Consider the following 112,103-nt stretch of genomic DNA (forward strand, 5'->3'; position numbering starts at 1 on the left):
CGACACTATCCCACTCGCCGCTCTCAATACCCGTGTGTCACAGCTGTGGCACAGAGCGGCGCCAGTTAGGCCCGGGCATCCCTTTTCGAGAGATTAAAACAATGAAAAAGACTGCAATTCTCATGGCAGGCGCCGCGATGATCGTCGCCGCGCCCGCATTCGCACGTGAAGGCCAAGCCTATATCGGCATCAATGGCGGCGTCAGCTTCGACGATCAGGTCGATGTCGACATCGACACTGGCAACGACACGTACAACAACGCGGCCTTTGCCGACACCAATCTCGGCATCGATGGCGATGTGGTGATCGGTTACGACTTCGGCGCGTTCCGGCTCGAAGCAGAAGGCGGCTACAAGCGCGCAGGCTATGAAGGCCTCACCGTGGTCAACTCGGCGATCCTGCCGGGCGGCCTGACTGTTCCTTCGGGCACACGGGTCCAGAACTCGCGCGATCTCGAAATCTACAGCGGCATGGTCAATGCGCTGGTCGAATTCGGCAATGATGACGGCTTCCAGGTCTTCGGCGGCGGCGGCGTTGGTATTGCCAACATGAAGCTCCCGGTCGAAGTGGCTGGCGTTGGCACCGTGATTGACGACAGCGCGACCGATTTCGCGTGGCAGCTGCTGGCCGGCGCGCGCCTTGCGGTGACCGATAATGTCGATCTCGGCGTGAAGTACCGTTATTTCGTCGCGGACAATTTCGATTTGCAGGCCGCCAATGGCCGCGATCTGCGCGCGGATTACTCGGCCCATTCGGTGCTGGCGAGCCTGACCTACAACTTCGGTGGTCGTCCCGCGCCCGCTCCGGTGGCAGCCCCGCCGCCGCCCCCGCCCGTGATGGCACCCCCGCCCCCGCCGCGTCCGGTCGCTCCCCCGCCGCCGCCCAAGGCCGCGTGCAACACCGGCCCGTACATCGTGTTCTTCGATTTCGACCGTTCGGACATCTCGCCCGAAGCTTCGACGATCCTGAACAACGCGGTCACCGCCTATGCCAATTGCGGCATGGCGCGCGTGATGCTGGCCGGTCACACCGACAAGGCCGGGAGCGCGCAGTACAACATGGCGCTCGCCGGACGGCGTAACGAAGCCGTGCGCAGCTATATGACCGGTCGCGGCATACCTTCGGGTCAGATTTCGGGCGAAGCGTTTGGCGAAAGCCAGCCGCGCGTGCCGACCGCTGATGGCGTGCGCGAAGCGCAGAACCGCCGCGTGGAAGTGAGCTACGGCCCGGGTTCGGGAATGTAATTCTCGCTCCGTTTGACGGATGAATGAGAGGGGGGCGGAGCGATCCGCCCCCTTTTTCGTGTCCGCTCAGGCGACCAGCCGCAGGTTCCCGCGCTTCTTGAGCGGCACCAGCGCGACCTTGGCGATACCCTCGACCGCCGCCAGCCGTTCGGCCAACTCGCCATTCAGCACGAAATTGCTGCCGAGCCGCATCTGCACCTGATCGCCGTCCGCCAACATCAGCCGCACCAGCACTTCGCCAGAGCCGGTCGGACGCTCACCCTGGGCCGCGGCAAGTTCGATCTGGAGTTCGCGCAAGGCTTCGACCGAGGCGATATAGGCGCTGAGCTCCATCGCCGTCGCTCCGATCACCGCTGCCAGCGGCCGCGCGCCGCGCACGGTGAGGCGGGGCGGCTCGTCCGGGCTTGGCGCGTCAAGCTCCACCGTCAGCAGCAGGCATTCGCCATCCGCCGCCCAGCGTTCAAACTGCGGCACCAGCGCCTCTTCGAAGCAAGCGGCGGAGAACTGCCCCGAGCTGTCGGAGAAATCCGCCCGAACAAAGGTGCCGCCCTTGCGCGTGCGCGCCTTGGTGATGCCTTCGACCATCACTGCCATCACCGCCGACCCGCGCCCGCCCGCAGGCGCGCCCGCTTCCATCAGACTTTGATAGGTGCGCGCGCCATTGGCCGAAGCGACATCGCGGAACTGCTGCACCGGGTGGGCCGAAAAATAGAACCCGAAATTCTCGCGCTCCTTGGCCATCCGGTCGGTACGCGACCACGGCTCGCACGCTTGCAGGCGCAAATCTTCCGCCGGTCCGGAGTCGCCGCCGAACAGCCCGACCTGCCCGCTGGAACGTTCCCGGATCGCCGCATCGGCAACCGCCATCAGCAGATCGGCATTGGCGAACAGCAGCGCGCGATTGGGCTCCAGCCCGTCAAACGCGCCCGCGCAGATCAGACCTTCAAGCTGGCGGCGGTTCATGGTGCCCTGCGGCACCCGCTCGAACAGGTCCTTGAGGCTGGCGAAAGCGCCGTTCGCAGCGCGCTCGGCCACGATCGCATCCATCGCCTTTTCGCCGACATTGCGGATCCCCGCGAGCGCATAGCGCACCGCGTAGCCGTGATCGGTCTGCTCAACGGTAAATTCGGCCTCGCTGGCGTTGATGCAGGGTGCCAGCACCTCAACACCGCCGTGCCCATTGGGATAGCGGCGCGCGTCATCGACAAAGACGTTCAGCTTCTCCGACTGGTGCATGTCGAAGCACATCGAGGCGGCGAAGAACTCCTCGGGGTAATGCGCCTTCAGCCAAGCGGTCTGGTAGGCGAGCAGCGCATAGGCGGCGGCGTGGGACTTGTTGAAGCCGTAGCCTGCGAACTTGTCGATCAAGTCGAACAGCTCGTTGGCGCGCTTGGCCTCAATCCCCGAGCTTTCCTTGCAACCCTCACAGAACCGCCCGCGCTGGGCGTCCATTTCGGCCTGCACCTTCTTGCCCATCGCGCGGCGCAGCAGGTCGGCATCGCCGAGCGAATAGCCCGCCAGCACCTGCGCGGCCTGCATGACCTGTTCCTGATAGACGAAGATGCCGTAGGTTTCGGCAAGGATGCCTTCGAGCTTGGGGTGCGGGTATTCGATCGGCACCACGCCCGCCTTGCGCTGGCCGAACAGCGGGATGTTGTCCATCGGGCCGGGCCGGTAGAGCGAGACGAGCGCGATGATGTCGCCAAAGTTGGTCGGCTTCACCGCCTTCAGCGTGCGGCGCATGCCTTCGGATTCCAGCTGGAACACGCCGACCGTATTGCCGGTCTGCATCAGGTTATAGACCTGCGCATCGTCCAAAGGCAGCGCGCCCAGATCGATCGTGATGCCGCGCGCTTCGAGCAGATCGACCGCTTTGCGCAGCACCGATAGCGTCTTCAGCCCGAGGAAGTCGAACTTCACTAGCCCGCTCGATTCGACATACTTCATGTCGAACTGCGTCACCGGCATATCGGAACGCGGGTCGCGGTAGAGCGGCACCAGCTGCGCCAGCGGCCTGTCGCCGATCACCACGCCAGCCGCGTGGGTCGATGAATTGCGGGGCAAGCCTTCCAGCTGCATCGCGAGATCGACGAGGCGCTTCACGTCCTTGTCGTTGTCATACTCACGCCGGAAATCCGCCGCGCCATTCAGCGCGCGCGGCAGCGGCCAGGGGTCAGTCGGGTGATTGGGCACCATCTTGCACAGCCGGTCGACCTGACCGTAGCTCATCTGCAAGATACGCCCGCAGTCGCGCAGCACCGCGCGGGCCTTCAGCTTGCCGAAGGTGATGATCTGCGCGACGTGATCGCTGCCGTATTTGGCCTGAACGTAACGGATCACCTCGCCGCGCCGCGTTTCGCAGAAGTCGATATCGAAGTCGGGCATCGACACGCGTTCGGGGTTCAGGAAACGTTCGAACAGCAGGCCGAGCTTGATTGGATCAAGGTCGGTGATGGTCAGCGCCCAAGCCACCGCCGAGCCGGCGCCCGAACCGCGCCCCGGCCCCACCGGAATGCCCTGATCCTTGGCCCACTTGATGAAGTCGGCAACGATCAGGAAGTAACCAGGGAAGCCCATGTTGACGATGACGTTGATCTCGAATTCGAGGCGGTCGAAATAGACCTTGCGCTCCTCCTCGGTGAGATCGGGATAGGCCGCCAGTCGCGCCTCAAGGCCGGCGCGCGAATCCTCCGCCAGCATCCGCGCCTCACCCGAAAGGTCGCCTGCAAGGCTAGGCAGGATCGGCTTGCGGTACGGCGGCGCGAAAGCGCAGCGCTGGGCGATCACCAGCGTATTGGCGGTCGCCTCGGGCAAGTCGGCGAAGGCCTCCTCCATCATCGCCGCCGATTTGACGAAAGCCTGCGGGTTGGAGCGTGGGCGATCCTCCGCGTCGATCTGGGTCGAGTTGGCGATGCACAGCATGGCGTCATGCGCCTTGTGCATATGCGGTTCAGCAAAGTTTGCCGGGTTGGTGGCAACCAGCGGCAGGCCTCGCGCGTAAGCGAGGTCGATCAACGCCTCCTCGGCCCGTTCGCACACCGGATCGCCGTGGCGCGCGAGTTCGATATAGAGCCGTCCCGGAAACAGCGCTTCCAGCCGGTCAGCGAGCCGCGCGGCGGCCTCATGCTGGTCCTCGGCCAGCAGCCGGGTCAGCCCACCCTCGCCCGCGCCGGTCAGCGCGATCAGACCAGCGGTGCGGCCCTCAAGGTCAGCGAGGGTGACGTGGGGATCGCGTTCCAGCGGCCGGTCAAGGTGCGCGGACGAGACCAGATAGCACAGGTTGTCATAGCCCGCGTCGTCCTGCGCAAACAGGGCGAGGTAATCGACCCCGCCGCGCTCATCATCCCGCGCCACGCCCAGCATCGCGCCGATGATCGGTTGCACGCCTTCGCTCTTGCAGGCCGCAGCGAAAGCCATGATCCCGTAAAGCCCGTTGCGGTCGCAGATGGCGATCGCGGGATAGCCGCGCTCCTTCGCCAGCTTGGCAATGTCCTTGGGATCGATCGCCCCTTCGAGCATCGAGTAGGACGAGAGCACGCGCAGGGGGACGAAGGGAGCGAAGGGCATGGACGCAGATATGCGCAATCGTCCCGTCAGCGCCAAGGGTGGCTTCCACAGGAAACTCTCGTCGTCCCGGACTTGATCCGGGATCGGTCACAATTTCAGACCGACCCCGGCTCGGGGGCCGGGGCGACGAATTAGGGCTAAAGCAGCGCTTCGATATCCCGCGCGATCTTCTCCGGCGCGTCGGTCGGGCCGTAGCGCTTCACCACGTTGCCATCCCGGCCGATCAGGAACTTCGTGAAATTCCACTTGATCGAGGTCGACCCCATCAGCCCTTTGGCTGAGGTCTTCATCCAGTCATACAGCGGCGAGGCCTTGGTGCCATTGACGTCGATCTTGGCCATCAGCGGGAAGGTGACGCCGAAATTGACCTTGCAGAACTCGGCGATCTCGTCCGCATTGCCGGGTTCCTGACCGCCGAACTGGTTGCAGGGGAAGCCCAGCACTTCAAAGCCCTGATCCTTGTATTGCTGGAACAGCTTTTCCAGCCCGTCATACTGCGGGGTGAAGCCGCATTTGCTCGCGGTGTTGACCACCAGCAGCACGGTGCCGAGCTTGTCCTTGAGGTCGAGGGGCTCACCCCGGTTGGTGGTGACGGTGAAGTCGGCAATCGTCGTCATATCCGTGATCCCCTGTTAATGCGTTTATACGAGCACACCTTCCTTGAGGCGCACCACCCGGTCCATTTTTGCCGCGAGGCGTTCGTTGTGAGTCGCGACCAGCGCCGCGCTGCCTTCGCCCCGCACCAGCGCGAGAAATTCGGCCAGCACATTATCGGCAGTGACTTCATCGAGGTTGCCGGTCGGCTCGTCCGCCAGCACCAGCGTCGGCCGGTTGGCGAGCGCGCGGGCGACGGCGACGCGCTGTTGCTCCCCGCCTGAAAGCTGGCTGGGGCGGTGGGTCAGGCGCTGGCCGAGGCCGAGGATGGTGAGCAGGCTATCCGCCCGCGCTTCTGCCTCCGCCCGCACTACACCCAGGATCATCTGCGGCATCACCACATTCTCGCGCGCGTTGAAATCGGGCAGCAGGTGGTGGAACTGATAGACGAAGCCGAGATGTTCGCGCCTGAGCCGGGTGCGCTGATCGCTGGCGAGATCTTCGGCACGTTCGCCCGCCACGCTGATCGAACCTTCGAACCCGCCTTCGAGCAGGCCCACAGCTTGCAGCATCGTCGATTTGCCCGAGCCGGACGGCCCCAGCAGGGCGACAATCTCACCCGGCATGATGTCGAGATCGATGCCGCGCAGCACTTCGATCCGCTGCCCGCCCTGCTCGAAGGCGCGCTTCAATCCGCGCAGGGACACGATCGGTGCGCCAGTGACGAGAGGACTACTCATAACGCAGCACCTGCACCGGATCGGTGTTCGCCGCCTTGAGCGCGGGATAGAGCGTCGCGAGGAAGCTCATCCCCAACGCCAGCATGACAATGCCGAAAACTTCCCACGGATCGGTCCGCGATGGCAGGGTGGAGAGGAACCGCACCTGCGGGTCCCAGATTTCCTGACCGGTCGCAAAGGCGATGAAATCGACAATCGGCTCGCGGAAGAACAGGATAATCGCGCCGAGTGCCAGCCCCGTCATCGTCCCGATCGCGCCCACCGTGGTGCCGGTGGTGACGAAGATCTTGAGCAAGCTGCGCCGCGTGGCGCCCATCGTGCGCATGATCGCAATGTCGCGGGTCTTGGCGCGCACCAGCATGACGAGGCTGGACAGAATGTTGAACGCCGCGACCAAAACCATGAACGACAGCGCAAAGAACATCGCCACCCGCTCCACCTGCAAGGCTTCGAACAAAGCGGAGTTCATCGTTTTCCAATCAGCGATCAGGGCCTTGCCCGTCAGCCGTGCGGACACGGGCGCGAGGATTTCGCCGACCTTGTCCGGGTCATCCACCGTCACTTCGATCTGCGCGACAGAATCGCCCATCAGCAGCAGGCTTTGGGCTTCGGCCAGCGGCAGCATCACGAACCGCTCGTCGAAGGTGTAGATGCCAACCTCGAAAATCGCCCCGACCCGGTAGGGAATCTGGCGCGGGGTCGTGCCAAACGGCGTGGTGCGGCCAGCCGGATTGAGGATCGTGATTGTATCGTTAACCCGAATACCAAGGTTCTGAGCAAGCCGGCTTCCGATGGCGACTTGACGCAGGCCGTCTTCACCTGATGGGGCATAGAGGCTGTCGATGTTACCCAGCAGCACCTTGTCCCCCAGCGCTTTGATATCCTTGTCGGATTGGCCGCGCAGGAAGATCGCCTCGGCGCTGCCATTGTAAAGTATCAAAAGCGGCTTTTCGATCAGAGGCGCCGCTTCAACCACGCCCGGTGTCTTCTCGATATCGGCCATGACATCGCGCCAGTCATTGAGCTTGCCGTCATAGCCCTGCACCACGGCATGGCCGTTCAGCCCCACGATCTTGTCGAGCAATTCGCCGCGAAAGCCGTTCATCACGCTCATCACGACCACCAGCAGCGCCACCGAAAGCGCCACCACGCCGACCGATATGCCCGCGACAAGCGCAATGAACGCCTCCCCCTTGCCGGGCCAGAGGTAGCGTTTGGCGATCATCCATTCGAAGGGGGAGAGCATGAGAGGTGCGGGTTGCCCGTTATTGGCTGAACCCTGCCTGTAGAGCGCCTGCTGGCCCGCGGCAATCCAATGTTACCACCCGCCCCCGAGCCTGCCTATCACACGGTAGTCAGCAAAAAGCCGGTGCAGTTCGGCGTGCTTTGACTTGTAATTGATCCGTCACATCGCCATTGGAGCCTTGCGCCGCGGCAGCATGGTTCGCGGACAGGTCTGGTGATGCCGATGACGCCCCTCAATGTGACTCACCCCTTCCTCGATTGCGATGGCGACAAGCTGCGCGAGGAATGCGGAATCTTCGGCGCGATCCGCGCCAATGACGCGGCGGCGACGACCGCGCTGGGCCTCCATGCGCTCCAGCATCGCGGGCAGGAAGCCGCCGGGATCGTCAGCTTCGACGGCAAGGAATTCTTCGCCAGTCGCGGGCTGGGCCATGTCGCGGAAAACTTCTCCTCCTCCGAAGCCATCGCGGCGCTACCCGGCCATATGGCCGCAGGCCATGTGCGCTATTCGACCACCGGGGGATCGGGCCTGCGCAACGTCCAGCCGCTCTATGCCGATCTGGCGAGCGGCGGCTTCGCCGTGGCGCATAACGGCAATATCTCGAACGCGATGAGCCTGCGCACCGATCTGGTGAACAAGGGTTCAATCTTCCAGTCGACCTCCGATACCGAGGTGATCATCCACCTCGTCGCCACCAGCCGCTATCCCACCATTGCAGACCGGCTGGTGGATGCCCTGCGGCTGGTCGAAGGCGCCTATGCGCTGATCGTGATGACGCCAGAGGGCATGATCGCTTGCCGCGATCCGCTCGGCATCCGTCCCTTGGTGATGGGCCGGATGGGCGATGCGATCTTGTTCGCCTCAGAAACCGTCGCTTTCGACGTTGTCGGCGCTGAAGTGATCCGAGAGATCGAGCCAGGCGAGCTGGTGCTGGTCGATTTCGCCGGAGAGATCCGCACGGTGCGCCCGTTCGGCAGCCCCGCCCCGCGCCCCTGCATCTTTGAACACGTCTATTTCAGCCGCCCCGATTCTGTCTTTGCCGGGCGCTCGGTTTACGAAGCGCGCAAGGCCATCGGCATGCAGCTCGCGCTGGAATCCCCGTGCGAGGCTGATCTGGTGGTGCCGGTGCCGGACAGCGGCGTTCCGGCGGCCATCGGCTTTGCCCAGCAATCGGGCCTGCCATTCGAACTCGGCATCATCCGCTCGCACTATGTCGGGCGGACCTTCATCCAGCCATCGGACGGCGCGCGCCATTCGAGCGTCAAGCGCAAGCACAACGCCAACCGCGCGCTGGTCGAAGGCAAGCGGATCGTGCTGATCGACGATTCCATTGTGCGCGGCACCACCTCGATGAAGATCGTCGAGATGATGCGCGAAGCGGGGGCCAAGGAAGTCCATTTCCGCGTCGCCAGCCCGCCGACAGCACATTCCTGCTTCTACGGCGTCGACACGCCCGAACGCTCCAAGCTGCTCGCCGCGCGCATGGAGCTGGAGCCGATGCGCCAGTTCATCAAGGCCGACAGCCTCGCCTTCATCTCGATTGACGGGCTTTACCGGGCGGTCGGATCACAGGCGCGCAACAAGACCTGCCCGCAATTCTGCGACGCCTGCTTTACCGGCGACTATCCCACGTCGCTGACCGACCTGGCGCTTGCCGAACAGAAGAGCGCCGAACTTCCCTTTGCTGATCCCAAGGCTGCCTGACCCATCATGACCGATATTGCCAAGCCGCTTTCCGGCCGCATCGCGCTTGTCACCGGCGCAAGCCGCGGGATCGGTGCTGCCACCGCCAAGGCGCTGGCCCGCGCGGGCGCGCATGTCATTCTGGTCTCACGCAAGGTCAAGGCGCTGGAAGCGGTCGAGGACGAGATCCACGCTTTTGGCGGCACGTCGACCATCGCGCCGATCGACCTGATGGAGCCTGATGCCGTCACCCGCCTCGCCTCGGCGATTGCGGGGCGCTGGCAGACGCTCGACATCATGGTGCTGGCGGCGGCCTATCTGCCTGAACTGACGCCGACTTCGCAGATCGAGCCCAAGCAGTTTAACCAAGCGCTGCTGACCAATGTGGTCGCAACCCAGGCGCTGCTCGCCGGATTCGATCCGCTGTTGCGCCGCGCTGAGGCGGGCCGGATCATCGGTCTCACCAGCAGCCTTGCCCGCACGCCGCGACCCTATTGGGGCGCTTACGGCGCGACCAAGGCGGCGTTCGAGAACCTGCTCGAAACCTATGCCGCCGAAGTCGAGCGGCTCAGCCCCCTGCGCGTGGTGATTGTAGATCCCGGCGCCACCCGCACCGAAATGCGCGCACGCGCCTATCCGGGCGAAGACCCCGCCACGGTCAAGGCCCCTGAAGTGGTAGCCGACCGCTTGCTGGCCCTGCTGGTGGAGGGTTTTGACAGTCTCCACCGTGAGCGGATCGACTGAACCCAAGTCTCCTTACGCCTGCGTTAACCATATGCTGAAACCCGCGCTTTACGATCGCTGGGGCAAAGTCCCGCGTGGACCATACCGCCCGGAGACCACAGATTTCAGTACAAGGCTAAAGCAATGCCCGTGAGTTCAGATCCCTATAGCTCTGCTGCACAGGAAGATCGGTGCAGTCCGCGCACGCGGCTGACGATCCCGGCGACCCTGCGCGCCTCGGGCGGACGTGCGTTCCAGAGCGTCGTGCATGACCTATCGATCTCGGGCTTTTCCGCCGCTTCGATCAACCGGATGCACGAAGGCCAGATGTGCTGGCTGACCCTGCCCGGCCTCGAATCGCTCCAGGCCGAGGTCGTGTGGTGGGACAATTGCATCGTCGGCTGCGCCTTCAATGAACTGCTCAGCCCGATCGTCCATGACAACATCCTGCAACGCTACAGCAACGTCGGCGTCTATCGCCAGATGATCTGAGGGCGGCGAAGGCGTTTACTTCGCCTCTGCCGCGACCTTCCGGCTCAAATCGAGGAACTGCCCGCGCTGCGGCCCGCCGCTGGCCGTAGCCCAGTTGCCGACATAGGCGAACACCACGCGCTTGTCTGGAAACAGTGTGATGCCCTGACCGAAGATCCCTTGGGCTCCGAACGTGCCCTGCGGATAGGTCCACCACTGGTAGCCATAGCCGAAACCGCTCGTCCCGAAATCGACGGCGCTGTCGGTCGCCTCGGTAAACCAGCCTTCAGGCACCGCGCCCTTGCCGCCTTCCAGCACGAACTGGCCCATGCGGGCATAGTCGCCCAGCGTGATCGACAGGCAGCACCCGCCGATATTGCCGCCGCGCGGATCGACCATCCAGAACAACCCGCCTTCAAATCCGGCAGGCTCGGTGATCTTGGCCTGCGCATATTCGGCCAGTGGCTCACCCACTGCATTTTCCACCAGCACGCCGATGAGGTTGGTCTCGCCGGTTTTATAGACCCACTTCTCACCCGGTTTGGCCTCACGCGGGAGCGCCTTCATCTGCGCGACGATCGCCTCGGGGCCGTATTCCACCACGAAACGGTTCATTTGGGCGACGTCGGAATTGGCGTCGGTGTAATCCTCGTTCCACTTCACGCCGCTGGTCATGGTGGCGAGCTGGCGCACGGTCACGCCGTCATAAGCCGAGCCCTTGAGATCGGGGATATACTGGGTCACCGGATCATCGAGGCTGGTAATAAACCCGTCCTTCACCGCCGCGCCGAGCAGGGTCGAGGTAAAACTCTTGGCGACCGAGAAGCTGGTCCAGCGGTCCGTCGGCTTGAGGCCAAGGCCGTATTCCTCGTGCACGACCTTGCCATCGACTAGGACCATCACGCCGGCGGTCTTGGTCGACTGCATCAACGCGGTGATCTCGGCCTGCAAGGCGGGGCTTAGCGGCGTGCCCTTGGGCAGCGCGCGCGGGGTTTTGGAGGCGGGGACTTCGTGCCCGGCGAACCATTGCTCCATCGCGCGGAAGCGCTCCGAGCGCTGGCTGTCATTCCAGAACAGCACAGCCAGCTCCGAAGGATCACGCGCGGGCGGTTGGGTGAGCTGCACGGCGGGCGCTGCGGGGCCAGCGGCCACCATGGGCGCGCTGTCAGCGGTTGCCGCGCAACCGCCGAGCAGCGCCGCCAGCGCCAGACCCGAAACCACTCCTGCCCATCGCCGATCTGCGCGCATCATCCCGTCCTCCCGTTTTTCTCTCACCCGGGCATAGGCCGATGCAGCGCTGGCGGGCAAGCCCCGCTTTAGCGGTCCTTCAGCGTCTTGAGCGCCGCCAACGCCCGTTCACGCGCCTGCCGGTGCGGGACGATCTTGCGCGGATAGCCCGCAGGCCTGCGCCCGAACTCCTCGGGATCGTGGACGTAGGGTTCGTCGATCCCCTTCAGTTCTGGCACATAGGTGCGGATATAGCGCGCGGCGTCGAACTTCTCGGACTGCGAGAGCGGCGCCATGATCCGGCTGAACATGTTGGAGTCGACCCCCGTCCCCGCCGTCCACTGCCAGTTGGTGGCGTTGGAGGCGTAGTCGGCGTCGCATAGCGTGTCCCAGAACCACTTCTCGCCTTCGCGCCAGTCGATCAGCAGGTGCTTGATGAGGAAGCTGGCGGTGATCATCCGCACGCGGTTGTGCATCCACCCGGTCTGCCACAGCTGGCGCATCCCGGCATCGACGATGGGGTAGCCGGTGCGGCCCTGCTGCCAGGCCTTGAGATCACGCGCGGCGGCCTCGTCGGTGGCGGGATCGCGCCACGGGAAGCGGTCGAAATCCTCGCGGTAGTTCTGGGTGGCATACTTGGGGAATTGCAGGATCGCGTTCTGCGAGTAGTCGCGCCAGATCAGCTCGCCCTCGAAGGTCTCCCAGCCCTTGGAGCGCTTGTGCTTGAAGCGGTGCCAGATTTGCACGGGCGAAATCTCGCCGAAGTGGAGGTGCGGGGAGAGGCGCGAAACCTTGTCGACCGATGGGAAATTGCGCTTGTCGTCGTAGTCGTCGACGTCCGCCTCCCATGCCTTGAGGCGCGCGTGGGCGGCTTCCTCGCCGACCTGCCAGAACGCCGCCATCCCGCCCGACCAGTCGGGCTTGGTGGGGAGCAGGTTCCATGATGCCAGATCGTCGGAGGCGGGCCAGTTTGCGGGCGCTTCGAGGCGCTCAGGCGCGGTAAGCTCGTCGCTCGGGGGGAATGCAGCGCGCACCGCTCGGCTGTAGGGCGTGTAGATCTTGTACTGCCCGCCCGTGCCCGTTGTGATGCTGCCGGGCGGCTTCAGATAGTTGCCGTGGTAAAGTTGGAGGTCGAGCTTATTGGCCAGCTTGCGCTCGGCGTTCAGCCACCACGGTTCGTAATGGGCATTGGCGTGGACGGTGTGCGCGCGCACTTCGTTCGCCAGCTTGGTGAATTCCTCCACCGCATCGCCGCGCCGCAGGATCAGCTTGCTGCCCTTGGCTTCGAGGCTCTTGGCGAGACTCGTCAGCGAATGATGCAGCCACCAGCGCGACGCACCGCCATAGGCATGGTGCTTGGGCGCCTCTTCGTCGAGGACATAGACGCACACCAACGGCCCCGCCTTGGCCGCGTGATAGAGCGCAGGATTATCGGCGAGGCGCAGATCGCGCCGCAGCCATACGAGTTGGGTCATTTGTCTCTCTGAGTTCGCGTTTCCCCACCAACGCCGTCATGCTGAACTTGTTTCAGCATCCATCGCGCAATTGCGGGCTACGGTGCGGGAGGAGGAATGGATCCTGAAACAAGTTCAGGATGACGGGTTAAGGGAGCGGCTCGCACTTCACATCCGGTAGCGCGACCGAGAACCGGTCACGCGAGAGCGGATCGTAGAAGCGGGCATCATAAAGGATCACCGAGCCATCATCGGCGCGGGTCGCAAAAGGCGCGCGCGACCAATACATAAAGGCTTCAACTTGGTGATCGGTTTCTGCTCGTTCTGCAATAAGCCAACCGGGCACGAAACAAGGGTTCCCAACCTCTTGGCGTTCCGAACGCCCGCTGAATGCGCGGTAACGCGAATGCCAATACAAAGAGGGGTAACCATCGACTAAATCTCGTTCCCAAAAAGCGAATGGAACGGGGCTGGCGATGACTTCAAATCCGAAATGGTTATCTTTCTTGTAGGGAGGCAGGCTCTGCACCGCCTTGGCACTGATCCAAGCATTCACCCCGATATACGCCAACCCCACCGCGATCCCCACTCGCGCAGGCCGCATCCACTCTGCCCCTGCCTTCTCCCGCCGACGCGACCACCACAGGCTCGCAATCAGCAACGCCCACAGCCACACATCAATGATGAACAGCGTGTCGCCGTAGAACCATTGCGAGGAAAACGGCTCCAGCAGGCGGATGCCGTAGACGTTGAGCCAGTCGAAGAAGGGGTGGCTGAGGCACCCGATAAAGGCCATCGCGTAAAGCCAACCAAACCGCACCGGCAGCCGCGCCTCGGGCCGCGTCCCGCGCTTTGTCTGCCAGCGGTCAAACGCCCACAGCATCCCCGCCAATACCAAGGGCAGCAGCACCAGCGCAGGCGGGCCGTGGGTGATGCCTCTGCGGAACGCGAGATGCTCGGTGCCGTGCAGCCAGAAGAAGCACGCCGCATCCACGTCCGGCAGGTTCGCGCCGATGATCAGCGCGGGCATGGCAAGGCCCGTGGTGCGCTTCAGCCCCGCCTGCCCCAGCACCGCGCCGACAAGGCTATGTGTCAGATTGTCCATGACTTCAGGAGTTAGCGCGCCCGTCCGCGCGCGGCGAGTGCAAAGATGCTTGGAACTTGACCCCTCCCTCGCCTATCGCACCGCCAAAGACCCGGGAGAGAACCACAATGACCGACGCGCCCTACATCCGCCCCGACATGAAGGCCTTCCTCGACATGATGGCGCAGGTGAACGGGCCGAAGCTGGTCGATATGACACTGGCCGAAGCGCGCGATTCCTATGTGAAGATGCACGGGATCGCCGACCGCCCGGCGCGCGCGCTCCCGGTGATCCGCGACCTCACTTGCCCCGGCCCGAACGGCGACATCCCCCTGCGCCTCTATGATGCCCGCGAAAGCCGCGAGGAAGCCTCGCCGGTGGTGATGTTCTACCATGGCGGCGGGTTCGTGATCGGCGATCTCGACACCCACCACGCGCTGTGCAGCGAAATCGCGGCGCTGATCGATCTGCCGCTGGTGGCGGTGCATTACGCGCTCGCGCCCGAAGCGCCCTTCCCCGCCGCGATCCTCGATTGCGAGGCGGCGACGCGGTGGGTGGCGGGCAGTCCGGCCGAATTGGGCCGCCAAGCCTCCGGCATCATAACTATCGGTGACAGCGCAGGCGGCAATGCCACGGTGGTCGTCGGGCAAATGCTGGGCGCCAACCCCGCCGCCGTGCCGGTGGTGCTGCAAGTGCCGATCTTCCCGCTTGTCGCCGATGCGGACGGCTCGGCCAGCATGGCGGCGTTCTCGGACGGCTTCCTGCTGACGGGCGACACGATGGCCTTCTTCGACGCGGCTTACGGCGCCGACCGCGCCGACCCGCGCGGCTTCCCGATCCTTGGCGACCACTGCCAAGCCCCGCCCACCATCGTCGTCACCGCCAGCCTCGATCCGATCCGCGATTCGGGCCGTGCCTATGCCAAGGCGCTGGTGGATGCCGGGCGGGATTGCGTGTTCATTGAAATGCGCGGGGTGACGCACAGCTTCACCAACCTGCGCGGTGCCGTGCCGAGTACCCAGAAAGACCTCGAACGCATCATCGCTGCGATGCAGTTCATGCTGGCGAACCCGGCATGAGCCCCGAAGGACTGCCCTATCGCCCCTGCGCCGGCTTCATGCTGGTGAACCGCGAAGGCCTTGTCTTCGTTGGTCAGCGAATTGACCCCAGCGCCCACGGCTTCTGGCAGATGCCGCAGGGCGGGATCGACAAGGGCGAGGATATTCAGGACGCTGCCTTGCGTGAGCTGCACGAGGAAATCGGCGTTGCAGCCCATCTGGTCGAAGTGATCGCGCCCGCCTCTCGCCCGCTGCTCTACGACCTGCCGCCCGAGCTGCTGGGCAAGGTGTGGAAAGGCAAGTATCGCGGGCAGGAGCAATTCTGGTTCCTCGGCCGCTTCCTGGGCACCGATGCCGATATCGACCTCGAAGCCCATGATCCGCCCGAATTCAACGCGTGGAAATGGGTCGCACCCGATCAGCTGCCCGAGCTGATCGTGCCGTTCAAACGCGAGGTTTATGAAACGCTGGTGGAGGAGTTCCGCGACCTGATCTGATCGCTCAGTTGGACGCGGGTGCCGTGTCCGTGGTGCTTTCGATCGCGAGGCGCGGCGAAGGTCCGCGCGCAATGCTGCTCTGCAAGGCCACGGTTTCGGGGCAGGCATCGCCGCACATGGTTTGCAACTTTGCGAGGTTGCGCTTCGCCTTTTCGAGCGCGCCCTTTTCCACCAGCGCGGCGCCTTCGCCCGAGATCGCGGCGAAATTGCCCGGATCCCGCTCCAGCGCATCGCGGTAATAGCGAATCGCCTTGCCTTGCAGGCCTTGCTGGCGCGCAGCTTCAGCGAGATCGATGAAGATCGGCGTGTAGCCCGGATCGACCGCCAGCGCGGCTTCAAAAGCATCGACCGCCGCTTCGGTCTCGCCCGCAGCCAAGGCTGCCTGTCCTTGTGCGATCAGGGCCGCAGCGCGCGGATCGGGCGCACGGACGTCACCCGCAATCGTGATGCTTGCCGTCATGGCCAGACACAGGGACAGCGCGGCGGCGGCAGGCGCAAAACGCATCAGAAGCTCCTTCAGTGCATGAGACCGGGAACCGGAAGGCTGGATCATATCATGCGAAGCTATCATGGTGAACGCAAGCAGGCGATGAAAAAACCATCCGTGCCGTCATGGTGCGGATCGAGCCGGATTCCGCCCCCGCGCGGACGTCCGAGCGGCAGCGTGAGCGGCTCTGCAGTCCAGCCGGGATGCTGCGTCAGAAAGGCGGTAACGCGGTCCGGCCCCTCGGCATCGAGCACCGAGCAGGTGACAAACCCGATCGAACCACCAGGCCGTACCAGCTGCGCCGCCAGCTTCAGCACATGGTTCTGCAAGGCGTTGAGCCGCGCCAACTCCGCCGGATCGAGCCGCCAGCGCCCCTCAGGGCTCCGCCGCCAGGTGCCGCTGCCTGAGCACGGCGCATCGACCAGCACGTGATCGGCTCTCCCCGCCCACGGCCCCAGCGCCCGCATTTCGCGGCCCGGATCGAGCAAAACGGTGTGGTCGATCACCGCGCCTGCCCGCTCGGCGCGAGGGCCAAGGTTGCCGAGCCGACGCTTGTCAGTGTCAGCTGCGACGAAGCACGCGGCGTTGCCGAGCCGCGCGGCGAGCGCCAGCGTTTTGCCGCCCGCGCCCGCGCAGAGGTCAACGATGATGTCGCCCGGAGCGACCGGCAGCGCCATGACGATTAACTGGCTGCCGAGGTCCTGCACCTCGATCAGCCCGTTGGCGTAAGCGCCCCATTGTTCGACCGGCGTACCGGAAGGAAAGCGCAGGCCGTTCGGCACAGGGAGCGGCTCGCCCGGCTCGGGCAGAGTCAGGCTGTCGCGTTCGGCCTTCAGCGCATTGACCCGCAAGTCGAGCGGCGCGCGGCCCAACAGTGCGGCGATTTCCACCCCGCCCAGCCCGGAGGCGCGCAGGGCCGCGGCGAGCCACTTGGGCGCAAGCGCGGTCTTGGCCGCTTCCTCACCCTCGGCGCGGGGTGCGGGGCCGTGGGGCGAGCCGTCGAACAGCGAGGCGACCGCCTCGTCCTGCCCGGCCACAGCCAGCATCGCTGCCCGGCCGCTATCCGGCACCGGGCCGCACAATCGGATGGCGCGATAGACCAGATCACGCACCGCGCGCCGGTCCTTGGACCCGGCATAGCGGCGCGCGCGGAAATAGTCGGCGATGATCCGGTCAGCAGGCGCACCCTTCCCGCGCGCGGCGGGAATGATGGTGTCGAGCAGCTCGATAGCGGCCTCAACCCGTGCGGCGGGGGTCATGCCCCCACCCCGAAAACGAAGAACCTAGCGGGTCGGGTAATTGGGAGCCTCGCGGGTGATTGCGACATCGTGGACATGACTTTCCGAAAGGCCAGCATTGGTAATGCGCACGAACTTTGCGCGGGCCTGCAAGTCGGCAATCGTGGACGAGCCGGTATAGCCCATGGCGGCCTTGATCCCGCCGACCAGCTGGTGGACGACATCGGACGCGGGGCCCTTGAACGGAACCTGGCCTTCAATCCCTTCAGGCACCAGCTTCATCGCGCTGACATCCTGCTGGAAATAACGGTCGGCCGAGCCGCGCGCCATTGCGCCGACAGAGCCCATGCCGCGATACGCCTTGTAGCTGCGGCCTTGGTAGAGGAACACCTCGCCCGGGCTTTCGGTGGTGCCAGCCAGCATCGAGCCGATCATCACGCTGGATGCGCCCGCCGCCAGCGCCTTGGCCGCATCGCCCGAAGTGCGCAGGCCGCCATCGGCGATCACCGGCACGCCCGACTTGGCGGCTTCGGCGGCGCTTTCCATAATCGCGGTCAGCTGCGGCACGCCCACGCCGGCGACCACGCGGGTGGTGCAGATCGAGCCCGGCCCGATCCCGACCTTGACCGCATCGGCGCCTGCATCGACCAACGCGCGGGTCGCTTCGGCCGTGGCGACATTGCCGGCGATGACCTGCACCCGGTTGGAGAGCTTCTTCACCCGCTCCACGGCGCGGGCGACTTCGATATTGTGGCCGTGGGCGGTGTCGATCACGATCACGTCGACCTCGGCATCGACCAGCGCTTCGGTGCGGGCGAACCCGGCATCGCCGACAGTGGTCGCCGCCGCCGCACGCAGGCGGCCCGTGCCGTCCTTGGTCGCGTGCGGGTAGTTCACCGCCTTTTCGATATCCTTGACCGTGATGAGGCCGATGCAGCGGAACGCGTCATCCACCACCAGCAGCTTTTCGATCCGGCGAGCGTGGAGCAGGCGGCGCGCTTCTTCCTGACCTGTGCCAAGCGAAACCGTGGCGAGGTTTTCGGTCGTCATCAGCTCGCGCACTGGCTGCATCGGGTTTTCGGCGAAGCGCACATCGCGATTGGTGAGGATGCCGCACAGCTTGCCGCCCGCATCGACCACGGGAATCCCGCTGATCCGGTGCAGCTGCATCAGCGTCTGCGCCTCCCCCAGCGTCGCATCGGGGTGGATGGTGATCGGGTTGACCACCATGCCGCTCTCGTAACGCTTCACCGCCCGCACGGCGGCGCATTGTGCGTCGATATCGAGATTGCGGTGCAGCACGCCGATCCCGCCCAGCTGCGCCATGGCAATCGCCATATCGGCTTCGGTCACGGTATCCATCGCCGACGACAGCACCGGGATGTTGAGCGCGATGTCGCGCGTCAGCCGGGTCGAGGTATCGGCCATGCTCGGCAACACGCTGCTTTCCGCGGGGCGGAGCAGCACGTCGTCGAAGGTAAGACCGAGCGGGATATCCATGAGCGCCACTTTCTGATGTCCGAGAGGAGGTTCCCCTCGCACCTTTGATTTTGATGCGCCGGAGAATCGTGGCGGCCCATGTAACCGCACTTGCCCGATTGCGCTAGGGCTGCGGGGCGGCGGCTGGCGGATAGCGTTCCGGGTCGGCCAGCTGGCGGATCAGATCCTCATGCAGCAGCAAGTCCTCAATCGTCCCGCCCAGCTCGATTTGCGCCGCATCATCGTCTGGCCGGTGATAGCGGCTGAGGAGGAAAGGATCGAGGATCGCGCGGCTGCCATAGGTGCTCGACAGCAGCACGCTCGGCACGCCTGCCTGATGCAGCGCCCAGCCATCCTGGCGCTGGAGGAAGCTGTCGGCAAGGCTCTGGTCGCCGATCAGACGCCCCTTGCGGGCTAGAACTTCGAGGATCGCGGCATCAAGCGCCGGAGTGTGGCCGCGGCCGATGATACCCACCGGACTGCCCTCTGGCGCGACCGCCATCATGTCGAAATTGAACGCAGCGACAATGCTGGCCAGCGGCAGCGGCGGCGTCTTCACAAATGCGCGCGCGCCGAGCAGCCCGGCCTCTTCAGCGCTGGTTGCCAGAACATAGATATCACGGCCCAGCGGCGGACCGGCCTTCAGTCGCCGTGCCAGTTCCAGCATCATCGCAATCCCGCTGGCATTGTCAGCCGCGCCGTTGCAGATCCGGTCGGCGGCTTCGGGCGGGCCGCATTCGCCCAGATGATCCCAATGTCCCAGCAGCAGCACCGCACCCGATCCGGGGACGTTGCCGGGGATCATCCCGATGATGTTCTGGCTGGGAAACTCGCGGCGATCCGACGTCGCTTCGATCGTCACTGCCAGATTAAGTTCGAGCGGGGCGAAGTCGGCCTTTAAGGCTTCGCGCTTCCACTGCTCCCAGCGCTTTTCGCCCAACACCCGGCCAAGCGCAGCGTCGGTGATATAGGCCGAGAGCGTATCCATCTGTTCGCTGGCGAGTTCCACCCGCCCACGTTCTGCGTTGCGGCGAACCGTGGCGAGCGCTTCGGCATCGGGCACGACTGTTACCACCGCCGTCGCACGCTGACGGAACAAGGCCTCGCGCCGCGTCCGATCGCGGCCCGGATCAGCGAGCATCAGAGCCGCGGCTCCGGCCAGCGCATCCCCCAGCACCGAGCCATCGCCATAACCCACGAACACCACCGGCACGCCCGTCCCCGGCCCGCCCGCTGCCAGCGCACGGCGGCGCGGGGTGTAGACCGCTGCTTCGGCTTCGGTGAGAGTCACGGCCCTACGCCCGACTCCTAATGTCAGCTGCCCAGTCTGCGGCACAGCCTCGACCAAGTCGACCGCCAGGCGCCAGTAGGAGCCGGGATCATTGGTGCCAGAAACCAGCCCGACCTCGCCCATGCGCCGCTCGATATATTCGAAGGTTGCCTTGGCGCCCGGCGTGCCCGGCTTGCGCCCGGCGAACTGATCGCTGGCGAGCACATCAATATCGGCTTTCAGCCGCGCGGCGATGTCGCTCTGCACCGGGTCCGGCGCGACTTCGATCGGCGCGCGGGCGCAGGCGGCCAGCCACAGGCTCGCCAGCAATGTCACCAGCAGCCGGGCGCGCGCTAGGCTCATTCGGCGGTCCAGCCCCCGTCAATGGTGTAGTTCGCCCCGGTGATATTGCGCGCCGCATCGCCGCACAGGAACACTGCCAGCGCGGCGACATCTTCGGGCAGGACGAAGCTCTTGGTCGGCTGCTTGGCGAGCAGCACATCGTTCATAACCTGCTCGCGCGTCATGCCGCGCGCGGCCATGGTGTCGGGAATCTGGTTCTCCACCAGCGGGGTCCAGACATAGCCCGGACTGATGCAATTGGCGGTGACGCCGCAGGTCGCCAGTTCCAGCGCGATGGTCTTGGTAAAACCTGCCAGCCCATGCTTGGCCGCGACATAGGCGCTTTTGAACGGCGAGGCGGCGAGCGAATGGGCGCTGGCGGTGTTGATGATCCGCCCCCAACCCTTGGCCTTCATCCCGGGCACTGCAAGGCGCGTGGTGTGGAACGCCGCCGTCAGGTTCAAAGCGATGATCGCGTCCCACTTTTCGGGCGGAAAATCCTCGACCGGAGAGACATGTTGCATTCCGGCATTGTTGACGAGGATATCCACCGGGCCGACCGCGCTCATCATCGCGGAAATCGCGCCAGCATCCATCAGGTTCGCGCCGTTGTAGCTCGCGCCCAATTCCTCGCAAAGCGTGGCGATTTCAGCCGGATCGCCCAGCCCGTTGAGAATCACCTCGGCCCCTTCGGCGGCCAGCGCGCGCGCAATCGCGAGACCGATTCCCGAGGTCGATCCGGTGACGAGAGCACGCCGGTTCTTGAGCATTCGCCGCATCTCCTGCACGTTCGGCCTATTGGTGTTCGCTTTTGCCGTGCGGTTGGCGGCTGTCCAGCAAATTGCTGAAGCGAGGGCCGAAGCAGAAGGATTTCCCATGCGATTAGGCCCATTTGACACATCAAAAATCAATGTCCGCTCCAGCGATGGCGGCGGAGGCGGCGGCATGGGCGGCGCGCGCGGCGTGGGCTGCGGGACGCTGGTCATCGCGCTGATCGGAGCGGTGGTGTTCGGGCTCGACCCGATGCAGACCATCGGCATGGTCGAAAGCGTCCAACAGCAGGGCGCACCTGCGGGCACCAGCGGCGGCGGGCGCGAGATGGACGAACAGGTGGTCTGCACCAGCAGCGCCTATGCGACTGAGGCCTGCAACGCACTCACCAACCTCAATGACACCTGGCAGGCGAGCTTTGCGCGCTCAGGCCTGCCGTTCGAGCAGCCCGGCCTCGATCTCTTCCGTGGGCAGGTGGATACCGAAGGCTGCGGCAGTGCGACATCGGCGGCGGGGCCGTTCTACTGCCCGGCTGACAAGGGTATCTATATCGACACAGGCTTCTATGACCAGTTGGCCCAGATGTCGGGCACCGGCGGCGATTTTGCGCGGCTCTATGTCATCGCGCATGAATATGGCCACCACCTCCAGAACATCACTGGCCTCGCCAATCAGGTGCGGCGCGAACAGCAGCGCAATCCGGCGGCGGCCAATCGCCTGCAAGTGGCGATGGAATTGCAGGCCGATTGCTATGCCGGAATGTGGGCGGGCAAGAACCGCGACCTGATCGACCCGGGCGATCTTGAGGAAGGTTTGAAAGCCGCCAGCGCGATTGGCGATGATACGTTAATGCGCAATGCCGGACAGAGCATCAATCCGGAGAACTTCACTCACGGCACCAGCCGCCAGCGCATGACCGCGCTCAGGCTGGGGCTCGAAAGCACGAATGATGCCGCCTGCAACGTTTTCTTTGAAGGAACCTGATATGAAGCGCCCCCTCCCCCTTACCGCGCTCGCTGCTCTCACCTGCCTCGCTGGCTTGGCCGGAGGCACGGCCCACGCGCAGTCCATGCCCGAGCCTGATGCCACCGAAGTCGCCAAGACCCCCTTGCGCGACCTCAACATCGACGCGCGCGACATTCCCGAAATCCTGCAAGCGGCCGTGCGCAATCCCTATGCGGTGCCGGGCAGAGGGCGCTGCAATGACCTCGTCACCGAAATCGCCGCGCTCGATATGGAACTGGGCGCCGATTACGACATTGCCGAGGATGACGGGAAGGACCGGCTGAGCGAAGGCCGGATCGGCCAGAGCATCGTCGGATCGGTGATCCCGTTCCGCGGCATCCTGCGTGAAGTGACGGGCGCGGCCAGCAATGACCGGGCCCTGCGCGCTGCCTTTACTGCAGGGATGGCGAGACGCGCATTCCTCAAGGGACTGGGCCAAGGCAAGGGCTGCGCCTATCCGGCCCGGACCAAAGCGGCAGGGAAGTAACCGCCGCCACCTTGCGGCTCAGCCTTCCTTTTCCGTCCACCGGTCGATCTGCCGGTCAAGCGTGCGGAGCAACTGCTTGCGGGTGTCTTCGGGAATGTCCTTGTCGCTGGCGATTTCCGCGCGGGCTTCCTCGAGACCCTTGCGAGCCGAAGCGAAGATGCGTTTGTGACAGATCGAGATGACCTGCACGCCATCCTTGTTGGTGGTCTCGCTCACCTCGTCGCTGCCCGGCTGGCATTCGCGCTTGACGATGATGCGCTGTTGACCGGCGGCGGCATGGGCAGCGTCGGCTGACGCCATGGCGTCGGCGATGATATGCGGCAGTTCGGCGCGGACCCGGTCGGCTTCGGCAAGGCCTTCTTCAAGCGCGGCGAACATCGCGTCGCGGCTGGCCTTGTCAAAACCCTCGGCGGCTTCGAGTTCGCGGGCGATTTCCTCACGGTCAGGCCCACCACGGAACACCATCTTCATCCGGCGTTCCTTGCCGTCCTCATCGCGCCAGACGTGCTCGGTCACTTCGGTTTCGCTGGCACTGTCGCCGCCCATCATGATCACCGTCGGCGGTTCGGGCGCCTCGGGCGGCATCGGCGGCTCGGGCGCTTCGGGCGGAGCAGGCGGTGCGGGCGGTTCCGGAGCCTCGGGCGCTTCGAGCACGGCTTCGGTCGCGGCATAGCTGATCGAAGCGGTCAGCGGCAAAGCCAGCAGCCCGGCGCCAAGGAGCGCACGGCCGGCTAGACGGCGGCGGGGGGACAGGTCGGACATGGCTAGACTCCTTAAGCGGTGAATGATCGATTTCTCGCCGAGCACCGGACAGGCCATCGGCGCGGTCAGGGCGGCGTTGTGGGTGGCGCCGGGCAAGGCGGCAAAGCGGGCGATGAGCGCGGCATAGGCAGCGCGTTCCTGGGCCGAGCGGCGGGCCATCACCCGCGCATCGCAGGCGGCCTCCTGATCGCGCCGCAGCGCCAGCCAGCCATAGCGGCCGAGCGGATTGAACCAGTGCAGCGCGAACAAGGGCTGGATCAGGACATTGACCAGCAAGTCACCGCCGCGGTGGTGCGCCAATTCATGCGCCAGCGCGAGATCACGCGCCGGGCGGTCATGCAGCGCCATAAAGCCGGGGGGCAGCGCGATTACCGGATCGAACACGCCCATCGCCAGCGGCGCGGTGGTTGCCGGGGTCTCAATCAGCCGAACCTTGCCGAGCAGACCATTCGCGCGGCCGACCTCGCGGCCCTCGGCCAGCAAGATGTCACGCAGTTCGAAGTAAGCGGCAAAGCGCCGCCACAAGGTCACCCCTGCCCCGGCGAGCCAGATCAGTAGCAAGCCTTCGATGATCGGCAGGTCGGCGAGCGTAGCGAAGACATCGAACCCGGCCGGTGGCGGCGCAGCCTCCATCGGCACAGTCAGCGGCGGGGGCACGGCCCCGGGAGGGGCCTGAACCGCAGCCTCCCAGATCATCGGATCGGCGGGCGGCGGTGCGTCGGCGAGCAAGGTGGCGGGCGTGGTTAGCGCAGGCTCGGCCACCTTGGGCGCCATCCAGGCGGGAAGCGTGACCGGCGGCAGCACCAGCCGCGCCGCCGGGATCAGCCACAGGGCGTATGCCGCCTCGGGGCCGAAATGCCTGGTGACCGGGCGCCGCAGCATCAGCACCAGCGCAATCAGCACGCCGGTCCACGCCAGCGTGTGCAGCAACATCCCGCTCATGGCCGCAGCTCCTTCAGCAGTGCCTCGATCTCGGCGAGGTCATCCTCGGTCAGGGCTTCGGTTTCGGCCAGATGCGCCACCAGCGAAGCGGCGCTGCCGCCGAACAGGCGGTCTACCAATCGGCGCGACTCGCCCCCGACATAGGCCTCACGGGCGATGGTCGGGGTGTAGAGGAAGCGGCGGCCATCCGGTTCCGCCGCCAGCGCGCCCTTCTGGACAAGGCGCGAGAGCAGCGTCTTCACCGTGGCGAGGCTCCAGCCCCGCGCGGTGCAGACCTCCTCGCACACATCGGCGGCGGTCTGCCGCGGGCGGTCCCACAGGACTTCCATCACCGCATGTTCGGCTTCGGTGATGCGTTCGCCAAGAGCGTCGTCGGACGGGGTCACAGGGGGTCTCCCTCGGTTTGTGATTACACCTGTAGTCATAACGATTACATTTGTAAATCTTTCGCGTGGCTGAACGAGTGCCGGACCGGCTTGCGCTTCGTTGAAGCGGCGATACACCCGGATGAATGACATGGATGCGCATCTTCGCCCCTCTGCTGGCTTTCGCCACGCTCGCTATTGCCCTGCCGGCGCGGGGCGACGAGCCGTTCCTGCCGGTCACCAACTCCGCCGAATTGTCGGACGAAGGCGGCGCGACCGAAGTGGGCGAATTGATCTTCCGCGGCGGGATTTCCATCGCGCCCGATGCCGTGAACATCGGCGGCATTTCCAGCCTCGCGTGGGACGACGGGGAATTATACGCCGTCACCGATGACGGGCGCTGGATCATTCTGACCCCTGAGGATCTGGGCGTGCGGCTGGTCGATGTGACGGCGCTTCGGATCGATTCGCTGCGCGATGCCAAGGGCAAGGCGCTTGGATCGAAGGCGCGCGGTGATGCCGAGGCGATCACGCGGCTGCCCTCTGGCGAATGGCTGGTCGCGTTCGAGCAGGACCACCGCATCTGGCGCTATGCCGACATCACCGCCCCCGCCACCGGCGAGGACACCCGCGCCGCCACGCTGATCGCCGGGGCCGAGGCCAATGCCGGGATCGAGACGCTGGCTGCCTATCCCGGCGGCCTACTCGCCTGCGGGGAATGGGCCGACCCTGCCCGCCCCAATTGCCTGCGCGTCACGGATGCGGGCGCCGCCCCCTTCCACCTCGCCGCGCCCGCAGGGATCGCCGAAGTCGGCGGCGTGCCGACCGATGCGGCCTGCAAGGCCAACGGCATCTGTTACGTGCTGTTTCGCAGCTACAAGGAAAGCGAAGGCAACCGCGCCGCGATTGTGGAACTCGGCGCCGATGGCACCACCCGGACGCTGGCCGTGCTCGCCCCGCCGCTCAAGCTCGACAATTTCGAAGGGCTGGCCGTGCGCGAGACGCCGGGCAAGACCTTCCTCTACCTCGCCTCGGACGACAATTTCCGCAATTGCGATCCCGATCCCAACCCCGGCTGCCAGCGCACGCTGCTGATGAAGTTCGAGGTGAAGCCCCCGCCCGGCGGCGCACCGGCCTTGACCCCGGCCGACTTCGCCGGAAGCCCGACCGCCCGGCCCGCCATCCGCCCCTTCCCCGAAGCTGCGAGCGTCAGCGTGGTCTTGGAAACCAACCTCGGCCCCATCACCATCGCGCTCGAAACCGAACGCGCACCGGTGACCGCTGGCAATTTCCTGCGCTATGTCGAGGAAGGGCGCTTCGGCGGCGCGACCTTCTACCGTGCGATGGACCTGCCCGGTGAGCGCGAGCCTTCCGGCATCCTGCAAGGCGGCACGCGCGGCGATCCCAAGCGTATCCTGCCGCCGATCATCCATGAACCGACCAGCGCAACCGGCCTCAGTCATGTCCACGGCGCGCTGGCGATGGCGAGTGCTGGCGCAGGCACGGCCGATGGCGACTTCTTCATCATGATCGAGGATCAGACCGGCTTCGACGCCGATCCCAAGGCGAGCGATCTGGCCTGGCGGGACGGCTTTGCCGTGTTCGGCCATGTCACAGCGGGCATGGAGGTGGTCGCCGCAATCCACACCGCCGCGCGCGACGCTGAGGCAGGCGAAGGGGTGATGAAGGGCCAGATGCTGGCCGAACCGTTGATAATCATCGCGGCGCGGCGGGCAGCGCCCTAAAACCCGGCGATGCGCAGGATTTCCTCTGCAAATTCGGCGTCGCTGCGCAGGCGGAGCATTCGGGCGCGTTGGAGGCCGATCCCGCCGTGGGCGATCATCCAGATGCGCATGACCTCGCGCCGCTGAGTCTCATCATCCGCGCCGGGGGTCGCCAAGCCCTTCACCGCCGCGCCGATCACCCGGTCGACCGCCGCCCGCAAGCCGGGATCACCGTTGATCGCCGTATGCCGCCGCGCCATCATCACGTCATAGAGCCCCGGGCGTGCAAGCGCGAAGCGGACATAGGCCGCGAGGAAGCTGGGGGCATCGGGCGCGATGACCAGCGCATCTGCCAGCATATCAAACCCCCGCGCCGCCACGCCTGCCAGCAGCGCCTCGCGGTCGGCAAAGTGGTTGTAGAGCGCCCGGTGCGCGACGCCGAGCCGTTCGGCCAGCGCCCGCAGCGAGAAGCTGGCGCTGGCATCGGCGTCGATCAACCGCAGCGCCTCGTCCACCGCCGCAGCGGCCAGATCGCCGTGGTGATAGGCACCGCGAGGCGCCATCAGGCCGCGCGCGCCAGCGCCGCGACGTGCCAGTCCACGGTCATGCACGCGACCTGGCGGCCCTTGGTATCCTCCATGCGGACGGTGATCGGAAAGCGCACCTTGCCCTCGCTATCGAGCGCGGCCAGCAGCGCGGGTTTGGCGCCGTCAACCTCAGCATAGGCAGTGATCGCGCCGCGCGCGGGCTTGACGTAATCAATCGTCGAACTCGCCGCCACCGGGCGCAGGCCTGCGAGCCGTTCAAGGAACATCCCCGCCATCGCGGCCCCTGAAGCCGCCTCGGCCAGCGTGAACAGGGCGCCTGCGTGCATGGTGGCGATGTGGTTGCTGGTATTTTGCGACTGGGTGAGGATGGCGGTCGCTGTGCCCTCGCCGATTTCGGTGATCTCGACACCGACATAGGCGGCAAAGGGGACGACGGCGGACAGCTGGGCCTTGAGCGCATCAAACGGGGTCATGGAGGGAATCCTGCTTGTGATTAGCGATGTATCCACTGGATACATCAGCGCCACACAAGGTCAAGCCCGCAAGGGACCGCCCAAAAACTGAAGGCTATTCTGCGAAGGCGGGCCGCCCCACCGGTGCGCTGGCGATGGGCGGCATGGTCGCCTCGATGCTGGGCAGCCACGCCTTGGCACCCGCCCCGATGCTGACCTGCGGCAGTGAGGCGAGGAAGCGCGCCTTGGCTTCCCACTCGGCGACCGAGCGGGTTGCCATCCGGGCCGCCTCTTCGAAGGCGACGGGCTGGCGCAGGGCGCGGTTGATCAGCGCGTCGCCGAAGAAGGTCCAGTCATTCTCGGCCACACAGCCGAATGAGCTGCGCGTGCTGGCGGCGGCGGTGAGGATTGCCGTATCGGGGCTGGCGAGCACCGGGACGAAGACGCCCGAATAGCAGGCTGACAGGATCAGCACCCGCCGCGTGATCCCCGCCTCCTCCAGCGCCGCCTTGAGCTTGACCGGGGACAGCACGCCGTAGCCGCTATCGCCGTAATGATAGGCCAGCCCCAGATCCATGCCGTGGCTGGTGGTGTAGAGCACCAGCACATCCTCGACCCCGTCCATCACCGTGCCAAGGTGCGCTAGCGTCAGCAGCAGCGCGGTGATCGAGCCATGCGGGGCATCGTCGCGGGTGCCATCCGGCCCCGCCAGCGTCAGCGTACGCCCCCCTGCCCCATAGCGTGCGCCGAGCACCCGCGCGGCCTCCCGCGCCTCACGCGCAAACACCGGGTCGCTGTCGAGCGCAATGGTGACGACGTATGCGTCAGGCGTGCCGGGTCGCTGGGCGGGAAGCGCCGCGAGTGCCGCATCAAGCCGGCGCTGCTGCGCGCGGATCGCGGCGGCGGAGACTCCCCGATGGAGTTCGGGGCTCAGGTCATAGGACGTGCGCCGCTCGGCCCGATCCTTGCCACTGCCAAGATCGGGATAGGGCAAGGTATGAGGCGGGGGCTGGTTGGGGTCGGTAGATGCGGACTGCGATAGCGCCGGACCTGCGAGCAACGCCGCCAACACCCCTGCGATGATCGTGCCCCTGTTCATCTGGGAGCAAGCTGCCCGTCCGCGGCGGGCTGGTCAAGCTGGCACTTTCACAGCAGCCGCGCGCGTTGCTCCGGCGTCAGCAGCGCGCAGGCTTCGGCGGTCTTGCCGAACCAGCGATACCGGTTGCGCGCGATCATATCATAGGCCCAGTCGCGCAGAGGGCGCGGGATGATCTGGAACACCAGCCCCAACCGCCACCAGCCGCCCAGCGCGCGGGCGACCTCGAAATAGCCGTCGCTCTTGATGAAGGCGCGGCCATTGCGCAGGAAAATGTAGCTCTGGTTCCAGTCGAGCCCGAAATGCTGCGCCAGTGCGGAGCCGAGTGGGCCTTGCGCCGGGGTGAAGGCGACGATGCCCTTGTGGTCATGCTTCATGATGAAGCTCACCCCGCCCGAGCACAGCACGCAGACGTGATCGAAGATGAACACCGGGCGCGAATCGTCGAAGGCGGGGACCGCGGGATTGTCGCGGTAGCTGTAGGGCGCGGGGGTCATGCGTCGGTGGCCTCGATGTCGAAGTGGGCGAATTCGGCGCGGTATTCGGCAAGGCTGATGATGCCGAGGCAGGGCCGCGCGCCGGGCTCGTAGCGGCGGCCAGCGGCCATGTGGCGAGCGATCAGGATCACCGGGAGGCAGGGGATGAACGGCCCGTGGCCCGAACGGGCGATGATCCAGTGGCGTCGGGTCAGCGGCACTCCGTCCGCGCCCTCGCCGGTGATGGTCATGAAGAAGCCGCTGGTGCCGGTGCCGAGCCAATCGAACAAGCTCGCGATACGCACCAGGTGCGGGGCAAAGCGGTCGAGCCGGGGCAGCAAGCCGATACGCGCCAGCCAGCCCATCAGCACCGTGCCGAAATGCAGCGGCGCGATGGCATGGCCCGCCCAGAAGGAATGGTCCTGAAGCCCGGAATAGCGCGCCGCGAACAGATCAAGATCGGGTGCATTGGCGCGGCCGAACCAGCGCTGGCCGACGCTGGGGAGGTCGACACGGCGCAGCTCGCTCCAACCAGTGACCGGGGTCATCCGCCCGCCCTGCAAGGTGGTGAAGCGCTGGCCGACAAAGGACAGCACCGCCGCCACCGTGCCTGCGCCGGCATTGGATTGCTCCGCACCGCTGATGCCGTATTCGACCGCGCGGATGGTGCGTATCGTCTTGGCCGCTTCGTCGCAATAGGCCGCCGTCAGCGCCGGAACCGAACTCGCGCCCGCCAGCACCGCCACACCTGCGCGCTTGGCCGCATCGTCCAGCACCCCGATCCCGGTTACGAACTCGCGCGCATCGGCAATGTCGCAATAATGCGCCCCGCAGGCGATGGCCGCCTCGGCAACCGCATAAGACTGCCCGTTGTAAGGCCCGACCATGTTGATGACGAGATCGGGGCGCAGCGCGGCCAAAGCCTCGGGCGGGCCGGTGAGATCATAGGCCCCCGCCTCGGCCGGATTGGCCACACTCAGCGCCCTCGCAAAAGCCTCAGCCTTTGCCAGCGAGCGCCCCGCGATGATCAATTGAATAGCAGGATCGCCAGCAAGGCTGCGCGCCACATGCGCACCGAAATTGCCGTAACCGCCGATGATCGCGACGCGGCAGGTCATGCAGATCTAGTGCCGAACATCCGCTTGCGTGACGGGCGCATCCGCCGGTTCAAGCCGCTGCAGTTCGGCCTGCAATTCGCCGGTAAGCGACTTCTTGAGCATCAGCAGGTCGGCATAAAACCCCCACAGCGGCTTTGTCGCGTAGGGCTTGTTGCCTTCGATCAGAAAATGGCCCGCAAGTGCGAGTGCGTAGCCGCTCACGGCCACCACGACCGCGGCGAGGTAAGCACCCCAGACCGCCAGCCCGATCCCGCCGACGAGTCCCACGCTGGTGCCAATGTAGTGGCACAAGCGCGTGCCCGCCTTCCTGTGTTGCCCCAGATAGGCGAGCCAGAACTCGTCGAAGGTCATCGATTCCTCAATACACCCGCGCCTTGGGCTCGATGTACTTGATGTCGTCGGTCAGCGTGTACTCATGCACCGGACGGTAATCGATCCGGCTGTTCGAGCCGCGCCCGCCCCAGCCGTCGAACCAGGCGATGGTGTGCTTCATCCATTCCTTGTCGTTGCGATCGGGGAAATCCTCGTGCGCGTGGGCGCCGCGGCTTTCCTTGCGGTTGGCGGCCGAGGCAATCGTCACGTTGGCCTGCGCCATCAGGTTGTCGAGTTCCAGCGTCTCGATCAGATCGCTGTTCCAGATCAGCGACTTGTCGGTGACGTGGATGTCTTCCATCCGCTTGTTCTGTTCGGCGAGCTTGGCGACGCCTTCGTCCATCAGCTTCTGGTCGCGGAACACGGCGCAATGCTTCTGCATCGCCTTCTGCATTTCCGCGCGGATCTGCGCGGTGGGCGAGCCACCCTGCGCATAGCGGAAGTGATCAAGCCGGGTCAGCGCGAAGTCGGCGCTGTCGGCCGGAAGCTCGGGCTGCTTAGCCTTGGGCTGGAGATTGTCGCGCAGGTGGTGGCCGGTCGCACGGCCGAACACCACGAGGTCGATCAGCGAGTTCGAGCCGAGGCGGTTCGCCCCATGCACCGACACACACGCAGCCTCACCCACGGCATACAGACCGGGGATGACGGTGTCCGGATTGCCATCCGGCCCCAAGGTCACGACCTGCCCGTGGTAGTTACACGGAATACCGCCCATGTTGTAATGCACCGTCGGAGTGACGGGCAGCGGCTGGCGGGTCAGATCGACGCCGGCGAAAATCTTGCCGCTCTCGGTGATCCCCGGCAGGCGCTGGGCCAGCACATTGGGGTCGATGTGATCGAGGTGGAGGTAGATGTGGTCCCCCTCCGGCCCGACACCGCGCCCTTCGCGCATTTCGAGCGCCATTGAGCGCGACACCACGTCACGCGATGCCAAGTCCTTCGCGGACGGGGCATAGCGCTCCATGAAGCGCTCGCCTTCGGAGTTTGTGAGATAGCCACCCTCCCCGCGCGCACCTTCGGTAATCAGCACGCCCGCGCCGTAGATGCCGGTCGGGTGGAACTGCACGAACTCCATGTCCTGCAAGGGCAGGCCAGCCCGAAGCACCATCCCGCCGCCGTCGCCGGTGCAAGTGTGGGCGCTGGTCGCGGTGTAGTAGCAGCGGCCATAGCCGCCGGTCGCCAGCACCACGCTCTGCGCGCGGAACCGGTGGATCTTGCCGTCATCGAGGCACATGGCGATCACACCAACGCACTGCTTCACCCCGTCCACTTCCGACATGATCAGGTCGAGCGCGAAGTATTCGATGAAGAAGTCCGCGTCGTACTTCAGGCTCTGCTGGTACAGCGCGTGGAGCATCGCGTGGCCGGTGCGGTCAGCCGCAGCGCAGGTGCGCTGGACCGGCGGGCCCGCGCCCATGTTCTGCATGTGGCCACCGAACGGACGCTGGTAGATCGTACCATCGGCGTTGCGGCTGAAGGGCACACCCGCGTGCTCCAGCTCGTACACCGCCGCCGGGGCTTCGCGCGCGAGATATTCGATCGCGTCCTGATCGCCCAGCCAGTCCGACCCCTTGACGGTGTCGTACATGTGCCAGGTCCAGTGATCGGGCGAGTTGTTGCCCAGCGACGCGGCGATGCCGCCCTGTGCGGCCACGGTGTGCGAGCGCGTCGGGAACACCTTGGAGATGTTCGCGGTGCGCAGGCCGCTTTCGGCTGCGCCCATCGTTGCGCGCAGGCCCGAACCGCCCGCGCCCACCACGACCACGTCATAGGTGTGGTCGACGATGGTGTAAGCGCCCGTCAGATGCGCGCCCCCGACATCATTTGCGGTTCCCTTGGGAGCTGCGGTTGCCATCAGGCATTACCTCCGAATGCGAGCGTGGCGACGCTGAAAATGCCGAACGCGCCGCCGCCAATTGTTGCAAGATTGAGCGCCGAGATCGCAGCAAACTTGCTGCCGGCGTCGTGAATGTAATCCTCGATCAGCACTTGCAGGCCGAGGCGTGCGTGCCAGAACAGGCTTAACACCAGCAGGATCATCGCGGTGGCCGAAAGCGGCTGCGAGAGCCACTTGACCACATTGCCGTAGCCATAATCGCCCAGCATGATCAGGCTGACGAGCAGCCAGCTCATCAGCACCACATTGCCGATCGCGGTGAAGCGCTGCACCAGCCAGTGATGCGGACCATGATGCGCCGCGCCAAGCCCGCGAACGCGTCCGATGGAAGTTCCGTTACCCATAGTCGTCGCTCCTCAGCGCAGCAGGATCAGGGCCCAGAAGCCCGCGGTGAGAACGACAGCGATGATCGGCGCAGCGATCGACCACATGCGGTTGGTATCGAGTTCGTAGCCGGCCCCGATATCCAGCACGAAGTGGCGCATCCCGCTCATCATGTGCGTGAAGAATGCCCACGACAGGCCAACCAGCACCAGCATCCCGACCGGCGAGCCCATCGCGCCCTGGAACGTGGCGTAGGCCTCGGCCCCGCTCGCCAGCGCGCCGAGCCACCACAGCAGCACGCCCAGCCCGACCAGCGCCATACCGTCGCCGGTTGCGCGGTGGAGGATCGATACAAGCATATGCGGCCCCCAGCGCCACACCTGCAAATGGGGAGAAAGCGGTCTTTGATTCATGGTGATCCCGTCCGGTCCCTAGATTTTCGCCATTCCACTTAGCGCCGCTGACGCATGAGGCAAGCGGGGAGCGGTGGACACAGCTTGCAAAGTTTTGGATAGGGACGTGCATGGGATACACTCTAGTTACCGGATCGAGCCGCGGAATCGGCAAGGCAGCTCTTGATGCTCTGGCGGAACGCGGGGTTCCCGTGATCGGCCACGCCTCACGCCCCGTTCCCCCCACACCCGGCGCCCCGCCGATCATCGCCGCCGATTTCGGCGATCCGCTGAGCGTGCAAGGCCTGTGGGATCAGGCACTTGATCTGGCGGGCGGTGAGATTGACGCTGTGGTCAACAATGCCGGGCGGTTCGAGGCCAACCGGCTGGAACGCTCCGACATCGAATGGCTCGACGCGTGGGAGGACACGCTGCGGGTCAACCTCACCAGCGCTGCGCAGCTTTCGCGCTTTGCGGTGCTGCATTGGCAGGAGCGTGGCTTTGCCGGGCGGCTCGTCCATGTCGCCAGCCGCGCCGCCTATCGCGGGGATAGCCCTGCGCACTGGCACTATGCCGCCGCCAAGAGCGGAATGATCGGGATGCACAAGACGATTGCCCGTGCCTATGCCAAGGACGGCATCCTCAGCTTTGCCGTCACCCCAGGCTTTACCGACACCAGCATGGCCGACGATTACCTCGCCAGTCGCGGCGGGCCGGGGCTGCTGGCGGACATTCCGCTGGGCCGGGTGGCGACACCGGAGGAAATTGCGGCCATCATTACCTTCTGCGCGCTCGATGCGCCCCCGAGCATGACGGGCGCGGTGATCGACGCCAATGGAGCGAGCTTTGTTCGATAAGATTGTCATGCTCGCTGCGGCTGTGCTGGCCCTGTCCGGGTGCACCACTGCTGCTGCCACCTCGCAAGCATCTGCCACGGTCGAGGACGCGCAGCATTCCGACGCTATGGTGCACTTTGGCAAGGTCTGCGAAGATTTCGACGACTGGGACAAGCCGACGGAGCCGTTCCATATCCACGGCGACACTTGGTATGTCGGCACTTGCGGGATCACCGCGCTGCTAATCCGGGGCGAGGATGGCGCGGTGCTGATTGACAGCGGAACCGCCAAAGGCTCAGAAGCCATCGCTGCCAATATCGAGAGCCTCGGCGTCAAGCTGTCCGACGTGAAGGTGATCGTGGGCAGCCATGAGCACTTCGACCATGTCGGCGGGTTTGCCCGGCTACAAGGCCTGATCGGCGCACCCGTGCTGGTGGGTGAAGGTGCGGTTGAGGTGATCCGCACCGGCAAGGACGATCCGCGCGATCCGCAAGCCGGGCTGCACGCGCCGATGGCGCCTGTCACTGGCACAATCCGCGCCGTCGCGGACGGCGAGTTGGTGAAGGTCGAAGGACTGGAAATCACCGGCTTCGCCACCCCCGGCCACACCATCGGCGCGATGAGCTGGCAATGGGAAAGCTGCGACGTGGGCGGCTGCGTCACTATCGTCTATGCCGACAGTCTTTCGCCGGTCAGTGCCGATGAATACCGCTTTACCGACCATCCCGACTATGTCGCGATGTTCCGGCGCGGAATTGCCCGGCTGCGTCCGCTCGAATGCGGCATGTTGCTTACCCCCCACCCCTCGGCCAGCGACATGCTCACCCGCGCGCGGACCGGGACGATGGTGGGCGGCATGACCTGCGCGGCCTATGCCGACAGCAAGACCAAGGCGCTCGATGACCGGCTCGCCAAGGAAGCGGCGGCGCAATGACCTCCACCTGGAAACTGACCGCCCACGCGCCCAAGCTTGTCGTGCAAGCGGCGCTGCTGGCGCATGATCTGGTCGACGATTGGGATTACGAGCTCGTCATCGCGGGCCGCGAGGAAGCGGAGGACAAGCCCGACGACTGGGTGCTCGAAGGCTGGTTTCCGCGCAAGCCCGGCAAGGTAGAGAAGGCTGCACTGTCCGGGCTGTTCGATGGACCGGCACCCAAGATCACCGTCGAAGAATTGCCGCCTGAAGACTGGGTGACGCTGAGCCAGCACTACGCCCCGCCGATCCGGGCCGGGCGGTTTCATGTCCACACGCCTGATTACCCTGCCGATCCCGACCTGATCGACTTCGTGATCCCCGCCAGCCAGGCCTTCGGCACCGGCCAGCACAAGACCACCGCCGGGTGCTTGGAAATGCTGGGCCACATGAAGGCGAGCGGCGTGATCGCCCGCAATGTCGCCGATATCGGCACCGGCACGGGGCTGCTGGGCTTTGCCGCGCTGGCGCTGTGGCCGCGCGCACTGTGCACCCTCACCGATATCGACGCGGTGTGCGTGGGCGTGGTCGAGGAGAATGCGCGGCTGAACGCCGTCCCGATGGGCGGCAGTGCCGGCGAGGCGGTGATGATCGTGGCGGACGGGATGGACGATCCGCTGCTGCAATTGCGCGGGCCCTATGATCTGCTGATCGCCAACATCCTCGCCGGACCGCTGGTCAGCCTCGCGCCCGATTTTGCCAAGGCTGTGCCGCCGGGGGGGAGCTTGCTCTTGGCCGGGCTGCTGGCGGGCGAACAGGAAGCGGCAGTCAAGCGCGCGATGCACCGCGCTGGGTTCCGCATGGCCGCAAGGCTCCAGCGCGGCGACTGGGCAATTCTGTGGCTGCGTCGACGGCGCGTTAGGTAAGCACCGCGCGCCGCCGCTCAAGGAGCAACCGCTCGGCCTTTGGCGGCGCAAGCGCGAGCGCGGTATCGAGCGCCGCCGCTGCCTCGTCCATCCGCCCCGCCCGCGCCAGCAAATCGGCGCGCGCGACATGGTAAGGCCGCGCCAGCGCCAACCGCTCGGCGGGGAGCGCTTCGAGCGCCGCCAGCCCGGCCTCGGCACCCTCGACCTGCGCCAAAGCCAGCGCGCGGCTCAACGCCACCATCGGCGAGGGACGCAGCGCGAGCAGCACGTCATAAAACCGCAGCACCGCGCCCCAATCGACCGCGCCATCGAACGCGCGGCGGGCGTGGGTCAGCTGGATCGCGGCCATCACCTGATACGGCCCTGATCGCGCCAGCCGCGCCGCCCGGTCCATCAGCCCGCGCGCCGCTGCGATCCGGGGATAGTCCCACAGTGCCACATCCTGCTGCGACAGCGGCACCATCGCGCCCTCCCCATCCAGCCGCGCCCCCGCGCGCGAACGGGCGAGCAGCACCAGCGCAGCAAGGCCCAGCGCTTCGGGCTCCTGCGGCAGCAGTTCCGCCACCAGCAGCGCCAGCCGCTCCACTTCCGCGCCAAGATCCTCCTCCAGTGCCGCCGACAGCTCCCCGCCCGCGTCCGCATAGGCCGCCGTAAACGCCAGTTCGAGCGCCAGCAGCACCGCGCCCAGCCGCTCGGGCCATGCCTTGCGCGGGGGAAGTTCAAACGCGATCCCCGCCTCACGCACCTTGGCCTTGGCGCGGGTGATGCGCTGGAACATCGCCTGTTCGCTCACCACGAACAATCGCGCGATCGCCGGGGTCGGCAGCCCGCAGATCACCTTCAGAGCCAGCGGCGCGCGCACCTCGGGGCCCAGCGCCGGGTGGCAGCAGATGAACAGCAAGCGCAGCCGCTCATCCGGGATCGGTTCGGGCAGTTCGAGAATGTCAGCCATGTCGCTCACCTCCCCCAAGGCATCCGCGGTCCGCGCCTCACTGCGCGCCTTGCGGATCGCATCGAGCGCGCGGCGCTTGGCTGCAACGAACAGCCATGCGGCAACATCGCGCGGCGGCTCGGCGAGCGCGAGGCAGGATGCGGCGGCATTGGCAAAGGCCTCCTCCGCAGCGTCCAGATCGCGCAATTGGGCGGCGAGCGCGGCCACCACGCGGGGCCGCGCCGCCATGATGGCATGGGCCAGATCGGCCTGAAGCGTCACCCCTCCATCGGCCAGACCGGGCGCACCTCGATCCCGCCTTTGGGCACCGGAATGCGCTTGGCCCATTCGAGCGCCTCATCAAGGCTGGCGACATCGATGATATAGAAGCCGCCGAGTTCCTCATGCGTCTCGGCAAAGGGGCCGTCATGCAGGGTGGCCGCGCCGTTATCCCAGCGGATCGTGGTCGCCATAGCGGCAGGCTTGAGCCGCTCGCCCGAGAACGGCACCCCGGCCGCGACCAGATCTTCAGCGAGCTTCATATGCCCCGCCAGCGTCGCCTCCAGCAACGCCGCGCCGCCCTCACCCGCATAGGGGCTTTCATCCTCGTTGATCATCAGCATGAATTGCATCTCGCGTCTCCGTCATCCACCCCGCCGGAATGGCGAGGCTCTGACAGGGAGACGCGGGCCGCAAGCCGGATTCGACAGCCGCGCGAAAATTATTCCGCAGGTTCGGTGCCGGGTTCGTCGGACTTCTTGCCGGTCCGGGTCCAGGGGTACAGGAACTGCGGGCCGTAGCCGCGCGGCACGTCTTCGGGGATGCCGTAATCCTTGGGCCAGCGGTCCTCGGGCAAATGGAAGGTGCCGAACAGCTTGTCGATCCATGGGAAGTGGATCGCGAAGTTCACATCGAAGGCCTCACGCTCCAGCCCGTGGTGCCAGTGATGGAAGCGCGGCGTGGCAATCCAGTGGCCGAGCCGGTTGAAGTTCCCGCCGACATTGGCGTGGAGCAGCGACGACCAGACATAGATGAAGCCGATATAGGCCTGCATCACCGACGCGCCAAAGCCCAGCGTGAACAGCGGCAGCGATGTCACCGCGCGCAGCAGCACCACCTCGACAATGTGCATCCGCGATCCCGCCAACCAGTCCATCGACTTGGCGCTGTGATGCACCGCGTGGAAACCCCACAGGAACGGCACTTTGTGGAACAGGCGGTGGTACCAGTATTGCAGCATATCGGACGCGACGAGCACAATGGCGAATTGCACCAGCCACGGCAGGTCCGCGACCATCGCCCGGAACGCCTGCCAATTGCTCGTATTGGCGTTGATGATCTGTGACGGCGCCAGCGACAGGAACGCCAGAATCTGCACGAACATCGAGCTGACGAGGAAGTAGAACAGATCCTCGCGCCATTCATTGCGGAACAGGCGTTGTTCGCGCCGATGCGGCACAAAGCGTTCGAGCGGGGCGTACATGAAGCCGGTCGCCAGCAGATTGACGATGAAGAAATCGAGCCCGAAGAACATCCCCCAGCCGCCGGCATTATCCGCTTCGACGGACGCACCGCCCAGCAATGCCGCGCCAAGGCCGATGGCCAGCGTCGTCATGCCCAGCACCTTCCTCGGACGCAGGAGCAGGCTCAGCAGCGCGAGCGCATAGCTCGCCAGCAGGATCACATGGATGGCAGTGCGAAATCCGCCCCAGTCGCGCACGATCTGCAATTCGGGCGTGGTGAACCAGGCTGGGAATTTGAGCGCGACGACCATCACCAGCCCGCTGATCGCAAACAGCAGGCCGAAGAACCCGGCGAACCAGCCAGAGCCGAACCGCCGCACTTCCACCGGCGATTCCAGGTCGCGCATCAATGTCTGAAGATAGCCTGCCATATTGCCCCACATGGATTACCATTCTGCGTTAGCATGAAGCGCCTTACCACACAGTAACTTCGCGGCGAATGCCCCCAATCAGCAAGGCTTAGAGGGGGCCTGCCGCGTGCAACGCATCCTCGAAGGCACCCAGCGCATTGCGGGTGAAGGCGGCCATATTGGTGATCCGGTCATCGCTGCCGGTTTCGACCATGCAGGTGATAGTCATGCCGCCGGGCGCCGCAATTGCGGCGACGCTTTGCCCGGCAGGCGCACCCGAAGGATGCGACGATCCGCCGACCGAGCCGCTTTCAGCCAGACCCCACTCGGCCCCAAAATTGTCCCGGATCGCGCGCGCTTGCAGCATGGCATAGTCCGCGCTCGCCCCGCGCATCCCCTTGTAGGCGTCGCGCGGGAGCGCGAACAGCACGTCGCGGGCGCGCAAGGAATAGACCACCCCGCCGCCCACGAAAAAGTCGAGCGCGCCGGGGACCGTCAGCAAACTCGCCGCGATCAGGCCTCCGGTCGCACCATCCGCCACCGCGACTTTCTCGCCGCGTGCGCGCAGCAAGCCGGCGATGCGCAAGGCTTGGGGGTGGAGTTCCTCAAGGATCATGCGCGGAAAGCTCCACAAGATAGGCGCGCACCGCGCCGACTTCGCCGTCGGTGAAATTGGCATAGCGCCGCCGTGCAACCTTGCTCATCAACCCGACCTCGCGCTCGCCGGCCGCCTTGCCGGTGCGCATCAGCGTAGCGAAATCCTCGGGACGATAGGAGCCGACGATGCGGAGATTGGGGGGCGCGTTGCCGTCCGCCTCCATCGGCTCCTTGCCGCCGGTCAGGTCGATGCCGTGGCACTCGACACAGGTCGCGCGGACGATGAAGCGGCCATAGGCGTGGTCCGTGCCGAGATCGGGTGGGCCCTTGTCCTTCATCGCCGCAACCCGCGCCGGGGAATCCATCCATTCGCCCTTGGCCTGCATCGCGAGCAGTTCCGGCCCCATCGAAGGTTCGGGGTGAACCGGACCTTCGGGCTTCAGCGCCTTGAGATAGGCGACCATCGCGTCGACATCTGCGGGGTTGAGGCCGCTGAAGAGGTAGGACGGCATATCAATCAGCGCACGGTCGGCCCGCTTGCCCGCTGTGATCATCGCGGCCAGTTCACCCTGCGAATACTTCGCCGCGCTCTGCGTGAGGTTGGCGGTCCAGAGCGTGCCCATATCATCGCTCCAGTCCTGTCCGGTCAGGCCGGTTTCGTGGCAACCGCTGCATCCGAGCACCTTGGAGAGGCGTTCGCCATGCTTGACCGGATCGCTGAACGCGAGTTCGAAACGGGGCGATCCAGCTGGAGCAGGCGGAGCGTCCGGCGTCTTCGAACAGGCGACGAGGCCAATCAGCACCGCTTCAATTCCGAGCCAACCCCGCCTGATCGTCATCCCCCGCTCCCCCCGGAACCACCCATTGCCTCGGCGACGATGGCCGCCCAGCCCGCCTCGTCTACCACTTCGATCCCGAGTTCGGCAGCCTTCTTGAGCTTCGATCCCGCTCCCGGCCCGGCGACCAGCAGGTCGGTCTTGGGGCTGACACTGCCCGCTGCCTTGGCGCCCAAGCGTTCGGCCTGCGCCTTGGCTTCGTCGCGGCTCATGGTTTCGAGCTTGCCGGTGAACACCACGGTCTTGCCAGCCACGCGGCTGGCAATGGTCTTCACTTCGAAACGCGGCGGGGTGACTTCGCCGAGGAGGTCTTCCCACACCGCGACATTGTGCGGTTCGTGGAAGAAGTCTCGGAATGACTCCACAACAGCGTCACCAACGCCATCGATCGACGTAAATGCAAGGTATCGATCGTCATCCTTTGGCGGCTTTAAGCGTGCGCCCCAGTCAGTCCGATACCAAGTGTTCAGATACTCGGCGGCTTCGCGAATTCTCGATATCTCATTAAAATTCTTCATCAAGTCCCGCGCCGTCACCTCGCCGACGTGGCGAATGCCGAGCGCGAACAGCAGCCGGGCCGCATCGGGCGTGCGCTTGGCTTCAATTGCGGCGAGGAGGTTGTCGACGGACTTCTCCTGCCATCCTTCTAGCGCGAGGATGTCACCTCGCCGCTGACGAAGGCGGAAGATATCCGCCGGGCTTTCCAGCCAGCCGAGCGCAAAGAATTGCGCGATGGTTTTTTCGCCCAGCCCCTCGATGTCTAGCGCCTTGCGGCTAACGAAATGTTCGAGCCGCTGGGTTCGCTGCGCAGGGCAGATCAACCCGGCGGTGCAGCGGACATCGACTTCGCCTTCCTCGGCCACCGCCTCGCTGCCGCATTCGGGGCAGTGGTCGGGGAACGGGAAGGCCTCGCGCGGGTCTTCGCGGGTCAGGTTCTCGACCACTTGCGGGATCACATCGCCGGCGCGCTGGATCACCACGCGGTCACCGATCCTGAGGCCGAGCCGCGCGACCTCGTCGCGGTTGTGGAGCGTCACATTGGTGACCGTCACCCCGCCGACCAGCACCGGGGCGAGCCTGCCCACCGGGGTCAGTTTGCCGGTGCGCCCGACCTGAATGTCAATCCCCTGCACCACGGTTTCAGCGCGCTCCGCCGGGAACTTGTGCGCCAGCGCCCAGCGCGGGGCCTTGGCGACAAAGCCCAATCGCTCCTGCCAATCGAGCCGGTCGAGTTTGTAGACCACCCCGTCGATGTCATAGGGAAGATCGGGCCGTGCCGCGCCGATGGCATTGAAGCGCGCCACCAGCTCATCCGCCCCACCGACGACGCGGGTGAACAGCGGCGAGACGGGGAAGCCCCATGCTCGCAACCGCTCCACTACCTCAGATTGGGTCGCCCCCGGCACTTCGCTCGCCGCGCCCCAGCCATGCGCCCAGAACCGCAAGGGCCGCTTGGCGGTGACGCTCGCATCCTTCTGCCGAAGGCTCCCCGCCGCCGCATTGCGCGGGTTGGCAAACAGCTTTCCGCCCGCTTCATGCTGCGCAGCATTGAGTGCGGTAAAGGCCTGTTTTTCCATATAGACCTCCCCGCGCACTTCAAACACTGCGGGCACCCCTTGCGGCAGGCTTTGCGGGATGTCAGGGATGTGCGCGACGTTAGCCGTTACATCCTCGCCTACCTGCCCGTCACCGCGTGTCGCGGCACGGACCAGCACCCCGTTCTCGTAGCGAAGCGAGCAGGACAATCCGTCGATCTTGTCCTCGGTGGTGACAGCCAGCGGCTCGCCTTCGGGCAGGTTGAGGAACCTGCGCATCCGGGCCAGCCACTCAGCCACCTCGTCCGGGCTGAAGGCGTTGTCGAGGCTCATCATCCGAACCTCATGCGCAACCTTGCCGAGCGGCGAGGCGGCGATGGCGTGGCCGACCTTGCGCGAGGGGCTGTCGTCGCGGATCAGATGCGGGAACGCCGCTTCCAGCTCGGCATTGCGGCGGACGAGCGCGTCATATTCAGCGTCGGAAATCTCCGGCGAATCCTCGGCGTGATACAGGCGGTCGTGTTTGGCGATGGCGCGGGCGAGGCGCATCAATTCATTGGCGGCATCCGCCTCGCTCAATCCTTCGGTGCTCATGCCCGCAGCTTTTTCACCGGGCCTTGGCAATGTCCAGCAACGACGGGCCGATGGCGGCAAAATCCTTGGTGCCGGGCACCAGCATGTTGAAGTGCTGTTCCTGCGACACCCGGATCACCTCGACCGCGATGCCCTGCGCGCGCAGGCCTGCGATCACCTCAGGCTCGGGATCGGGCAGCGCGCCGTCGACCACCAGCAGCCGCTTGATCAGCGGCTTGTTCACCAGCGGGTCGAGCATGGCGTAACGCGACGGCACGTCCGCCGGGGTGCCGCCCATCAGCGGGACGATGACGGGCTGGCCGCAGATCGCCGCGTCGACCCCGACGAAGGGCGCGGTGCGCAGCGGCCCGTCGATCACCACAGCAGCGCGCGGTTTGGGCAGATCGCGCTCGATCACCGCATCGCCGTAGTCGCCCGTCCCCAGCCAGACCGCTGGCGTCGTTCCCGCCGAGTGGCCCATCAGAGTGAGGCGCGACAGATCGATGGGATAGGACTTGGCGAGCGTCTTCACATAGGCAAGGCCCTGCGCCCAGTCGGCGAAGGTGTTGGGCCAGCCCCCGTCCGAACCGAGTTCGCGGTAGCCGGGTGTCCAGGTGGCAACGCCGTTGCGGGCGAGGAAGGTCGCAAGGCCGGAAACCCCGAACGGTCCCGCGTAGCCCGACCAGCACCCGCCGTGCCAGATCACCGCCACCGGGAAGGGTCCCTTGCCCTCGGGCATCCGCAATTCGCCATATTGCCGCGCCGAAGCGGTGCCGTAAGCGACTGTGAGCGTCGGGGCGTCAGAGGGGATCGTGTTGACCTCTTCGGGGCCGTAATCCTTGGTGTCGGTCACCGCAAAGCGCGTGTCGGGCGCCGGCGGGGCCACAGCCACCGGCGCGGCGGGCGTGCAGGCGGATAGCGTTGCGGCCAACGCCAGCAGCGAAATGATAGGCTTCATGATCGTCCCTCCCCCTTGAACTGCCGCAGCATAGCGCGTCGCAGCGGCGGCGGGCAACGGGTCATTCACCGCCCTTGAGCACACCCAGCATGGCCGCTTCATTGGCGGTATAGACCGGGTTGCCGGGGGTGATGATGGCAAAGTGGCTCATGCCGACATTCTCGCGCACCGCCACCTTCGCCCCGCCTGCCGCAAGCGCGGCCTGTGTCGCGGGTGAGGGGGCGGGCAGCTTGGCCTGCACGAACAGCAGTTCAGCCAGTTGCGGCGCGTAGGTGGCAGGCGAAATCGCGGCGTAGCGATCGCGCGCAGCTTCGGGCGGGGCGCCGATGAACGGATCGACCGCCGAGAACTGGCACAGCGTGTCAAACGCCGAACGCTCGACCCCGACATCGCCCGGCCCATCGAGCACGATCGCGGCGCGGGCCTTCAGCGGTTGGCGCTTGCCAATGGGGCCATCCGCGCCCTGCGCGCTCGCCAACCACTGCGCGGGCAAGGCACCCGCCGAATGGCCGACCAGCGTCACGCGCGCACGGTCGATGGGATGCTTGGCCGCGACGTCGTCAATCAGCTCGGCCGAAGCCGCCCAATCCGCGAACGACCCCGGCCAGCCGCCCCCGTCCCCGACCTCGCGGTAATCGACATTGAGCGTCGCGATGCCAAGTTGCTGCCAGCGGGTGGCGAGCGGGGCCATATAGGCCTGCGAGGCGATCCCGGTCTTCCAGCATCCACCGTGATAAATCACCGCCAGCGGAAACGGCCCGTCCCCTGCGGGGAGCCGCAGCTCGGCAAACCCGCGCGGGTGGTCGGCATAGCGCAAGATCGCGTCGGGCGCGGAAGGCGCAAGGTTGGCGTCGGTGCCATAGGTCGCGTTGTTGGGTTGCACAGCCGGCATGGCCTCCTCTGGCGCGGGCGTGGTGGTGGCGCAGGCAGCGGTAAGCAGGAGAACGGGGAGCAGGCGCATCACACCCCCTCCAGCAACCGGTCCGCCTGCGCGCGGGCTTCGGGCGTGACTTCGGCGCCGGACAGCATCCGGGCGATTTCCTCCTGCCGCCCAGCTGGGTCGAGCAGCACCACGCTGGTCTTGGTCACGATCCCGCTCGAGGCCTTGGCGATCAGGTAATGCTGCCCCCCGCGCGCCGCCACCTGCGGCGAGTGCGTCACCGCCAGCAATTGCCCCTCTTGCGACGCGAGCCGCGCCAAACGCTCGCCGATGGCAGACGCCACCGCGCCGCCCACGCCGCGGTCGATTTCGTCGAAGATGATCGTCGCCGCCCCGCCCTGCTCGGCCAGAGCGACCTTCAGCGCGAGGATGAAACGCGACAATTCCCCGCCGCTCGCAATCTTGCCCAAAGGCGCAAAATCCGCGCCGGGGTTGGTCGAGATCAGGAACTCCACCGCGTCCATGCCGTGGGCGTTCCAGCGCTCCTCTGGCAGCGGCGTGATCGCGGTACGGAACCGGGCGGCATCGAGCTTGAGCGGGGCAAGCTCAGCCGCCACCGCCGCATCCAGCCGCTCCGCGCCCGCCACGCGCGCAGCGTGCGCCGCCTCGGCCGCCGCAACATAGGCCGTGCGCGCTTCCTTGGCGGCGGCTTCCAGCGCGTCGAGCTGCGCTTCCCCGCCTTCGATCGCGTCAAGGCGCGCGCGCATCGTCCGCATCAGTTCGGGCAGATCATCCACCTCGCAGCGATGCTTTCGCGCCGCCGCCCGCAGTTCGAACAACCGCGTTTCGGCGCGCTCCAATTCGTGCGGATCATGCACCAGCGCCTCAGCCGCAGCGCGCAGCTTGTCCTCAGCCTCGGTCGCCTCGATCACCGCGCGGTCGAGCGCGGCCAGCGCTTCGGCGAGCAGGGCGTGCTGTTCGGCAATCCGGTCGAGCTTCCTCGCCGCCACCCGCAAGGACGCCAGCGGCGAATCCGATCCTTCCCACAGGTGCCGCAGCGTTTCGAGATCGTCCGAGAGCTTCTCGCCCTTCTGCATATCCGCCCGCGCGCCCGCGAGCCGCGCTTCCTCGCCCGCAACCGGCTCCAGCGCGGCGAGTTCGGCGAGGTGTGCGATCAGCAGATCCTGATCGGCCTTGGCCTGCTCCACCGCGCCGCGCGCCTCGGCCAACTGCGCCTCGGTGCGCGCCCAATCGGCAAAAGCACGCTCCAGCCCGGCGGTATCGGTGCCGGCATAGCGATCCAGCAGCAACCGGTGCCCGCGCGGGTTCACAAGGCCCCGGTCGTCATGCTGGCCGTGCAATTCCACCAGCGCAGGCGCCAATTCGCGCAGCAGGGCGACGCTGGCGGCTTGGTCATTGATGAAGGCCTTGGACCCGCCATCCGCCTTGACCTGCCGCCGGATCAGCAGCGGCTCTCCCGGCTCAATGGCGATCTCGGCATCGTCGAGCGCGGCAGCGATGCCCGCAGGCAGCGCAGCGAATTCAAAGCTGGCGGTAACACTCGCCTTGTCCTCACCAGCGCGCACCAGCGAGGTTTCCGCCCGGTCGCCCAGCACCAGCCCCAACGCATCCAGCAGGATCGACTTGCCCGCCCCCGTCTCCCCCGTCAGCACGCCCAGCCCGCGCGCGAAGGTGAGATCGAGCGCTTCGATAAGGACGATATTGCGGATGGACAGGCGGGTGAGCATGGATGCGAGAACAGATAGCGCACACCCTTGCCCGCGTCACCTGCGTAAGGCGCGCCAATCCCCAAGGTGTCGGCTTAGGGGCGCGCGCGCCTATTCCCCAGTTGCGAGGCCCGCGTTCTTCACGTGCTTATCGAACCAGCTGATCATCTCGGCCAGCGTCTGCAGCACTGATTCGCGCCCGCGATAGCCATGGTCTTCGTGCGGCAGCATCACCAGCCGCGCGGTGCCGCCCGTGCCCTTGACCGCCGCAAACATCCGTTCCGATTGTTCAGGGAAGGTGCCCTGGTTGCTGTCGTTCTGCCCGTGGATGAACAGGATCGGTTCGTTGATTGTGTCCGCAGCCATGAACGGGCTGAGCTTGTAGTACGTTTCAGGCGTATCCCAGAACACCCGCCGTTCTGACTGGAAGCCGAACGGGGTCAGCGTGCGGTTGTATGCGCCCGACCGGGCAATGCCGGCGCGGAAAATATCGCTATGCGCCAGCAAGTGCGCGGTCATGAACGCGCCGTAGCTGTGCCCGCCCACGCCCACACGCACGCCATCGCCAAACCCGCGCGCCACGGTGAAATCAACCGCCGCCTTGGCGCTGGACACCACCTGTTCGATGAAGCTGTCATTGACGGTTTCCGGGTCAGCGCCAACCACCGGCATGGCTGCATTGTCGAGCACGGCATAGCCCTGCGTCAGGAAAAACAGCGGCGAATATCCGCCCACGCGGGTGAAACGCCAAGGGGAATCGCGGTTCTGCCCTGCGGTCGCGGCGTTGTTGTATTCCAGCGGATAGGCCCAGACCACCACCGGCAGCTTGTCTCCTGGCTTGTAGCTGGCAGGCAGATAGAGCGTCGCGGTGAGATCGACCCCGTCGGCGCGTTTGTACGTAACCAGCTCGCGCTTGATCCCGGTTAGTTCGGGGTGGGGATCGGGGAAGCTGGTCAGGAACCGCGCAGCGCCGGCCTGATGCAAGCGGAAATTGCCGGGGTTGGTCGGGCTTTCGTAGGAAGTGACGAAGGTGCTGCCATCTTCGGCCAGCACATCGACCACGCTCTCAAACTGCTCGCCCGAGTTGCGCCACAGCTCTTCGGTGGTCAGCGTGGTGAGATCGAAAAGCCGCAGGAACGGGCGATACCCTTCAGGCGTCGCGCCGAGGCCGGACAACAGCAGCTTGCCATCCACCATTCGCGCCACGCGGGTGCCACGATCGGAATAGGTCAGCAACGGGCTGCCGGGGTCGTTGTAAGCGTCCTGAAGATTGCGGATGCCGAGTTCACGCGGAGCTGCGGTGCCGGTGACGTCGATCAGGGTCTGGCGGACTTCGCGGGTGTCTCGGTCATATTCGTATGCAATCAGATCGTCCGAACCCTCAATCCCCAGGACACCCGATGCGCGGCGGTCTTCCAGCCGGGCAATTACGCGTGCCTCGCCCTTGAACGGGGCGGCCAGCGCAAGCAGATTATCGCGGTTGGTGGTCTTGACGCGCGGATCCCCGCCGTCCTGCGCCTCGGTCCAGATCAGCAGCGCATCCTGGTTCGGATGCCACTGGATGTTGCGCCGCCCGGTGACGACGCCCTGCACCGGCAGATCATCGGCGAGCGGTCGCTGGACCACGGTCTGGACCAGCTTGCCATCAGCCGTGTAGACCGCGCTGGTCGTGGGGAAGCGCGACCACGGCACCTGATAGGAAAACGGCGGCTCCAGCCATTCCATCAGCATATATTTGCCATCGGGCGACGGCGTGACAGAAGTGTAGATGCGCGCAGGTCCGATCGCGCGCTTGCTGCGCCCGTCAGCCGACATGATCACCGGCTGCGACGTCGTCATCCAGGTGAACAGCGCCTCGTCATGCGGGTTTTCGAGCAGATCCTGATAGGTGGGGTTCTGCGCCTGCTTACCGCCGGTGGCGGTCTGGATTGCGGGGCCGCGCGGGGTAAGCGGCTCGGTCGGCATGGGGCCGCGTCCTTCGGGAATGGTCAGCACCAGCAGCGATCCGTCGGCCAGCCATTCGGGCGATTGGAAGATCGGGTTGACGCCGCCAGTCATCAGCTTGCGCGCGGCGGCTGTGGCGGTGTCGAGCACCCACAGGTCAACGCCGTCCGTGCGGGTGTTGGCGAACGCAACCTTCGCTCCGTCGGTCGTCCAGGTGAAGCCTGACAGATCGGCACCGGCTGGCAGCGCCACCGCGCGAGTCTGGCCGCTGGCGATGTCCTGCAAAGTCAGCCCGGAGGCCGAACGGGTGCGGTGCCGGTCATTGGTGGCGGCATCGAGCCGCAATCCGGCCAGCTTCTCCATCGGCTTGGCAAGATCGGCAACGGGCGGCAGCGCCTCGCGCTGGATCAGCAGAAGCTGGTCCCCGGCGGGCGAGACCGACACGTTCGGGCTGGGCGCGCGCGTGACGATATCGGCGACGGCGGCGGGCGGGGTCTGGTATCCATCCTCCTGCGCCGCCGCGAGGGCCGGAATGCTGACAGCAATCCCGAAGGCGGCGGCAAGACGGATCGATCTGTGAATGGCAATTCTCCCCTGATTCCGAGACTTTGACCAAGCCGCTCAGGCTAGTCAAGGCCCGCACTGAAGCAGCGGAGCGGTGGGGCTTAAAAGCGCTGACTCGGCTGCACAGCAGCCGCAAGGCCGGAGTCGAAGCCGAAGGCGCAGACGTGCAAAGCACACCTGCAAGGCCGCCCGCAGGTGCTCAAGCCTGCAAGGCTTAAACCGCACCGAGGACGTACCCGCGAAGGCGGGATCGCAAAACTAGGAAGCAGTGACACCCTCGGCGTGCTTGCCGACCAGCTTGAAAGCGCGGTCGTACCACTCGCTGCCGGGATAGTTTGCACCCAGCACCGCGGCGTACTTCACCGCTTCCTCCGGCACGCCGAGCGCAAGGCTGCTTTCGGTGAGGCGGTAGAGCGCCTCGGGCGTGTGGCTGGTGGTGTCGAACTTTTCGACCACGTTGCGGAACCGCATATCCGCCGCGAGCCACAGGCCCATGCGCTGATAGTGGCGACCGATCTCCATCTCCTTGCCCGCAAGGTGATCCGCCACCAGATCGAGCTTCAGCCGCGCATCGGCGGCGTATTCGGTCTGCGGGAAGCGGCGGTTGACTTCGCGCAGCGCGGTCTGGGCCTGCTCGGTGATCTTCTGGTCGCGGTTCACATCGCTGATCTGCTCGTAATAGCTCAGCGCGATCAGATAGTACGCGTACGGCGCATCCTTGTTGCCCGGGTGGATCGACAGGAACCGCTGCGCGTTCTGGATCGCCTTGTTGTAATCGCGCGCGATGTAATAGCTGAACGCGCTCATCAGCTGCGCGCGGCGGGCCCAGGGCGAATAGGGGTGCTGGCGCTCCACCTCGTCGAACAGCGCCGCGGCCTGCAAGGTGTTACCCTTGTCCAGCCGCCGCTGCGCCTCGGCATAGAGCGATTCGACATCGCGCGCCACGTAGGCGACGTCCTTGCCCTCGGTGCTCCCGGCACAGGCGGAGAGGGTCGCGAGGGTCGCGGCGGCGAGCGCAGCCTGAGCGAGACGAGTGGTGAGCTTGGTCGACATGGCCGACCCTATAGCCAGCCCCGCGCTGAACGCCAAGTGAAGGCTGATGCCCTATGCCCAAAGCCGAAGGCTTGGGCATGAGAGGCGGAAGCCCGGCCGGCGGGTCGGCTTGCCGACCCGTTCGACGTCACGTGTCGCATGGAGCGTTTGCGCCAGCAAACGCGGAACGGCGCGGGACGCCAGCCCCCACACCCACATTTTCCTACTCGCGCGATTTGTGATCCCTTACCCCCATGACCCGACGCACCGACCCCCGCACCGCCCGCCTCCCTGTCGCGCAGGGAGAGCTGCCCCCCTTCACCCCCGTCCCCCGCCAGTACGAGCGCCACGACGGCTGGACTCCCGCCCGCCAGATCGCCTTCATTGAGGCGCTGGCCGACTCCGGCTCGGTCAAGGCCGCCGCCCGCGCCGTCGACATGAGCGCCGAGGGTGCCTACCACCTGCGCCGCCAGCCCGGCGCCGAGAGCTTCCGCACCGCATGGGAGGCCGCGCTCCAGCTTGGCGTGGCCCGGATCGAGGACGTGGTGATGGACCGCGCGCTGAACGGCGTGGAGGAACCGCTCTACTCCTACGGCAAGCTCATCGGCACCCGCACCCGTTACAACGACCGGCTGCTGATGTTCATCCTGCGCAACCGCGCGCCCGAGCGCTTCGCGGCCGGCGGCGGGCCGAAAGGCCTCAACGCGATCAGCCAGATGCAGCTCGACCGGCTCAAGCAGGAATGGATCGCCGAGCACGAGGCCAGCAAGCCCCAGGTCTCAGCCGAGGACGTCCGCCGCCGCATCGACCGCAAGGTCGAGGAAATCCGCCTGCGCTTGCGGCACGAGGCCGAACACCGCTGGGCCGCGCTCACCGAGGAAACCCGCACCGCCTGGGCCCACTTCATATCCCTCCGCGACCGCGACCTCGACGCGATGAAGGCCGACGCCAAGACCCGCGAGGTGCTCGACGTGAAGTGGAACGCGGCGGGTGATCGGTTTGATCCGCCGGAGGGCAGGTGATGGCGCCCAGCGCAGGCGTTTGCGCAGCAAAGGCCAAGCTGGAAGCCGGTGCGCGGCAGCGCATCACTGCCCCCGGCCGGCGGGCGGCGTCAGCCGACCCGTTCGGAAGCGAAGCTGGCCGAAGGCCACCTCATGGCCGCGGCTTTGCCGTGGCTGCTTTTTCCTTGATGCATACAGTCTATGCATATACATTTGTGACATGAACAGCCACACACCTTCACGCCTCAAGGCCCCTAGCGAGCCGCGCAAGCGCACAACCATGACCATCCGGCCAGATTACCTCGCCGATGCAAAAAGGCTCGGAATCACGGTGTCCGAAGCCGCCGAACGCGGCCTGCGCGATGCCATCCGCGAGGCTGAAGCGGCGCGTTGGCTTGAAGAAAACGGAGATGCGGTCGCGGCGGCCAATGACTGGGTTGAGGCCAACGGCCTGCCACTCGCGGATCATCGCCTGTTCTGATGGCGCGTTTCGATGTTTACGCGTTGAAGCGCGGCGGGGCGCTAGTGGTCGATTGTCAGGCTGACCTGCTGGATGGGCTTAAGACCCGCGTGGTGGCGCCGCTGATTGTCGAGAGCCAAGCGCCGAAGCCTGCGCGGCGGCTCAATCCCGTGTTTGAGATTGGCGGGGAGCACTATGTGTTGATGGTACAGCTTCTCTCGGCGGTTGAGTTGCGCGAGTTGGGGGCGAAGGTGGTTTCGCTGGAGGAGGACGGCGATACGGTTCTGAATGCGCTAGATTTTCTGCTTACAGGGGTTTGAGGCGCACCATCTTCCCCTTCAGGGGAGGGGGACCATCCGCAGGATGGTGGAGGGGCGGGCTCAGTTGGCGTCTAAGCCGCGAAGGCGTGAAACTCACGGTGCCAATCCAGAAATTGCGGATGGGGGCGGTCCGCTTCGCGCGAGGGCGCAATCAGTTTGCCGGAAGAATTGATGATTGCCTCCACCCCGCTACGGTCATTAACCTTGCGGTGAACAATGATCTCGTGGTTGTCGGCCACGCCAATCAAGCCACGATCGAACATCCAATGGGCCGTACCTGAAAGGGCAAGGCCGTTCCGGATCGAGTCAGGTCCGCCGTGCTCAACAGGTCGAATATGCGCGGCTTCGGCTTCAAGCCGCCCTCCCCCGTTAACCAGCCGCCAGCCTGTGACCGCGCAGCGGCCGTCATAGGCATGCAGCACGGCGCGGCGAAACGCGCGGTCGCGGAAAGGGCGGTTGAGAAGCGACTGAACCAGCGGGCGTTCGACTTCGAATGGCGTCTGTTCTTCCCGGACGCGATCCAATGGCTCGGGATCGCCAACGCGTGGAAGCGCTTGGTCGTCCGGCAGGCCCAAGGAGATGATGCGCGCGAAGTCAGAGTTGGAAAGTGGGCGAACAGCAGATTGGGCACGCCCAGAAATCTTCCCGGCCTCATTCAAAAGACCGAGTTCAACCGGAATTTCTCCAACTCGAAAAGATACTTCTGATGAGAAATCAAGATAAGTACCATCTTCAATCAAAGCTAAAAACAAATCTTCGGCCCTGGGGTCAGGAACAATTTTTTCAACCTTCGCCGCGGCAAAATAGCCTCGAGAGTATCGAACTTTGCCTGATTCGAGGTAGATGACCCAGTCACCAACCATCTGCTCGGCGCGACCGAGATAGATTTTCGGAAATTGATATTGGACAGCGGGGATGTCGTCGTAAATCGACCCATCCTTGTGCATGAATACACCGAAAGCCATGTGCAAGTGATCCTGCGTCAGCGCAATAGAGTCAAGCGGTTACCAACCATTGGAATTGCCCCCCGCAAGCTGGAAGGGGAAGCGCCCACTTCTGTCAAGAAAACCGTCCGTGTTGAGTTCATCGAAGCACTGCACTTCTTGGTTTGCGCGCAACTACGAAAGAGTAAGGCAGCCCTTCGACAAGCTCAGGGCGAACGGGAAGAGAGGCCAGCCGCGGCAAAGCCGCGTCTTGACGTCGAACGGGTTCCGCTTCGCAGCCCAGCCGGCCGAAACGCGGCCCCTGGCTACTAGCTTGCCGTTCGCTGCGCGAACGACTGCGCTACGCGCCGGGCCGCAGTCTTAACCATCCCCCGCCACCTCTCAGCAACCTTTCACCTCCACCTTTAGCACAACGCATTGAAAGGGTTCGCAATGTTCACACGGCTGCGGGATGATGAGGCGGGGGCCACCGCGATTGAATATGGGCTCATCGTCGCGCTGATCGCGATTGCGGCGCTTATCGCGTTTCAGTCGCTCGGGCTGACGCTGTCGGATGTGTTCGATACGATCCGGACGGCGATGGGGAGCACTTTGTAGGGGTTGTTGATTGGGGGGCTGGCTTGCTCGCCCCTCCACGACCCCGGATCAGGTCCGGGGTGGTCCCCCTCCCCTTTAGGGGAGGATTTTGAGGTCTTGTCCCCCTCCCGCTTGCGGGAGAGGGAAGTGCTGCCCCTCTGCGGGCCCTGCGTGACACCCTTCTTGGCTCCAAGCGCCGCCATCTTGGCTTCTTGGCTTCTTGGCGCGAACCAAAAATCGGTCAGCGATAAGGGCGCGTGCCCCTCCACCACCTTCGGTGGTCCCAGTCCTCTGATGGGGAGGATTGCTCGCCCGAAAGCGGCCACTCCCCTCAAACCCGTTCGTGCTGAGCTTGTCGAAGCACTGTCCTTCACTTCCCAAGAGAAGTGCGACCCTTCGACAGGCTCAGGGCGAACGGGGGTCGGGTTTACTCCTCGCCCATTCTGAGAGCCGCAATGAAGGCCTCCTGCGGAATGCTCACATTCCCATACTCCCGCATCCGCGCCTTCCCCTTCTTCTGCTTGTCGAGCAGCTTCTTCTTCCGGGAAATGTCGCCGCCGTAGCATTTGGCGGTCACGTCCTTGCGCATCGCGGCGATGGTTTCGCGGGCGATCACCTTGCCGCCGATCGCGGCCTGGATCGGGATCTTGAACAGGTGGCGGGGGATCAGGTCTTTGAGGCGTTCGCACATGCCGCGGCCGCGTTCTTCGGCGACGTGGCGGTGGACGATCAGGCTCAGCGCATCGACCGGCTCGGCGTTGACGAGGATGTTCATCTTCACAAGGTCACCCTCGCGCGTGCCGATCTGCTCGTAATCGAAGCTGGCATAGCCGCGGCTGATCGACTTCAGGCGGTCGTAGAAATCGAACACCACTTCGTTGAGCGGCAGTTCGTAGGTCACCTGCGCGCGGCCGCCGACATAGGTGAGCTCGGTCTGGATGCCGCGGCGGTCCTGACACAGTTTCAGGATCGCGCCGAGGTACTCGTCGGGGGTGTAGATCACCGCCTTGATCCACGGCTCCTCGATCACCTCGATCCGGTTGGTGTCGGGCCAATCGGCGGGGTTGTGGATGTCGATCACCTTGGCGTCCTCATATTTCGAGTGGCCGAGGTGGATGCGGTACACCACCGAAGGCGCGGTGGTGATGAGGTCGAGGTCGTATTCGCGGCTGAGGCGTTCCTGGATGATTTCCAGATGCAGCAGGCCGAGGAAGCCGCAGCGGAAGCCGAAGCCCAGCGCGGCGGAGCTTTCCATCTCGAAGGAGAAGGAGGCGTCGTTGAGGCGCAGCTTGGCGATGCTTTCGCGCAGCTTCTCGAAATCGGCGGCGTCGACCGGGAACAGGCCGCAGAAGACGACCGGCTGGACTTCCTTGTAGCCCGGCAGCGGGGTGTCCGATCCGCCCTTCACGGTGGTGATGGTGTCACCGACGCGGGCCTGCTCGACTTCCTTGATCTGGGCGGTGATGAAGCCGATCTCGCCCGGGCCGAGTTCGCTGAGGTCGGTGCGCTTGGGGGTGAAGCAGCCGACGCGGTCGACGAGGTGTTGGGTGCCGCCCTGCATGAAGCGGATGTTGAGCCCCTTGGTGAGCTTGCCGTCGATCACGCGCACGAGGATGACGACGCCGAGATAGGGGTCGTACCACGAGTCCACGAGGCTGGCGGTGAGCGGGGCGTCGATCTTGCCCTTGGGCGCGGGGATGCGCTGGACGACGGCTTCGAGCACGTCCTCGATCCCGATGCCGGACTTGGCGCTGGTCATGACCGCGTTGGAGGCGTCGAGGCCGATGATCTCCTCGATCTCGGCGCGGACCTTCTCGGGTTCGGCGGCGGGGAGGTCGATCTTGTTGATGACGGGGACGATTTCGTGATCGTGCTCGATGGACTGGTAAACGTTGGCGAGGGTCTGGGCCTCGACGCCCTGCGCGGCGTCGACGACCAGCAGCGCGCCCTCGCACGCGGCGAGGCTGCGGGAGACCTCGTAAGCGAAGTCGACGTGGCCGGGGGTGTCCATGAGGTTGAGCTGGTAGGTCTCGCCATCCTTGGCGGTGTAGTTGAGGCGCACGGTCTGCGCCTTGATGGTGATGCCGCGCTCTTTCTCAATGTCCATGTTATCAAGGACTTGCTCGGACATCTCACGCGCGGTGAGGCCTCCGGTGAACTGGATCAGCCGGTCCGCGAGGGTCGACTTGCCATGGTCGATATGCGCGATGATGGAGAAATTGCGGATTTTGGAGAGGTCGGTCATTAAGCCGCGACTTAGCGCCCGGTCAGGCGGTTGTCATTCGCCAAAAACGCAACACCTAAGCTGATGGTGCAGCATAGCCGAACTTGGGGATCGCGCCGCCCTGATCCATGCCGAGGAACCGGCCCGGTGCCAGTGCCGCGAGCGGGGTTCCGGCAGCGGCGAGCGCATAGGGTGAGACGCGGTTGCGGGTGCATAGCCCGCCCGACCCGTCCTCGATCAGGGATTGTTCGAACTCGAGCCCCTGCACATCGCCATTGGCACGCGTTACCGTCGCCACCGCCAGCTGTCCGCCGCCCAGGTCGACCACGAATTGCGTGCCCTTGGGCACTTCGGCCAGCCCCTGGATCAGCGCGCCCGACTTCGAGAGGTTGCGCAGCGTTACCTCATAGGCATAGTCGTCATGGATCACCTGGATCTTGCGGAACACAGTCCGGCGCCGGGCACGGCGGGTGCGGTCGGTGCCGGGTTCGATCTTCCACGTGCCGCCAGCCATCTCTTCGGCCAGCGCATCTTCGTCGACCGGTTCGCTGAAAATCGGGCCTTCGAGGTAGCGCACACCGCCGGCGGTCAAGGCTGCCAGCAGGTCCGCGCTTTCGATACCGCTCGCGATCGTGTCCATCTGGAGCGCACCGGCCAGCGCCACAATCGCGCGCACCAGCCCAAGTTCGCGGCTGTCTTGGCGTTCGGCTTCGGCAATCAGCTTCTGATCGATCTTGATGCTGTCAAACGGCGCCCGGCGCAGATAGGCGAGCGAGGAATAGCCCGAGCCGAACTCGTCGAGAGTCAGGCGCACGCCCAGCTTGAACAGTGCGGCGAGCGTGCGGTCGACTACGGCGGCATCGCCGAAGAACACAGCCTCGCTAATCTCCAACTCGAGCCGCACAGGGTTAAGTCCGGCGATGTCGATCGCTTCGCCGATCTGCTCGACGAAGTTATCGGCAAGGAACAGCGCGACTGGCACATTGACCGCCACCCGGACGGTATCGGGCCACAAGGCTGCGCGCTGGCACGCGGCGGCAATCGCCCAGCGCCCGACATCGGGTAGCAAGGTGGAGCCTTCTACGATCTGGGCGAATTCTTCCTCGTCGATCACACCTCGCTCGGCGTGGGTCCAACACACATGCGCCTCAAGCGCGCAGACCGATCCGGCGGCGGCTTCGACGATGGGTTCGAAGCGGAGGAACAATTGCTCTTCGCGCAGGGCTGTTCCCAAGTCCTGCTCCAGACGGCGGCGGAAGATTGTCTCGTTCTCAAGCTCGCCCGAGAAGAAGCGATATTGCCCCCGCCCGCCATTCTTGGAGGCATAGAGCGCAAGATCGGCAGCGCGCACGATTTCCTCGCGGCTCACCCCGTCATGCGGGGCAATCGCAATGCCGAGCGAAGCGCCGATGACGCAGCGGCCGTCTTCGAGGCTGTAAGGCTGGCGCAGCATGGTGATGATCTTCATCGCCAGATCGCCGAGCAACCCGCGGTCGTCAATATCGGGCAGCATCACCTGGAACTCGTCGCCGCCGAGCCGTCCGATCTCGCATTCGCGGTCAATCGCACGGGTTAGCCTTGCGGCGACCTGCTTGAGCAATTCATCCCCTGCCGCATGGCCGAGCGTGTCGTTGACATGCTTGAACCGGTCGAGGTCGATCATCATCACTGCGCAGTTGCGCCGCGCGGCCTTGAACGCGGTCAATGTGCTTTCGATCTGGTGCGCCATGCGGTGGCGATTGCTGAGGCCAGTGAGCGAATCGTAGCGCGCGAGCCGCGCGGTTTCCTCCTCGCGGTGATATTCTTCGGTGATGTCGACGCCGGTGCCGCGGAAGCCCGCAAAGCGCCCGTCGGCGGTGGTCACCGGCTGGCCGGACAGACGCAGTACCGCGCCTTCGGGCCGCCGCGCCGCATGGACTGCGATCCCGCCAAAGGCTTTGTGTGCGCCGAGCATCAGCGGGAGCGATTTGCCGCGCTGCTCGCGGTCGGCGGCTGAGAAAATGGCACTGAGGGGGTGGCCCAGCAAGTCGCCAAGCGGGATATCAAGCCGCGCCGCGATGGCAGCGGACAGATAGGTCAAATGGCCATTCGCATCGCTCGCCCAGAACCAGCCGAGGCCCGATTGTTCAAGCTCATCAAGCATGGCGAGACGCTCGCCATCGGACAACGCCGAGGCGGCAAGAGTGCGCGCACTGCGGGGAGCAGCGGCGTTGCGGGACGACAAGAGACCCTTCAGGGACATCGTCTCGGTAAACCTCCAGACCTCAATCCGGAAGCAGCCCGCACGGCCGCCTCCGTTATTCGCCAAGGAGTAAAGCCCGATGGTTATTTTTCCGCTAACAGCCACCCTTGCTAGAGATGGCTAAGGCGCCGCTAACTTGTCGTCAGGCGCAATGCTGCCCGGCGAGGATTACCAGCCGCCAGAGCCAGCGCCTTCGCTGCGTTGACCCTTGAGCACCGACAAGGAGCCATCGGCCCGGCGGCGCAGGGGCTCGTGGAATTCGACCCCGACGCGGTTCTCGCGCGACCAGCGCACTTGCGCGGTAACCGATTTTTCGGCCGAAAACTCGATCCGCATCGCGCTTCCCGCAGCCATGTTCCACAGGCCTTCGATCATCGCGCCGCTTTCGGAGATGTTGCGCAGCGTGGCGTTGAGGCGGTTGTTATTGTGGACCACGGTCACCTTACGCAGCAGGTTCTGGCGCGGCACGCGCGCGCACTGCGGGCCATCGGCCTCAGCCACCAGATCGCCCGAAACCAGCGCGGTCGCGTCTGCTGCATTCATCGGCTTGAAGTAGATGTAGCCCTGTATGTGGCTGCACCCGAGCAGGCGCACCAGTTCAAGCTCGTCGAGGGTTTCAACACCCTCTGCCGTGGTGTCCATATGCAGCGCTTCGGCCAGCGACGTGATCGAGGCGATGATCGCGCCGTTCCGACTGCCTTCCTCGGTTGCGCCCTGCACGAAGCTGCGGTCGATCTTGATCTTGTCGAACGGCGCTTTCTTAAGATAGCCGAGCGATGAGTAACCCGTCCCGAAATCGTCGAGGGCGAGACGCACTCCGACCCGTTTCAGCGCCTTGAACATGGCGTCCGTCCCGGCGTTGTCGTTGAGGAACACGCTTTCGGTGATTTCCAGCTCCAACCGCGATGGCGCGACCCCCGAATGGGCCAGCGCATTAGCGACAATGTTCGGCAGTTCGGGATTGGCGAACTGTAACGCCGAAACGTTGACAGCGCAGCGGATAGAGCGCGGCCAACGGGCGAGATCGGCACAGGCCGTGCGCAGCGCCCATTGGCCCATCCGGTCAATCAGTCCGGCATCTTCGGCGATGGGGACGAACTTTGTCGGGCTGAGCCAGCCGCGCTTGGGGTGGTTCCAACGCATCAACGCTTCGAAACCAACGATCTTCTCATCGGCGGCGAAGACGACAGGTTGGTAGTAAAGCTCCAACTCGCCCTTCGCGATCGCCTCGCGCAGGTCCTGTTCCAGCTCGGCGCGTTCTTCCGCGGCGGCGTGAAGATCTTCTGCGTAGAAGCGGTAAACTCCGCGGCCCGCGTCCTTGGCGGCATAGAGCGCAAGGTCGACATTCCGGATCAGCGCATCGCTGGTCGAGCCATGCTCGGGCGCGAGCGCGATCCCGACCGATGCACCGATGACCACGCTCTGGCCGGTGATCGAATAGGGCTGCGAGAGCGAGTTGATGATTTCCTGCGCCATGTGGCCCAGCGTGCTGCGATCCTGATGGCCGGGGACAATCACCTGGAACTCGTCACCGCCAAGACGCCCGCAGCGCCCAGCCCCGCCGATCGCGCGTTCGAGCCGTTGCGCCACCTGCTTGAGCAACGCATCGCCAGCGGGGTGGCCGAGGGTATCGTTGACATGCTTGAAGCGATCAAGATCGAGCATCAGCACAGTGCAGGCACGCTCACGCCCGCTGGGGGCGGCAAGGATTTGTTCGAGCGCCTGACTCATCTGCACGCGGTTGGCGAGGCCGGTGAGGGAATCATAGTGGGCGAGGCGCGAGACCTGCTGTTCACTGCGGCGCTTTTCGGTGAGATCGGTGCCGTGGCCGCGAAAGCCGCAGAAGTTTTTGTAGCTGTCATACACCGGACGCCCGGCGAGCGCCCACCAGCGTTCGTCGCCGGTGGTGGCGGCGCGCACTTCGACATCGTGGAATGCGGAACGGGCCGAAAGGTGGAAAGCGAGCGTGCGCTCGGCATCGGCAGCGCCTGGGGTGGGGTCGACGATCTCGCTCAGCGGACGGCCCACAATTTCATCGCTCGACTTGCCGAGCGCCATTGCCGCCTTGGGCGAGATATAGGTGATCAACCCGCGCCGGTCGGTCTCCCAGAACCAGCCTTGCCCGGTCTCCTCGAAACTGCGCAGAATGTCTTCGGCGCGCGCAGCGACCCGCTCGCGTGCTTCGCGGGCGAGGCGGCGCAGTTCTGCCGCTTTCCATTCGAGCCGCGCGATGAGTGACAAGGTTATGGCCGCAGCAAGCAGGGCGGCGTAGGTGAGCATGCCAGGCATCAGCACGGCAAAGCCCGCCCAGCTGGCGATCTTGGCGCAGAACAACGAGATAATGCGCATGTCGAACAACGCGGCGGCGGCAGCGTTGACGCAGATCAGCGTTGCGATTGCCCATTGCCACGGCAGGCCCTCGCTCACCCAACTGGCCAAGGCATAACCCACTAGCGCCATGGGCAGGAGGATACCCACCACCACCATAGCCCGGGCGGCGAACGCCGTATCAGCGCGGCGTTCCGTGGCGGCGAACAGCGACCCGCACGCAAACAGCGCCGCCGAAGCAAAAGCTGCGCCGAGTGTATGGGTCGAAGGCAGGCCCTGAAATGCCACAGCCGACATTGCATAGGCCACCAGCAGGAACAGGGTCATGCCCCCGGCTTCGCGCGGCAAGAGAAAGTTTTGTTCGCTGGCAGGCTCGTCGATCGCGTGCTTAAGCCCCCCGACCTTTTCGGTCTGGAGCCGCTCAATCCCACGACGCTCGCCGCGGGCACGCAGATCGGCGCCATCCACCTCGGCTGTCGCCTTGGCCTTGGCTCTTGCCACCGAACGCAAATCGCGGCCGCCGCCAACGGGGCCGGGATCAAATGTTGCAAATTTTCGGATTGGTTCCCCAGCCATGGATGCGCCATACCCTATCAGGGTTAAGAAAAGCGTTAATCGGGATGATGAATCCTTTCACGTTTGCGCCTTACCCCCGCGATCCGTTCGCGCGCGCCGCGCTTGCAACTTGGCAGCCGAGGCGGCATTCTGGAGCACAAGGACCGCGTTAACCGATTGCCATGCAGGGCAGCGGACGAGACGGCCTCACAAAGGGGATTCCATGGCACGCAGCGAAGTGAAGCTTGAGAATGAAGCAGCCCAGTCCACCAATGCACTAGGGCCGCTGGTGGGTCTGGCCCGCGAGGATTTCGTCAGCGCGGTGGCGCTGCTGCTGCGCGAGACCGCGTCGGATCCCTCGCGCTTCGTGCGCCATTCGACCGCGATGGCGCAGGACATGGTCAAGATCATGACCGGCAAGAGCGAGCTTGCCCCCGATCCCAAGGACAAGCGGTTCATGGATCCGGCGTGGCAGTACAACCCCTTCTTCCGTGCCGGCGCGCAATACTACCTCGCGGTGCAGAAGGGGATGAAGAACTGGCTGGAGGAGCTGGAGCTTGACGAGTTGGAGCGTAACCGCGCGAACTTCATCGCCAACATCATCCTTGATGGTCTGGCCCCCACCAACACACTGGTCGGTAACCCCACCGCGCAGAAGCAGATCATCAACTCGGGCGGCCTCAGCCTGATCAAGGGCCTCCAGAACGCCTACAACGACCTCGTCCACAACAAGGGTATGGTCAGCCAGGTCGACAAGCGGCCGTTCAAGCTGGGCGAGAACATCGCCACGTCCAAGGGCAGCGTTGTCTACCGCGATGAGATCATGGAGGTGCTGCAATATGCCGCCACCACCGACGAGGTCTACGAGATCCCGCAGCTGACGATCCCGCCGCAGATCAACAAGATGTATATCAATGACCTGTCGCCTGATAAATCGGTGATCAAGTGGCAGCTCGACAACGGCGTGCAGACCTTCGTGATTTCATGGCGCAATCCGAGCAAGGAGCAGGGTCACTGGGGCATGGCCGATTACATCGCCGCCTGCGAAAAGGCGCTGGAGGTGGTCGCCTCGATCAGCGGCTCAAAGAAGGTTAACGTGTCCGCCGGCTGTTCGGGCGGACAGACCGCAGCGGTGCTCGCTTCGAAGCTTGCCGCGACCGGCAATCCGATCCTTGGCACGCTGACGCTGATGGTGTGCGTGCTCCATCCCAAGCCGACCGATATCGAGGCCGGTTCGCTGGTGAGCGAGAACGGCATGGCGCTGGCCCGTCAGCGCGCGATAAAGGCAGGCATCATCAAGGCCGACGATCTGGCGCGCGGCTTTGCCTGGCTGCGGCCCAACGACCTCATCTGGAACTACGTCATCAACAACTACCTGCTCGGGCAAGACCCGCCGGCCTTCGACGTGCTATTCTGGAACGCGGATGCGACCAACCTCTCGTCGAGCCTGATGGGCGATTTCCTGACGCTGTTCGAAACCCTTGCCTTCACCAAGCAGGGCGAGGTCGAGATGGCCGGGCACAAAGTCGATCTCAGCAAGGTGACCGCCGATCTGTTCATCCTTGGCGGGGTGACCGATCACATTACGCCGTGGAAGGCGACCTATCGTTCGACCCAGCTGTTCGGTTCAAAGGACGTGACCTACGTCCTCTCGCAATCGGGCCACATGCAGGCGATCCTCAACCCGCCGGGCAACCCCAAGGCCAAGTATTTCGTGCAGGCCAAGAAGGGCAAGCTCCCCGCGACCGCCGACGAATGGTTGCAGGGCACCGAAGAGGTCAAGGGCAGCTGGTGGCCGCTGTGGATGGAGTGGGTGCAAGCGCGTTCGGGCAAGAAGAAATCTGCGCCCACTGCACTGGGCAATGACAGCTATTTGCCCACCGATGCCGCGCCGGGACTCTACGTGGTCGAAGAAGTCTGATATTGCAGTGCAGCGCAAGGGCTGCCGGGGGGTAGCTGGAATCTTGCGCAAGTTTATGGGCGCGCGCGTTTAGGGATCGACGTGCGCGCCCAACCCGCGCCCCTCGCGGCGCTCAGAAAGGACGGGTTTTTGTGGCCAATGCAATGGACGGCGCTGTCGTCACAATGGAACAAGTGGGCGGTCGGACGCTACGGACTGCGGCCTGGCGGCTCGATATGCCCTCCGATCACCTGCCGATCCTGTTCTTCAATGGCATCGGCGCCAATATCGAGGCGGTAGCCCCCCTCGCCGCAGCTTTGCCGGAGCGCGGGTTCCTGATGTTCGACATGCCCGGAACCGGCGAATCGCCTGATCCGCTGATCCCCTACAACCCCTTCACCATGAGCTGGACGGCCGCGCAGTTGCTGGCGCGCTATGGCCTGAATGAGGTCGATGTGATGGGCGTGTCATGGGGCGGGGCGATGGCGCAGCACTTTGCGCTACAACATCCGGGCCTGACCCGGCGGCTGACGCTGATCGCGACGACGCCGGGCATGGTGATGGTGCCGGGCAACCCCGCCGCCTTCACCAAGATGGCCGATCCGCGCCGCTATATCGACCCGGAGTTCATGAACGAACACTTCGCCACGCTCTACGGCGGGGTCGACAAGGACGGGGCCGAACACCAGAAGGACAGCCATATCGGCCGTCTCAAGCCGCCCAGCCCGCGCGGCTACATGTATCAGCTGATGTGCATGATGGGCTGGAGCAGCCTGCCCGCCCTGCCCTTCATGAAGAAGGAAACGCTGATCATGATGGGCGAGGATGACCAGATCGTCCCCGTCATCAACGGCAAAATCCTGAAGGCGATGATCCCCAATTCGCGGCTCCAAACCTTTGCAGGCGGCGGGCATCTGTTCTTGCTGACCCACGCCGATGAAAGCGTGGCTGCAATCCGCGAGTTTCTGGATGCGCCCGACACTGTGAAAGAAGCCAAGCGCGCGGCGGCATAACCGCACGCAATGCAACGCTGAGGCCGGGCCGCAAGGGCACCGGGGTTACGTCGCCCGACCGCAATGTTGGATGGAAGTTTGCTGCCCTCGTCATCCCAGCGAAAGCTGGGACCTAGGGCCGCATAGGGCGGCGCTTGCCGCTCTAGGTCCCAGCTTTCGCTGGGATGACGGAGAGGGAGCGGGTTCGACTGTGCTTTTCGGCGGGCAGCGCGCGAAAGCCTCACGCTATCTGCAACTGAGTGTGCGGCCCGCCCGCCCGCAGCTACACAATCACCCCACCACAACCCCGCGCCAGAAGGCGATGCGATCCTTGATCTCGGCGGCGGCGGACTTGGGATCCGGGTAATACCATGCCGCGTCAGTGTTGGTTACGCCGCCCACGGTGATGCTGTGGTAATGCGCAGTCCCCTTCCACGGGCAATGCGTCGTCGTCTTGCTGTCCGTGAGCGCTTCGGGATGGACTGAAGCGCGCGGGAAGTAATGATTGCCTTCGACCACCACGGTATCGTCGCTTTCAGCGATGACGGCGCCGTTCCATGTTGCCTTGACCATTGTTTCTGCTCCTCCAGCGGCTTGCATCTGCCAGCGCCACAATAGCAAGTGGCGATGCCAGGCGGCATTGCAAGCTGCCGAAGCGCTGAATTCTACCCGCCCCGGCTGACCCCGCACTGCCCCGCTTTCGGCAAACGACCCGCCTCGGCCAGCGCGGCGGCGGCTTCGCGCGGACGGTCGGTGGCGAGGATGTCGACGCCTTCCTTGCCGAGTTCGGCGTAGCGTTCGTCCATACCGTAACGGTCGATCACCGCATCGATCGAACGCGGCGGTCGGCCCAGCGTGCCGAAGATCACCTCGATGTTCTGGCCGTCAAGCTCGCGATAGAGTTCAGGACGCGGCAAGCGGGTGCCGGTGAAGGCCACCATGCGCTCCTCCGGGATGCCCGCCGCTTTCAACGCCGCGACATCGCCGGGCGCATCGACCGAGACGGACAACAGCATCTCGGGCGCGGCCCGGTGGAGCGCCGCAGCCTGTTCGACCGAATAGGCGATCAGGATGACGCTGCGCTCCATCCCGGCTGCGCGGATTTCAGCCACGACCTTGCCGACATCGGCAGAGCGCTTGAAATCGATCTGGAGCACTGTGCGCCCTTTCGCCCATTCCAGAGCCTGTACGAGCGTCGGGATCTTGTAGGGCGTCACCCAGCCCCAATTGTCCTTAAGGTAAAGCTGGCTGAGCGCCGCCCAGCTTTGCGCAGCGGCCTCGCCCGTGCCGGTGGTGGTGCGATCAAGCCGGTCGTCGTGGAGCAGGAACAGCCGGCCGTCAGCGCTCTGGCCGACATCGACCTCCATGATCGCAGGCTGTGCGGCCAGCAGCGCATCCATCGTCGGGATGGCATTTTCCGGCAGGCCCGGAGTCGGCCCGCCGCGATGGGCGGAGATCAGCGTCTGCCCCGCCGCCTCGAAACAGTCGAGCATGGCCGAAAGATCGCTCTCCGGCGCAAGCTGCCACGGCCCGGCCTCTTGGGATGCGAGCGGCGTCGCCAGCGCGGTCAATCCTACAAATCCTACAAAACCTTCGCGAATATGCTTGTTCAGACCCATTTTCCTGCCCCTTGGCTTCGCACGCACTTCATCAACTAACGCAGGCACCCCTTGTGGGGCGTCGCGCTTTGCGACATCATCTGCCCCATAAGGGAGAGACAGAATGGCGCAATACGACCTGATCATCCGGGGCGGCACGATTGTGGATGGCACCGGGACTGCGGCCTACGTCGGCGACGTAGCGATCACGGGCGGATTGATCGCAGCAGTGGGCCGGATCGAGGGAAGCGCGGCCGAGGAAATCGACGCCAACGGCAAGGTCGTCGCCCCCGGCTTTGTCGACATCCACACCCATTATGACGGGCAGGCCACTTGGGATCAGGAGATGGCCCCGTCCAGCTGGCACGGCGTGACCACGGTGGTGATGGGCAATTGCGGTGTCGGCTTCGCCCCTGCCCGGCCCGACCGGCATGAGTGGCTGATCAGCTTGATGGAGGGTGTCGAGGACATCCCTGGCACTGCTTTGGCCGAAGGGATGACGTGGGATTGGGAGACCTTCCCCGAATATCTCGACGCGCTGGAAAAGCTCCCTCGAACGGTCGATGTCGGCACTCACGTCCCCCACGGCGCAGTGCGCGCCTATGTGCTGGGGGACCGCGAGCAGCCCGGAGCAGTGCCGACGTCTGAGGATATCGCTGCGATGAGCCGCATCGTCGAGGAGGGTGTCCGGGCGGGCGCTCTCGGTTTCTCGACCTCGCGCACGGTGCTGCACAAGTCGGTCGATGGCGAGCTCGTCCCCGGCACCACGGCGACGCCTGAAGAGCTGATCGCAATCGGTAAGGCTATGGGCCGCGCCCGTGCAGCAGGCGGCCATGCGGTGTTCGAGATCGCCAGCGACCTCAAGCGCGAGTGGAACGAGTTCGGCTGGATGGGGCAACTGAGCCGCGAGGCAGGCATCCCCGTCACCTTCGCCGCGCTGCAATCGATCGCCAAGGAACTCTCGCTCGACGAGCAGATCGCCCAGATGCGCGCAGAGAACGACAATGGCGCCCAGATCGTGGCCCAGATCGCGCTGCGCGGTAACGGCATAGTGATGGCGTGGCAGGGCACCGTGAACCCTTTCGCTTTCCGTCCGAGCTGGATGGCAATCAAGGAGCTGCCGTGGGACGAGCAAAAGGCCAAGCTGCTCGACCCCGCGTTCAAGGCGCAGCTGCTCGCCGAGCCCAATGATTACACCGATGCCCCCAAGGACATCGGCGGTGTGGTGATGGCTATCTCGATGGGCTGGACGCTACAATACGAGATGGACCCCGATTTCGATTACGAGCCGCAGGCCGACGCCAGCGTCAACGCCCGCGCGGCAGCCGTCGGGGTCAGCCCGCAAGAATATGCGTATGATCTACTGTGCCGGGATGATGGGAAGGGCTTTATTTACCTGCCAATTCTCAACTACGCGGACGGCAATCTTGATTTCCTTCACCCGCTCCAGCACGCCGATGACACTGTGAATTCGCTGTCGGACGGCGGCGCGCATTGCGGGACGATCTGCGATGCGGCCTCGCCCACTTTCATGCTCGAGCACTGGGTAAAAAGCCGTAAGCGCGGGTCCAGGATCAGTCTGGAGCAGGCGATCAAGCGTCAGTGCCGTGACACGGCGGTGCTATACGGCCTGGAGGATCGCGGCGTGATCGCGCCGGGCTATCTGGCGGATCTCAACGTGATCGACATGGACAAGCTGAAACTCGGCAAACCCTGGCTCGCCTTCGACCTTCCGGCGGGGGGCAAGCGGCTGCTCCAGAAAGCGGATGGCTATGTTGCCACCATCAAAAGCGGCGTAGTCACCTTCCTCGATGGGCAATGGACCGGAGCAGCGCCTGGCGGGCTTATCCGTGGCCCGCAGCGGGTGGAGCTGGCCGAAGCGGCCGAGTAATCCACCACCCAAAAGCCTCAGCGCTCCGGCCTAGGGTTCGATCACGATCCCCTTGGCCGGGTCGATCTGACCTCCAACCATGCTGGTGAAGACAGAGCGGGCGGCTTCCAGACCGGCGTGTCGCTCGATCGCGACTGTGCCATCTGCGGCCTTCAGGAAGTCGTGCCAAGCCGCCGCGACCAGCTTGCCTCCTTCCTCCGCCCCATGTGCCTTGAAGAAAGCTACGGCGTGATCGGGCGCGAAGAACAGCGCAGGCTTGGGTCCGGGCAGCGGCTCACCGCCCCCGAAGGTCGAACGCGCTTCGATATGGGTCATCCCCACCAGCGCAGAATGGACCAGCGCAGCATCGAAGTGGCGATGCACCTGTGCGAGTAGATCGGCATTGCCGGCAAAATCAACGCTCACACTGCGCAAGACAGGCACGCGCTCCAGATCGCCATAGGCGACGACCTCGTCATAAAGCCCGGTCGCTTCGACAAAGCCGACATTGCCCTTCGAGGTCAGGCCGATCCGCTTGACGCCGGGCGATGAATGCCGTGCGACACTCGCCAGGCCCAGCGCGGTCTTTGACGACGCGCTGGTGACGATCAACTGCTCCGCGCCGAACCAGTCCTGCCCGCGCAGGAAGTATTCGATCAGGAAGCCGGTGCGGAACAGTGGGCCGAAGATCATCCGCTCCGCTTCGCGCGCTGCGTCATGCTCGGGATCGGCGGCGAGGCGCGTGTAGCTGTTGTAGACCGGGCTCATCGGCTGGCGATAATCGGTGGTGTCGAGGAAGCCGCCTGCCGTCACCCGTCCGGGCACCACGTCCAGGTGGCTCGCCATCGGCAGGTAGCCATAGACCCGCTCGCCCACCGCGATCTCGGCATTGTTGCTTTCGATTACGCGCGCATGGCCCCACATCGGCACGATCCCGAAGCCTTCGGGCGCAGGGAAGAAGTCCCAATATTTGAAGCTGTCACCCGCCACCGCATAGGTGACGTTGTTCGCCGTGACCGAGAAGCTCTCGATCGCAAGCCGCACCGCGCCCTCACCCAGCGGGGACGGTGGCATATCAGCGAGCACAGCATCGGTCAGCGCGCCTTTGCGCACGTGAACCTGACTTACAATCATTGGCGATTCCCCTCCTTGCAGGCGGGGATCACACCCGCATCGGCATCAGCACATACAGCGCGCGAGCCTGTTCGTTTTCACGGATCAAAGTCGGCGCGCCGGCATCGGCAAGGTGGAGTTCCACCGTGTCGCTGTCGATCTGGCCGAGGATATCCTTGAGGTAATTGGCGTTGAAGCCGATCTCCAGCCCTTCGGAACGGTATTCGGCCGCCAGTTCTTCGGCCGCAGTGCCGTTATCCGGCGAGGTAACGGAGAGCGTGACCCGGTCATGGTCGAGCCCGATCTTCACCGCGCGAGTCTTTTCGGTGGCGATGGTCGCCACGCGGTCCACGCCCGAGAAGAACAGCTTCGGATCGACCTTCAGCAGCTTGTCATTGGCGGTCGGGATCACGCGGCTGTAATCGGGGAACGTTCCGTCGATCAGCTTGCTGGTGAGCACCACGCCGCCTTCGCCGCCCATCGTGAAGCGGATCTTGCTGGCCGACAGGTCGATCAGAACATTGCTGTCGAGCGCCTCGTCCAGCAGCTTGCGCAGTTCGCCTACGGCTTTGCGCGGCACGATGACGTCAGGCATCCCGGCAGCGCCTTCGGGACGCGGGACGGTGTAGCGGGCAAGGCGGTGACCATCAGTTGCCGCAGCCTTGAGCAGCGGCTCGTCCTCGTCAGTGACGTGCAGGAAAATCCCGTTGAGGTAGTAGCGGGTTTCCTCGGTCGAAATCGCGAACCGGGTGCGGTCGATGAGCTCGGCCAGCAAACGGGCGGGCAGTTCAAAGCTGGTCGGCAGATCGCCCTCGACAATCACCGGGAAGTCATCGCGCGGCAGCGTCGGCAGCTTGAAGTTCGACCGGCCGGCCTTGACCTCCAACCGGTTGTCGCTGGTGGTGAGGCTGACTTGGCTACCTTCGGGCAGCTTGCGCGCAATGTCGAACAGCAAGTGCGCCGACACAGTGATCGCGCCGGGTTGATCAACCGAAGCGGCGGACATGGTTTCGACCACCTGCAAATCGAGGTCGGTCGCCATCACGCGCACAGAGCCGCCGTCGCTGGCGTCAATCAGCACGTTGGACAGAATGGGAATGGTATTGCGGCGTTCCACCACGGATTGAACATGGGAAAGGCACCGCAGCAGCGTCGCGCGTTCGATCGTGGCCTTCATCGCTTGTCCCTATCGGTCCTGTATGTGGCAGAGGGGCGAAGGAATCGCCCTCAAGCGCCGGAATCTGCGTAAAACCTTAGCGCAGGCAACACTACGGGCAAGTTGGCGGCTTTGCGAGGGGCGACTCCGCTGGGGATAAGGCAGGGCAGAAGCCCCCGCCCCCTATCCCAGCATCGCCATTCCGCCGTTCACGTGCAGCGTCTCGCCTGTGACATAGGCGGCCTCACGGCTGGCGAGGAAAGCGACCGCAGCGCCGATTTCCGCGCCTTCGCCCATCCGGCCCATCGGAATGCGGCCATTGATCGCGGCCTGCTGCTTTTCATCGAGCGCGGCGGTCATGGCGGTGCGGATAAAGCCGGGGGCGACGCAGTTGGCGGTGATCCCGCGGCTCGCCACTTCCTGCGCAAACGCCTTGGTCATGCCGGTCAGCCCCGCCTTGGCGGCGCAATAGTTCATCTGGCCCGGATTGCCGGTCGCACCCACCACGCTGGTGATGTTGATGATCCGCCCGAACCGCGCCTTCATCATTGGCTTGGCACTCGCGCGCATCAGGCGGAAGCCGGCTTCGAGGTTGATGCGGATGACCTGATCCCATTCATCATCCTTCATCCGCATCCCGAGATTGTCGCGGGTGATGCCGGCATTGTTGACGAGAATGTCCATCGTCCCGAGCGTATCCAGCATCGCCGGGATCAGCTCCTCGACCTGCGTCGTGTTACCCAGATCGCAAGTGATCTCGACATGGCCATCGTGGTCGTGGTGGGGATAGGCTTCGTTGAGTTCGTCACGGAAAGCGCGCAGCTTTGCCGAGTTCGAGCCCGACAATGCAAGCCGCGCGCCCTGCGAAGCGAGCGCGTGTGCGATTGCCGAACCGATGCCCCCAGCAGCGCCAGTGACCAGCGCGTTCATGCCTTTGAGTGAGAACATCACACCATCTCCTTCGCAAAGGCCTCAAGATCGGCCATCGTCACGAGGCTCGTCACCTGTGCTTCCTTGTCGGTCCGGCTGACCATCGGCCCGACCACCTTTCCGCCCAACTCCACAAAGCTTTCCACCCCATCCGCGCGCATGGCAAGCACGCTTTCGCGCCAACGCACACGGCCGGTGACCTGTTCGACCAGCAGCGCGCGTTCGGCATCGGGGTCAGTAACCGCGGCAGCAGTGACATTGGCGTAGAGCGGCAGGGTGAAGGCCTGCGGACGCATTTCGGCCAGCGCCTCGGCCATCCGCGCGGCGGCGGGTGCCATCAGCGAGGAATGGAACGGGGCCGACACATTGAGGATCATGCCGCGCTTGATCCCATGCTCCTTGACCAGCGCCACCGCCCGTTCAATCGCTGCGGTGTGGCCGGACAGCACGACCTGCGAGGGGTCATTGTCATTGGCGACTTCACAGACCTCACCCTGCGCGGCGGCTTCGGCAAGCGCCTTGGCCTGATCGATATCCGCGCCCAGAAGCACGGCCATCGTCCCCTCGCCCACCGGCACCGCTGCCTGCATCGCCCAGCCACGCAGCTTGAGGAGGCGCGCGGTATCGGCAAGGCTGAAGGCGCCGATGCTGGCCAGCGCAGTGTATTCGCCAAGCGAATGGCCCGCGACGCAATTCGCCGTCGCGAGCAGCTTCACCCCGAAGTCGCGCTCCAGCACCCTGAGAGTGGCGATGGCATTGGCCATGATCGCGGGTTGCGCGTTCTCGGTCAGAGTCAGCCGATCTTCGGGCCCTTCGCGCATCAGCTTCGATAGGTTTTGCTTCAGCGCCTCGTCCACTTCGCCAAAGACCTCGCGCGCGGCCGCGCTGGCATTGGCAAGGTCTGCTCCCATGCCGACTTTCTGACTGCCCTGCCCCGGAAAAATGAACGCGCGCATCGACGACCCTCTTTATGAGTTTTGGGGCGCGCCGTTACGTCCGCGAGGGCGGACTGGCAAGACCGAAGGGAACAACCCTGTTGGCAGATGTATGGCCGATCAGCGCGCGGCCAAGGTAAGGAATGCCCGCCCGGTCGCACCAGAAGCGAGCGATGTCTTCTTCGCTCTGACCGAATTCGACGTAGTTTTCGGGCACATCGGTCACCGATCCCAGACGCAGCCCGGCAAGGCGCGGGAGCGTTCCGGCAAGATGGAAGAACATCCGGTCGATTGCGTAAAGATGTTCGGCCACTTCCTCGACCATCACCACATGGCCGGTCAGATCGGGCATCAGCGGCGTGCCGGCAATCATCGCCAGCGTGATGAGGTTGAAGGCTGCGGCAGGCGTGGTGCCGTCAAGGCTCGGCTCGACCCCGCTGGTATCCCCGCCGAGCCATTTGAGCACCCGGCGGATCGCCTCGCGCCCGCCTTCCGAACGCGCGCTGACTGGCATCGAACCATGAACACTCTGCCCGATCCCCGCCCGGTAAAGCGCCGCGAGAAGGTAGCCGCAGTCGGAGAAACCGACGAAAGTCTTGGCCCGCGCCGCTGCATTCATCTGCGCCACCGCCGCCTCGGCGATGCGGTTCGAGCCGTAACCGCCCTTGGCAAACCAGACGACATCGAAGGCCGGATCATTGGCGCAGTCGAGCAGCGCGGTCAGGCGCCTCAGATCATCGCCGGCAAAATGACCGGCGCGCTCAAAGCACTGATCGTGAAAGGTGACGCGGTGCCCGGGGAATTCGGCGGAGACCAGCTCTTCGAGCGCGGCCTGTTGCTCGCGGGTGATCGGCGTAGCCGGGGCGCAGATGGCGATATTCGTCATGGCACATAGCCTATGGCGCTTGTCAGGGGGCGCGCAAGCCAATAACCACGCCCCATATGGATAACGGGATCAAGGCTGGGACGCTCACAGGGCGCCCGCTGTTCTTCTGCGGCATCGGCGGGTCCGGAATGCTGCCGCTGGCGCAGATTGCGCAGGGTCTCGGCTTGCCTGTAGCAGGCTCTGACCGCAGCCGTGATCAAGGGCGCACCCCTGATAAGTTCGCGTGGATGGAGGCCAATGGCATTGCCCTGTTCCCGCAGGACGGGAGCGGGGTGACCTCGCCTGATCAAGTGCTCGTCGCCTCCGCCGCGATTGAGGATACCGTGCCCGAAGTCGCCCGCGCAAAAGCGCTGGGATGCGAGCGGTTGAGCCGCGCCGAACTGCTCTCGCGCCTGTTCAACGCCGCCGATTTCTCGGTCGCAGTGGCAGGCACTTCGGGCAAGTCGACCGTCACCGGGATGATCGCCTGGATCTTCAGCGAGGCGGGCCGTGATCCGACGGTGATGAACGGCGCGGTGATGAAGAACTTCATCTCGCCAACGAACCCATTCGCCAGCGCCCGGATCGGATCGCGCGATCTGTTCGTCAGCGAAGTGGACGAGAGCGACGGGTCAATCGCGCTCTACCGCCCCAGCGTGGGCGTGCTGCTCAACGTCAGTCTTGATCACAAGAGCATTGAGGAATTGCGGGTGCTGTTCGGCGACTATCTTGGCGCTTCCGGCATGGCCGTGATCAACCTCGACAGCGCGGAGGCCGGGAATCTCGCCAGCCGGGCGAACGCGGCGGTCACCTTCGGCGTCAGGTCGCGCGATGCCGACCTGACGGTCGATCCGGACACAATCGCCCAGACCGACCGGGGTATCGAGGCCGTGCTGATCGAAAACCGTCGGCGCGAGACCTTTGCGTTAAGTGTGCCGATGCCGGGACTGCACAACCTCTCGAATGCTCTGGCGGCGATTGCGGCAGCCAGTGCGGCGGGGATCGATATCGCGCATGCCGCCTTCGCCCTGCGCAGCTTTGCAGGTCTGGCGCGGCGGTTCGACGTGATCGGCACCTCGGCCTCGGGCGTGACCGTCATCGACGATTTCGGCCATAACCCTGAGAAATGCGCCGCCACTTTGCGCACGCTGAAGGCTACACCGGGCCGGGTAATCGCGTTTTTTCAACCCCACGGTTACGGCCCCTTGCGCCAGATGGGCGAGCAGCTCGCCCAGACTTTTGCGCGCGAGCTTTCGCCCGATGACATCACGATCATGTGCGATCCGGTCTATTTCGGCGGCACCGTGGATCGCAGCGTGGGCAGCGAGCGGATCACGGAGCTTATATCGGTCAACGGCGGTGAGGCCGAATACATCTCGCTCCGCGACGACTGCGCCGACCAGATCGTCGCCCTCGCCCGGCCCGGTGACCGGATCGTGGTGATGGGCGCGCGGGACGACACGCTGACGGAGTTCGCCCGATCGATCCTCACCCGCCTGGCTTGAGCCTTTATGTTCGTGCAGCGCGTCATGCCTGGCGGATGCTGGGCGTGGTCGGCTTCGGCGTGCTGCTGGTGGTGACGGTCGATCGGCTTTACGGCCACTCCAACATCGCCTTTGCCGCAGCAATCCTGCTGCTGCTGATCACCAACGCCCCGATGCTGCGGTTCAATTGCCCCCGCTGCGGCAAGAACGCGTTCTTCCGGGGCGTGTTCGTGGTTCCCTGGCCCAACCGCGTCTGCTCCCGCTGCCACCTCGACCTGGCTGAGACCCATACCCAAAATCGCTGATGGCTGAAGGGTCTGCGCAGCGCTAGCATCGCGATGATGCACCCCCGCGATTTCAGCCTCGATACGCTGCTGGCGAATTGCGCCGCGCGCCATGCTCACAGGTTAGCGACGGTCGATGGCGACCAACGCCTGACCTGGGCCGAGCTGGATGCGCGCGTCACCAACCTCGCGCGTTGGCTACTGGCGCGCGGGATCGGGCCGGGAGACCGGATCGCGTTGCTGCTGACCGACGGCGCACCGTTCGTCACCACGCTGCTGGCGGCGGGGCGGATCGGGGCCATTGCCGTGCTGCTCAACTGGCGGCTGGCCCCTGCCGAAATCGCATGGATCTGCGGCAATGCCGAGCCCGCCATGACCTTCGTGAACCCCCGCTTTTCCAGCCTTTTGTCCGAGGCTGAGGCGGGTGAAGTGCAGCAAGTTGATGAAATACACGCGGGCGACGGTTTTTTTGAAAGCGTTGTTGGAAACGCTCTCAGGCCAATCCAACACCCACAAGATCTTGGCCTCAACTTGGCTCCAGATCGCCCGCTTTACATGATGTACACCAGCGGCACGACCGGGCGGCCCAAGGGGTGCCTGCAAGCGGGCAGCGCGGTTGCCGCATCCGCGCTCGGCTTTGCGCAGCATCGCGGCTTTGGCCATACCGAGGTGCTGCTCTCGGTTAATCCGCTGTTCCATGTGGTCGGGATGCAGCAATTCGCCGCCATGCTCGCCTGCGGGGGCACCAGCGTGTTCGCGGGCCGCGATGATAGCAACGCCGCGATCCTTGATCTGCTCCACCGCGAAGGCTGCACCACCACCAGCGCCTTCCCGACGATCTGTTTCCCGTGGCAGGGCATGGAGCCGATCCGCAATAGCGTGATGCCGCTCACAAATTACACGGGGGGTGCAGGCATGGGTCGCCCGCAGATGTATGACTTCATCGAGCGCGAGTGGGACGCCCGCGTGGTCGGCGGCTACGGCCAGACCGAAATCTGCGGCTTTGCCACCTTTGTTGATTACGCCGACATGTTGGAGGCCCCCCGCTCAATCGGCTGGACCTTGCCACATGTGACGATGAGCGTGCTCGATTCCGAGGGCAACCACCTGCAACCCGGCAAGGAAGGCGAGCTGTGCCTGCGCGGCCCTTCGGTCATGCTCGGCTACTGGCACAATCCTGAGGCGAGTGAGGCCGCGCTCGGCCACGGCTGGCTGCGCACCGGAGACTTGGGCACGATGGACGAACTCGGGCGCGGCTACCTGCTTGGCCGCGCCAAGGAGTTGATCAAGACGGGCGGCGAGAACGTCTATCCGGCCGAGGTCGACGCCATCTTCGCCGCCATGCCCGAAGTCGCCGACGCTGGTTGCTGCGGCGTACCCGACAAGCAGTGGGGCGAGGCGGTGAAAGCCTTCGTGGTGCTAAAGCCCGGCCAGACCCTCACCCGCGAGGACATCACTGACCGCTTCAAGGGCCAGATCGCGGGCTACAAGCGCCCGCGCTACATTGAGTTCGTGGAACAACTTCCGCGCGATCCTATCGGGAAGTTGTTGCGGCGCGAACTATCGGCAAGGCCGGTTACGCCCGATCAGGCGGCTTGAACCCAGGCGACAGCGCCAAGCCCGGATTTCGGCGGTTCGGGCATAGCAAGCTGTGACATTGTCCTGCCTTAAGATTGACATGTGCGCCCTTGCGCGTCACTGCGCCGCCCGTCCTGTTCTATCGTGGCAGACCAAACGCTTGCCCGGACCGGACAAATGCACAGTTTCAATAGCGCCGCGCGGATCGACGCGGTTATCACTTGGGTCGATGGTGACGACCCGGTGCACAGCGCCAAGCGCCAACACTATCAGCCGCAGGCGCCGCGTAACGCCAATGCCGTCAACCCGCACCGCTGGGCCTGCAATGACGAGCTGAGCTATTGCCTGCGCTCGATCGCCAATCATGCGCCGTGGATCGCACGGATCTGGATCATCAGTGACGCGCAGACGCCCGATCTCTCCGCCCTGCCCGCCGAATTGACCGAGCGCATTGCGATTGTCGATCATTCCATCTTGTTCGCCGGTCACGAAAGCGCGTTGCCGACCTTCAACTCGATGGCGATTGAAACCCTGCTGTGGCGCATCCCCGGGCTTGCCGAACGCTTCGTTTATTTCAATGATGATGTCTTCCTGACCGGGCCGCTGGCCCCGGGCGACGTGTTTTGTGACGATGCGCCGGTGCTACGCGGGGCGTGGGTCGATCAGCGCGAGATTGCCGCCGATCCCGCCAGTCGCGATGATCCGGCGCTGCTCAATGCCCTGACCCAGATCAATGCCGCAAATCTGGCGGGCTTTGGCGCAGAGCGGATGTTCCGGGCGGCGCATGTCGTCCACCCGATGCGCCGGTCGGTGCTGGCGCGGTTGTATGACCAGCACCACCCGGCCTTCCTCGCCAATATCGACCACCGGTTCCGGTGCGTGTCGCAGTTTCTGCCGCAAGGTTTGCACAACCATGCCTGCATTGCGGCGGCCGAAGCGGTGGTGCAGTCGGCTGAGGATCATCTCCACCTGCGCACCGGCGCGGTGCTGGATTACCCGCTGCCGCAGGTCCGCGCCTATCTCGCCCGCGCGCTCTCGCCGCAGTTCAAATTCCTGTGCGTGAATGATCTGCCGCAGGTTGAAGCCGTGATCCCCGACACGCGGGACTGGATAGAACGCGCCATCGCTGCGTGAGAGGGGCCTAGGAGGCGAGCGCTAAGCGCCCTTCTTCTTCGCGCGCAAATGCCCGTTGGTAGGCTTCCCGCGCCGTCAGCCGGGCGCGATAGGCCTTGAGGCTCTCGGGGACACCCTCGTCCAGACCCACGCTCTCGGCAAGGATCAACGCATAGCCGACGCAGATATCAGCGACCGTGAAGCGGTCCGCGCACAGGAATTCGCGGCCCTCAAGTCGCTGCTCGACCTTGACCAACCGTTTGTGGAACCACTTCGCATAAGCGACGCCTGCCTCGGCGAGGCCCTTGTCCTTCTCGAAGATCGCGAACCGCATATAGACCGTCTGCGGGAAGGTGATCGTCGCGTCGGCGTGGTAGGTGTAGTCGCAGTAGGCGCCGTAATCCTGCTCCCCGGGCGCAATAGAGAGATCAGTATAACCTTCGCGGGTGCCGAGATAATGAGCGATCGCGCAGCTCTCCGTCATCCGCGTGTCGCCATCCACCAGCAGCGGCACCGTGCCCAGCGGGTTCAGAGCCATGAACTCGGGTGCGAGGTAGCGCGGGGGGAACGGCAGGATCTTGAGATCGAGCGCAACCCCCGCTTCCTCTGCGGCCCAAGTGGCGCGCAATCCGCGTGAACGGGCGCAGGTGTAAAGAACAGGTGTGGTCATGCTGGCGGGCTTAGTGTGCCTTGTCCGCGCCCACACCCAGCACTTTGTGCAGGACGAAGGCGATGACGCTGCCCAGCACAAGCCCGACCACTGCCGACATCGCCGTCGCCGTCAGCCAGCCCAGCACACCGCCAGCTGCGCCTGCCATTTCGTGAACCGCGTGCTCAGCGGCATGGATCGGACCATAGAGCCCATCCCAGCCCAGCTTGTGCAGGCTGTCGACAATGATGTGCCCGCCGACCCACAACATCGCCACCGTGCCGACGATCGACAGCGTGACCAGCAGCTTGGGGACGAACCTCAGCAGGAAGCGCCCGAAGCTTTGCGCGGCCTTGCTCGCCTGCTTGGTGAGGTGCAGCCCGATATCGTCAAGCTTTACGATCAGCCCCACCGCGCCATAGACCGCCACCGTCACCGCCACCGCGACCAGCGCGAGCACGGCGCCGCGCATGACCAGCGATTCCGTCGCGACTTCGTTGAGGGCAATCGCCATGATTTCGGCCGAGAGGATGAAGTCGGTGCGGATCGCCCCGCCCACGCGCTCGTTCTCGAAGGCAACGGGATCGGTGATCTCGTCCTCCAGCGTCTCGCCATGCTGGCCGAAGCCGAGCTTCTCCATCACCTTCTCGGCGCCTTCGTAAGCAAGGAAGGAGCCGCCCAGCAGCAGCAGCCAGACGATGGCAGCCGGCAGGAACTCGGACAGCAGCAAAGCCGCAGGGAGCAGGAAGACCAGCTTGTTCTTCAGCGATCCCTTGGTGATCTTCCAGATGATCGGCAGTTCGCGCGCCGGGCTGAGGCCGGTAACGTAGCTGGGCGTCACCGCAGCATCGTCAATCACCACGCCTGCAGTCTTGGTGCCTGCACGCCCCGCAGCGACCGCTACATCGTCGATCGAGGCCGATGCCGCCTTGGCGATCACCGAAATATCATCCAGCAGTGCAACCAGACCTGACGGCATATTCAATCCCTTTTGCGAATCATGCAACGTGAACCGCCCGCCTGCCCGTCCGGTTCCCGCGCAGCAAGTCTTGCAATTGCGCCTGAAAGCTGTAAGGGCCGCCCCTTCGCATGGGAACCGCCCGGCGATTGTTTGAAGAAAGCCGGAGGGGCCCCGTTCAACCGGAACGGATAAGCCAGCGATCGGCATGGAGTGAAAGGACGCGAGATGGCTCTGTACGAGCACGTCTTTCTCGCGCGTCAGGATCTGAGCCAAGCTCAGGTTGACGCGCTGGCAGCGCAAGCTACCGAAATCGTCGAGGCCGGCAACGGCAAGGTCACCAAGACCGAAACCTGGGGCCTGAAGTCGCTCGCCTACAAGATCGAGCGTAACCGCAAGGCGCATTTCGTGCTGCTCAACATCGAAGCCCCCGGCTCGGTTGTGGCAGAACTCGAACGCCAGACCCGTATCAACGAAGACGTCATCCGCTACATGACCATCCGCGTGGAAGAGCACGAGGAAGGCCCCAGCGTGATGATGCGCAAGAACGAGCGCGAGCGTAAGCGTCGCGACGCACGTGAGGAGCGCGACTGATGGCCCGCCCGTTTTTCCGCCGCCGCAAGTCCTGCCCGTTCGCGGCCAAGGATGCCCCCAAGATCGATTACAAGGACGTGCGCCTGTTGCAGGGCTTCATGTCCGAGCGTGGCAAGATCGTGCCTTCGCGCATCACCGCCGTTTCGGCGAAGAAGCAGCGTGAACTGGCTCAGGCGATCAAGCGCGCCCGTCAGATCGGCCTGCTTCCCTTCATCGTGAAGTAAGAGGAGAAGACGAAATGGATATCATTCTCCTTGAGCGCATCGAAAAGCTCGGCTCGATCGGTGACGTTGTTACCGTGAAGGACGGCTACGCGCGCAACTTCCTGCTGCCGCAGAAGAAGGCCCTTCGCGCCAACGACAGCAACCGCAAGGTGTTCGAAGCCAACCGTGAGCGGCTGGTCACCGAGAACGCCGAGCGTCGCTCCGCTGCTGAAGCGCAGGGCGAAAAGGTGGCAGGCGCAGAAGTGGTGCTGATCCGCGCCGCTTCGAACGCTGGCCAGCTCTATGGTTCGGTGAGCGTGCGCGACATCGTCGCCGGTCTTGCCGATCAGGGCCACGACGTTGATAAGCGCATGGTCATCCTTGGCGCGCCGATCAAGAACATCGGCATGCACAATGTGACCGTCGCCCTGCACCCGGAAGTGCGCGTCACCGTGAAGGCCAACGTGGCCCGCTCGGACGACGAAGCCAAGCTGCAGAGCGAAGGCGTGGACGTGCTCGCCGCGATGTTCGAAGACGAACAGCGTGAAATCGAAGAACAGGCCGATGCCACCCGCATCGACACCAACCTCGAACCGGGTGAAATCCCGGCCGAGCTGTTCGACGGCGACGACGAAGACTGACACGCGCGGCCTTTCCGGCCCACATGATGCAAAGAACGGGCGCGGGGATCGGCATGATCCCCGCGCCCTTCTTGTAAACAGACCATGTCTCAAGCAAAGGTTCTGTCGCACAACGATAACAAGAAAGGAGCAGAACAACTGCCATGATCGACATTCCGACCATCCTCACCCAGTTGCGGCAGCATTATGACGAGGCGGTGCGCTGCTTGCGCGATGATGTGATCGCTTTCGGGCGCGACGGCACCTTGCCGGCCCCGTCGAAGCGCACTGACGGCAGCTATGCCTATCCCCAGATCACCTTGCGCTATGCCGGGGTCGGCGCCCAATTCGATCGCAGCCGCGCGTTCGGGCGGTTGGAGATGCCGGGAACCTACTCCACAACCGTCACCCGGCCTGACCGCTTTGCCGAATACCTCACCGAACAGCTCCAGCTGATCGCAGCGGAATACGAGATCGACGTCACGGTCGAACGCTCGCGTCAGGAAATCCCCTTCCCCTATGTCCTCGATGGCGAGGCCGGTGCCGCAATGGTCGGCATCGCGGCGCAGGATATTGCCGCGTATTTCCCCTCGACCGATCTGGCTTTGATCGGCGACGAGCTGGCCGACGGGATTGAGTTCGATGGCGATCACGATATGCCGCTGTCGTTGTTCGATGGGCTGCGCACCGATTACTCACTGGCGCGGCTCAAGCATTATACGGGCAGCGAAGTCAGCGACTTTCAGGACTTCATCCTGTTCACCAACTATCACCGCTATGTCGATGAGTTCGTGAACTGGGGTGCGCAGCAGATCGGTCAGGACGGCTATGTTGCGCTCACCGGTGCGGCCGGGCTCGACATTCGTGTGGCAACCCCGCACGCGCAGGATCAACTCAACGATACCGCCTGGCGCAAGCACCAGATGCCCGCCTATCACCTGATCCGTGAAGACGGGCGCGGGATTACGCTGGTCAATATCGGCGTCGGCCCGTCCAACGCCAAGACGATCTGCGATCACCTCGCGGTGCTGCGTCCGCACGCATGGATGATGATCGGCCACTGCGGCGGGCTTCGCTCCACCCAGAAGATCGGCGATTTTGTGCTCGCCCATGCCTACCTGCGCGATGATCACGTGCTTGATCCGGTGCTCCCGCCCGAAGTACCGATCCCGCCGATTGCCGAAGTGCAGCAGGCTATGGCAGCGGCGGCCGAAAGCGTGGCGGGCGTGCAGGGTGCGAACCTGAAACAGCGGATGCGTACCGGCACGGTCGTCACCACCGACGACCGCAACTGGGAGCTGCGTTATTCGTCCTCGGCCAAGCGCTTCTCGCAAAGCCGCGCGATCGCGATCGACATGGAGAGCGCCACCATCGCCACCCAGGGCTACCGCTTCCGGGTGCCGTACGGGACGCTGCTATGCGTCTCGGACAAGCCGCTGCATGGCGAAATCAAGCTGCCGGGTCAGGCGAACAAATTCTACGAGGAAGCCATCGCGGCCCACTTGCAGATCGGCATTGTCGCCTGCGCCATGCTCCGCGACGAAGGCGACCGGCTGCACAGCCGCAAGCTGCGCGCCTTCAACGAACCGCCGTTCCGTTAAAAAGCACCGGGCCGCCGTTCCGCAAGGGAGCGGCGGCTCGCCAATACCCGCCTACAGTTCGTCCCCGCCGCCGGTCAGTTCGATTTCCTTGTTGTCGGCGGATTCGGCCGCAATCTTGGCCAGCGCGCCAAGCTCGGTCGAGGTCAGGCTTTCGGGCACCTTGATCACGAAATAGAGCACGTTGCCGCGAATTTCCCAGCTGCCGACCTTGTTGGTGCTCGAATCTTCCAAGAGCACGAGCGCCTTGCTACCGGTAACCTTATCTTCCTCAACCCGGGCTGCTGGCGCGAAGATTTCGCGGATAGTCAAGCCGCTTACAGTCTGCGTGGCGCCCGAGACGAACACGATCTGAGTGCGCCCCTCGTCGCTGTAATCGAACAACAGCTTGTAATCGCCGTCCTTGTCGACCTCGTATTTGAGGCCCTCCTTGTCGAGGCGCGTCGCCACGCTCCGGTCCTGTGCCGCAGCCGGAACCGCGGAAACGAGCGCGAGTCCAGTCAATGCCAAGGCCGACAATGACAGGCGGTAACGTGTGGTCATGCAATTTCTCTCCATCAGGCACACAGCGATCCGCATTCCATGATAGCGGGTTTGCGGCGGCAGGGCTTGGAACAATTCGTCAGTTGCGCGGCAAAATCGGCATTGCATGAAGGCGGATCGTCAAGGTGACTGGGCGGGAGGCTTCGGCTAGCCTTGGCCAAACCAAAACTTGCGGAGAGCCCCCATGTCTAGCCCCTGCCTGTCGCGATCAATTGCCGGGCGCGTTGCCATTATCACGGGCGCTGCCAGCGGTATGGGACGCGCGACGGCGCGGCTGTTCGCTGCCGAAGGCGCGCATGTGGCAGTGGTCGACCTCGACCTGGCTGCCTGCGCTGCTGTGGTGGGGGAGTGCGGGCCCGCCGCACGTCCCTATGCGCTTGATCTGGCGGATCGGGACGCCATCGTCCGCACTGTCGCGCAAATCGCGGCAGATTTTGGCCGGATCGACATTCTGGTGAACAATGCCGGCGTCTCGAGCTTTTGCGCGCTGGATGACCCCGCTTATGAGGACATCTGGGCGACCGCGCTGGCCGTGATGCTCACCGCGCATCAGCAGATGGTGCGCGCCGCGCTGCCGTGGCTCAGGCAGAGCGACGCAGCGCGGATTGTGAACATCGCCTCGACCGAAGGCCTTGGCGCGACCCCCGGCGATACGCCCTATGTCGCGGCCAAGACCGGTGTGATCGGACTGACGCGCGGGTTGGCAGTCGATCTTGGCCCGGAAGGCATCACGGTCAATTGCATCTGCCCCGGCCCGATCCGCACCGCGATGACCGATGCGGTGGCCGAGGAGCACAAGTTGATCTTCGCCAAGCGCCGCACCGCTCTCCGCCGCTATGGCGAGCCGGAGGAAGTCGCGCATATGACGCTGTCACTGGTGCTTCCGGCGGCAAGCTACATCACCGGAGTCGCAATCCCGGTCGACGGCGGACTGATGGCGCGCAACGCGTAGCTCCCGGGTGGCTTTCCTTCCAGCTAGCGATCCAGGCCAAGCATCTTATACGTGAGCAAACCGCTAGCCGACATGAATCGCATCGATCCTTTGGTCGCGAAGATGCCAAATGACATTTTGCGGGACCGGCAGGGCCAACGCCTCGGCCATCGACAGATTGGCATAGATCCCTCGGATAATCCGACCAATCAAGCCGTGCGAAACGATCACGGCAATGCCTTCTATCTCATCCAGAAGCGATTTCGTGCGTGCCCGAGCAGCCTCAAAAATTTCGCCATCGGGAGACCTGAAGAACCAATCAAATGGGGTCGAGCCGTCTAACAATCCCGGCCACTGATGGTCAATGTCGACCATCGTCAGGCCATCCCATGAACCCAAGGATACTTCCGCAAGCCTTGCATCAAACTCGACACTCGGAAGCTCGGCACCGGCAGCTATCGCGTATGCAGTCTCTCGCGTTCGCCCCAGAGGGCTCGACAGAAAGCGATCGGGCCTCACGCCGATGTGCGCAATTGCTCTCCCACAGGCCATTGCCTGCGCGAAGCCCTTGTCCGTCAATGGTGAGTCGAGTCGGCCCTGAAAGCGTCCAGCGGCATTCCACTCGGTTTCACCGTGGCGAATGAGGTAAATCTCAGTCAAAACGACCCCGCTTTACCCCCGCCCCTTGGTCTTCGTCGCCCCGCCTTTGGCATTAGCGGCGATGAAATCGATGATCTGGCCGGCGATGTCTTTGCCCGTCGCGCTTTCGATCCCTTCGAGACCAGGGGAGGAATTGACCTCCATGATCACCGGGCCGTGATTGCTGCGGAGCATATCGACCCCGCAGACGTTCAGGCCCATGCGCTTGGCCGCGCGCACAGCGGTCGAGCGTTCCTCGGGGGTGATCTTGATGACCTGAGCGCTGCCGCCGCGGTGGAGGTTCGAGCGGAATTCGTCGGGCGCACCGGTGCGCTTCATCGCGGCGACCACCTTGCCGCCCACCACCAGCGCGCGGATGTCGGTGCCGCCGGCTTCCTTGATGAATTCCTGCACGAGGATGTTCACGTTGGCCCCGCGGAACGCCTCGATCACCGACTTGGCGCTGCTCATCGTCTCGGCCAGCACCACGCCGATGCCCTGCGTCCCCTCGATCAGCTTGATCACCACCGGCGGGCCATTGACGGCCTTGATGATCTCCTCGGCCTGCTTGGGATCATTGGCATAGGCGGTGAGCGGCAGGCCCAGGCCATGCTTGGCGAGGATCTGCAAGCTGCGAAGCTTGTCGCGGCTGCGGCCAATCGCCACGCTTTCATTCAGCGACCAGATGCCGCGCATCTCAAACTGGCGCAGGATCGCGAGGCCGTAGTTCGTGATCGAGGCGCCGATGCGCGGGATGACCGCGTCATAGGCGGCGATCGGCGCGCCGTTGTAATAGACCTCGGGCCGGTGGCTGGCGATGTGCACCGTGCAGCGCAGGGTGTTGAGAATGTCGAGCGTATGGCCGCGCGCCTCGGCGGCCTGCTTGAGCCGCTGGTGCGAATAGAGGTTGGCGTTGCGCGCCAGCATCGCGATTTTCATGAAGTACCTTTCGTGTCCGGCGACTTAGCGGCGGATGCGCCCCATATGCGCTATCGCAGGTGATTGCAGCCACGAATGACCACTATCCACCACCATCCGCCGCCGGAGCGCGGTGCGCCCGATCAGCATCGGGAATTGCATCTGGGAACGGTCTGCCAGGCTGATCTCCGCCCGGAAGGTAAGATTACCGATGGTCAGCGGCGACTTTATGACAAAGCGGGTCTGCTGATCGCCATTGCTGCTGGTGATCCCGCGCACGTCGACATGCACCGCCTCGCAGAAATGCCGCGTTCCGTCCCAGTCGACGGCAAAGCGCACGAACCGCTCGCCATCCCTCACGAAGTCTTCGAGCACCTGACCGTGGAGCGAAGAGGTGCGCGCGCCGGTGTCAATCTTGGCGGGAATACCCGCAAGCCCAAGCTCGGGCAGGCTGACAAGTTCACGCCAGCCGACAACCATCAGAGGCTTGGGAACCCTCAAGGCAGGATCGCCATCCCGTCCCCGCCCTCGCCCACTTTCAAGCGACGCAGGACTTTGCCGCTGGCGTAATCAACCTCGGCGACAGTGTCGCTGGCCGTCTCGGCAACGTAGACTTTGGAGCCGTCGTCGGACCACAGGATTGTCACCTGAAAACGTTGCTGCGCTTCAGCGGGGCTGGAAACGGGAATCGTGCGGATCACCTTTGCAGTCGCCGTATCGATGACGCTGAGGCTGCCGTCTTGAAGATCGGAGGTCACCGCGACATCGCCTTGCGGACGAACCGCGATACGCAGCGGGAAGCGGCCGGTCGCAACAGTCTTGCGCACCTCCATCGTCAGCGGGTCGAGCGCGAAGGCCTGATTGGAACCGCGTGCCGACACCCAGAGGGTTTTGCCATCGGGGCTGAGCGCGATGCCCTCCGGCTCCTCACCGACCGTGACTGAAATCGGCGCGCGGCGGGTGAAGAGATCGACCCGTGTGACCGTGCGCGAGCCGAGGTCGGTGGTCCACGCCGTGCGCGCATCTGGGCTGATGGCGAGCATATGGCTGCCCTGCTTGCCGGTCGAGAATTCAAACAGAACCGTGGCCCCGGTCAGCGGGCCGAGAATGTGGAACACCGATTGTCGGCCTTCAGCTGTGACGAAGATGTTGCCGTTGTCATGCCAGACGATCCCGTGCGGCCGCGCATTGTCACCGAGGTCGATGCTCTTGACCCGTTCAAGCGTGTCGGTGCGGAACACGTCCACGCTTGTCCCGCCATAGCAGGCGAGCGCGACGTGCTGGCCATCCGGCGACGTCGCGAGTTCGTGGGGGTTGGTGCAGCTTGGCAGGCGCAGCACTTCTTCGCCGGTCGCCAGATCGACCTTGGACAGCGTGTTGCCGCGCTTGGCCGCGACGAACAGGGTGGGCGGCATCGCAGCCGCCGCCCCAGCCTGTTCAACCTCGGCAACCGGCGCACAGCCGGCGAGCGCCAAAAGCGCCACCGCCCCAGCGAGTGATCCGCCCCCGCGCCGCATCACCAGCCGGCCTTCTCGCCTTTGTTCTGCTTTTCCAGCCATTTCATCAGCGGCGCGAAATACTCGACCATCGCGGTGCCGTTCATCTGGCGTTCGCCGGTGAAGGCTTCGAGCGCGTCTGGCCAAGGCTTGGACGCACCCATCTCCAGCATCGCGTTCAGCTTCGCGCCGACCTCCTTGTTGCCGTAGATCGAGCAGCGGTGAAGCGGCCCCTTCCACCCGGCGGTATCGCAGGCGGCCTTGTAGAACTGGAACTGGAGCAACCGCGCCAGGAAGTAGCGGGTGTAGGAGACGTTACCCGGAATGTGATACTTCGCGCCCGCATCAAACCCGGCCGCATCGCGCTCGACCGGCGGGACAACGCCCTGGTATTCGCGCCGCAGATCGTTCCAGCCAGTGTTGGTCGCCGCTTCCGGAATCGAGCCGTCGAACAGCCCCCAGCGGTAGCGATCAAGCAGCAGGCCGAAGGGCAGGAACGCGACCTTGTCCATCGCCTGACGCAGCAACAGGCCGATGTCCTTGTCCGCGCTCGGGACATCCTTGGGATCGAGCATGTCGATCTGCACCAGATATTCGGGCGTGATCGAAAGCGCGATCATATCGCCGATCGCTTCGTGGAACCCGTCATTAGCGCCGTTCAGGTGCAGCGTGTCCTGCTTGTTATAGGCGCGCTGGTAGTAGTTGTGGCCAAGCTCGTGGTGGATCGTGATGAAGTCATCCGCGTTGGGCTTGATGCACATCTTGATGCGCAGATCATCGACATTGTCGATATCCCAAGCCGAAGCGTGGCACACCACTTCGCGGTCAGCGGGCTTGGTGAACTGGCTGCGCTCCCAGAAGGTGGCAGGTAGCGGGGCAAAGCCCAGCGAGGAGAAGAACTGCTCGCCCACCTTCGTCATCCCGACAGCATCGAGGTTCTTCTTGGCGATCAGATCGGTCAGGTCATAGCCGATGTCGCCCGCACCCGCGGGCGCGACGAGGGGGTAGATATTGCCCCATTCCTGCGCCCACATATTGCCGAGCAGGTCAGCGCGGATCGGGCCAGTGCGCGGCTGGACGGCGTCGCCGTATTGCTCGTTGAGCTTGCGGCGCACATAGGTGTGGAGTGCGATGTAGAGGGGCTTCACCTCCTGCCACATCCGCTCGGTCTCGGCGGCGAACTGTTCGGGCGGCATGTCATAGCCCGAACGCCACATCGCGCCGAAATCGGCAAAGCCCAGCTCCTTGGCGCCTTCGTTGGCGAGCGCGGTCATGCGGGAATAATCCTCCCGCATCGGCGCACCGACATTGTCGTGCCAGCTAGCCCACATTTCCTTCAGTTCTGCGGGCGTGCGCTCGAGATTGCCCATCTCGGCCTCGATGTCGCTACCGTTGATCGGCTGGCCATTCAGCGTGCCCTTGCCGCGCCCATAGGCTGAGCCAAGACGGGTGGCGATGGCGTTGAGTTCCTCGGCCGCGCCGGGACGTGACGGTGCTGGCAGGGCGATGCCAATGCGCAGCATATCGAGCTTGCGCCGGGTTTCTTCATCAAGGCCTTCGATCTTCGCATAGCGCGCTGCCTCGGTCGCATAGCCGACCTGCTTCACCGTCAGCTCCGCGCCATACTTGGCGGCGAGCTCGTCGCTATCGTGGGTGAGATAGGTCGCGTTGATCCACGAGACGCGCGAATATTCGACGATGAAGGCGCCGAATTCGGACTCGACCTTGGCGATCCACGCGCTGGCATCGGCAGGCGTGAGCGCTTGAGCAGCAGCAGCAGGTTCGGCGGTCTCCTGCGCGGCCAAGGGCGTGGCAACGGCAATGGCGAGCGCAGCGCAGCAGCAGCGCAGCAGGGGGGCGGCAATTTTCATGGTCCAGATTCCCGTCAGTCGTGTGACAATGGCATGCGGTTTGGACGCCCCGGCAGCCGGAATCAACCCGCCTGCGTCAGGCCGCAAGGAAGCGCGCAAGCGCCTCGCCAAGGTCAGGCTTGGTCACGCTGTTGAGGTGGGTGCCGGGCACCTCGATATAGCGTGCATCAGACAACAGCGCGGCAAGCTCCTCGGCCGAGCCATTGTCCTGATCCTCATCGCCGCAGATGACAGCGGTCGGCATGGTAATGGCGGCAAGGCGGGCAAGATCGAAATCGTCCATTGCATCCAGCAGCAGCCGCGCGGCGACCCGGTCGACGCCTTGGGACTTCAGGAACGTGCGCGCGGTGTAGGCCGGATCGCCGGGCTTGATCGTGTCGAACTCGTCAATCACCCGCTTGAAGTGGTCCGCGCGCCGCTCCCAATCGGACAGGCCTGCCACCCCCATTCCGCAAATCGCCAGACGGCGCGGTTCGAGGATGCCGTAACCGACCGCGTGGATTGCGGTGCGCGCGCCGAGCGAAAAGCCGACCAGATCGAACCCGCCCGGCTCCAGCCCGAGATGCTCGGCCAATGCGGCGACATCGCGCACGAGCACGCCGGGAGGATAGGCGCTCGCCTCGCGCGGGGCCTCGCTTTGGCCGTGGACGCGGAAATCAAGCATGATCGCCTTGAAGCCGGCCGCAGCGAGCCGCGCGCCATGGCCCCACTTGATCCAGTTCATCTGGGCCGAGGAAAATAGCCCGTGAAGCAGCAGGACCGGGCGCCCCTCACCCTCGGTGTGGATCGCAAGGCGGGTGCCGTCAAAGCTGGCGAACTGGTCAGTCGTGATCGTCATGCCGCGCCTGCTAGCGCGGTTCAGCGCAGGGGGCCAGCCGGTGCTTGAAGATAGTAAGCACACTTATTATAAGTGCACGCATGAGTATCGAGACCGGCTACCGACTCGCCGACAATTCGCGCCAACTGCGCCGCCTGTTTGACGAGCGGGTGCGCGGGCTGGGCATTACCGGCCCTCAGGCGCGGTTGCTGCTCTCGCTCGAACGCAATCCGGGCGAGAATCAGGCCTTCTATGCCGAGCGGCTGGAGATCGAGCCGATCACCCTCACCCGCATTGTTGACCGGCTGGAAGAGGCGGGCTGGATCGAACGCCGCAGCGATCCGGCAGACCGGCGTGCGCGCATCCTTCATCTCACTGACAAGAGCCGCGGGATCGTGACTCGGCTGCGGGTCAGCGTAGAAGGGCTGTTCGAGGAAATGCTCGCCGGGTTCGATGCGGGCGAACGAGCGGTGTTTGCCGATCTTCTCGAGCGGATCGCCACCAACCTTGCCGCCGCGCGTCAACCGGAGGTCGCCCATGGCTGAAGCCGATCCCGCCATCGCGCGCGACAGCGTAAACGAGGCTCCCGCAGCCCCTACCCCAACCCGTAAGCCATGGGCCCGCTGGGCACTGATGCTGGTGGTGCCACTGGCGCTAGCCGTAGGCGCGCTACTCTACTGGCAGAGCCTTTCGGGCAAGGTCTCGACCGACAATGCCTATATCAAGCAAGACATGGTCGCGGTCAGCGCCGAAGTCGGCGGGCGGATTGTCGAGGCGATGGTGACAGACGGTGCCGTGGTCAAGCCGGGCGAACTCCTGTTCCGGATCGACCCCGAACCCTTCCGCTTGCAGATCGCCGAAGCCAATGCCGCCATCGCCGGTGCTCAGGCGAATGTGATCGCGCTCAGCAACGCGCCCGAACTCACCGGCACAGACATAGAAGCGGCGCGCAGCGATGTCGCCTTTGCCGAAGCGCGGTTCGAACGGGTCGCGGCGCTCAGGCAGAAGGGCTTCTCGACCAAGGCCGATTACGAGGCGGCAGAGCAAGCAGTGGTGCAGGCGCGCGAGGCGGTGCGGCAGGCTGAGGACCGCCAGCGTGAAGCCCGCGCGCGGCTCGCCACCGGAGCGGCCGTGCCCGGCGTCAACCCGCAGGTTGCCGCAGCCGAGGCCCGCCGTGCCAATGCCGAGCTCGCCCTGCGCCGCACCGAAGTGCGCAGCCCTGCCGCAGGGCGCATCGCGCAGGCCGACCGCTTGCAAGTCGGCCAGCAGGTCGTTCCCAACCTGCCCGTGCTGACGCTGGTGCGGGAGGGATCGACCTATGTCGAAGCCAATTTCAAGGAGACCGATCTGGCTGACATGGCGGTCGGCCAGCGCGCCGAGGTGCGTTTCGATGCCTATCCCGATCTGGTGCTCAAAGGCCGCGTGGCTGCGATTGGCGCGGGAACGGGCGCCGAATTCTCCGTGCTCCCGGCCCAGAATGCGACCGGCAATTGGGTGAAGGTGACGCAGCGCGTGCCGGTACGGATCGCGCTGGAAGGCACCAGCCCGCGCCGCCTGATCGCCGGGCTTTCGAGCGAAGTCACCGTGTTCACCGACACAAGCGCTCGAAACTGAGCCATGGCAAGCCGGGCCGAGCCTGCCGCTGGCATCGGCCAAGACCGACCAAGCGCCCCGCTGGACGCGCCCGAGGTGGAAACGGGCAACTACCCGCTGATGATCGTCGGGGTCATGGCGGCATCGCTGCTCCAGATCCTCGACACCACGATCGCCAATGTTGCCCTGCCGCATATGCAAAGCTCATTGGGGGCGACGGTCGACACCATCACTTGGGTGCTGACGAGTTACATCATCGCCTCGGCCGTCGCCCTGCCGATCACCGGCTGGCTGGCGGACCGGATCGGGGCGCGGCGATTGTTCATCGGCTCGGTCGCGGGGTTTATCCTCGCATCAATGCTATGCGGGCTGGCGCAGAACCTTGAGGAGATGGTCGCCTTCCGCGCGCTGCAAGGCATGGCGGGGGCCTTCATCGCACCCTTGAGCCAGTCCTTCATGCTCGATGCCACGCGCCCCAGTCGCCACCCGCAGATCATGGCGATCTGGGGCATGGGGATCATGATCGGCCCGATCCTCGGGCCCATCCTCGGCGGCTGGCTGACCGAGACCGCGAACTGGCGCTGGGTGTTCTTTGTCAACCTGCCGGTCGGCATCGCCTCATTGGCAATCCTGATCGCCTACCTGCCCAAACGCCCGCAGCGCGAGCGGCGCTTCGACATCACCGGGTTCCTGCTGCTCGCCGTGGCGCTTGCTTCATTCCAGCTCTTGCTTGATCGCGGCGCGCAGGAAGACTGGCTCGCGTCGGCGGAGATCTGGACCTACCTCGTCCTCACTCTGTCAGCGACGTGGATGGTGGTGATCCACTTCGCCAAGGCACCAGGCCCGATGTTCGAACGCAAGCTGTTCGCCGACCGCAATTTCGCGATTGCGCTATCGTTCATGGTGGTAATCGGGATCGTGATGTTCGCAGTCATGGCGCTGCTGCCGCCGATGCTGCAAAACCTGTTCGGCTATGGCGTGATCGACACAGGGATCGTGCTGATGCCGCGCGGGGTGGGCATTCTTGTCTCGATGCAACTCTCCGGCCTGATGATGCGCCGGGGGATCGACGCGCGGCCCGTGGTGGCGAGCGGATTCCTGATCTGCGCTTTCTCGCTGTGGCAAATGGCGCATTGGTCGCTTGAGGTGGACGAGGCGCATGTGATCATCAGCGGGTTGCTGCAAGGCCTTGGCATGGGGCTGGTGTTCATCCCCTTGCAGGTGAGCGCCTTTGCCACGCTCAGCCCGGCGATGCGGACGGACGGATCGAGCCTGCTCAACCTGTTCCGCTCCTTGGGCGCATCGGCGGGGATCGCGTGGATGACGGTGCTCCTCGCCCGCAATATCCAGACCAGCCACGAGGACCTCGGCCAGCATGTGACGGCAGCGACGGGGAGCGTCGTGGATTTCTCGACCATCGACCGGTTCCAGGCGATGGGCGATACGGCGATCACGCTGATTGATGCCGAGGTGAATCGGCAGGCGGCGATGATTGCCTATGTCGATGATTTCTGGCTGATGATGTGGATCACGCTGGCCGCCGCGCCGCTTGCCTTCCTGATGCGCGGGAACAAGGGGCGCGCCGCTGGGCCGATAGCCTTGTCCGAATAGGGCGCTCTAGCGGAAGAAGCACTGCGTCCCGGCATAGAGCATCTCGACAACACCGCCCTTGATGAAGCCGCCGATGTTGCTGCCAAGGGCGAATTCCTCGCCCAAGGTGCTGCCCTCAACCTTGTTGAACCCGGGCGCGGCCTCGATCAACGCGCGGGCCGAGCCGAGCTGCACCTTGCCCGGCAGCTTGACCGTGCCGGTCGCCGGCGCATCGCCGTCCTGCGGCGCGTGCCAATTCCAACCGACCAGACGGCCTTGCTGGAAATGCGCGGTCAAGCCGCCCGCAAAGTCGGTGAAGGTGATCGGCCCTGCCCCGCATTCGGCATTCTCGCCCGAACGCAGCGGCTTGCCGAGCGCCGCGGCGAGCGCGGTTTCGGCCTCTTGCTGACCGGCAGCGAAGTAGAACGCCTCTGCACCGGCCGACAGCCCGTCACCGCGCAATTCGACCGCGTTGGCCTCAACCGGAGCCGGCGCTGCCTCGCCCTGCTGACGTTCAGCCGGGCTCGGCACATCGCCGCTGTCGCAGCCTGCCAGAGCGAGCGCGCCAGCCAGCGCGAGGAAAGAAGCCCGCATCGGCCTTACCCCTTCTTCAAATGCCGCCGTCCGAGCAGCTCGGCGATCTGCACGGCATTGAGAGCCGCGCCCTTGCGCAGGTTATCCGACACGCACCACAGGGTGATGCCGTTCTCAACCGTCGGGTCTTCGCGCACGCGGCTGATGAAGGTTGCTGCATCGCCGACACATTCGACAGGGGTGATGTAGCCGCCATCCTCGCGCTTATCGATCAGCATCACACCGGGGGCTTCGCGCAGGATGTCCATGGCTTGCTCGGCCGAGATTTCGTTCTCGAATTCGATATTCACCGCTTCCGAGTGGCCGACAAACACGGGCACGCGCACGCAGGTGGCGTTCAGCTTGATCTTGGGGTCGAGGATCTTCTTGGTCTCGACCACCATCTTCCATTCTTCCTTGGTCGAACCGTCGTCGAGGAAGCTGTCGATGTGCGGTATGACGTTGAAGGCGATCTGCTTGGTGAACTTGGACGGCTCGACCGGATCGCCCACGAAGATCGCGCGCGACTGCTGGAACAGCTCGTCCATGCCCGCCTTGCCGGCACCCGAGACCGATTGATAGGTCGAGACGACGACGCGCTTGATCGTGGCGAAATCGTGGAGCGGCTTCAGCGCCACCACCAGCTGCGCGGTCGAGCAGTTGGGGTTGGCGATGATGTTGCGCGCAGTATAGCCGTCGATCGCGTCGGGGTTCACTTCCGGCACCACCAGCGGCACATCGGGGTCCATGCGGTAGAGCGAGGAATTGTCGATCACAATGCAGCCAGCCGCCGCCGCCTTGGGGGCATATTCTTTGGCCGGGCCGGAGCCTGCGGCGAACAGAGCGATGTCCCAGCCGGCGAAGTCGAAATGCTCGATATTCCTGCACTTGAGCATCTTGCCGGTGTCACCGAATTCGACCTCGGTGCCGACCGACCGCGACGAGGCAACCGCTGCGACTTCGTCACACGGAAACTCACGCTCAGCGAGAACCATCATCATCTCGCGCCCGACATTGCCGGTCGCGCCGACCACTGCCACCCGGTAACCCATACCAACTCCTGACGATCAACTCGGCCTTCCCGTCACCCTGAACTTGTTTCAGGGTCCATCGCGCCTCACGTGCGGACGCTCTATGGTGCGGGATGGATGCTGAAACAAGTTCAGCATGACGAATAGCTATGTTTTGCGCGAAACCTATTCCGGCGGTGTCACCCCGTGCGCCGCAAGAAAGCGCATGATCGCGTTCCAGACATGCGGGCCGATCTTTTCGCCCGATACGCGGTGGGTGTAGCCGGGGTAAAGCATCATCTCGAACGGCGTGTTGCTTTCCTGGAGCACGCTGATGAGTTCCGACGAGTTTTCGAACACCACATTGTCGTCCGCCATGCCGTGGATCAGCAGCAGCGGATCGCTGATCTTGGTCGCATCGGGGATGGCGCTGGCCTTTTCATAGGCTTCGGGCACCTCGCGGGGATCGCCCATGTAGCGCTCGGTGTAGTGCGTATCGTAGAGTTCCCACCGCGTCACAGGCGCGCCGGAAATGCCCGCCGCGTAGAGGCCCGGATCGGCCTCAAGCTGCTTCAGCGTCATATAGCCACCAAAAGACCAGCCATAGATCGCGACCTTGGCCGGATCGACGAAATCGAGGCTTTTGAGGAACTGCGCCCCCGTCTTCTGGTCGCGCACCTCGGCCCCGCCCATCGCGCGGTAGAGCGGCTGTTCGAAATCGACGCCCCGGTTGGCCGAGCCGCGATTGTCGAGCTGGAAAAAGATATAGCCCTTGTCGACGATCGACTGTGCGAGTGCCCCGCCCCAGCCCTTCGTCACCGTCTGCGGCCCCGGCCCGCCGTAGTGCTGGAAGAACACGGGGTAGCGCTTGCCCGGCTCCATTGTCGGCTTGAGCATCATCCAATGCAGCGGCGTGCCGTCCTCTGCCGCGATCGTACCGAATTCGGGCGTCACATGGCTGACAAGGTAGGGCGCGTAGGGGTGCGCCCCTTCGACCCGGTTCTCCTCGATCCAGGCGACCTGCTTGCCGTCCGGCGTCGCCAGATAGGACTGCGGCGGCTGGTTCGGGTTCGAGCGGGTGACATAGAGCAGCTTACCCGCCCCATCCATGCTCGCGCTATTGGTGAAGGCGGGATCGGTCAGCAGCTGGGCACCGCCCTGCCCGCCAAGCGGCGCGCGGTAAATCTGCTGGGTCAGAACGTCAGTGGTTGCCTGATAGGTGAAGGTGCCTGCCGCCTCGTCCACGCCGACCAGCGCGGTGATCGGCTCAAGCCCGCTGGTGATCTGCAACCAGCTTTGCCCGTCGAAGCGGTAGAAATGACCGTAGCCGTCCCGCTCGGACCACCAAAACAGGCTGCCATCCTTGAGGAAGCGGTAGTTGTCGCTGAGGTTAACCCAGTAATCGGGCCGCGCGGCGGTTTCGGTGAACCAGATCGTGCTCGCCCCGGTGGCCGGATCGACCTTCAGCATATCGATCCTCGTCTGCGCACGGTCCTGCCGCTGGACATAGATCGCGCTGCCATCCGGCGCCCAGTCGACGCGGGCAACGTAGATGTCGAGATCGAGCCCGAGATCGACCTTCACCTGCCCGGACCCATCGGGGTTCATCACGAACAGCTCAACCACCGCATTGTCGGTGCCCGCTGCCGGGTAGCGCTGATCGAACACCTTGGTGCCCTTCGCGCCGATCGCCGCGCGGGTGACGATGCCGACGCTGGCTTCATCGGTGCGCTGCACGACGATCCGGCTGTCATCCGGGCTCCACCAATAGCCCTGAAGCCGCGCCATTTCCTCCTGCGCGACGAATTCGGCTTCGCCCCAGCGGATGGTTTCGCCTTCCTGCGGGGTGATAGAGGTGACCTCGCCGCCCACCGGGCCGACCCATAGCCGCCGGTCGCGCACGAAGCTGACGTAAGCGCCCTTGCTTGACAGCTTGGGATTGAGTTCGGTGCCCTCGGTATCGGTCAGCCTGGTGATGGTGCCATCAAGCTTGGCGAGGAACAGGTCGCCATCCAGCGGCACCAGCACGCCGCTGCCATCGCTGGCCCATTGGTAGGCGATGATCCCCTTGAGGCTGCCGACGCGGGCACGCTCGCGCTGCATCTTCTCGTCTTCGGAGAGTTCACGCCCGCTGCCGAGCTTCTCCGAATCCACCAGCATCCGCCATTCGCGGGTCTCAATGTCATAGCCCCACAGGTCATACCGCTCGCGGTCGTCAGCGCGATTGCGCAGCAGCGTGAGGTAGCGGCCATCGGGCGAAAGTTTCACCTGCCGCGGCGCGGGGCCATCGAGACCGGGCGAGGCGAAGACGCGTTCGAAGCTGAGGGTGGGTGCCTGCTCAGGCATCACCACGTCCTGCGCAAAGGACGGCGAGGCCAGGCAGGTTGAAAAACACAGAGCAACCGCAGCAATAACCGAACGCATTCAAAGCTCACCTCGTCATGGCTAACCGCGCAGGTTGCGGCGCTGTTTGCTCCTCGCAACGACGAAGGCGAATGGCAAGGGTTGAACTGGGGGAGCACAAACGAAAAGGGCGGCCCGTTACCGGACCGCCCTTTGATAATTGCTGGCGATGAAGCCTTACGCCTTGGGGGCGTTCATCTTGCGCTCGACGATACGTGCGCTCTTGCCGGTGCGGCCGCGCAGGTAATAGAGCTTGGCGCGACGCACCACGCCGCGGCGGACCACGGTGATGCTCTCGACGATCGGCGAGTAGAGCGGGAAAACGCGCTCGACGCCTTCGCCGAAGCTCATCTTGCGCACGGTGAAGTTGCTGCCCATGCCGCGGTTCGAACGGGCGATCACGACGCCTTCGTAGTTCTGAACACGCTCACGGTTGCCTTCCTTCACCTTCACGCCGACGCGGACGGTGTCGCCCGCGCGGAATTCGGGGATGTCCTTGCCGGACTTGGCGATTTCTTCGGCTTCAATCTGCTGGATCAGGTTCACTGGTCCGGTTCCTTGTCTTTTCGCCGCGCGCCAGAGGCAGGTTGGACCCGAGCACCCTCATAGCGCTCCCACAAGTCCGGCCTGCGTGACCGTGTGTCTTCCTCGCTCCTTGCCTTACGCCAAGCAGCGATTTTCGCATGATCCCCCGATCGCAGCACTTCGGGGATCGTGCGCCCTTCCCATTCCTGAGGTCGGGTATAGTGCGGGTATTCAAGGAGGCTTTGTTCAAAGCTCTCCTCATCCCCGCTGGAAGCCGCGCCCATTACGCCGGGAAGCAGCCGAATGCAAGCGTCAAGGATGGTCAGCGCGGCCATCTCGCCGCCGCTGAGAACGATGTCGGCGAGGGAGACTTGTTCGATCTCCGGACGGGCCTCGAACAGGCGTTCGTCGAAGCCTTCAAAGCGCCCGCACAGGATGATGACGCCGGGGCCGCTGGCGAGTTCGCGGATGCGCGCTTGGGTGATGGGTTTTCCGCGCGGAGTCATGGCGAGGATGGGGCGGCCGGCAACAGGAGCGCTGTCCAAAGCCCGCGCCAGCACGTCGCACTTCAAGACCATCCCTGCCCCGCCTCCTGCGGGCGTATCATCGACGGTCCGGTGCCTGTCCTCGGCAAAGTCGCGGATCTGCACCGTCTCGCACGCCCACCTGCCCTCAGCCATAGCGCGGCCCGCGAGCGACACGCCGAGCGGCCCGGGGAACATCTCGGGATAGAGCGTGAGGATGGTGGCGGCAAAGGTCATTTCCAGGCCACCCCGTCCTTCGCTCGCGTATCAACGGTCAGCTCAAACACATCCGGCCGGGCGTAGTGTCCGTCCGTATCGAGATTCGCCAATCCTGCCGTGACTTCGCCAAGATCGAGTTCCGCCAGCAACGTCTCCTCACCCTCGCCCGCCTGCGCGATTACGCGGGTGTCGGGCGCGGCGATCAGGGAGCCGCCGCGGTTGAGCACTTCGCCGGGGATCGCCTCCAGCAACTCGCGTGCGGCGGCATCACCGCCCACCCGCTCCAGCCCATCCAGCAGATCATCCTTCACCTGCACCAGCCCCGCCGCCAGCACGAAGCACCGCCCCTCCATCGCATAGTGCCGTGAGGCGATCTGGTGGCTCTCGCGCACAGTCGGCCAAGCGGCGATGTGCACATCCTCGCCCAGATTGTGCATTGCCGCGCGGGCGAGCGGCATCCAGTGCTCCCAGCAGATCAGCGAACCAAGGCGGCCCCACTCTGCTTCATGTACGCCCAGCGTCGTACCATCGCCACGCGCCCAGATCAGACGCTCGCCGTGGGTCGGCACCAGCTTGCGGTGATCGAGCACCGGCAGGCCCGGACGGAAGGTCATCTGGTTATTCACAAGGCTCCGCCGCACCCGTTCGTGCGCGCCGATGCTGATGATCGCACCGCTCGCGTCGGCGAGCTCCTGCAACGGGAGCAACCGCTCGTCATTGGCGACCACCGCTTGTTCGAGCATGATCGCGTGGAGCGCCTTGGTGCCGGGGTGATCCCACAGGGCCGCGCCGGGTGCCTCGTCGAGCCACAGCGGGTAACCGCCGAGGAAAGTCTCGCCAAAAGCGACCACTTGCGCGCCGCCGTCAACGGCCTCGCGCGCCAGACGTAGCGCCTTGTCGATCCCGGCCTGAAAATCGAGCGGGATCGGCGCGGCTTGCACAACAGCGACAGAAAGCTTCGTCATGGCGTGCGCTTAGAGCAACGTGCGCGATTTGGGAATCACGCAAGCTGCTCTAACCGTTTATTGTCGCATCGCTAGAAGCCGAAAACCGGTTCCCACTTTTCGGCGCGATGCTTCGGGGGGGAAATCAGCCCCCGCAACCGCCGCAGCCACCGCCGCCGCAGCCGCCATCGCTGCTGCCATCGGCCCCGCCGCCGTCACCATCCCTCTGGCGCATCGCGTGAACCGGCTCCCATGGCGTGCCGACCAGAACGCCGGTCCCGAACAATGCCACCGCCATCGCCGCCTCGTCAGGGCGCGGTGCGCGGGCAAAGCGGCCGTTGCGCGCCCGCATCTGCTGCACGATTGCCACGCCCGCCGCCGTGCGCGGATCGCTCTTGGCGAAGCGGATCACCGCCAGTGCGACGGTCAGTCCCAGCAGCACAATCAAAAACCCGGTCGGCTCGTCCAGCGCGCTCCCGGCCCGCTGGCGATAGAGCCCAAGCGCGAACAGCGCGGCAAAGGGCGCGACCGAAAGCAAGCGCAAGCGGCTGTGCTCTTCAGGGCGCAGCAGCAGGCCTGCGCGGCGCAGGCGGGCCGCGACCCGGTCGGCATGAATGTGGATTGCGCGGCGTGCTTCATTGAGCGTCACCGGAGCATCAATGGCCAGCAGCGCCTTGCCGCCCGGACTGACGGGGAGATCGCGCGCGGCCACGTGAAGCTTGCCCTTGTCGGCCGGAACCAGCGCGCCGCGCACGTATAGATCGGCAATCAGCGAATCGGCCATGCGTTCGCGGCCACCTGCCAGCAATGCGATGCTCTCAAGATCATTGGATTCGCCCTGCCGCCCCGGCTCGCGCAGATGCGCCGGCAGCCACCATGCAGCGAAGGTCGCAAGACCAAGCAACATCGTGTAAAACAGCAAGAAATCGCTGCCCGTCCAGGACGAGAACAGCTGCATTATAACATCCTTCCCGCGATCAAGCCTGCCAGAAAGACAATCAGACTCAGCGCCAGAGCGACCCGGCGTTTGAGAATAATATCATCGAACACGTTAACGCGAACACCTTTGGGATCGACGGAAAACCGCCTGTTGGCCGCTGGCCAGATGTCGGCAGGCGGCGGGGCGCCAAAGGCGGCCTCGTAGGCGGCGAGCGTATCGGCATATTGGCGGTAGAACCGCGTCCGCTCGATCTCGCCGCCCTGCGTGGGCCCGTGGTGCAGGGGTGACGCCAGCACGGCGGGGCAGAACACCTCCCAATAGTCGCGGCTGTAGGTGAGGTGGAGATGCCAGGCCTGGTCCACCGCGTCAGACGGCGTGACTTCGTGCCCGGCGGTCACCGCGAGATAGCAGAAGCACTTATACTCATCGATCACGCGGCGGGCGTGTGGCTCGCTCCAGCGGTTTTCCCGAGCGAGACGGGCGGCGAAAGTGAGAGATGCGTCCGCAGGGCCGATCCGGTGGTCGGCGATACGCTGCCAGAGGGCGTCGTCAGGCGGGCTCACACCGTCAATCTTCGGCGAAAGCGGCTCCGATCACAAGCCTTGTCTGATCCCATTCGATTACAGCGGTGGGAATCATCGGCACCATGAAAGTCTTCGGCCCCTTTTCGGGGACGGGGGCGCGGGTGATTTCGATGATGTCGGTCGCGCCGAAATTTTCGATCGCAAGCACACTGCCGACGCTCTCTCCGGTGTCGGTGACAACCGGCAATCCGAGCAGGTCGGCGTGGTAGAACTCGCCCTCCGCCAAGGGCGGCAAGGCGTCGCGGGGGACGGTCAGCGCGGTGCCGCGCAGCTTTTCAGCATCCCCGCGCGAGGTGCTTTCGGCCAGCCGCGCAATCGCGCCGCCTTTCCCGTCATCCCGCACCTTGATAAGGGTGAGCGCCCCGTCATTGAAGCTTTTGTGGCTGGAGAGCGTCTGAGCGCCCTCCCCGAACAGCTTCAGACGCACCTCGCCCGCCACCCCATGCGCGCCGATGATGGCGGCGAGGGTGACGGGCTTGGTCATATCAGCTTAGCCTTCGGCCTGTTCTTCGGTCGCTGCTTCTTCAGCAGCCGGGGCTTCCTCAGCAGCAGCTTCTTCAGCGGCAGGCGCTTCTTCGGCGGTGGCTTCTTCAGCAGGCGCTTCTTCGGCAACCGGAGCCGGGGCAGCAGCAGCGGCCTTGGCTTCTTCTTCAGCGGCGCGGGCAGCTTCTTCAGCTTCGGCGATCTTGGCGGCACGCTCTTCAGCGCGCTCCTTGGCCTTTTCGCCGGGCTCACCCTTCTTGGGGTTCACGCGCGCCGCACGCTCAAGGATGCCAGCGGCATCGAGGAAGCGGGCAACACGGTCGGTCGGCTGCGCGCCAACGCCGAGCCAGTAACGGGCGCGGTCTTCGGTGATCTTCACGCGCTCGCCCGAATCCTTGGCGAGCAGCGGGTTATAGGTGCCGATCTGCTCAAGATACTTGCCGTCGCGCGGGCTGCGGCTGTTGGCGACGACGATGCGGTAATAGGGACGCTTCTTGGCACCGCCGCGCGAGAGCCGGATGGAAATGGACATGGAATGCTACCTTTCGATTGGAATTGGATTTGATTTTTGAACTTAAATACTTGAACTGAAACTACTTCTTGCCGCGCGGAGGGCCGCCAAGGCCGGGCAATCCGCCCATGCCGCCCATTCCTCCGGGGCCGCCGAGACCGGGAAGACCGCCTGCGCCGCCCCCCATCCCGGGCATCCCGCCCATCGGACCGCCAGCACCGCCGCCGCCGAACATCGCGGCCAGCCCCTTGAGGCCGCCCATCTTCTTGATCTGCTTCATCGCGCGGGCCATTTCCTGGTGCATCTTCAGCACCTTGTTGACCGTCTGCACGTCGGTGCCGCTACCTGCTGCCACGCGCTTCTTGCGCTTGGCGTTCATCAGATCGGGATTGGCGCGTTCCTTGGCGGTCATCGATCCGATGATCGCTTCCATGTGGACGAGCACCTTGTCGTCCATCCCGGAATTGGCCATCGCCGCCTTGGCCTTCTTCATGCCCGGCATCATGCCAGCGAGCATCCCGAGGCCGCCCATGTTGCGCATCTGCTTGAGCTGCATGGCGAGATCGTCGAGATCGAACTTGCCCTTCTCGAGGTTGCGCGCGAGCTTTTCGGCGTCCTCTTCCTTGATGGCCGCCGCCGCCCGCTCAACCAGGCTGACAACGTCGCCCATGCCGAGGATACGGTCAGCGACAGAGCCGGGGCGGAAGGGCTCAATCGCGTCGAGCTTTTCGCCGGTGCCGGCAAACTTGATCGGCTTGCCGGTGACCGCCCGCATGGAAAGCGCTGCGCCGCCGCGCGCATCGCCGTCCATGCGGGTCAGCACCACGCCGGTCAGCGGCACTTCATTGGTGAAGTTCTGCGCGACGTTGACCGCGTCCTGACCCGTCAGTGAGTCGACAACCAGCAGCACTTCATTAGGCGACGACACGCCAGCGACAGCCTTCATCTCGGCCATCAGCGCATCATCAACGTGCAGGCGGCCCGCAGTGTCGAGCAACAGGACGTCAAAATTCTGGAGCCGCGCCGATTCCATCGCGCGCCGGGCAATGTCGACCGGCTGTTGGCCGACGACGATCGGCAGCGTCGCCACATCGACCTGCGTGCCGAGGATTGCCAGCTGTTCCTGCGCGGCCGGACGGTTGACGTCGAGCGACGCCATCAACGCCTTCTTGCCGTGGCGTTCGCGGATCAGCTTGGCGAGCTTGGCGGTGGTGGTGGTCTTGCCCGAGCCTTGCAGGCCGACCATCATGATCACGACCGGCGGCTTGGCGTCGAAGCGTAGGCCTTCGACCTCCATGCCGCCCAATGTCTCGACCAGTTCGTCATGGACGATCTTGATGACCTGCTGGCCCGGCGTGACCGAGCGGAGCACGTCCTGGCCCACGGCCTTTTCGGTGACGGCATCGATAAAGCGGCGGGCAACGGGGAGCGCGACGTCGGCTTCGAGCAGCGCGATCCGCACTTCGCGCATGGCATCGCGCACGTCCTGCTCACGCAGCGCGCCGCGGCCTCTGAGCTTGTCAAAGACCCCGCCAAGACGGTCAGACAGCGTGTCGAACATCGCCAACTTCTCCACCCGGACACCGCAGCGCCCGAAAAATGCGAAAAACGCCGGCGGACGAAACCTCGTCGGCCAGCGTTGCGAAATTGCGCCCATAGTGGGCTACATATTCCGACTTTGATCAGGATGACTGGTGGAGCCTAGCGGGATCGAACCGCTGACCTCAACACTGCCAGTGTTGCGCTCTCCCAGCTGAGCTAAGGCCCCGAGCCAGTCATCATGCTAGCAAGGCAAAGTGCCCTGCTTGCGGGAGGCGGCCATTAGTGGGGCCGCCTCACCTTGGCAAGCGTATTTTGAATGATCCGGCGCGATAATCGCCAAATCGGTGTTTGGTCTGTCAAACGGTTGCGCAGCAACCGCAAGGCCGACCGGCCGCCCGCAGCGATGCGACCGCGAGGTCGCATGAGCGAGGATTTCGCACCCCGGACGGGGTGCGGACCATCAATTCTCGTGATCTTCGTCGTCACCCGAAGTGGCAACGCCCAGATCGTCGTCGCCGCCGAGGTCGACATCATTGTCGGGCGAATCGCCGTCCTCGTCGATGTCCTCGATGTCTTCCAGATCATCGATATCGTCATCGCCGCCGAGATCGGCGTCAGCATCGACATCCTTCTTCTTTTCGACTTCCTCGAAGGGAATCGGCTGCTTCGACTTGAGCACCGGCTCCGGCGACCATGTCTCACCGCATTCGATGCAGGTGACCGGGTCTTCCTTGCCGAGATCGTAGAAGCGCTCCGCGCACTTGGGGCAGGTACGCTTGGTACCCCATTCGGGCTTTGCCATCTGTATTCCTCAAACTGGCCGCCCCCAAACCAGGGCGGGCGAAGCGCAGGTGCGAATTCGCGGGATTGCACGAGAATTGTGGGTTCCGGCCTGACTTGATTCAAGGGCCTTGGTATCGAGCGCCTTGAATCAACGGGTCGGGCCCGATGCGCGGCGCGCCTTGCCAGAAGCGCGGGGCGCTGTCAAAGACCGCCGCCTCATGACCAGCCACCGTTTCTCAGCCCTCGGCCCGCTCACCGGCGCGATCAGCGTTCCTGGCGACAAGTCGATCAGCCACCGATCGCTGATGTTTGCCGGGCTCGCGGTGGGCCGCAGCACTATCGCCGGCCTGCTGGAAGGCGAGGATGTGCTGGCCACAGCCGCCGCGATGCGGGCGTTCGGCGCGCAGATTGCCCGTAACGAAGACGGCACCTGGACGGTGGACGGCGTCGGCGTCGGCAGCCTGCTGGAACCCAAGACCGCGCTCGACATGGGCAATTCGGGCACCTCGACCCGGCTGCTGATGGGGCTGGTCGCCAGCCATGCCATCACCGCGACCTTCGTGGGTGATGCGAGCCTGTCAGGCCGCCCGATGAAGCGCGTGATCGACCCGCTGGCGATGATGGGCGCTGGTATCGAAGCCTCGGCGGGCGGCACCCTTCCACTGATGCTGCGCGGCGCGTCCCCCGCTGTGCCGATCACCTATCGGCTCCCGGTGGCGAGCGCGCAGGTCAAAAGCGCGGTGCTGCTCGCGGGCCTCAACACCCCCGGCATCACCCGCGTGATCGAGCCTGTCCCCACCCGCGACCATACCGAGCGGATGCTGACCGGCTTCGGCGCGAAGCTGGAGGTGGGAGTGGAGAATGGCGAGACCGTCATTGCGATCCACGGCGAGGCAGACCTCAAGCCGATGGATGTGACCGTGCCCGGCGATCCCTCCTCCGCCGCGTTCTTCATGGTCGCGGCGAGCATTGTGCCGGGCAGCGATCTCACCATCCGCAATGTCGGCCTCAACCCCACCCGCGCCGGACTGCTCGCCGTGCTGCGCCAGATGGGCGCGGATATCGAAGAAGTGAACCCCCGCGAAGTCGGCGGCGAGCCGGTGGCGGATTTGCGCGTGCGCCATGCGCAGCTGACCGGCGTGGATGTCGACCCGGCGATTGCGCCCAGCATGATCGACGAATTCCCGGTGCTGTTCGTCGCTGCGGCCCTGGCCAAGGGCACCACCCGCACCAGCGGCCTTGATGAACTGCGCGTCAAGGAAAGCGACCGCCTCGCCACCATGGCCGCGGCGCTCACCAGCGTGGGCGCACGGGTTGAGGAGCATGAAGATGGCCTCACCATCCACGGCACCGGCGGCGAACCGCTGCGGGGCAGCGCCAACGGGCGCGTCAAGACCATGCTCGATCACCGTATCGCCATGAGCATGGCGGTGGCCGGGCTGGTCAGCCGCGACGGCGTTATGGTGGACGACACCGCACCGATCAACACCAGCTTCCCGACTTTTATGCCGCTACTCGAAGAGGCCGCGCGGTGAACACTCCGCTCGACTGGCCGAGCATCATCGGCCTGTGCGGCACGGCCTGCATTATCGGCGCCTACGCCTATCTGACGCTGGCCAAGGCGACCAATCCGTTTGTGCTCCATGGCACCAACCTGATGGGCGCCGCGCTGCTGACGGTATCCTTGATCTACCACACCAATTGGGCGAGCCTGGTGCTCGAAGGCTTCTGGGCCGCGATTGCCATTTTCGGGCTGGCCCGGGCTTGGCGGGCGCGCACCATCGAGGGAGAAAAGTCTTGAACATGACCAAGCTTGCCGCCGCCGCTTTTGCCCTGCTGGCAGCCTCGGCGCCCGCAATGGCGCAGACCACTTCCCTGCCCACCGATCCGGCCGCCGATTGGTCGGTCGCGACCTCGGAACACCGCGTCGCGGTGGAAGGCGGCAAGGTCTGGGCGCGGGTTAATGGCACCATCGGTGAGGGCGCGACCCCGGTGATCATCATCCACGGCGGCCCGGGCGGCACGCATGTGAACTTCGGCGGCCTTCTGAGCCTTGCCGACCAGCGGCCGGTGATCCTCTACGACCAGCTCGACAGCGGCATGTCTGACCGGCCGGAGAACCCCGCGAACTGGCGGCCCGAGCGTTTCGTCGCCGAGCTTGAGGCGATCCGCAAGGAACTGGGCATCGAGCGTTGGCATGTGATCGGGCACAGCTGGGGCTCGGCCCTCGCGCTCGAATATGCCGCCGCCTATCCCGAGAACACCGCCTCTGCCGTGCTGAGCGGCACCTTCCTGTCGACCTCGCACTGGATCACCGGCACCAACCTGTTGATCCGCGACCTGCCGGATGATGTCGCCGCCGCGATCCGCGCGTGCCAAGGTCCCACCCCGCCCGCTGCCGAAGTCTGCGAGCCTGCCACCGCCGCCTTCTACGCCGCTTACAACGGCCGCGCTGACCGCCCCGCCCCCTCGCCCGAAGCGCTCGCCTACCGCGCGCGCTATGGCGGCAAGGGGTTCAACGCCACCGTCTACAACGCCATGTGGGGGCCAACCGAATTCCGCGCGTCGGGCTCGCTGGCGAGCTATGACGCCAGCGGGTTGCTGCACCGCGTCGATGGCAAGCGGATTCTGTTTGTGGTCGGCCAGTACGACGAGGCGCGGATCGACACGGTGCAGGATTTCCTCGCCCTGACCCCCGGCGCGGAGTTGGCGGTCGTCCCCGGCGGTAGCCACGCCTTCATCTCGGAACGGCCCGAGGTCTCAGAAGCGATCTACCGCGACTGGATGGCCAGAATCGACCAACGCATCGATGCCCAAGAGAGCGCCGAATGATCATCGCCGTCGACGGCCCCACAGCATCGGGCAAAGGCACCATCGCTAAAGCGTTGGCCGCGCATTTCGGCCTGCCGCATCTCGACACTGGCTTGCTCTACCGCGCGGTCGGTCGGCAGGTGCAATTGCTGGGCGGCAATCCCGATGATCCGCACGATGCCATCGCCGCCTGCGACTTCACGGAAAGCCTGGTTGAGGATGACATTCTGCGCTCAGAGGACGTCGGCGGCTATGCGAGCCGCGTCTCCGTGCATCCGGCGGTGCGTCACGCGCTTTACGAACGCCAGCGTGCCTTTGCCCTGCAAGAGAGCGGCGCGGTGCTCGACGGGCGCGATATCGGCACGGTGATTGCACCCGAAGCGCGTGTGAAGCTGTTAGTCACCGCCAGCGTCGCCGAACGCGCGCGCCGCCGCTGGGCCGAGATGACGGGGCGCGGGATCGACGTCGCCCTCTCGACAATCGAATACGACATCGCCGCCCGTGACGCGCGCGACATGAACCGCAAGGACGCCCCGCTGATGGCGGCACCCGGCGCGCTGGTGATCGACACCACCCACTTCGGCCGCGATGCCGCGATCGAAGCCGCGATTGAAGCGGTGGAGCACAAGCTGGCACGATAGCCCCCCACGCACTTGCAATCTGACCGCTGCGTGGAATATAACGCGTTATATATCGTGTTATGGAGTGTTCGAATGGCGGATGTCGTTGCTCAGATGGGGCCGTCTTTCCTCGGCAGCAGGCTGAAACGGCTCGGTGATCGTATGCAGGCCGGCGCGGCCACCGTCATTACCGAAACCGGATTGCCACTTCAGCCGGGACAAATGGCAATCCTCGCCGCGCTCAGGACGGGCCCAATGTCAGTGGGACAGTTGGCCGAGGCCTGCGGCACCAGTCAGCCGGGCATCACTCGGACACTCGGACAGCTGCGCAGGATCGGCATGGTCACCGACAGTCAAAGCGACAACCACCGGAGCCGAAATGTTGTCCTCTCGAGCGAAGGACAGAACGCGGTTGCCGTGATCGCGAGCGATGTGTGGCCGCGCGTGGGCATGGCGGCGGAACAAATTCTTGCGGCCGTCGACGGTGATTTCCTGCATCAGCTTGAAAAGATCGAAGCCGCGCTTGCCGAAGCATCCATCGCTGACCGTGCGGTCGCAGTCGCGCCCGGTAAGCTGCAGTTACGCGAATTCGAAGAGAGCCTCGCGCGCCATTTCCACGACATCAACGCCGAATGGATTACGGCGATGTTCGCACTTGAACCCACCGATCGCGACGTGCTGGAAAATCCGCGCGAACGGATCATCGCACCGGGCGGCGACATCCTCTTCGTGGAGGCGCCTGGCCTCGGGATTGTCGGCACCTGCGCGCTGCAACGCACCGGCCCTGGCAGCTTCGAGCTGACCAAGATGGGGGTGCGTGAAACAGCGCGCGGACTCAAGGTGGGGGAATTCCTGCTCGAAGCGATTATCTCCCGGGCGAAGGAACTGGGCGCGACCAAGCTGTATCTGCTCACGAGCAATAAGTGCGCAGCCGCAATTCACCTCTACGAGAAGCTCGGCTTCCAGCACGACGCCGCGATCATGGCGGATTATGGCGCACGCTATCAACGCTGCGATGTGGCTATGCGCTATCGCGCGACCGACCCGGCCTAGGGTCTGCCTAGGGCCCGAGCGCCCCATTTCCCTTGCATTTTGGCCCGCCCTCGCCTAGGCGCGCGGCCGTTCACGCAATCCTTGTTGATTGAAGAACCTTCGCGCAATCGCATTCGGCGGCGCGGAGACGTCGGCCTCTTGCCCTGCCAGCCCGCGCAATGGTGCACGGGAAGCAGTTTAAGACCCCGGAAAAACCGGTGGCCGGTAGCACAACGAAACAGGACTAAATCAGCCTATGGCAACCCAGATGCCCACGCGCGCCGATTTCGAGGCGATGCTCAATGAACAACTCGGCGGTGCCGGCGAAGATGGCTTTGAAGGCCGCGTCGTCAAGGGAACCGTCACTGCGATCGAAAACGGCTTTGCCGTGATCGACGTCGGCCTCAAGAGCGAAGGCCGCATCTCCCTCAAGGAATTCAGCCGCGGCGAAGACGACCACGGCCTGACCGTTGGCGGCGAAGTCGAAGTCTTCGTGGACCGCGTCGAGAACGCTGACGGCGAAGCCATGCTGTCGCGTGACCGTGCCCGCCGCGAAGCTGCGTGGGACAAGCTGGAAAGCGAATTCGGCGAAGGCAAGCGCGTCGAAGGCCGCATCTTCGGCCGCGTCAAGGGCGGCTTTACGGTCGATCTCGATGGCGCCGTGGCGTTCCTCCCCGGCTCGCAGGTCGACATCCGCCCCGTGCGCGACGTCACCCCGCTGATGGACGTGCCGCAGCCGTTCCAGATCCTCAAGATGGATCGTCGTCGCGGCAACATCGTCGTATCGCGTCGTGCAGTGCTCGAAGAAACCCGCGCCGAACAGCGCAGCGAACTGATCAATGACCTGGTCGAAGGCCAGATCATCGACGGCGTGGTCAAGAACATCACCGATTACGGTGCGTTCGTTGATCTCGGCGGCATCGACGGCCTGCTCCATGTCACCGACATGAGCTACAAGCGCGTCAACCACCCGAGCGAAGTGATCGCCATCGGCGATACCGTGAAGGTGCAGATTGTCCGCATCAACGCTGAAACCCAGCGCATCAGCCTCGGCATGAAGCAGCTGGAAAGCGATCCGTGGGATGGCGTCGCCGCCAAGTACCCGGTCGGCATGAAGCTCCAGGGTCAGGTGACCAACATCACCGAATACGGCGCGTTCGTGGAACTGGAAGCCGGCATCGAAGGCCTCGTCCACGTTTCGGAAATGAGCTGGACCAAGAAGAACGTCCATCCGGGCAAGATCGTCTCGACCTCGCAGGAAGTCGACGTGATGGTGCTCGAAGTCGACAGCGACAAGCGCCGCATCAGCCTCGGTCTCAAGCAGGCCCAGCGCAATCCGTGGGAAGAGTTCGCCGAGAAGCACCCGGTTGGCACCGAAGTCGAAGGCGAAGTCAAGAACGCCACCGAATTCGGTCTGTTCATCGGTCTGGATGGCGACGTCGACGGCATGGTGCACATGTCGGACATCGCTTGGGGCATCTCGGGCGAGGACGCGCTGGCGCTTCACCGCAAGGGTGAAATGGTCAAGGCCATCGTGCTTGATGTCGATGTCGACAAGGAACGCATCAGCCTCGGCATGAAGCAGCTCGAAAAGGGTGCGCCCTCGGCTGAAGGCGCCACCAGCGGCGGTTCGCTGCGCAAGAACCAGACTGTCACTGTCACCGTGCTCGAAGTGCGTGACGGCGGCCTTGAAGTGCAGGTTGGCGAAGACGGTGCGACCGGCTTCATCAAGCGCGCTGACCTTGGCCGTGACCGCGACGAACAGCGCCCCGACCGCTTCCAGGTCGGCAGCAAGATCGACGCGATGGTGATCGGTTTCGACCGTTCGAAGAAGCCCAACTTCTCGATCAAGGCGCGTCAGATTTCCGAGGAAAAGGAAGCTGTCGCTCAGTTCGGTTCGTCGGATTCGGGCGCATCGCTCGGCGACATCCTGGGCGCTGCGCTCAAGAAGAGCCAAGACTAAGGATAACGCGGACGCTCGCCCACATCGGGTGAGCGTCCCCGGACAATATGAAAGGCCCGCCCGCTCAACCGAGCTGGCGGGCCTTTTCCTTTCCGGGCCGGACCTGTAAGGTCGCTCCCATGATCCATGTTCACCAGTTCCCGTGCCTTAGTGACAACTACGGCTACCTCATCCACGACACCGACAGCCATGAAACGGTTGCAATCGATACGCCGGACGCCAAGGCCTATCTGCTCGAAGCCGACATGAAGGGTTGGAAGATCACCCAGATCTGGAACACCCACTGGCACCCCGACCACGCTGGCGGCAATGCGGCGATCCAGGAGGCGACCGGCTGCACCATCACCGGCCCGGCCGAGGTCGCAGGCAAGTTCCCGGTCGACCGCATCATTGCGCACGGCGACACGGTGACGCTGGGCAACGTCGAAGCGCAGGTGATCGACGTTTCGGGCCACACAAATGGTCACATCGCGTTCCATCTGCCCTCGGCGGGGGTGGCCTTTGTCGGCGATTCGGTCTTCGCACTGGGCTGTGGGCGGATGTTCGAAGGCCAGCCTCAGCAGTTCTGGGACAGCCTGAGCCGCATCAAGGCGCTGCCGCCTGAAACCCTGCTCTACTGCGCTCATGAGTATACAGCGTCTAACGCCAAGTTCGCGCTCCACGCTGATCCCGAGAATGTCGCCTTGCAGGACTACGCCGCCGAGATCGCCGACAAGCGGGCCAAGGACAAGCCGACGGTGCCGACGACGCTCCGCCGCGAGCTGGCGACCAATCCGTTCCTGCGCGCCGACGATCCATCGATGAAGGCGCGCTGGGGCGGCGAGGCTCCGCACGAGACCTTTGCGGCACTTCGGGCGGCCAAGGACAATTTCTAACCCCATGCAGGCCCTCAGGGTCGATCGGCTGACGGACGATCTGTCCGGCGTGACGCTCGCCGAAATCCCGGCACCTGTGCGCGCGCCGGGCGAGGTGCTGGTGCGGGTTCGTGCGGCCTCGCTGAACTTTCCCGATCTGCTGATGACGCGCGGCGAATATCAGTTCAAACCGCAGCCGCCCTTCACCTCGGGCCTCGAATTCGCTGGCGAAGTGCTGGAGGCTGACCCGCCAAGCGGATTTGCCCCTGGCGACAGAGTTATGGGTGGCAACAAGACCGGCGCCTTTGCAGAGCGCGCCAGCGTGCCGGCCGACAAGCTCTCGGCGATGCCGCAAGGCATAGACTTCCCCGCAGCCGCCGCGATGGGCGCAGCTTATTCGACCGCCTTTTCCGGCCTCGTCGAACTGGGCGGACTGCAAGAGGGCCAATGGGTGCTGGTCCACGGCGCAAGCGGCGGCGTGGGCCTTGCGGCTTGCGACCTCGCCCGCGCGCTGGGCGCCCGCGTCATCGCCACCACTGGCTCGCCTGACAAGGTCGACCGGATTGCCGCCCTCGCCCGCCCTGAGGCGGTGATCGTAGCCGAGGGTCGCTTCCGCGAAGCCGTGGCAGACGTCACCAGCGGCGCACTCGCAGACATCGTGTTCGATCCCGTGGGCGGCGATGTGTTCAACGAATCGACCCGCTGCGTCGCTTTCGGCGGCAAGCTGATGGTGGTCGGCTTCACCTCAGGCCGGATCGCCGACATTGCGACTAACATCCCCCTGATCAAGGGCTTCAGCGTGATCGGACTGCGCGCCGGGGAATATGCCCGACGCTTTCCCGAACGCGGCCGGGCGATCCAGAACGCAATCACGCGACTCGCCGATGCTGGAGCAATCACCCCCGCGATTGATCGGACGCTGCCGCTCTCCCGCTGGCGCGAAGGCTTCGATGCGATGGCGCGGCGCGAGCTGGTGGGCAAAGTGGTGTTCGTTCCAAGGGCATAGGCCCACCTCTCAGTAGAGGTATTTGTCCTCCCGCACGGTGAAGATCAGGTTGAAGCCGCTGCCGGGCGCCTTGATCAGCTTGGTCTTCTTGTCACCTTCGCGCCAGACCAGCATCAGCCCCGTCGACGTCGTATCGAGCACCCCGCCATTGCCGTAGCCGATCACACTGCCGAACGGGGCCGTATCCACCTCAGGCTTTCCCCACTGCCCTTCGAACTGCGCCCGCAGCCTTGGGAAGCAATTAGCCGGGGCCAGTGATCCCATGAACGTCACCGTCACCAGCCCGGCCTTTCCGCTACGATAGCCGAACGGTGCCGGGCATCCGGGGATCACTTCGAGCTGCCGCTTGGGCAGGCTGTTCATGAATGCCTTAGCGTCGGCCTTGGGCGTTGCGGTGGTGAACTGTTCCCACAGCACTATGGGTTCACCCATCGTGTCCTGCGCCGAAACTACGGCTCCGAGCGCCAGCAACACGGGGAGACCGACGAAGGCGGAGCGGGTCATCATGTGTCTCACGCTACTGATGCGGCCTACGAGCAGTCAGGGGCGATCAAACCTCACCCGCCACAACAGAAAAGGGCGGCCTCAATGGACCGCCCTCTGCTTGATTGGGAAAACCGGAAACGTCTAAAGCCAGGCAATAACCTCGTCGGCGAGCTTCTTGTCCGCCGCGCCGTCATGGCGCTCGGCAATCAGCTTGCGCGATGCCGCAGCCGCAGCAGTCACAGCCTTGGCCTTGACCTCCGCAATCGCAGCGCGCTCGGCGGCGGCGATCTTGTCTTCGGCCATCTTCTGGCGGCGGGCGACCATCACTTCGCTGTCGGCTTCGGCCTTGGCGAGGATCGCGTCAGCCTCTTCACGCGCGCCAGCCAGCATCGCCTCGGCGTCCTTTTCGGCGCTGGCGATCTTGGCGACATACTCCGCGCGCAAAGCCTCGGCTTCGGCGCGCAAAGTCTTGGCTTCATCAAGCGCCGAGCGGATCGCCGCGATCTTGGCATCGAGCCCGCCGGTGATGATGCCGGGGACCTTCTTCCAGATGAACACCGCGATCAGCACGCTCATCGCCAGCGCGACCCACTGGTACGAATCGAGACCCAGCACGCCGGGTTCGGCATGACCTTCGGCCCCGCTGGCGAGCAGCATCAGAATATCAGCCATGCGCCATCGCCTCCTTGACCGCGGCCTGCGCTGCGGCGAGTTCCACATCAGCGCCGGCGACGCGGGCAACGATGTCGCGCGCGGCATCGGCAGCCACCGCTTCGATTTCGGCCATGGCGCTGGTGCGCGCAGCGTCAATCGCGGTTTCGGCTTCGGCCAGACGACCGTCGAGACGGGTCTGCGCCTCGGCGAGCTTGACGCTGCTGGCAGCCGCGGCCTTGGCCTTGGCTGCGCCGATCACGCCCTGCGCCGCGGCACGGTTGGCGTTTTCACGCTTGCGCCATGCTTCTTCCTCGCTCGTCGCTTCGTCGCGTGCGGTCTGCGCAGCCGCCAGATCGCCAGCGATCTGCTTGTCACGCAAGTCGACCGTGCCCATGATCTTGGGCACCATTCCAAGGCCCACGAACACAAAGGTGAGGCCGAAGAACACCAGCAGCCAGAAGACCTGGCTTGAGAGTGTTGCAGCGATTTGTTCGATCTGAGGCATGATGGGCCTTTGTTACCGCCAGTTCAGCAGCGCACACCGGGCGCGGCAGGACATATCCCGCCCCGCCCGGCGCAGCACGGATCTTAGCGGAAGATCAGCAGAACGGCGATGACGAAGGCGAGCAGGCCGAGAAGTTCGGCGGCCGCGAAGCCGATGAACAGGCGGCCCTGCTGGCCATCAGCGGCACCCGGGTTACGAAGTGCGCCTTCGAGGAACGAAGCGAACACGTTACCCACGCCGAGGGCGGCGAGGCCCGCACCGATCGCCGCAAGACCGGCACCGAGGAGAGCTGCAGCAGTAGCGTCCATGATTATAAACTCCTTGAGAAAAAATCTGTTTGTTATCGGGGGTAGTCGAGAGAGCGTCTCAGCCCTCAGTGAAGG

General features: G+C 64.7%; 110 protein-coding genes and 1 tRNA gene (1 of these 111 only partly in view). 39 read left to right on the forward strand and 72 right to left on the reverse strand.

Annotated elements, in window-relative coordinates; genetic code table 11:
• Positions 1–101: 101 nt before the first annotated feature.
• Entirely contained in the window at positions 102–1,244 is a 1,143-nt protein-coding gene (locus tag GRI59_RS10395) for an OmpA family protein (protein ID WP_160761098.1), read from the forward strand.
• Positions 1,245–1,310: 66 nt separating this feature from the next.
• Here GRI59_RS10395 and dnaE read toward each other — a convergent pair whose 3' ends face one another.
• From dnaE to GRI59_RS10415, 4 genes are all read right to left on the reverse strand, one after another.
• On the reverse strand, positions 1,311–4,811 hold the full coding sequence (dnaE, locus tag GRI59_RS10400) for a DNA polymerase III subunit alpha (RefSeq protein ID WP_160761099.1): 3,501 nt from the start codon (positions 4,809–4,811) through the stop codon (positions 1,311–1,313).
• A 137-nt stretch (positions 4,812–4,948) separates the two neighbouring features.
• Entirely contained in the window at positions 4,949–5,428 is a 480-nt protein-coding gene (locus tag GRI59_RS10405) for a glutathione peroxidase (protein WP_183363605.1), read from the reverse strand.
• A gap of 24 nt (positions 5,429–5,452) precedes the next feature.
• Positions 5,453–6,145, reverse strand: coding sequence for an ABC transporter ATP-binding protein (locus tag GRI59_RS10410; RefSeq protein ID WP_160761100.1), 693 nt, complete (start codon positions 6,143–6,145; stop codon positions 5,453–5,455).
• Positions 6,138–7,391 (reverse strand): lipoprotein-releasing ABC transporter permease subunit, encoded by a 1,254-nt coding sequence (locus GRI59_RS10415; RefSeq protein ID WP_160761101.1) that lies wholly within the window; start codon positions 7,389–7,391, stop codon positions 6,138–6,140. Before GRI59_RS10415 ends, GRI59_RS10410 begins: the two co-directional genes overlap by 8 nt.
• A 216-nt stretch (positions 7,392–7,607) precedes the next feature.
• Here GRI59_RS10415 and purF point away from each other — a divergent pair, with 216 nt between their 5' ends.
• The 3 genes from purF to GRI59_RS10430 all read left to right on the forward strand — a co-directional run bounded on the left by purF (position 7,608) and on the right by GRI59_RS10430 (position 10,289).
• Positions 7,608–9,095 carry an amidophosphoribosyltransferase gene (gene purF, locus GRI59_RS10420; RefSeq protein WP_160761102.1) on the forward strand — a complete coding sequence of 496 codons (1,488 nt, stop codon included), beginning with the start codon at positions 7,608–7,610 and terminating at the stop codon, positions 9,093–9,095.
• 6 nt (positions 9,096–9,101) lie between these two features.
• Positions 9,102–9,818 (forward strand): SDR family NAD(P)-dependent oxidoreductase, encoded by a 717-nt coding sequence (locus GRI59_RS10425; protein ID WP_160761103.1) that lies wholly within the window; start codon positions 9,102–9,104, stop codon positions 9,816–9,818.
• 123 nt (positions 9,819–9,941) lie between these two features.
• Positions 9,942–10,289, forward strand: a complete 348-nt coding sequence (locus tag GRI59_RS10430; RefSeq protein WP_160761104.1) for a PilZ domain-containing protein — start codon at positions 9,942–9,944, stop codon at positions 10,287–10,289.
• 15 nt (positions 10,290–10,304) lie between these two features.
• Here the strand turns inward: GRI59_RS10430 and GRI59_RS10435 are convergent, their stop codons facing one another.
• From GRI59_RS10435 to GRI59_RS10445, 3 genes are all read right to left on the reverse strand, one after another.
• The gene (locus GRI59_RS10435; RefSeq protein WP_237440773.1) at positions 10,305–11,519 is read right to left on the reverse strand and encodes a serine hydrolase domain-containing protein; all 1,215 of its coding nucleotides are present in this window, start codon (positions 11,517–11,519) and stop codon (positions 10,305–10,307) included.
• Between the two features lie 65 nt (positions 11,520–11,584).
• The gene (locus GRI59_RS10440) at positions 11,585–12,970 is read right to left on the reverse strand and encodes a cryptochrome/photolyase family protein (RefSeq protein WP_160761105.1); all 1,386 of its coding nucleotides are present in this window, start codon (positions 12,968–12,970) and stop codon (positions 11,585–11,587) included.
• A 127-nt stretch (positions 12,971–13,097) separates the two neighbouring features.
• Positions 13,098–14,054, reverse strand: coding sequence for a metal-dependent hydrolase (locus GRI59_RS10445; protein WP_160761106.1), 957 nt, complete (start codon positions 14,052–14,054; stop codon positions 13,098–13,100).
• A gap of 107 nt (positions 14,055–14,161) precedes the next feature.
• Between GRI59_RS10445 and GRI59_RS10450 the strand changes: the two genes are divergently transcribed.
• Both GRI59_RS10450 and GRI59_RS10455 read left to right on the forward strand, forming a co-directional pair.
• Positions 14,162–15,112, forward strand: coding sequence for an alpha/beta hydrolase (locus tag GRI59_RS10450; RefSeq protein WP_160761107.1), 951 nt, complete (start codon positions 14,162–14,164; stop codon positions 15,110–15,112).
• Positions 15,109–15,588, forward strand: coding sequence for an RNA pyrophosphohydrolase (locus tag GRI59_RS10455; protein WP_160761108.1), 480 nt, complete (start codon positions 15,109–15,111; stop codon positions 15,586–15,588). Before GRI59_RS10450 ends, GRI59_RS10455 begins: the two co-directional genes overlap by 4 nt.
• Positions 15,589–15,592: 4 nt before the next feature.
• Here GRI59_RS10455 and GRI59_RS10460 read toward each other — a convergent pair whose 3' ends face one another.
• From GRI59_RS10460 to GRI59_RS10480, 5 genes are all read right to left on the reverse strand, one after another.
• A complete protein-coding gene (locus GRI59_RS10460; protein ID WP_237440774.1) occupies positions 15,593–16,093 on the reverse strand; it encodes a tetratricopeptide repeat protein in 501 nt (166 codons plus the stop codon).
• A 62-nt stretch (positions 16,094–16,155) separates the two neighbouring features.
• Positions 16,156–17,334, reverse strand: a complete 1,179-nt coding sequence (locus GRI59_RS10465; protein ID WP_160761110.1) for an RsmB/NOP family class I SAM-dependent RNA methyltransferase — start codon at positions 17,332–17,334, stop codon at positions 16,156–16,158.
• Positions 17,335–17,358: 24 nt separating this feature from the next.
• Positions 17,359–18,813 carry an IMP dehydrogenase gene (guaB, locus tag GRI59_RS10470; RefSeq protein ID WP_160761111.1) on the reverse strand — a complete coding sequence of 485 codons (1,455 nt, stop codon included), beginning with the start codon at positions 18,811–18,813 and terminating at the stop codon, positions 17,359–17,361.
• Positions 18,814–18,916: 103 nt separating this feature from the next.
• Positions 18,917–20,425: a M20/M25/M40 family metallo-hydrolase gene (locus GRI59_RS10475; RefSeq protein WP_160761112.1), complete on the reverse strand. Its 1,509-nt coding sequence runs from the start codon at positions 20,423–20,425 to the stop codon at positions 18,917–18,919.
• The gene (locus GRI59_RS10480) at positions 20,422–21,183 is read right to left on the reverse strand and encodes a 3-hydroxybutyrate dehydrogenase (protein ID WP_160761113.1); all 762 of its coding nucleotides are present in this window, start codon (positions 21,181–21,183) and stop codon (positions 20,422–20,424) included. Before GRI59_RS10480 ends, GRI59_RS10475 begins: the two co-directional genes overlap by 4 nt.
• A 97-nt stretch (positions 21,184–21,280) precedes the next feature.
• On the opposite strand from GRI59_RS10480, the gene ypfJ reads away from it, so the two are divergent.
• Together ypfJ and GRI59_RS10490 are read left to right on the forward strand one after the other, a co-directional pair.
• Entirely contained in the window at positions 21,281–22,159 is an 879-nt protein-coding gene (ypfJ, locus tag GRI59_RS10485; RefSeq protein WP_160761114.1) for a KPN_02809 family neutral zinc metallopeptidase, read from the forward strand.
• A 1-nt stretch (position 22,160) separates the two neighbouring features.
• Positions 22,161–22,667, forward strand: coding sequence for a hypothetical protein (locus tag GRI59_RS10490; protein WP_160761115.1), 507 nt, complete (start codon positions 22,161–22,163; stop codon positions 22,665–22,667).
• 18 nt (positions 22,668–22,685) lie between these two features.
• Here GRI59_RS10490 and GRI59_RS10495 read toward each other — a convergent pair whose 3' ends face one another.
• Together GRI59_RS10495 and GRI59_RS10500 are read right to left on the reverse strand one after the other, a co-directional pair.
• Positions 22,686–24,371: a M56 family metallopeptidase gene (locus GRI59_RS10495; RefSeq protein WP_160761116.1), complete on the reverse strand. Its 1,686-nt coding sequence runs from the start codon at positions 24,369–24,371 to the stop codon at positions 22,686–22,688.
• The gene (locus GRI59_RS10500) at positions 24,368–24,757 is read right to left on the reverse strand and encodes a BlaI/MecI/CopY family transcriptional regulator (RefSeq protein ID WP_301749301.1); all 390 of its coding nucleotides are present in this window, start codon (positions 24,755–24,757) and stop codon (positions 24,368–24,370) included. Before GRI59_RS10500 ends, GRI59_RS10495 begins: the two co-directional genes overlap by 4 nt.
• A gap of 125 nt (positions 24,758–24,882) precedes the next feature.
• Between GRI59_RS10500 and GRI59_RS10505 the strand changes: the two genes are divergently transcribed.
• The gene (locus GRI59_RS10505) at positions 24,883–26,481 is read left to right on the forward strand and encodes an esterase-like activity of phytase family protein (RefSeq protein WP_160761118.1); all 1,599 of its coding nucleotides are present in this window, start codon (positions 24,883–24,885) and stop codon (positions 26,479–26,481) included.
• Here GRI59_RS10505 and GRI59_RS10510 read toward each other — a convergent pair.
• From GRI59_RS10510 to sdhC, 9 genes are all read right to left on the reverse strand, one after another.
• Positions 26,478–27,023, reverse strand: a complete 546-nt coding sequence (locus GRI59_RS10510; RefSeq protein ID WP_160761119.1) for a TetR/AcrR family transcriptional regulator — start codon at positions 27,021–27,023, stop codon at positions 26,478–26,480. The genes GRI59_RS10505 and GRI59_RS10510 overlap by 4 nt on opposite strands.
• Positions 27,023–27,481 carry a YiiD C-terminal domain-containing protein gene (locus GRI59_RS10515; protein ID WP_160761120.1) on the reverse strand — a complete coding sequence of 153 codons (459 nt, stop codon included), beginning with the start codon at positions 27,479–27,481 and terminating at the stop codon, positions 27,023–27,025. Before GRI59_RS10515 ends, GRI59_RS10510 begins: the two co-directional genes overlap by 1 nt.
• Before the next feature lie 94 nt (positions 27,482–27,575).
• Complete coding sequence (locus tag GRI59_RS10520; protein WP_160761121.1) at positions 27,576–28,559, reverse strand: C13 family peptidase; 984 nt, start codon at positions 28,557–28,559, stop codon at positions 27,576–27,578.
• Positions 28,560–28,606: 47 nt separating this feature from the next.
• The gene (locus tag GRI59_RS10525; protein ID WP_160761122.1) at positions 28,607–29,053 is read right to left on the reverse strand and encodes a thiol-disulfide oxidoreductase DCC family protein; all 447 of its coding nucleotides are present in this window, start codon (positions 29,051–29,053) and stop codon (positions 28,607–28,609) included.
• Entirely contained in the window at positions 29,050–30,150 is a 1,101-nt protein-coding gene (locus tag GRI59_RS10530; protein ID WP_160761123.1) for a saccharopine dehydrogenase family protein, read from the reverse strand. Before GRI59_RS10530 ends, GRI59_RS10525 begins: the two co-directional genes overlap by 4 nt.
• A 6-nt stretch (positions 30,151–30,156) precedes the next feature.
• The gene (locus GRI59_RS10535; protein WP_160761124.1) at positions 30,157–30,501 is read right to left on the reverse strand and encodes a DUF962 domain-containing protein; all 345 of its coding nucleotides are present in this window, start codon (positions 30,499–30,501) and stop codon (positions 30,157–30,159) included.
• A gap of 7 nt (positions 30,502–30,508) precedes the next feature.
• A complete protein-coding gene (gene sdhA / locus GRI59_RS10540; protein ID WP_160761125.1) occupies positions 30,509–32,377 on the reverse strand; it encodes a succinate dehydrogenase flavoprotein subunit in 1,869 nt (622 codons plus the stop codon).
• Positions 32,377–32,763 carry a succinate dehydrogenase, hydrophobic membrane anchor protein gene (gene sdhD / locus GRI59_RS10545; protein ID WP_160761126.1) on the reverse strand — a complete coding sequence of 129 codons (387 nt, stop codon included), beginning with the start codon at positions 32,761–32,763 and terminating at the stop codon, positions 32,377–32,379. Before sdhD ends, sdhA begins: the two co-directional genes overlap by 1 nt.
• Before the next feature lie 12 nt (positions 32,764–32,775).
• Positions 32,776–33,156: a succinate dehydrogenase, cytochrome b556 subunit gene (gene sdhC / locus GRI59_RS10550; protein WP_160761127.1), complete on the reverse strand. Its 381-nt coding sequence runs from the start codon at positions 33,154–33,156 to the stop codon at positions 32,776–32,778.
• 110 nt (positions 33,157–33,266) lie between these two features.
• Here sdhC and GRI59_RS10555 point away from each other — a divergent pair, with 110 nt between their 5' ends.
• From GRI59_RS10555 to GRI59_RS10565, 3 genes are read left to right on the forward strand one after another with little or no spacing between them, the layout of a single operon-like run.
• Positions 33,267–33,992, forward strand: a complete 726-nt coding sequence (locus tag GRI59_RS10555; RefSeq protein ID WP_160761128.1) for an SDR family NAD(P)-dependent oxidoreductase — start codon at positions 33,267–33,269, stop codon at positions 33,990–33,992.
• Entirely contained in the window at positions 33,982–34,905 is a 924-nt protein-coding gene (gene bla, locus GRI59_RS10560; RefSeq protein ID WP_160761129.1) for a subclass B3 metallo-beta-lactamase, read from the forward strand. Before GRI59_RS10555 ends, bla begins: the two co-directional genes overlap by 11 nt.
• Positions 34,902–35,810 (forward strand): 50S ribosomal protein L11 methyltransferase, encoded by a 909-nt coding sequence (locus GRI59_RS10565; protein WP_160761130.1) that lies wholly within the window; start codon positions 34,902–34,904, stop codon positions 35,808–35,810. Before bla ends, GRI59_RS10565 begins: the two co-directional genes overlap by 4 nt.
• Here the strand turns inward: GRI59_RS10565 and GRI59_RS10570 are convergent.
• The 11 genes from GRI59_RS10570 to GRI59_RS10620 all read right to left on the reverse strand — a co-directional run bounded on the left by GRI59_RS10570 (position 35,803) and on the right by GRI59_RS10620 (position 49,281).
• A complete protein-coding gene (locus GRI59_RS10570) occupies positions 35,803–37,023 on the reverse strand; it encodes an RNA polymerase sigma factor (RefSeq protein ID WP_337190259.1) in 1,221 nt (406 codons plus the stop codon). The two genes, GRI59_RS10565 and GRI59_RS10570, sit on opposite strands and share 8 nt — an antisense overlap.
• Positions 37,020–37,373, reverse strand: a complete 354-nt coding sequence (locus GRI59_RS10575; RefSeq protein ID WP_160761131.1) for a YciI family protein — start codon at positions 37,371–37,373, stop codon at positions 37,020–37,022. Before GRI59_RS10575 ends, GRI59_RS10570 begins: the two co-directional genes overlap by 4 nt.
• A gap of 89 nt (positions 37,374–37,462) precedes the next feature.
• Positions 37,463–38,635, reverse strand: coding sequence for a sterol desaturase family protein (locus GRI59_RS10580; protein ID WP_160761132.1), 1,173 nt, complete (start codon positions 38,633–38,635; stop codon positions 37,463–37,465).
• A gap of 88 nt (positions 38,636–38,723) precedes the next feature.
• Positions 38,724–39,230, reverse strand: coding sequence for a CinA family protein (locus tag GRI59_RS10585; RefSeq protein ID WP_160761133.1), 507 nt, complete (start codon positions 39,228–39,230; stop codon positions 38,724–38,726).
• Entirely contained in the window at positions 39,220–40,050 is an 831-nt protein-coding gene (locus GRI59_RS10590) for a c-type cytochrome (RefSeq protein ID WP_160761134.1), read from the reverse strand. Before GRI59_RS10590 ends, GRI59_RS10585 begins: the two co-directional genes overlap by 11 nt.
• The gene (ligA, locus tag GRI59_RS10595) at positions 40,047–42,176 is read right to left on the reverse strand and encodes an NAD-dependent DNA ligase LigA (protein ID WP_160761135.1); all 2,130 of its coding nucleotides are present in this window, start codon (positions 42,174–42,176) and stop codon (positions 40,047–40,049) included. The genes GRI59_RS10590 and ligA overlap by 4 nt, the downstream gene beginning before the upstream one ends.
• A 13-nt stretch (positions 42,177–42,189) precedes the next feature.
• The gene (locus GRI59_RS10600) at positions 42,190–43,113 is read right to left on the reverse strand and encodes an alpha/beta hydrolase (protein WP_160761136.1); all 924 of its coding nucleotides are present in this window, start codon (positions 43,111–43,113) and stop codon (positions 42,190–42,192) included.
• 61 nt (positions 43,114–43,174) lie between these two features.
• Positions 43,175–44,074 (reverse strand): alpha/beta hydrolase family protein, encoded by a 900-nt coding sequence (locus GRI59_RS10605; RefSeq protein WP_160761137.1) that lies wholly within the window; start codon positions 44,072–44,074, stop codon positions 43,175–43,177.
• Positions 44,074–45,741, reverse strand: a complete 1,668-nt coding sequence (gene recN / locus GRI59_RS10610; protein WP_160761138.1) for a DNA repair protein RecN — start codon at positions 45,739–45,741, stop codon at positions 44,074–44,076. The genes GRI59_RS10605 and recN overlap by 1 nt, the downstream gene beginning before the upstream one ends.
• Positions 45,742–45,831: 90 nt before the next feature.
• Complete coding sequence (locus tag GRI59_RS10615) at positions 45,832–48,108, reverse strand: S9 family peptidase (RefSeq protein ID WP_337190260.1); 2,277 nt, start codon at positions 48,106–48,108, stop codon at positions 45,832–45,834.
• Positions 48,109–48,486: 378 nt separating this feature from the next.
• The gene (locus tag GRI59_RS10620; protein WP_160761139.1) at positions 48,487–49,281 is read right to left on the reverse strand and encodes an outer membrane protein assembly factor BamD; all 795 of its coding nucleotides are present in this window, start codon (positions 49,279–49,281) and stop codon (positions 48,487–48,489) included.
• Between the two features lie 233 nt (positions 49,282–49,514).
• Here GRI59_RS10620 and GRI59_RS10625 point away from each other — a divergent pair, with 233 nt between their 5' ends.
• From GRI59_RS10625 to GRI59_RS10635, 3 genes are all read left to right on the forward strand, one after another.
• Positions 49,515–50,282: a hypothetical protein gene (locus tag GRI59_RS10625; RefSeq protein ID WP_183363604.1), complete on the forward strand. Its 768-nt coding sequence runs from the start codon at positions 49,515–49,517 to the stop codon at positions 50,280–50,282.
• Positions 50,283–50,481: 199 nt separating this feature from the next.
• The gene (locus tag GRI59_RS10630) at positions 50,482–50,742 is read left to right on the forward strand and encodes a type II toxin-antitoxin system CcdA family antitoxin (RefSeq protein ID WP_160761140.1); all 261 of its coding nucleotides are present in this window, start codon (positions 50,482–50,484) and stop codon (positions 50,740–50,742) included.
• Complete coding sequence (locus tag GRI59_RS10635; RefSeq protein ID WP_160761141.1) at positions 50,742–51,041, forward strand: CcdB family protein; 300 nt, start codon at positions 50,742–50,744, stop codon at positions 51,039–51,041. The genes GRI59_RS10630 and GRI59_RS10635 overlap by 1 nt, the downstream gene beginning before the upstream one ends.
• A 71-nt stretch (positions 51,042–51,112) precedes the next feature.
• Here the strand turns inward: GRI59_RS10635 and GRI59_RS10640 are convergent, their stop codons facing one another.
• Positions 51,113–52,006: an HNH endonuclease gene (locus GRI59_RS10640; protein ID WP_160761142.1), complete on the reverse strand. Its 894-nt coding sequence runs from the start codon at positions 52,004–52,006 to the stop codon at positions 51,113–51,115.
• A 411-nt stretch (positions 52,007–52,417) separates the two neighbouring features.
• Between GRI59_RS10640 and GRI59_RS10645 the strand changes: the two genes are divergently transcribed.
• Positions 52,418–52,582 carry a Flp family type IVb pilin gene (locus tag GRI59_RS10645; protein WP_160761143.1) on the forward strand — a complete coding sequence of 55 codons (165 nt, stop codon included), beginning with the start codon at positions 52,418–52,420 and terminating at the stop codon, positions 52,580–52,582.
• Between the two features lie 406 nt (positions 52,583–52,988).
• Here the strand turns inward: GRI59_RS10645 and lepA are convergent, their stop codons facing one another.
• The 3 genes from lepA to GRI59_RS10660 form a co-directional block, all read right to left on the reverse strand.
• Positions 52,989–54,806 carry a translation elongation factor 4 gene (gene lepA / locus GRI59_RS10650; RefSeq protein WP_160761144.1) on the reverse strand — a complete coding sequence of 606 codons (1,818 nt, stop codon included), beginning with the start codon at positions 54,804–54,806 and terminating at the stop codon, positions 52,989–52,991.
• Between the two features lie 55 nt (positions 54,807–54,861).
• Positions 54,862–57,027 (reverse strand): putative bifunctional diguanylate cyclase/phosphodiesterase, encoded by a 2,166-nt coding sequence (locus GRI59_RS10655; RefSeq protein WP_237440776.1) that lies wholly within the window; start codon positions 57,025–57,027, stop codon positions 54,862–54,864.
• Between the two features lie 168 nt (positions 57,028–57,195).
• Positions 57,196–59,856 (reverse strand): EAL domain-containing protein, encoded by a 2,661-nt coding sequence (locus GRI59_RS10660; protein ID WP_160761146.1) that lies wholly within the window; start codon positions 59,854–59,856, stop codon positions 57,196–57,198.
• A gap of 277 nt (positions 59,857–60,133) precedes the next feature.
• On the opposite strand from GRI59_RS10660, the gene GRI59_RS10665 reads away from it, so the two are divergent.
• Both GRI59_RS10665 and GRI59_RS10670 read left to right on the forward strand, forming a co-directional pair.
• Complete coding sequence (locus GRI59_RS10665; RefSeq protein WP_160761147.1) at positions 60,134–61,831, forward strand: PHA/PHB synthase family protein; 1,698 nt, start codon at positions 60,134–60,136, stop codon at positions 61,829–61,831.
• Between the two features lie 131 nt (positions 61,832–61,962).
• Complete coding sequence (locus GRI59_RS10670; protein ID WP_337190261.1) at positions 61,963–62,823, forward strand: alpha/beta fold hydrolase; 861 nt, start codon at positions 61,963–61,965, stop codon at positions 62,821–62,823.
• Between the two features lie 270 nt (positions 62,824–63,093).
• Here GRI59_RS10670 and GRI59_RS10675 read toward each other — a convergent pair whose 3' ends face one another.
• Both GRI59_RS10675 and GRI59_RS10680 read right to left on the reverse strand, forming a co-directional pair.
• Positions 63,094–63,375 (reverse strand): DUF427 domain-containing protein, encoded by a 282-nt coding sequence (locus tag GRI59_RS10675; protein WP_160761148.1) that lies wholly within the window; start codon positions 63,373–63,375, stop codon positions 63,094–63,096.
• Between the two features lie 92 nt (positions 63,376–63,467).
• Positions 63,468–64,373, reverse strand: coding sequence for a glycerophosphodiester phosphodiesterase family protein (locus tag GRI59_RS10680; RefSeq protein ID WP_160761149.1), 906 nt, complete (start codon positions 64,371–64,373; stop codon positions 63,468–63,470).
• Positions 64,374–64,524: 151 nt separating this feature from the next.
• Between GRI59_RS10680 and GRI59_RS10685 the strand changes: the two genes are divergently transcribed.
• Positions 64,525–66,291, forward strand: a complete 1,767-nt coding sequence (locus tag GRI59_RS10685; protein ID WP_160761150.1) for an N-acyl-D-amino-acid deacylase family protein — start codon at positions 64,525–64,527, stop codon at positions 66,289–66,291.
• 30 nt (positions 66,292–66,321) lie between these two features.
• Here the strand turns inward: GRI59_RS10685 and GRI59_RS10690 are convergent, their stop codons facing one another.
• From GRI59_RS10690 to GRI59_RS10710, 5 genes are all read right to left on the reverse strand, one after another.
• Positions 66,322–67,404, reverse strand: a complete 1,083-nt coding sequence (locus GRI59_RS10690) for a DUF2855 family protein (RefSeq protein ID WP_160761151.1) — start codon at positions 67,402–67,404, stop codon at positions 66,322–66,324.
• A 28-nt stretch (positions 67,405–67,432) separates the two neighbouring features.
• On the reverse strand, positions 67,433–68,560 hold the full coding sequence (gene dnaN, locus GRI59_RS10695) for a DNA polymerase III subunit beta (RefSeq protein ID WP_160761152.1): 1,128 nt from the start codon (positions 68,558–68,560) through the stop codon (positions 67,433–67,435).
• A gap of 162 nt (positions 68,561–68,722) precedes the next feature.
• Positions 68,723–69,487: a 3-oxoacyl-[acyl-carrier-protein] reductase gene (gene fabG / locus GRI59_RS10700; protein ID WP_160761153.1), complete on the reverse strand. Its 765-nt coding sequence runs from the start codon at positions 69,485–69,487 to the stop codon at positions 68,723–68,725.
• Positions 69,487–70,425 (reverse strand): ACP S-malonyltransferase, encoded by a 939-nt coding sequence (gene fabD, locus GRI59_RS10705; protein WP_160761154.1) that lies wholly within the window; start codon positions 70,423–70,425, stop codon positions 69,487–69,489. The genes fabG and fabD overlap by 1 nt, the downstream gene beginning before the upstream one ends.
• A 34-nt stretch (positions 70,426–70,459) precedes the next feature.
• Positions 70,460–71,290 (reverse strand): LD-carboxypeptidase, encoded by an 831-nt coding sequence (locus tag GRI59_RS10710; RefSeq protein WP_160761155.1) that lies wholly within the window; start codon positions 71,288–71,290, stop codon positions 70,460–70,462.
• A 56-nt stretch (positions 71,291–71,346) separates the two neighbouring features.
• On the opposite strand from GRI59_RS10710, the gene GRI59_RS10715 reads away from it, so the two are divergent.
• From GRI59_RS10715 to GRI59_RS10730, 4 genes are all read left to right on the forward strand, one after another.
• Entirely contained in the window at positions 71,347–72,774 is a 1,428-nt protein-coding gene (locus tag GRI59_RS10715; RefSeq protein WP_160761156.1) for a glutamate ligase domain-containing protein, read from the forward strand.
• Positions 72,771–73,058, forward strand: coding sequence for a hypothetical protein (locus tag GRI59_RS10720; protein ID WP_237440777.1), 288 nt, complete (start codon positions 72,771–72,773; stop codon positions 73,056–73,058). Before GRI59_RS10715 ends, GRI59_RS10720 begins: the two co-directional genes overlap by 4 nt.
• A 33-nt stretch (positions 73,059–73,091) precedes the next feature.
• Positions 73,092–74,636, forward strand: a complete 1,545-nt coding sequence (locus GRI59_RS10725) for a class I adenylate-forming enzyme family protein (RefSeq protein ID WP_160761157.1) — start codon at positions 73,092–73,094, stop codon at positions 74,634–74,636.
• 156 nt (positions 74,637–74,792) lie between these two features.
• The gene (locus GRI59_RS10730) at positions 74,793–75,749 is read left to right on the forward strand and encodes a stealth family protein (RefSeq protein WP_160761158.1); all 957 of its coding nucleotides are present in this window, start codon (positions 74,793–74,795) and stop codon (positions 75,747–75,749) included.
• 7 nt (positions 75,750–75,756) lie between these two features.
• Here GRI59_RS10730 and GRI59_RS10735 read toward each other — a convergent pair whose 3' ends face one another.
• Both GRI59_RS10735 and GRI59_RS10740 read right to left on the reverse strand, forming a co-directional pair.
• Entirely contained in the window at positions 75,757–76,398 is a 642-nt protein-coding gene (locus GRI59_RS10735) for a glutathione S-transferase family protein (RefSeq protein ID WP_160761159.1), read from the reverse strand.
• 10 nt (positions 76,399–76,408) lie between these two features.
• Positions 76,409–77,356: a DUF808 domain-containing protein gene (locus GRI59_RS10740; protein WP_160761160.1), complete on the reverse strand. Its 948-nt coding sequence runs from the start codon at positions 77,354–77,356 to the stop codon at positions 76,409–76,411.
• A 207-nt stretch (positions 77,357–77,563) separates the two neighbouring features.
• Here GRI59_RS10740 and rpsF point away from each other — a divergent pair, with 207 nt between their 5' ends.
• From rpsF to GRI59_RS10760, 4 genes are all read left to right on the forward strand, one after another.
• The gene (gene rpsF / locus GRI59_RS10745; protein WP_160761161.1) at positions 77,564–77,929 is read left to right on the forward strand and encodes a 30S ribosomal protein S6; all 366 of its coding nucleotides are present in this window, start codon (positions 77,564–77,566) and stop codon (positions 77,927–77,929) included.
• Entirely contained in the window at positions 77,929–78,153 is a 225-nt protein-coding gene (rpsR, locus tag GRI59_RS10750) for a 30S ribosomal protein S18 (RefSeq protein ID WP_017665523.1), read from the forward strand. Before rpsF ends, rpsR begins: the two co-directional genes overlap by 1 nt.
• 14 nt (positions 78,154–78,167) lie before the next feature.
• The gene (gene rplI / locus GRI59_RS10755; protein WP_160761162.1) at positions 78,168–78,773 is read left to right on the forward strand and encodes a 50S ribosomal protein L9; all 606 of its coding nucleotides are present in this window, start codon (positions 78,168–78,170) and stop codon (positions 78,771–78,773) included.
• A 143-nt stretch (positions 78,774–78,916) separates the two neighbouring features.
• Positions 78,917–80,353, forward strand: a complete 1,437-nt coding sequence (locus GRI59_RS10760; protein ID WP_160761163.1) for an AMP nucleosidase — start codon at positions 78,917–78,919, stop codon at positions 80,351–80,353.
• 51 nt (positions 80,354–80,404) lie between these two features.
• Here GRI59_RS10760 and GRI59_RS10765 read toward each other — a convergent pair whose 3' ends face one another.
• Entirely contained in the window at positions 80,405–80,893 is a 489-nt protein-coding gene (locus GRI59_RS10765; protein WP_160761164.1) for a hypothetical protein, read from the reverse strand.
• A 184-nt stretch (positions 80,894–81,077) separates the two neighbouring features.
• Here GRI59_RS10765 and GRI59_RS10770 point away from each other — a divergent pair, with 184 nt between their 5' ends.
• Entirely contained in the window at positions 81,078–81,845 is a 768-nt protein-coding gene (locus GRI59_RS10770; RefSeq protein WP_160761165.1) for an SDR family NAD(P)-dependent oxidoreductase, read from the forward strand.
• A gap of 63 nt (positions 81,846–81,908) precedes the next feature.
• Here GRI59_RS10770 and GRI59_RS10775 read toward each other — a convergent pair whose 3' ends face one another.
• The 6 genes from GRI59_RS10775 to GRI59_RS10800 form a co-directional block, all read right to left on the reverse strand.
• Positions 81,909–82,484, reverse strand: a complete 576-nt coding sequence (locus GRI59_RS10775) for a histidine phosphatase family protein (RefSeq protein WP_160761166.1) — start codon at positions 82,482–82,484, stop codon at positions 81,909–81,911.
• A 12-nt stretch (positions 82,485–82,496) separates the two neighbouring features.
• Complete coding sequence (gene rimK, locus GRI59_RS10780) at positions 82,497–83,402, reverse strand: 30S ribosomal protein S6--L-glutamate ligase (RefSeq protein ID WP_160761167.1); 906 nt, start codon at positions 83,400–83,402, stop codon at positions 82,497–82,499.
• Between the two features lie 24 nt (positions 83,403–83,426).
• A complete protein-coding gene (locus tag GRI59_RS10785) occupies positions 83,427–83,861 on the reverse strand; it encodes an ATP-dependent zinc protease family protein (RefSeq protein ID WP_160761168.1) in 435 nt (144 codons plus the stop codon).
• Between the two features lie 17 nt (positions 83,862–83,878).
• Positions 83,879–84,898, reverse strand: coding sequence for a YVTN family beta-propeller repeat protein (locus tag GRI59_RS10790; protein WP_160761632.1), 1,020 nt, complete (start codon positions 84,896–84,898; stop codon positions 83,879–83,881).
• Complete coding sequence (locus tag GRI59_RS10795; RefSeq protein WP_160761169.1) at positions 84,898–86,748, reverse strand: M2 family metallopeptidase; 1,851 nt, start codon at positions 86,746–86,748, stop codon at positions 84,898–84,900. Before GRI59_RS10795 ends, GRI59_RS10790 begins: the two co-directional genes overlap by 1 nt.
• Positions 86,749–86,824: 76 nt before the next feature.
• On the reverse strand, positions 86,825–87,586 hold the full coding sequence (locus GRI59_RS10800; RefSeq protein ID WP_160761170.1) for an alpha/beta fold hydrolase: 762 nt from the start codon (positions 87,584–87,586) through the stop codon (positions 86,825–86,827).
• A gap of 80 nt (positions 87,587–87,666) precedes the next feature.
• On the opposite strand from GRI59_RS10800, the gene GRI59_RS10805 reads away from it, so the two are divergent.
• From GRI59_RS10805 to GRI59_RS10815, 3 genes are read left to right on the forward strand one after another with little or no spacing between them, the layout of a single operon-like run.
• Positions 87,667–88,110, forward strand: coding sequence for a MarR family winged helix-turn-helix transcriptional regulator (locus GRI59_RS10805; RefSeq protein WP_160761171.1), 444 nt, complete (start codon positions 87,667–87,669; stop codon positions 88,108–88,110).
• Positions 88,103–89,179 carry an HlyD family secretion protein gene (locus GRI59_RS10810; protein WP_160761172.1) on the forward strand — a complete coding sequence of 359 codons (1,077 nt, stop codon included), beginning with the start codon at positions 88,103–88,105 and terminating at the stop codon, positions 89,177–89,179. The genes GRI59_RS10805 and GRI59_RS10810 overlap by 8 nt, the downstream gene beginning before the upstream one ends.
• A 3-nt stretch (positions 89,180–89,182) precedes the next feature.
• Positions 89,183–90,769: an MDR family MFS transporter gene (locus tag GRI59_RS10815; protein WP_160761173.1), complete on the forward strand. Its 1,587-nt coding sequence runs from the start codon at positions 89,183–89,185 to the stop codon at positions 90,767–90,769.
• A gap of 6 nt (positions 90,770–90,775) precedes the next feature.
• Here GRI59_RS10815 and GRI59_RS10820 read toward each other — a convergent pair whose 3' ends face one another.
• From GRI59_RS10820 to GRI59_RS10880, 13 genes are all read right to left on the reverse strand, one after another.
• Positions 90,776–91,342: an aspartate-semialdehyde dehydrogenase gene (locus GRI59_RS10820; protein ID WP_160761174.1), complete on the reverse strand. Its 567-nt coding sequence runs from the start codon at positions 91,340–91,342 to the stop codon at positions 90,776–90,778.
• A gap of 5 nt (positions 91,343–91,347) precedes the next feature.
• Positions 91,348–92,373 (reverse strand): aspartate-semialdehyde dehydrogenase, encoded by a 1,026-nt coding sequence (locus GRI59_RS10825; RefSeq protein ID WP_160761175.1) that lies wholly within the window; start codon positions 92,371–92,373, stop codon positions 91,348–91,350.
• A 144-nt stretch (positions 92,374–92,517) separates the two neighbouring features.
• Positions 92,518–94,755 (reverse strand): S9 family peptidase, encoded by a 2,238-nt coding sequence (locus GRI59_RS10830; RefSeq protein WP_160761176.1) that lies wholly within the window; start codon positions 94,753–94,755, stop codon positions 92,518–92,520.
• A 156-nt stretch (positions 94,756–94,911) separates the two neighbouring features.
• Entirely contained in the window at positions 94,912–95,280 is a 369-nt protein-coding gene (gene rplS, locus GRI59_RS10835; protein WP_160761177.1) for a 50S ribosomal protein L19, read from the reverse strand.
• Complete coding sequence (trmD, locus tag GRI59_RS10840; protein ID WP_160761178.1) at positions 95,277–96,020, reverse strand: tRNA (guanosine(37)-N1)-methyltransferase TrmD; 744 nt, start codon at positions 96,018–96,020, stop codon at positions 95,277–95,279. The genes rplS and trmD overlap by 4 nt, the downstream gene beginning before the upstream one ends.
• Positions 96,017–96,967 carry a carbon-nitrogen hydrolase family protein gene (locus tag GRI59_RS10845; protein WP_160761179.1) on the reverse strand — a complete coding sequence of 317 codons (951 nt, stop codon included), beginning with the start codon at positions 96,965–96,967 and terminating at the stop codon, positions 96,017–96,019. The genes trmD and GRI59_RS10845 overlap by 4 nt, the downstream gene beginning before the upstream one ends.
• A 124-nt stretch (positions 96,968–97,091) precedes the next feature.
• Entirely contained in the window at positions 97,092–97,904 is an 813-nt protein-coding gene (locus GRI59_RS10850; protein ID WP_160761180.1) for a TIGR04222 domain-containing membrane protein, read from the reverse strand.
• A complete protein-coding gene (locus GRI59_RS10855; RefSeq protein WP_160761181.1) occupies positions 97,904–98,449 on the reverse strand; it encodes a glycine-rich domain-containing protein in 546 nt (181 codons plus the stop codon). The genes GRI59_RS10850 and GRI59_RS10855 overlap by 1 nt, the downstream gene beginning before the upstream one ends.
• Positions 98,450–98,453: 4 nt before the next feature.
• The gene (gene rimM, locus GRI59_RS10860; protein WP_160761182.1) at positions 98,454–98,954 is read right to left on the reverse strand and encodes a ribosome maturation factor RimM; all 501 of its coding nucleotides are present in this window, start codon (positions 98,952–98,954) and stop codon (positions 98,454–98,456) included.
• 6 nt (positions 98,955–98,960) lie between these two features.
• Positions 98,961–99,485, reverse strand: coding sequence for a 30S ribosomal protein S16 (rpsP, locus tag GRI59_RS10865; RefSeq protein ID WP_160761183.1), 525 nt, complete (start codon positions 99,483–99,485; stop codon positions 98,961–98,963).
• Between the two features lie 61 nt (positions 99,486–99,546).
• Positions 99,547–101,025, reverse strand: a complete 1,479-nt coding sequence (gene ffh, locus GRI59_RS10870) for a signal recognition particle protein (RefSeq protein ID WP_160761184.1) — start codon at positions 101,023–101,025, stop codon at positions 99,547–99,549.
• 131 nt (positions 101,026–101,156) lie between these two features.
• A tRNA-Ala gene (locus tag GRI59_RS10875) sits at positions 101,157–101,232 on the reverse strand.
• 234 nt (positions 101,233–101,466) lie between these two features.
• Positions 101,467–101,808: a TIGR02300 family protein gene (locus tag GRI59_RS10880; RefSeq protein ID WP_160761185.1), complete on the reverse strand. Its 342-nt coding sequence runs from the start codon at positions 101,806–101,808 to the stop codon at positions 101,467–101,469.
• A gap of 199 nt (positions 101,809–102,007) precedes the next feature.
• Here GRI59_RS10880 and aroA point away from each other — a divergent pair, with 199 nt between their 5' ends.
• From aroA to GRI59_RS10920, 8 genes are all read left to right on the forward strand, one after another.
• Positions 102,008–103,324, forward strand: coding sequence for a 3-phosphoshikimate 1-carboxyvinyltransferase (gene aroA, locus GRI59_RS10885; RefSeq protein ID WP_160761186.1), 1,317 nt, complete (start codon positions 102,008–102,010; stop codon positions 103,322–103,324).
• Positions 103,321–103,590 carry a CBU_0592 family membrane protein gene (locus GRI59_RS10890; RefSeq protein WP_160761187.1) on the forward strand — a complete coding sequence of 90 codons (270 nt, stop codon included), beginning with the start codon at positions 103,321–103,323 and terminating at the stop codon, positions 103,588–103,590. Before aroA ends, GRI59_RS10890 begins: the two co-directional genes overlap by 4 nt.
• Positions 103,591–103,592: 2 nt before the next feature.
• Positions 103,593–104,621: a proline iminopeptidase-family hydrolase gene (locus tag GRI59_RS10895; RefSeq protein ID WP_160761633.1), complete on the forward strand. Its 1,029-nt coding sequence runs from the start codon at positions 103,593–103,595 to the stop codon at positions 104,619–104,621.
• Positions 104,618–105,241 carry a (d)CMP kinase gene (locus tag GRI59_RS10900; protein WP_160761188.1) on the forward strand — a complete coding sequence of 208 codons (624 nt, stop codon included), beginning with the start codon at positions 104,618–104,620 and terminating at the stop codon, positions 105,239–105,241. The genes GRI59_RS10895 and GRI59_RS10900 overlap by 4 nt, the downstream gene beginning before the upstream one ends.
• 72 nt (positions 105,242–105,313) lie before the next feature.
• Positions 105,314–106,273 carry a bifunctional helix-turn-helix transcriptional regulator/GNAT family N-acetyltransferase gene (locus GRI59_RS10905; protein WP_160761189.1) on the forward strand — a complete coding sequence of 320 codons (960 nt, stop codon included), beginning with the start codon at positions 105,314–105,316 and terminating at the stop codon, positions 106,271–106,273.
• Between the two features lie 235 nt (positions 106,274–106,508).
• Positions 106,509–108,215, forward strand: a complete 1,707-nt coding sequence (rpsA, locus tag GRI59_RS10910; RefSeq protein WP_160761190.1) for a 30S ribosomal protein S1 — start codon at positions 106,509–106,511, stop codon at positions 108,213–108,215.
• Between the two features lie 119 nt (positions 108,216–108,334).
• Positions 108,335–109,090, forward strand: a complete 756-nt coding sequence (gloB, locus tag GRI59_RS10915; protein WP_160761191.1) for a hydroxyacylglutathione hydrolase — start codon at positions 108,335–108,337, stop codon at positions 109,088–109,090.
• A 4-nt stretch (positions 109,091–109,094) separates the two neighbouring features.
• On the forward strand, positions 109,095–110,075 hold the full coding sequence (locus GRI59_RS10920) for an NADPH:quinone oxidoreductase family protein (protein WP_160761192.1): 981 nt from the start codon (positions 109,095–109,097) through the stop codon (positions 110,073–110,075).
• 9 nt (positions 110,076–110,084) lie between these two features.
• On the opposite strand, the gene GRI59_RS10925 is transcribed toward GRI59_RS10920, so the two are convergent.
• From GRI59_RS10925 to GRI59_RS10945, 5 genes are all read right to left on the reverse strand, one after another.
• A complete protein-coding gene (locus tag GRI59_RS10925; RefSeq protein ID WP_160761193.1) occupies positions 110,085–110,582 on the reverse strand; it encodes a hypothetical protein in 498 nt (165 codons plus the stop codon).
• Between the two features lie 120 nt (positions 110,583–110,702).
• Positions 110,703–111,233, reverse strand: coding sequence for a F0F1 ATP synthase subunit B family protein (locus GRI59_RS10930; protein WP_160761194.1), 531 nt, complete (start codon positions 111,231–111,233; stop codon positions 110,703–110,705).
• Positions 111,226–111,720 carry a F0F1 ATP synthase subunit B family protein gene (locus tag GRI59_RS10935; RefSeq protein WP_160761195.1) on the reverse strand — a complete coding sequence of 165 codons (495 nt, stop codon included), beginning with the start codon at positions 111,718–111,720 and terminating at the stop codon, positions 111,226–111,228. The genes GRI59_RS10930 and GRI59_RS10935 overlap by 8 nt, the downstream gene beginning before the upstream one ends.
• A gap of 83 nt (positions 111,721–111,803) precedes the next feature.
• Positions 111,804–112,028: a F0F1 ATP synthase subunit C gene (locus GRI59_RS10940; RefSeq protein WP_054118254.1), complete on the reverse strand. Its 225-nt coding sequence runs from the start codon at positions 112,026–112,028 to the stop codon at positions 111,804–111,806.
• Positions 112,029–112,093: 65 nt separating this feature from the next.
• Positions 112,094–112,103 carry the 3' end of a F0F1 ATP synthase subunit A gene (locus tag GRI59_RS10945; protein ID WP_160761196.1) on the reverse strand. The gene runs 824 nt beyond the window's last position, so the window shows 10 of its 834 coding nt (coding positions 825–834); its start codon lies beyond the right edge, outside the window; it ends in the stop codon at positions 112,094–112,096.

The organism is Erythrobacter ramosus, from assembly GCF_009828055.1.
GTDB classification, from domain to species: domain Bacteria; phylum Pseudomonadota; class Alphaproteobacteria; order Sphingomonadales; family Sphingomonadaceae; genus Erythrobacter; species Erythrobacter ramosus.

Bases quoted from the DNA above. Each gene is read 5' to 3' on its own strand.
- gloB (WP_160761191.1), top strand. From the start codon at position 108,335: ATGATCCATGTTCACCAGTTCCCGTGCCTTAGTGACAACTACGGCTAC.
- GRI59_RS10580 (WP_160761132.1), bottom strand. From the start codon at position 38,635: ATGGCAGGCTATCTTCAGACATTGATGCGCGACCTGGAATCGCCGGTG.
- rpsF (WP_160761161.1), top strand. From the start codon at position 77,564: ATGGCTCTGTACGAGCACGTCTTTCTCGCGCGTCAGGATCTGAGCCAA.
- GRI59_RS10630 (WP_160761140.1), top strand. From the start codon at position 50,482: ATGAACAGCCACACACCTTCACGCCTCAAGGCCCCTAGCGAGCCGCGC.
- rplI (WP_160761162.1), top strand. From the start codon at position 78,168: ATGGATATCATTCTCCTTGAGCGCATCGAAAAGCTCGGCTCGATCGGT.
- GRI59_RS10525 (WP_160761122.1), bottom strand. From the start codon at position 29,053: ATGACCCCCGCGCCCTACAGCTACCGCGACAATCCCGCGGTCCCCGCC.
- dnaE (WP_160761099.1), bottom strand. From the start codon at position 4,811: ATGCCCTTCGCTCCCTTCGTCCCCCTGCGCGTGCTCTCGTCCTACTCG.
- GRI59_RS10495 (WP_160761116.1), bottom strand. From the start codon at position 24,371: ATGAGCGGGATGTTGCTGCACACGCTGGCGTGGACCGGCGTGCTGATT.
- rimM (WP_160761182.1), bottom strand. From the start codon at position 98,954: ATGACCAAGCCCGTCACCCTCGCCGCCATCATCGGCGCGCATGGGGTG.
- GRI59_RS10805 (WP_160761171.1), top strand. From the start codon at position 87,667: ATGAGTATCGAGACCGGCTACCGACTCGCCGACAATTCGCGCCAACTG.
- GRI59_RS10575 (WP_160761131.1), bottom strand. From the start codon at position 37,373: ATGCAATTCATGCTGATGATCAACGAGGATGAAAGCCCCTATGCGGGT.
- GRI59_RS10675 (WP_160761148.1), bottom strand. From the start codon at position 63,375: ATGGTCAAGGCAACATGGAACGGCGCCGTCATCGCTGAAAGCGACGAT.
- GRI59_RS10815 (WP_160761173.1), top strand. From the start codon at position 89,183: ATGGCAAGCCGGGCCGAGCCTGCCGCTGGCATCGGCCAAGACCGACCA.
- GRI59_RS10465 (WP_160761110.1), bottom strand. From the start codon at position 17,334: ATGACCCCCGCCGCACGGGTTGAGGCCGCTATCGAGCTGCTCGACACC.
- ligA (WP_160761135.1), bottom strand. From the start codon at position 42,176: ATGAGCACCGAAGGATTGAGCGAGGCGGATGCCGCCAATGAATTGATG.
- trmD (WP_160761178.1), bottom strand. From the start codon at position 96,020: ATGACCTTTGCCGCCACCATCCTCACGCTCTATCCCGAGATGTTCCCC.
- GRI59_RS10600 (WP_160761136.1), bottom strand. From the start codon at position 43,113: ATGAAGCCTATCATTTCGCTGCTGGCGTTGGCCGCAACGCTATCCGCC.
- sdhD (WP_160761126.1), bottom strand. From the start codon at position 32,763: ATGGGTAACGGAACTTCCATCGGACGCGTTCGCGGGCTTGGCGCGGCG.
- GRI59_RS10785 (WP_160761168.1), bottom strand. From the start codon at position 83,861: ATGGTTGTCGGCTGGCGTGAACTTGTCAGCCTGCCCGAGCTTGGGCTT.
- GRI59_RS10645 (WP_160761143.1), top strand. From the start codon at position 52,418: ATGTTCACACGGCTGCGGGATGATGAGGCGGGGGCCACCGCGATTGAA.
- GRI59_RS10640 (WP_160761142.1), bottom strand. From the start codon at position 52,006: ATGGCTTTCGGTGTATTCATGCACAAGGATGGGTCGATTTACGACGAC.
- GRI59_RS10685 (WP_160761150.1), top strand. From the start codon at position 64,525: ATGGCGCAATACGACCTGATCATCCGGGGCGGCACGATTGTGGATGGC.
- rimK (WP_160761167.1), bottom strand. From the start codon at position 83,402: ATGAAAATCGCGATGCTGGCGCGCAACGCCAACCTCTATTCGCACCAG.
- GRI59_RS10730 (WP_160761158.1), top strand. From the start codon at position 74,793: ATGCACAGTTTCAATAGCGCCGCGCGGATCGACGCGGTTATCACTTGG.
- GRI59_RS10740 (WP_160761160.1), bottom strand. From the start codon at position 77,356: ATGCCGTCAGGTCTGGTTGCACTGCTGGATGATATTTCGGTGATCGCC.
- sdhA (WP_160761125.1), bottom strand. From the start codon at position 32,377: ATGGCAACCGCAGCTCCCAAGGGAACCGCAAATGATGTCGGGGGCGCG.
- GRI59_RS10940 (WP_054118254.1), bottom strand. From the start codon at position 112,028: ATGGACGCTACTGCTGCAGCTCTCCTCGGTGCCGGTCTTGCGGCGATC.
- aroA (WP_160761186.1), top strand. From the start codon at position 102,008: ATGACCAGCCACCGTTTCTCAGCCCTCGGCCCGCTCACCGGCGCGATC.
- GRI59_RS10395 (WP_160761098.1), top strand. From the start codon at position 102: ATGAAAAAGACTGCAATTCTCATGGCAGGCGCCGCGATGATCGTCGCC.
- GRI59_RS10880 (WP_160761185.1), bottom strand. From the start codon at position 101,808: ATGGCAAAGCCCGAATGGGGTACCAAGCGTACCTGCCCCAAGTGCGCG.
- fabD (WP_160761154.1), bottom strand. From the start codon at position 70,425: ATGCGCGCGTTCATTTTTCCGGGGCAGGGCAGTCAGAAAGTCGGCATG.
- GRI59_RS10410 (WP_160761100.1), bottom strand. From the start codon at position 6,145: ATGAGTAGTCCTCTCGTCACTGGCGCACCGATCGTGTCCCTGCGCGGA.
- GRI59_RS10920 (WP_160761192.1), top strand. From the start codon at position 109,095: ATGCAGGCCCTCAGGGTCGATCGGCTGACGGACGATCTGTCCGGCGTG.
- GRI59_RS10850 (WP_160761180.1), bottom strand. From the start codon at position 97,904: ATGCAGCTGTTCTCGTCCTGGACGGGCAGCGATTTCTTGCTGTTTTAC.
- GRI59_RS10690 (WP_160761151.1), bottom strand. From the start codon at position 67,404: ATGATTGTAAGTCAGGTTCACGTGCGCAAAGGCGCGCTGACCGATGCT.
- GRI59_RS10555 (WP_160761128.1), top strand. From the start codon at position 33,267: ATGGGATACACTCTAGTTACCGGATCGAGCCGCGGAATCGGCAAGGCA.
- GRI59_RS10900 (WP_160761188.1), top strand. From the start codon at position 104,618: ATGATCATCGCCGTCGACGGCCCCACAGCATCGGGCAAAGGCACCATC.
- GRI59_RS10460 (WP_237440774.1), bottom strand. From the start codon at position 16,093: ATGCGTTTTGCGCCTGCCGCCGCCGCGCTGTCCCTGTGTCTGGCCATG.
- GRI59_RS10655 (WP_237440776.1), bottom strand. From the start codon at position 57,027: ATGTCCCTGAAGGGTCTCTTGTCGTCCCGCAACGCCGCTGCTCCCCGC.
- GRI59_RS10585 (WP_160761133.1), bottom strand. From the start codon at position 39,230: ATGATCCTTGAGGAACTCCACCCCCAAGCCTTGCGCATCGCCGGCTTG.
- GRI59_RS10825 (WP_160761175.1), bottom strand. From the start codon at position 92,373: ATGGGTTACCGGGTGGCAGTGGTCGGCGCGACCGGCAATGTCGGGCGC.
- GRI59_RS10715 (WP_160761156.1), top strand. From the start codon at position 71,347: ATGGATAACGGGATCAAGGCTGGGACGCTCACAGGGCGCCCGCTGTTC.
- GRI59_RS10480 (WP_160761113.1), bottom strand. From the start codon at position 21,183: ATGCGGCGAATGCTCAAGAACCGGCGTGCTCTCGTCACCGGATCGACC.
- GRI59_RS10710 (WP_160761155.1), bottom strand. From the start codon at position 71,290: ATGACGAATATCGCCATCTGCGCCCCGGCTACGCCGATCACCCGCGAG.
- GRI59_RS10665 (WP_160761147.1), top strand. From the start codon at position 60,134: ATGGCACGCAGCGAAGTGAAGCTTGAGAATGAAGCAGCCCAGTCCACC.
- GRI59_RS10800 (WP_160761170.1), bottom strand. From the start codon at position 87,586: ATGACGATCACGACTGACCAGTTCGCCAGCTTTGACGGCACCCGCCTT.
- GRI59_RS10925 (WP_160761193.1), bottom strand. From the start codon at position 110,582: ATGATGACCCGCTCCGCCTTCGTCGGTCTCCCCGTGTTGCTGGCGCTC.
- GRI59_RS10620 (WP_160761139.1), bottom strand. From the start codon at position 49,281: ATGTCGACCAAGCTCACCACTCGTCTCGCTCAGGCTGCGCTCGCCGCC.
- GRI59_RS10760 (WP_160761163.1), top strand. From the start codon at position 78,917: ATGATCGACATTCCGACCATCCTCACCCAGTTGCGGCAGCATTATGAC.
- GRI59_RS10830 (WP_160761176.1), bottom strand. From the start codon at position 94,755: ATGCGTTCGGTTATTGCTGCGGTTGCTCTGTGTTTTTCAACCTGCCTG.
- GRI59_RS10505 (WP_160761118.1), top strand. From the start codon at position 24,883: ATGACATGGATGCGCATCTTCGCCCCTCTGCTGGCTTTCGCCACGCTC.
- GRI59_RS10625 (WP_183363604.1), top strand. From the start codon at position 49,515: ATGACCCGACGCACCGACCCCCGCACCGCCCGCCTCCCTGTCGCGCAG.
- GRI59_RS10490 (WP_160761115.1), top strand. From the start codon at position 22,161: ATGAAGCGCCCCCTCCCCCTTACCGCGCTCGCTGCTCTCACCTGCCTC.
- GRI59_RS10905 (WP_160761189.1), top strand. From the start codon at position 105,314: ATGGCGGATGTCGTTGCTCAGATGGGGCCGTCTTTCCTCGGCAGCAGG.
- rpsA (WP_160761190.1), top strand. From the start codon at position 106,509: ATGGCAACCCAGATGCCCACGCGCGCCGATTTCGAGGCGATGCTCAAT.
- sdhC (WP_160761127.1), bottom strand. From the start codon at position 33,156: ATGAATCAAAGACCGCTTTCTCCCCATTTGCAGGTGTGGCGCTGGGGG.
- GRI59_RS10765 (WP_160761164.1), bottom strand. From the start codon at position 80,893: ATGACCACACGTTACCGCCTGTCATTGTCGGCCTTGGCATTGACTGGA.
- GRI59_RS10845 (WP_160761179.1), bottom strand. From the start codon at position 96,967: ATGACGAAGCTTTCTGTCGCTGTTGTGCAAGCCGCGCCGATCCCGCTC.
- GRI59_RS10935 (WP_160761195.1), bottom strand. From the start codon at position 111,720: ATGCCTCAGATCGAACAAATCGCTGCAACACTCTCAAGCCAGGTCTTC.
- GRI59_RS10590 (WP_160761134.1), bottom strand. From the start codon at position 40,050: ATGACGATCAGGCGGGGTTGGCTCGGAATTGAAGCGGTGCTGATTGGC.
- GRI59_RS10735 (WP_160761159.1), bottom strand. From the start codon at position 76,398: ATGACCACACCTGTTCTTTACACCTGCGCCCGTTCACGCGGATTGCGC.
- GRI59_RS10450 (WP_160761107.1), top strand. From the start codon at position 14,162: ATGACCGACGCGCCCTACATCCGCCCCGACATGAAGGCCTTCCTCGAC.
- GRI59_RS10405 (WP_183363605.1), bottom strand. From the start codon at position 5,428: ATGACGACGATTGCCGACTTCACCGTCACCACCAACCGGGGTGAGCCC.
- GRI59_RS10930 (WP_160761194.1), bottom strand. From the start codon at position 111,233: ATGGCTGATATTCTGATGCTGCTCGCCAGCGGGGCCGAAGGTCATGCC.
- GRI59_RS10510 (WP_160761119.1), bottom strand. From the start codon at position 27,023: ATGGCGCCTCGCGGTGCCTATCACCACGGCGATCTGGCCGCTGCGGCG.
- GRI59_RS10445 (WP_160761106.1), bottom strand. From the start codon at position 14,054: ATGGACAATCTGACACATAGCCTTGTCGGCGCGGTGCTGGGGCAGGCG.
- GRI59_RS10425 (WP_160761103.1), top strand. From the start codon at position 9,102: ATGACCGATATTGCCAAGCCGCTTTCCGGCCGCATCGCGCTTGTCACC.
- lepA (WP_160761144.1), bottom strand. From the start codon at position 54,806: ATGACCGACCTCTCCAAAATCCGCAATTTCTCCATCATCGCGCATATC.
- GRI59_RS10455 (WP_160761108.1), top strand. From the start codon at position 15,109: ATGAGCCCCGAAGGACTGCCCTATCGCCCCTGCGCCGGCTTCATGCTG.
- rpsP (WP_160761183.1), bottom strand. From the start codon at position 99,485: ATGTCCATTTCCATCCGGCTCTCGCGCGGCGGTGCCAAGAAGCGTCCC.
- GRI59_RS10515 (WP_160761120.1), bottom strand. From the start codon at position 27,481: ATGACCCCGTTTGATGCGCTCAAGGCCCAGCTGTCCGCCGTCGTCCCC.
- dnaN (WP_160761152.1), bottom strand. From the start codon at position 68,560: ATGAAGGCCACGATCGAACGCGCGACGCTGCTGCGGTGCCTTTCCCAT.
- recN (WP_160761138.1), bottom strand. From the start codon at position 45,741: ATGCTCACCCGCCTGTCCATCCGCAATATCGTCCTTATCGAAGCGCTC.
- ypfJ (WP_160761114.1), top strand. From the start codon at position 21,281: ATGCGATTAGGCCCATTTGACACATCAAAAATCAATGTCCGCTCCAGC.
- rpsR (WP_017665523.1), top strand. From the start codon at position 77,929: ATGGCCCGCCCGTTTTTCCGCCGCCGCAAGTCCTGCCCGTTCGCGGCC.
- guaB (WP_160761111.1), bottom strand. From the start codon at position 18,813: ATGGATATCCCGCTCGGTCTTACCTTCGACGACGTGCTGCTCCGCCCC.
- GRI59_RS10520 (WP_160761121.1), bottom strand. From the start codon at position 28,559: ATGAACAGGGGCACGATCATCGCAGGGGTGTTGGCGGCGTTGCTCGCA.
- GRI59_RS10790 (WP_160761632.1), bottom strand. From the start codon at position 84,898: ATGCGGCGCGGGGGCGGATCACTCGCTGGGGCGGTGGCGCTTTTGGCG.
- GRI59_RS10810 (WP_160761172.1), top strand. From the start codon at position 88,103: ATGGCTGAAGCCGATCCCGCCATCGCGCGCGACAGCGTAAACGAGGCT.
- GRI59_RS10795 (WP_160761169.1), bottom strand. From the start codon at position 86,748: ATGAAAATTGCCGCCCCCCTGCTGCGCTGCTGCTGCGCTGCGCTCGCC.
- GRI59_RS10440 (WP_160761105.1), bottom strand. From the start codon at position 12,970: ATGACCCAACTCGTATGGCTGCGGCGCGATCTGCGCCTCGCCGATAAT.
- GRI59_RS10820 (WP_160761174.1), bottom strand. From the start codon at position 91,342: ATGCGGGCTTCTTTCCTCGCGCTGGCTGGCGCGCTCGCTCTGGCAGGC.
- GRI59_RS10565 (WP_160761130.1), top strand. From the start codon at position 34,902: ATGACCTCCACCTGGAAACTGACCGCCCACGCGCCCAAGCTTGTCGTG.
- GRI59_RS10895 (WP_160761633.1), top strand. From the start codon at position 103,593: ATGACCAAGCTTGCCGCCGCCGCTTTTGCCCTGCTGGCAGCCTCGGCG.
- GRI59_RS10535 (WP_160761124.1), bottom strand. From the start codon at position 30,501: ATGACCTTCGACGAGTTCTGGCTCGCCTATCTGGGGCAACACAGGAAG.
- ffh (WP_160761184.1), bottom strand. From the start codon at position 101,025: ATGTTCGACACGCTGTCTGACCGTCTTGGCGGGGTCTTTGACAAGCTC.
- fabG (WP_160761153.1), bottom strand. From the start codon at position 69,487: ATGTTCTCACTCAAAGGCATGAACGCGCTGGTCACTGGCGCTGCTGGG.
- GRI59_RS10415 (WP_160761101.1), bottom strand. From the start codon at position 7,391: ATGCTCTCCCCCTTCGAATGGATGATCGCCAAACGCTACCTCTGGCCC.
- GRI59_RS10530 (WP_160761123.1), bottom strand. From the start codon at position 30,150: ATGACCTGCCGCGTCGCGATCATCGGCGGTTACGGCAATTTCGGTGCG.
- GRI59_RS10430 (WP_160761104.1), top strand. From the start codon at position 9,942: ATGCCCGTGAGTTCAGATCCCTATAGCTCTGCTGCACAGGAAGATCGG.
- GRI59_RS10635 (WP_160761141.1), top strand. From the start codon at position 50,742: ATGGCGCGTTTCGATGTTTACGCGTTGAAGCGCGGCGGGGCGCTAGTG.
- GRI59_RS10435 (WP_237440773.1), bottom strand. From the start codon at position 11,519: ATGATGCGCGCAGATCGGCGATGGGCAGGAGTGGTTTCGGGTCTGGCG.
- GRI59_RS10475 (WP_160761112.1), bottom strand. From the start codon at position 20,425: ATGAGCCTAGCGCGCGCCCGGCTGCTGGTGACATTGCTGGCGAGCCTG.
- GRI59_RS10725 (WP_160761157.1), top strand. From the start codon at position 73,092: ATGATGCACCCCCGCGATTTCAGCCTCGATACGCTGCTGGCGAATTGC.
- GRI59_RS10605 (WP_160761137.1), bottom strand. From the start codon at position 44,074: ATGCGCCTGCTCCCCGTTCTCCTGCTTACCGCTGCCTGCGCCACCACC.
- GRI59_RS10770 (WP_160761165.1), top strand. From the start codon at position 81,078: ATGTCTAGCCCCTGCCTGTCGCGATCAATTGCCGGGCGCGTTGCCATT.
- purF (WP_160761102.1), top strand. From the start codon at position 7,608: ATGCCGATGACGCCCCTCAATGTGACTCACCCCTTCCTCGATTGCGAT.